The organism is Enterobacter sp. C4G1 (assembly GCF_052886895.1).
Map to the genome: position 1 here is coordinate 173,014 of NZ_JBQVVV010000001.1, position 112,854 is coordinate 285,867.

Genomic DNA, 112,854 nt, shown 5'->3' on the forward strand with positions numbered 1-112,854 from the left:
ACTGTGTATCATTCACCACCGGCCAGTACAGCAAACGCTACGGCTTTATCTATGTGAACAAACACGACGACGGCACCGGCGACATGTCCCGCTCCCGTAAAAAGAGCTTTAACTGGTACCAGGGCGTGATCGCCAGCAACGGCGAACAGTTGTAATCCTTCGCCCTCTCCTCCCGCAGGAGAGGGCAAACTGCTTATCTTCCAGACACTTCTTTACAGCTTTCGCGTTGCCAAAAAACCTGCGCCCTATAAGATAGGCCTCGTGAATATTTGAGGCGAACATGATCAAGCGACAACGCAAAGCAATCCTGCTTGTAGCCCTGGCCTGTCTGGTGGTGCTGATATGCACCGCCCAGCGGATGGCCGGGATGCACGCGCTTGTCATAAATGCCACCACCTCAGCCCAGTCCGTTCAGCAGGGCCAGGAGAGCAGCGACGCGCCGGTGACGCCGTGTGAACTCAGCGCAAAATCGCTGATGGCGGTGCCGCCTGTGCTGTTTGAAAGCGCACTGTTCGCCGTTACCCTTCTGCTGGCGTTGCTGGCAGCGATTCCACCGCGCCGCGAGCGTCTGTGGCCTCCTCGTGTTATCTCCCCACCCCGATTGCGGGTGCATCTGCGATTATGCGTCTTCCGTGAATGAGCATTCGCCTGACACATCAGGTTAATTCATCATTTACGGAGAAAATTTATGTTTACTGTATTCAGGCGGCTGCTGGTCTGCCTGCTTTGGCTATGGCTACCCCTCAGCCAGGCCGCCGACACGGGCTGGCTGCGCGCCGCCGATAATCAGCACGCCAGCGTCAGGCTGCGTGCCCAAACTGAAAACAGCGGCGAAACCCGCCTGCTGCTGGATGTTGTCTTACAGAAAGGCTGGAAGACCTACTGGCGATCGCCGGGAGAAGGCGGGATCGCCCCGGCGATAACCTGGCATCAACCGCTGGAGGCGCTCTGGCGCTGGCCAACGCCCGAGCGTTTCGACGTGGCGGGTATCACCACGCAGGGATATCACGGCGACGTCAGTTTCCCCATCACCCTGCGCGGCAACGTACCCGAACGCCTTAGCGGCGTGCTGACTCTGTCCACCTGTAGCAACGTCTGTATTCTGACCGACTACCCGTTCTCACTGAATTTGACGACCTCTACGGGCGGTGGCTTTGATTATGATTTCAACCGGGCGATGGGCACGCTGCCACTCAGCAGTGGATTGACGTCTGCGCTTAGCGCTCGCTACGCCTCCGGCAAGCTGACGGTGACCGCGCAACGCGACGCGGGCTGGCAGCAGCCATCGTTATTTATCGACAGCATGGACGATATCGATTTCGGCAAGCCGAGCTTCTCCGTGCGCGACGGCACGCTCACTGCCACCGTGCCGGTGTCCGATAGCTGGGGCGAGACGGCACCGAATCTCAGCGGCAAAACCCTGTCTCTGGTGCTGGCCGATAGCGGTCAGGCGCAGGAGTCCAGCCTGCCTGTCGGGCAAGGCAGCTCTGCGCCAGCCCCCGCCTTAGGCTGGGTATTGCTGATGGCGCTGGTGGGTGGGTTAATCCTCAACGTGATGCCCTGCGTACTGCCCATGCTGGCGATGAAGCTGGGCACGCTGATGCAAACCGAACATCAGGCGCGCGGTCAGGTACGCAGGCAGTTTCTGGCTTCGGTATGCGGGATAGTCATTTCATTCCTCGCGCTGGCGCTGATGATGACGGTGTTACGCTTAGGCAACCAGGCGCTCGGCTGGGGCATCCAGTTCCAGAATCCGTGGTTTATCGCTGCGATGGCGCTGGTGATGGTGCTGTTCAGCGCCAGCCTGCTGGGGCTATTTGAGATTCGGCTTACCTCTTCTGCCAGCACCTTCCTCGCCACGCGCGGCGGCAATGGACTGGCGGGCCATTTCTGGCAAGGCGCTTTTGCCACCCTGCTGGCGACGCCGTGTACCGCGCCGTTTCTTGGTACCGCCGTGTCGGTGGCACTGGCGGCACCGCTCCCGCTGCTGTGGGGCATTTTCCTGGCGATGGGGATCGGGATGAGCCTGCCCTGGCTATTCGTCGTCGCCTGGCCGGGGCTGGCGCAACGGCTGCCGCGCCCCGGTCGCTGGATGAATGTCGTGCGAGTCATGCTTGGCCTGATGATGCTCGGCTCGTCACTGTGGCTGCTGAGCCTGCTGGTCGCGCACATCGGCACCCTGCCTGTCATCACGCTGGGTGTGGTACTGATCATCTTTCTGCTGCTGGCGACGGCCTGGCGCTACCGCTGGCAAACGGCACTGCGCGCCGGAGCATTAGCCATTGTGGCTGCAGGTGCTGTCGCGTTTGTGACCGGCTCCGGTGGAGAGAACCCCCGTCGCGACCGGGTGAACTGGCAGCCGCTTAGCGAACAGGCTATTGCCCGCGCGCTGGCGGAGAACAAGCGCGTCTTCGTCGACGTGACCGCCGACTGGTGCGTGACCTGTAAAGCCAATAAATACAACGTGTTGCTTCGCGACGACGTACAGGACGCGCTTTCAGCACCGGATATCGTCGCCCTGCGCGGAGACTGGAGCCGCCCCTCCGCCAGCATTAGCCAGTTCTTAACCACGCGCGGCAGCGCCGCCGTGCCGTTTAACCAGATTTACGGACCAGGACTGCCGCAGGGCCACGTGCTGCCTGCGCTATTGAGCCGCGAAGCGGTGTTAACCACCCTGTCCAATGCGAAAGGAAAATAACATGAGAGCCATTGTTGCTTTACTGCTGCTGTCTTTATCAACGTTCAGCGTCGCTGCACCGTCTGAAAAATCGTCTGATGACCAGCTGGCAGAACTGCTGTTTAACGACCCCTACAGCCCGCGAACCGGTGCCAAAGAGCCAAAGCTGACCATTGTCTCGTTCACCGACTACAACTGTCCTTACTGCAAGCAGTTCGACCCCATGCTGGAGAAAATCGTGCGCGATAACCCCGACGTGCAGCTGATCATCAAGCTGCTGCCGTTCAAGGGACAAAGCTCGGTGAATGCCGCTAAAGCAGCGCTCTCTACATGGCGTCAGCAGCCCGAAATGTTCTGGCCACTGCACCAGCGTTTGATGATGAAAAAGGGCTATCACGATGATGCCAGCATCGCAGCGGCACGGGTGAAAACCGGCACTGACAACATCACGACGGATGAAAAAACCATGGACTCGCTGAAAATGAACCTGATTTTGTCGCAGGTGCTGAATATCCAGGGTACTCCGGCGACTATCATCGGCGACCAAATGGTTGCAGGTGCGATCCCCTATGACGATCTGGAGGAGCTGGTGAAAGCACAGCTGCCATCCGCCCGTGGCAAGTAAACTCACGCGCTTACTGCGCGAGCTGGCGCTATGGCTGACGATTGGCGTTGTCGTGAGCATCGCGGTGGACTATTTCCGCCAGCCTGCGCTGCCGCAGAATTTCACCGCGACGGCGCTGCAAACCCTCGACGGTGAGCCCGTTGATCTTGCCGCCATGAGCAGGGATCGGCCGCTGCTGGTCTACATCTGGGCGACCTGGTGTGGCGTGTGTCGTTACACCACCCCCTCGGTGGCGACGCTCGCCGCAGAGGGTGGCAACGTGATATCCGTTGCGTTGCGCTCTGGCGATAACGCCATGCTGGAAACGTGGCTTGCGAAGAAGAAGATGACGCTACCGACGGTCAATGACGCCAGCGGAGAGCTGGCGCGTCAGTGGGACGTTCAGGTAACGCCGACGATGGTGGTCATTTCTCACGGTGAGGTGAAGTCGATCACCACCGGCTGGACCAGCAGTTGGGGCATGCGCCTGAGACTGTGGCTGGCATCGTAGGTTTTACTTTCCGCCAGCAAGTTCCAGGAAACTGCCGGTCACATAGGACGCTTTGTCGCTCAGCAACCAGGCAATGGCCTGAGCGACTTCTTCCGGCTGGCCGCCGCGCTGCATTGGCAGCATAGACTTGACCCTATCCACACGCCCCGGCTCACCGCCCGAGGCGTGAATATCGGTGTAAATCAGCCCGGGACGCACGCAGTTGACGCGAATACCCTGCGCGGCCACCTCCAGTGCTAACCCGGTGGTCAGCGAATCTACCGCACCTTTGGAAGCGGCATAGTCTACATATTCGCCCGGCGCGCCTAAGCGTGACGCCGCCGAAGAGACATTCACAATGGCCCCGCCCTGGCCACCATGCTTATGCGACATGCGTTTTACCGCTTCGCGACAACAGAGAAAATAGCCCGTCACATTCGTGGCCAGCACGCGGTTGATACGCTCGGCAGACAGGTTTTCGATGGTGGATTGCTCGAAAAGGATCCCGGCGTTGTTGACCAGCGCGGTCAGCGGCTCGCCTTCCCGGTCGAGGCTTTCGAACATCGCCAGCACCTGCGCTTCATCGCTGATATCCGCACGCACGGCAAAGGCTTTACCGCCCATATCAACAATCGTCCTGATGACATCGGTTGCCGCCTTGATGTTGCGGTGATAGTTCACCGCAACGGTGTAGCCTTCGCCTGCCAGCTGTAGCGCGGTGGCTTTACCAATTCCGCGGCTGGCACCGGTCACAAGTGCAATTCCCATTCTCTTCTCCCAATAAAAAAGCCGGGTAGCGCTAACGCTTACCCGGCCTACGTTACTACACCAGGACTGTTACTGGTATTCGCTCATCGGCACGCAGGAGCAGAACAGATTACGGTCACCGTAAACGTCATCAAGACGCTTCACGGTCGGCCAGTATTTGTTCGCCACGCCAGCCGGGAAGACGGCCAGCTCACGGGTGTAGCTGTGGTTCCACTCTGCCACCAGCTCGTGCTGAGTGTGTGGCGCGTGAACCAGTGGGTTGTCTTCCAGCGTCCATTCGCCGTCCAGCACGCGATCGATCTCCATGCGGATCGCCAGCATCGCATCAATAAAGCGGTCCAGCTCAGCTTTGCTCTCGGATTCCGTTGGCTCCACCATCAGCGTACCCGCTACCGGGAACGACATGGTTGGGGCGTGGAATCCGTAGTCGATCAGACGCTTGGCGATATCCAGTTCGCTGATGCCGCTTTGCTCTTTCAGCGGACGAATATCCAGAATACATTCGTGCGCCACGCGGCCATCGCGGCCGGTATAGAGCACCGGGAAGGCAGACTTCAGGCGAGTCGCAATGTAGTTGGCATTCAGAATAGCCACCTGGCTTGCCTGCTTCAGCCCTTCCGCACCCATCATGCGGATATACATCCAGCTGATAGGCAGGATAGAGGCGCTACCAAACGGTGCCGCAGATACCGCACCCTGACGGGTCAACATGCCTTCAATCTGCACAACGCTGTGGCCAGGAACAAACGGTGCCAGATGCGCTTTCACACCGATTGGACCCATACCCGGGCCGCCACCGCCGTGTGGAATGCAGAAGGTTTTGTGCAGGTTCAGGTGCGACACATCAGCGCCGATAAAGCCCGGAGAGGTAATGCCAACCTGGGCGTTCATGTTGGCACCATCGAGGTATACCTGGCCGCCAAACTGATGCACCACTTCGCACACTTCACGGATAGTCTCTTCGTACACGCCGTGGGTGGACGGGTAAGTCACCATGATGCAGGAGAGCTTATCGCCCGCCTGTTCTGCTTTCGCACGCAGGTCAGCCAGGTCGATGTTACCGTTCTTATCGCAAGCCACAACGACCACTTCCATCCCTGCCATCTGTGCAGATGCCGGGTTAGTACCGTGAGCAGAGCTTGGGATCAGGCAGATATCGCGATGCCCTTCGTTGCGGCTTTCGTGATAGTGGCGGATCGCCAGCAGACCTGCATATTCACCCTGTGCGCCGGAGTTAGGCTGCATACAGAGTGCATCGTAACCGGTCAGTTTCACCAGCCAGTCAGAAAGCTGGTTGATCATCAGGTGATAACCTTCTGCCTGCTCTGGCGGGCAGAACGGGTGCAGCTCAGAGAACTCAGGCCAGGTGATTGGGATCATCTCAGCCGCAGCGTTCAGCTTCATGGTGCAAGAGCCCAGCGGGATCATCGCCTGATTGAGCGCCAGATCTTTGCGTTCCAGAGAGTGCATATAACGCATCATCTCGGTTTCGCTGTGATAGCGATTGAACACCGGGTGCGCCAGGATGGCATCGTCACGCAGCATGGATGGCTGGATGGAACGGCTGTCATGGGCCACGTCTTTATCCAGTGAGTCAACATCCAGGCCGTGCGCGTCACCAAGCAGCACGTTAAACAGGTTCAGGATATCTTCACGCGCGGTGCTTTCATCCAGCGTAATGCCCACCGCGTTGTGAATATCGCTGCGCAGGTTAATTTCTGCTGCATCAGCACGCGCGAGAACGGCCGCTTTGTCTGCCACTTCAACACACAGGGTGTCAAAGTAGTGAGCGTGGCGCAGCTTGAGGCCTTTTTGCTGCAGGCCGCAGGCCAGAATATCCGCCAGGCGGTGGATACGGTCAGCAATGCGCTTCAGGCCAGCCGGGCCGTGGAAGACGGCATACAGGCTGGCAATGTTTGCCAGCAAGACCTGCGAGGTACAAATGTTAGAGTTCGCTTTCTCGCGGCGGATGTGCTGCTCACGAGTCTGCATCGCCATACGCAGTGCAGTGTTACCAGCAGCATCTTTCGACACCCCGATAATACGGCCAGGCATAGAGCGTTTGAATTCATCTTTCGCGGCGAAGAATGCCGCGTGCGGGCCACCGTAGCCCATCGGTACGCCAAAGCGTTGTGCAGAGCCGAACACAATATCCGCGCCCTGTTTGCCCGGTGCTGTCAGCAATACCAGCGCCATAAAATCAGCGGCGACGCTCACTACCACTTTGCGGGTTTTTAACTCGGCAATTAGCGGGCTGTAGTCGTGAACTTCACCGGTAGTGCCTACCTGTTGCAGCAGCACACCGAAGACGTCCTGATGATCCAGCACTTTGTCTGCATCATCAACAATCACGTCAAAACCGAAGGTTTCCGCACGGGTGCGTACCACGTCCAGTGTTTGCGGGTGAACGTCTGCCGCCACGAAGAAGCGGTTGGCATTTTTGAGCTTGCTGACACGTTTGGCCATCGCCATGGCTTCTGCCGCAGCGGTCGCTTCATCCAACAGAGACGCGGAAGCGATATCCAGGCCAGTCAGATCCAGCGTGACCTGCTGGAAGTTCAGCAGCGCTTCCAGACGGCCCTGAGACACTTCAGGCTGATAAGGGGTGTAAGCGGTGTACCAGCCTGGGTTTTCCAGCATATTGCGCAGGATAACCGGCGGTAACTGCACGTTGGTATAGCCCATGCCAATGTAAGACTTGTAGCGCTTGTTCAGGCCGGCAATGGCCTTCAGCTCCGCCAGTGCGGCGAATTCTGTGGTGGCTTCACCTACCTGCGGCGGTGTTGCAAGCTGGATGTCTTTTGGCACTATCTGGCCGATCAGTGCGTTTAATGAATCCGCGCCAACCGTGTTCAGCATCTCCTGCTGTTGCTGAGCATCCGGCCCAATGTGACGTTCAATAAAAGCGCCACGGTTTTCAAGCTGGCTTAAAGTCTGTGTCATGAGCGATGGTTCCTGAAACGTGCAGTGAATGTGTTTTCTCCCTCTCCCCTTTGGGGAGAGGGATAATGGCTTACTCGTCTTCTAACAGGGCTTCGTACGCGGTCGCATCCAGCAGGGCGGCAACTTCCGCTTCGTCGCTGGCTTTAATTTTAAAGATCCAGCCGCCTTCATATGGTTCGCTGTTCACCAGCTCCGGGGAGTCGCTCAGTGCATCGTTCACGGCCACGATTTCGCCGCTGACAGGTGCATAGATGTCGGATGCCGCTTTAACAGATTCCGCAACCGCGCAATCGTCACCTGCGCCTACGGTCGCGCCCACTTCTGGCAGATCAACAAACACCATATCCCCCAGCAGCTCTTGCGCGTGCTCGGTGATCCCTACGGTGTAAGTGCCGTCCGCCTCTTTGCGCAGCCACTCGTGTTCTTTGCTGTATTTCAGTTCTGCTGGCACATTGCTCATTGAATTTCTCCTGATAAAAATGATTAGGCGACCGGCTTACCGGCGCGAACAAAAATCGGTTTGGTCACATTGACCGGCATTTCGCGGTTGCGGATTTGCACCATCGCCGTTTCGCCAATTCCCGCCGGTACACGTGCCAGTGCAATACTGTAGCCCAGAGTCGGAGAGAAGGTACCGCTGGTGATAATGCCTTCGCGGTGATTGCCGTTAGCATCAGTGAAACGTACCGGCAGTTCGCCGCGCAGCACGCCTTTTTCGGTCATCACCAGGCCGACCAGCTGTTCGGTGCCTTGTTCACGCTGAATTTCCAGCGCTTCACGACCAATGAATTCACGGTCTGCGGGCTCCCACGCAATGGTCCAGCCCATGTTGGCTGCCAGCGGAGACACACTTTCATCCATTTCCTGCCCGTAGAGGTTCATCCCGGCTTCAAGACGCAGCGTATCGCGCGCACCCAGACCCGCCGGCTTAACGCCCGCTTCTACCAGCGCACGCCAGAAATCGGCGGCTTTCTCATTCGGCATGGCAATTTCGTAGCCCGCCTCACCGGTATAGCCGGTGGTCGCGATAAACAGATCACCTGCCTGCACGCCGAAGAACGGCTTCATCCCTTCAGTCGCTTTACGTTGCTCATCGCTAAACAGAGAAGCTGCTTTTGCCTGTGCGTTCGGTCCCTGTACGGCGATCAACGACAGATCATCACGAACAGTGATATCAACAGAGAAAGGTTCAGCGTGTTGGGAAATCCAGGAGAGGTCTTTTTCGCGGGTGGCGGAGTTTACAACGAGGCGGAAGAAATCTTCAGTGAAGTAATAAACAATCAGGTCATCTATCACACCGCCGGAAGCATTGAGCATCCCGGTGTAGAGCGCTTTGCCTGGGGTCTTTAGTTTTGCGACGTCGTTTGCCAGCAGATAACGCAAAAACTCCCGGGTGCGGCTACCGCGCAGGTCGACAATGGTCATATGGGACACGTCGAACATGCCGGCATCGGTGCGCACCGCATGATGCTCATCAATCTGTGAGCCGTAGTGCAGCGGCATCATCCAGCCATGGAAGTCCACCATGCGCGCGCCGCATAACACGTGTTGATCGTACAAAGGAGTCTGTTGAGCCATCTTTTCCTCGTTGAATAAGCAGGGCTATCTTGCGTTTCATGCGCCCAAAATCGCCACGAAACCCGGCGTCGGCATCACCTTACGGACGTCGACGCAAACGTTCTCTTTGACCTGAAGTTACCACCGAAACCGGTGATTAACCATAAGGCAAAGCGGGTCATCACATTAGCTTATGACTAAAAATCGCCAAAAAGCCCACAGAGTTATTCACTGGAAAAATGCGATTAATCCCGCATAAAATTAACGTCACGCCAACATGATTTAGCACATGGTGATATTTCATGCGGAAAAATGGGCCGAATTTCCGTAACATAAAAAACGTAAGATTAGATAATCTAATGCGAAAAATGGCGTGGAATTAGAATATTTCAAACGAGGAAATTTCCCCGGCGCAGAGGCCGGGAAAATAAAGTGTGACGGGTATCTAAGTTAGCGTAGCCAGTCCGGCAGATCGTTAAGACCCATCGCCTGACGCAGGAGTTGCGGTTTTACGCCTGGGAGGGTGTCGGCCAGTTTCAGGCCAATATCACGCAGCAGTTTTTTGGCCGGGTTTGCGCCTGCGAACAGCTCGCGGAAGCCCTGCATTCCTGCCAGCATCATCGCGGCACTGTGCTTGCGGCTACGTTCGTAGCGACGAAGGTATAAATGCTGACCAAAATCTTTGCCTTCACGGTGCAAACGACGCAGCTCATCAACCAGCTCAGCGGCATCCATAAAGCCCAGATTAACCCCCTGCCCGGCCAGAGGATGAATGGTATGCGCCGCATCACCCACCAGCGCCAGACGGTGCGCCGCGAACTGACGTGCATAGCGTCCGGTAAGCGGGAAGACCTGCCGTTCGCTTTCAAGGGTGCACAACCCCAGACGATTATCAAAGGCAACGCACAGCGCCTGGTTAAATTCTTCAGGCGTGGCTTCCTGCATCCGTTGGGCTTTTTCCGGCACCAGCGACCAGACAATGGAACAGAGGTGCGGGTCAGCAAGCGGCAGAAATGCCAGAATACCGTCATTATGGAAAATCTGACGCGCCACGCCGCCGTGTGGCTCTTCGGTACGGATCGTGGCCACAAGCGCGTGATGACGATAGTCCCAGAAGGTCAGCGGAATATCTGCTTTATTACGCAACCAGGAGTTTGCGCCGTCGGCCCCTACTACCAGCCGCGCGGTGAGCATATCGCCGCTTTGCAGGGTAATGAATGCCTCATTTTCGCCCCAGGCCACCTGCTGGATTTGCGCGGGCGCCATAAGCGTGACATCGCTACAGCGCTGGGCTTTTTGCCACAGCGCGTGGTGGATAACTGCATTCTCAATAATATGGCCCAGATGGCTGTACCCCATACTTTCGTCATCAAAAGCAATGTGGCCAAAGCTGTCTTTGTCCCACACTTCCATTCCGTGATAGCAACTGGCGCGGTGCGCGACAATATCCGCCCACACGCCCAGGTGAGTCAGCAGTTTTTCGCTGGCTGCATTGATGGCCGACACACGTAATTCTGGCGGCGCATCCTGTGCAACGGGCTGAGGCAGTTTTTGCTCAAGCACGGCCACACGCAGGCCGCTACCCTGTAAACCACAGGCCAGCGCCAGCCCGACCATTCCGCCGCCGACAATGGCGACATCAACATTCTGCACGGTGATAACTCCTTAACGAGCGACCCAACCAAGAGTCCTCTGCGCCAGCACATCACGTGCCGGGATAAATAATTCCATCGCCATCAGCCCGAGGTTGCGCCCGGCAACCAGCGGTGCCCAGCGATTAGCAAACAGATGCACCAGGCCATCCGTGACGCCGATTGTGGCTTCTTTATCGGCATGACGGCGCTTCTGATAATGGCTAAGCACCGAATATGCGCCACAATCTTTTTGTTCACCCCACGCCTGCGCCAGCGATTCCGCCAGGCTCATGACATCGCGCAGGCCCAGATTAAACCCCTGACCCGCAATCGGGTGCAGGGTTTGCGCGGCATTCCCCACCAGCGCAACGCGATGGGAAATGGACTGGGACGCCGTCGTCAGCGACAGCGGATAAACAGATCGGTTCCCCGCATGGGTGATGCGCCCAAGCCGCCAGCCGAAGGCTTTTTGCAGCTCAGTGCAAAAGCGCTCATCGCTCCAGGACAGCACTTCATCCGCCCTGTCTTGCGGATGGCACCACACCAGCGAACAGCGGTCCTCCGCCATGGGTAGCATCGCCAGCGGGCCATGCTGCGTAAAACGCTCAAACGCACGCCCGTGATGCTCGCTCTGTGTTGAGACATTCGCAATGACCGCCACCTGCCCATAAGGCTGGGTGCGCCATTCCACGCCACACTGTGTGCCCAGCGCAGAACGGGAACCATCAGCCGCAACCAGCAGCTTGCCTTCAAGTGTCGTGCCATCGTCGAGCGTGACGTTAACGGCATCTTCGCTGCGGCTAAAACTTGCCACGCGCGCCGGGCAGTGTAGCGTCACGCCGGGTGCGTCCTGTAACAAGCGGAACAAGCGGAGCCCAACGTCATGCAGCTCAACAACCTGGCCCAGCGCGTCGATACGATAATCCTGTGCATCAAGGGTAACAAACCCCGCATGACCGCGATCGCTGACGTGCACTGTTTCAATGGCAGTCGCGCAGTCGGCGATAGCCTGCCAGATACCAATACGCGCTAACTGCTGGCAGGTGCCTTGTGCCAGCGCAATTGCGCGGGCATCAAAACCAGGATGTTCGGTGGTTTGAGGTGCGACAGCTTCAATCAGATGAACCGGAAGCTGCCCCTGAGTTAAATGAGATATTGCCAGAGCCAGCGTGGCTCCTGTCATGCCGCCGCCAACGATAATCACGCTCATACGCGTGCCGCTGCCATCAGCGCCTCAATGTCGTCGGCATTTTTCACAACAGAGGCAGTCAGGTTTTCATTGCCGGTTTCGGTGATGACAATGTCATCTTCAATACGAATGCCAATCCCGCGGTACTCTGGTGGGACATCCGCGTCCGGGGCGATGTACAGCCCGGGTTCAACGGTTAATACCATGCCTGGTTCCAGCACGCGCGAGCGTTCAGAACCATAGGCACCCACGTCATGAACATCCAGCCCCAGCCAGTGACTCAGGCCATGCATAAAGTACGGACGATGGGCATTTTCGGTGATCAGGGTATCAACTTCGCCTTTCAGGATGCCAAGACGCACCAGACCGGTAATCATTATCCGCACGACAGCACCGGTGACTTCCTGAATCGAGGTGCCCGGACGATAGAGCGTCAGCGCCGTTTCCAGTGATTCAAGAACAATGTCATAAATCGCACGCTGTGCAGGCGTGAATTTGCCGTTTACCGGGAAAGTACGGGTGATGTCCCCTGCATAGCCCTGATATTCGCAACCGGCGTCAATCAGCACCAGGTCGCCCTTACGCAGTTCACTTTCGTTCTCGGTGTAGTGCAGGATGCAGCCGTTTTCCCCGCCACCCACAATGGTGTTGTAGGACGGATAGCGCGCGCCGTGGCGGGTAAATTCGTGGTGGATCTCGCCTTCGAGCTGGTATTCAAACATCCCGGGACGGCACTTCTCCATCGCGCGGGTATGCGCCAGAGCGCTGATTTCACCTGCACGGCGTAGCACGTCAAGTTCTTCTTCAGACTTGAAGAGACGCATCTCGTGGACCACCGGGCGCCAGTCCGTAAGCGTAGCTGGCGCAGCTAAGTTCTGGCGCGAACCCTTACGCAGCTTATCCAGCGCGTTGAAGACAATCTCATCGGCCCAGGCATATTCACCCTGGGCGTGGTACAGCACGTCCAGGCCGTTAAGCAACTGGTAAAACTGCTGGTTGATTTCGCTAAACGCCAGGGCGCGATCGACACCAAGCTTTGCAGGCGCGGCCTCCTGACCTAAGCGACGGCCAAACCAGATTTCGGCGTTTAAATCCCGCACGCGGTTGAAAAGCACGCTGTGGTTGTGGGTGTCATTGCTCTTTATCAGCACCAGTACCGCTTCAGGCTCGTTAAACCCGGTGAAGTACCAGAAATCGCTACTCTGGCGATAGGGGTATTCGCTGTCGGCGCTGCGCGTCACTTCAGGCGCAGCAAAAATTAACGCAGCGCTTCCTGGCTGCATTTTTGCCAGCAGAGCCTGACGACGGCGAGAATACTCTTGATTCGAGATAACCATGACACCCTCCTGTGCGTTATTTTTCTTAATGTAAGGTTGGCTTGCGCACTTCCGGCGCGGTTGGCTGCGAGCGCGTAAAGGTGTCGTGGCACAGCAGCGCCGCAACGCGAACGTACTCAATAATCTCTTCGAGGGACATTTCCAGCTCTTCCTGGTCTTCCTCTTCGTCATAGCCAAGCTGTGCGATGTTGCGCAGATCGTCGATAGCTTCACCCGCTTCGCCGGTCACTTTATCGAGCTTAGGCTGTGTCACGCCAAGACCCAGCAGATAGTGGTTTACCCAACCGGCAAGCGCATCGGCGCGTTCGAAGACGCTAACGTCATCGCCTTCAGGCAGATAAAGCTGAAAAAGGAAGCCGTCATCTTCCAGAGAATCGCTGGTTGCGGAGTGCATTTTACGCAGCGCTTCAGCCAGCTCGTGACCAAACGCCAGCCCTTCGTTCGTCAGGTCGTGAACCAGCGGCTGCCATGAGCTGTCGCTGTTTCCGCCACACAACATCCCGGCGATCAGACCGTGCATTTCGGCAGGGGTTAAGCCCACTCCCTGCTGGTTCAGTAACTGGTTTAATTCGTTGTAACCAGGCATTTCGTTCTGTATAGACATATGCATTCGTCATCAAAGGGAGAATATTCATGGTATGCTACCACTTTGGACCCTGGTGATACCAGAAAAGGGCTTGTATCTTCACATCAGGGTAGCTATAGTGTCGCCCCTTCGCGGCCCCCGGGGCAGTAAGCGAAGGCAGCGCAGTCAATCAGCAGGAAGGTGGCATGTCTGCACAACCCGTCGATCTCCAGATTTTTGGCCGTTCACTGCGAGTGAATTGTCCACCTGAACAAAGGGATGCTTTGAATCAGGCTGCGGACGATTTGAATCAGCGGTTGCAAGATCTAAAAGAACGCACTAGAGTCACAAATACTGAGCAGCTGGTCTTCATCGCCGCGTTGAACATCAGCTATGAATTGACTCAGGAAAAAGCAAAGACCCGCGATTACGCGGCGAGCATGGAGCAACGCATTAAAATGCTCCAGCAGACCATAGAACAGGCATTGCTTGATCAAGGTCGCACTCCCGAAAGACCAGGACCAAAGTTTGAATAACACTTCTCAGTTGACTATGGTAGAGTAACTGGGAAGACAAAATTTCTCTGAGATGTTCGCAAGCGGGCCAGTCCCCTGAGCCGATATTTCATACCACAAGAATGTGGCGCTCCATGGTTGGTGAGCATGCTCGGTCCGTCCGAGAAGCCTTAAAACTATGACGACACATTCACCTTGAACCAAGGGTTCAAGGGTTACAGCCTGCGGCGGCATCTCGGAGATTCCCTCTCTCTTCTTCTACCGACTACCATGACTCTACTTTCTGAAGTTTCTGCCTCACGCCAGGACATCCGTCAGTTAATCCGTAAACGCCGTCGTGCGTTAACCTCCGAACAGCAAACGCATTTCGCCCAGCAGGCCGCCGCACGCATGATGGCATACCCGCCGGTTGTGATGGCACATACGGTCGCCCTGTTTCTGTCGTTTGATGGCGAATTGGATACCCAGCCGCTTATCGAACAGCTTTGGCGCGCCGGGAAAAAGGTTTACCTGCCGGTGCTGCATCCGTTTAGCGAGGGGAACCTGCTGTTCCTGAACTACCATCCACACAGTGACCTGGTGGTCAATCGCCTGAAAATCACCGAACCGAAACTGGACGTGCGCGACGTGCTCCCACTTGCGGATCTGGATGTGCTGGTGACACCACTGGTAGCGTTCGATGAACAAGGTCAGCGCCTGGGAATGGGGGGCGGCTTTTACGACAGAACGCTGCAAAACTGGCAGCAGTATGGATTGCAGCCGGTGGGCTATGCGCATGATTGTCAGGGCGTGGAGGCGTTGCCGGTGGAGAAATGGGATGTGCCGTTGCCTGCGGTGGTGACGCCCAGTAAAACCTGGACCTGGTAGAATAAAGCCGGGTGGCGCTTACGCTTACCCGGCCTACAAAACCTCAACGTAGGTCGGGAAAGGCGCAGCCGCCACCCGACACTACAAACCGCACGATCAGTAAAGCAGACGCGCGCGGATAGTCCCCGGGAGCGCCTTCATGCTCAGCAGCGCCTTCTCGGCCACATCTTCATCCGCTTCAATATCAATAACCACGTAACCCATCTGAGAGTTGGTTTGCAGATACTGTGCAGCAATGTTGACGCCCTGCTCAGCGAAGATCTGGTTAATTGCGGTCAACACGCCTGGGCGGTTTTCGTGAATGTGCAGCAGACGGCGGCCACCGTGCAGCGGCAGAGACACTTCCGGGAAATTCACCGCAGAAAGCGTTGAGCCGTTGTCGGAGTATTTGCTCAGTTTGCCCGCCACTTCCAGGCCGATGTTCTCCTGCGCTTCCTGAGTTGAACCACCGATGTGCGGCGTCAGGATCACGTTATCGAACTCGCACAGCGGAGATGTAAACGGATCGCTGTTGGTTGCAGGCTCGGTCGGGAATACGTCGATTGCCGCCCCTGCCAGATGCTTACGCTTCAGCGCATCACACAGTGCCGGGATGTCGACAACGGTGCCGCGCGCGGCGTTGATCAGCAGTGAACCAGGCTTCATCAGCGCCAGCTCTTCTGCACCCATCATGTTTTTCGTGGACGCATTTTCCGGCACATGCAGGCTCACGACATCACTCATGTTCAGCAGGTCAGACAGGTGTTGAACCTGGGTAGCATTCCCCAGCGGCAGTTTGCTTTCGATATCGTAGAAGAAGACGTTCATACCGAGGGATTCAGCAAGAATACCCAGCTGCGTACCGATATGGCCGTAACCGATGATACCCAGTTTTTTGCCACGCGCTTCGAAAGAGCCGGACGCCAGTTTATTCCACACGCCGCGGTGTGCTTTGGCGTTCGCTTCAGGAATACCGCGCAGCAGCAGCAACAGTTCGCCAATCACCAGTTCCGCAACAGAACGGGTGTTAGAGAACGGGGCGTTAAAGACAGGAATACCGCGCTTTGCAGCCGCATTCAGGTCAACCTGGTTGGTACCGATGCAGAAGCAACCAATAGCCACCAGCTTTTCCGCCGCAGCGATAACGTCTTCAGTCAGGTGAGTACGGGATCGCAGGCCAATGAAGTGGGCATCACGGATGGACGCTTTCAGCTCTTCAGTATCCAGCGCGCCTTTGTGAAATTCGATGTTGGTGTAGCCTGCTGCACGAAGGTTATCGAGTGCTTTTTGGTGCACGCCTTCTACTAGCAGGAATTTAATCTTGTCTTTCTCCAGTGATACCTTTGCCATTTCCCCGACCCTGTTTTTGTCTGAACTGATGTTGTGCTGGATTTGAATCCGCTGTAGCCAACATATCAAAAAAAACTATTGCAGCAATATGAACGTTTGCGTCGGCACTCTGAAGAAAAGTCATACAGGGCAAAATGGCAGAGGAAAATGCTGCATAAGTTTACGAAAGTGGCAGGATCGGCAAAAGAGGTACAAAAACGTGACACAAGTCACCGAATTTAGCTTTTCAAAAATTTTTTAGCGGGGGGAGACTTCCCCCCGTCAGATCATTTTACGATGGTTTTCACGCCGTCAGCCGTACCGATCAGCGCAACATCCGCGCCACGGTTGGCAAATAACCCTACGGTGACTACGCCTGGAAGGCCATTAATGGCATTTTCCAGGGCAATGGCATCCAGAATTTCCAGACCGTGCACATCCAGGATCACGTTACCGTTGTCAGTCACAACACCCTGACGGTATTCCGGGCGGCCACCCAGCTTCACCAGTTCGCGCGCCACTGCGCTGCGCGCCATTGGGATCACTTCTACCGGCAGCGGGAATTTACCCAGGATATCAACCTGCTTAGAGGCATCCGCGATACAGATAAATTTATCCGCAACAGAAGCGATGATCTTCTCACGCGTCAGCGCTGCGCCGCCGCCTTTGATCATCTGCATGTGGCCGTTGATCTCATCAGCGCCATCAACGTAGATCCCCAGGCGATCCACTTCGTTCAGGTCAAAAACGGTAATGCCAAGGCTTTTCAGCTTTTCCGTGGAAGCATCGGAGCTGGATACTGCGCCCTCAATCTGCCCTTTCATCGTGCCCAGCGCATCGATAAAGTGCGCCGCCGTAGAGCCCGTGCCGACACCAACAATTGTTCCTGGTTGCACGTACTGGAGAGCGGCCCATCCTACTGCTTTTTTCAGTTCATCCTGCGTCATGATCTTTTTGCCTGTGGTGTGAAAACTCAGGGCGCATTATAGAACACGTAAGCAGGAAATGTCCCTGTGACCACCATCACATAACCGCGCAAAGCCCTGACAGATCCGATGTGGGTGCATTTCGTCTGTATCAAACGTAAATTTGTGTCATAGTGCTGAATAAGCACATTTCAGGAGTAAGCCAGAGCAATGAAACGTCCGGACTACAGAACACTACAGGCACTTGATGCGGTTATTCGTGAACGAGGTTTTGAGCGCGCGGCGCAAAAGCTGTGCATCACTCAATCCGCCGTATCACAACGTATCAAACAGCTTGAAAACATGTTCGGGCAGCCGCTGCTGGTGCGTACCGTACCCCCTCGCCCAACGGAACAAGGTCAAAAGCTCCTTGCCCTGTTGCGCCAGGTTGAACTGCTGGAAGATGAATGGCTGGGTGACGAACAGACCGGCTCCACGCCACTGCTGCTGTCGCTGGCGGTGAACGCCGACAGCCTGGCAACCTGGCTGCTGCCCGCCCTTGCCCCGGTACTGGCCGACTCCCCTATTCGCCTGAATTTACAGGTAGAAGATGAAACCCGTACCCAGGAACGCCTGCGCCGCGGCGAAGTGGTGGGTGCCGTCAGTATTCAGCCGCAAGCGCTGCCAAGCTGCCTTGTGGATCAGCTCGGTGCGCTGGATTACCTGTTTGTGGGTTCGAAGGCTTTCGCAGAACGCTATTTCCCGAATGGCGTTACCCGTGCAGCGCTGCTTAAAGCCCCTGCCGTTGCGTTCGACCATCTTGATGATATGCATCAGGCCTTCCTGCAACAAAACTTCGACCTGCCGCCTGGCAGCGTGCCGTGCCACATTGTGAACTCATCTGAAGCCTTTGTGCAGCTTGCGCGTCAGGGAACCACCTGCTGCATGATCCCGCATCTGCAAATTGAGAAAGAGTTAAAAAGCGGTGAGCTTATCGATTTAACGCCGGGGCTGTACCAGCGCCGGATGCTCTACTGGCATCGTTTTGCACCCGAGAGCCGCATGATGCGCAACGTGACAGATGCACTGCTGGCATTTGGGCATAAGGTATTAAGACAGGATTAAAAAGAAAAAGCCGGGTGGCGGCTACGCCTTACCCGGCCTACTGGTTTACTGAGCGGATTTTTGAGCGGGTTCCAGCTCAAACACCACATCAACCTGATCGTCGAACTGGATAGTCGGCTGCTCGTAAGTTTCCTGAGCAGAAACCGGCGCAGCATCGGCCTTCATCATCCGAACCATCGGGCTTGGCTGGTAGTTAGAGACGTGGTAACGCACGCTATACACCGGGCCGAGTTTGCTGTTAAAGCCTGAAGCCAGCTGCTGCGCCTGATGGATTGCATCATCAATGGCCGCTTTGCGCGCTTCGTCTTTGTATTTTTCAGGTTGCGCAACGCCCAGTGAGACAGAACGAATTTCGTTCAGACCCGCTTTCAGCGCGCCATCCAGTAATGAATTGAGCTTATCGAGCTGGCGCAGCGTGACCTCAACGGTACGCACCGCGCGATAGCCTTTCAGAATACTTTTGCCGTTCTGGTAGTCGTAATCAGGCTGAGTGCGCAGGTTTGCGGAGTTGATATCCTTTTTCGCGACACCATTCTGTTCGAGGAAGGAGAGATATTGCGCAACACGATCGTCTGCCTGTTTTTTGGCAGAAGCGGCATCTTTTGCGGCCACATTCACTTCGATTGCCAGCGTTGCCACATCCGGGACGGCATCCACACTTGCCGTGCCTGAAGTCACAATGTGCGGGCCAGCAGGCAATTCATTCGCCTGAACCGACACCGCGCCTAAACTTACTAATGCCGCCAGGGCCATCACTTTAAACTTCACTGTCATTCCTCCATGTTGCGAAGAGTGCCCTATCAACAGAGCACATGCCAGCAAGCTTAGCGGGTCTTATTCAGTTGTCCATAAGACAACACTTAGTTGAGTAAACCCTGTACATGTTGAACACCGTCTTTTGCCAGCTGGAAAGCGATAAACCACATAACGACACCCACAAGCGTGTTAATGATCCGCTGTGCTTTCGCCGTGCGCAGACGGGGAGCCAGCCAGGCCGCCAGTATCGCCAGGCCGAAGAACCACAAGAAAGAGGCGCTGACCGTGCCAAGTGCAAACCAACGTTTTGGTTCGACATCCAGTTGCCCGCCAAGACTTCCCAGGACGACAAAGGTATCGAGATACACATGCGGGTTAAGCCAGGTGACTGCCAGCATGGTGACGATAATCTTCCATCGCCCCTGTTTCATGACCTCGGCCGTGGCTAATTCAAGATTGCTACTCATGGCGGTTTTCAGCGCACCAAAACCGTACCACAGCAGAAACGCCACGCCACCCCAGGTGACCAGCGCCAGCAACCAGGGCGACTGCATCAGTAGTGCGCTACCACCAAAAATCCCGGCGCAAATCAGCAGCAAATCACTTATCGCGCACAGCAGCGCAATCATCAGATGGTACTGACGGCGAATTCCCTGATTCATCACAAATGCATTCTGGGGGCCGAGTGGAAGGATCATGGCCGCGCCTAACGCAAGACCTTGAAAATAATAGGATAACATGACGGAAATCTCACAGAGTTGTCTTGGAGACAGACTATACTGCGAGAGCGACATTAGAGGAAATTGATAATATTAATTGGTGATTAGCATCGCTAATAAAAAGCCCGGTGGCGCTCACGCGTACCGGGCCTGGGGGAGAACGTTATTCGGCTTCTTTCACTTTCTTAACGTTCACGTCCATCTGCGGGTACGGGAAGCTAATGCCATTGGCGTCGAAGTCACGCTTGATGCGTTCCAGGACATCCCAGTAAACGTTTTGCAGATCGCTGCTTTTGCTCCAGATACGTACCACGAAGTTGATGGATGACGCACCCAGCTCGTTCAGTCGTACGGTCTGCTCTTTGTCTTTCAGGATGCGGTCGTCCGACGCGATGATGTTGGTAATCAGCGACTTCACCTGATCGATATCCGAATCATACGCGACGCTTATCACCAGTTCGTTGCGGCGCACCGGCTCGCGGGAAAAGTTAATAATGTTCCCCGCGATAATTTTACCGTTCGGAACCACCACAATACGGCCGTCGACGGTACGCATAGTGGTAGAGAAGATCTGCACCTGGAGCACAGTTCCGGCAATGCCGCCCAAATCAACATATTCGCCAGAGCGGAATGGACGGAAGGTCACCAGAAGCACGCCAGCGGCGAGGTTCGACAGCGATCCCTGCAACGCCAGACCAATCGCCAGACCCGCGGCACCGAGTACTGCGATGACCGATGCCGTTTGCACACCAACACGCCCCAGGGCGGCAATCAGAGTAAAGGCCACAATCCCATAGCGCACCAGCGCAGATAGGAAGTCGGCAACCGTGGCATCAATGTTTCGCGCCACCATTACGCGGTTAACGGTATTTGACACAATCCGCGCCACGATCATCCCGACAATGATAATCGCGATTGCCGCAACGATGTTCACGGCATAACTCAGCAGTAACTCCTGGTTACGCGCAAGCCAGGTACCGGCGTTATTGATGCTGTCTACGACATCGAGTTGTTCCATTTATTCTTCCTTTTATTAAACCAATACACAAAATCCATCCCCCATGGAGACAGGCAGGTCAGTAAAGGGTAAACAAAAAGGACAAATATTGCCAAGCAGATCACAAAAACCAGACTAGCAGTCCATTGAAAAGCCATAAAAAAAGGCCCGCATTTGCGGACCTTCTGTGGTGTTTAGCGACTCAAATTACAGAACGTCAACCGCGTTCAGTTCTTTGAATGCCTGCTCCAGACGAGTAATCATTGAAGTCTGTGCAGCACGCAGCCATACGCGTGGATCGTAGTATTTCTTGTTCGGCTGGTCTTCGCCTTTCGGGTTGCCCAGCTGGCCTTGCAGGTAAGCTTCGTTGGTTTTGTAGTATTGCAGGATACCGTCCCAGGTTGCCCATTGGGTGTCGGTATCGATGTTCATTTTCACTACACCGTAGCTTACTGAGTCTTTGATTTCCTGAGCAGAAGAACCGGAACCACCGTGGAATACGAAGTTCAGGCTGTTGTGCGGCAGGTTGTGTTTCTTGGAAACGTATTCCTGAGAATCACGCAGGATGGTTGGGGTCAGAACCACGTTACCTGGTTTGTAAACGCCGTGCACGTTACCGAAAGACGCTGCAATGGTGAAGCGTGGGCTGATTTTGCTCAACTCGGTGTATGCGTAATCAACGTCTTCTGGTTGGGTGTACAGTGCAGAAGCGTCCATGTGGCTGTTGTCCACGCCGTCTTCTTCACCACCGGTGCAACCCAGTTCGATTTCCAGGGTCATATCCATTTTGGACATGCGCGCCAGGTATTTAGAACAGATTTCGATGTTTTCGTGCAGTGACTCTTCAGACAGATCGATCATGTGAGAAGAGAACAGTGGTTTACCGGTTGCCGCGAAGTGTTTCTCACCCGCGTCCAGCAGACCGTCGATCCATGGCAGCAGTTTCTTAGCGCAGTGGTCGGTGTGCAGGATAACCGGAACACCGTAGTGTTCAGCCATCTGATGAACGTGGTGCGCACCAGAAATAGCACCCAGGATTGCAGCACCCTGAGGAACGTCAGTTTTCACGCCTTTACCTGCGATGAACGCAGCGCCGCCGTTAGAGAACTGAACGATTACCGGTGCTTTAACTTTTGCAGCGGTTTCCAGAACGGCATTGATGGAGTCGGTACCCACGCAGTTAACTGCTGGCAGAGCAAAGTTGTTTTCTTTAGCTACCTGGAACACTTTCTGAACGTCATCACCAGTGATCACGCCAGGTTTTACGAAATCAAAAATTTTAGACATGTTACGAGTCCTGTATCTTCGGCCTTGGAAAGAGGTGCGTGCCCTAAAGCGCGCTGAAAATTGGGCAGGTTTCCCTGCCCTTAAATGGCTTACTTCTTAGCGCGCTCTTCGAGCATAGCTACTGCTGGCAGTACTTTACCTTCCACGAACTCGAGGAATGCGCCGCCACCAGTGGAGATGTAGGAGATCTTGTCAGCGATACCGAACAGGTCGATAGCTGCCAGCGTGTCACCGCCGCCTGCGATTGAGAACGCTTCGCTGTCTGCGATTGCGTTAGCAACGATTTCAGTACCTTTACGGAAGTTCGGGAACTCGAACACACCAACAGGACCGTTCCACAGGATAGTTTTTGCATTTTTCAGGATTTCGGCCAGTTTCTGCGCAGAAACATCGCCCAGGTCCAGAATCTGCTCTTCATCTTTGATGTCGTTTACAGATTTCAGGGTAGCAGTTGCTGTTTCAGAGAACTCAGTCGCGACACGAACGTCAGTTGGAACCGGGATATCACAGGTGGTCAGCAGGCGTTTAGCTTCGTCAACCAGGTCTGCTTCGTACAGGGATTTACCCACATTGTGGCCTTGAGCGGCAACGAAGGTATTTGCAATACCACCGCCAACGATCAGCTGGTCAGCGATTTTAGACAGGGAATCCAGAACGGTCAGTTTGGTAGAAACTTTAGAACCACCAACGATGGCAACCATTGGACGAGCAGGTTCTTTCAGTGCTTTACCCAGTGCTTCCAGTTCGTCAGCCAGCAGAGGACCTGCACACGCAACGTCTGCAAATTTACCGATGCCGTGGGTAGAAGCCTGAGCACGGTGAGCCGTACCGAATGCATCCATCACAAATACGTCGCACAGTGCAGCGTATTTTTTAGACAGTGCTTCGTCGTCTTTCTTCTCGCCTTTGTTGAAGCGAACGTTTTCCAGAACAACCAGTTCACCGGCAGCCACTTCAACGCCGTCCAGGTAATCTTTAACCAGGCGAACCGGGTTGGACAGTTTGTCTTTCAGGTAATTAACAACTGGCAGCAGAGAGAACTCTTCGTTGTATTCGCCTTCAGTTGGACGACCCAGGTGGGAGGTTACCATCACTTTTGCACCTTGCTTCAGTGCCAGTTCGATGGTTGGCAGAGATGCACGGATACGCGCGTCGCTGGTCACTTTGCCATCTTTAACCGGTACGTTCAGATCAGCACGGATGAAAACGCGTTTACCAGCCAGATCCAGATCGGTCATCTTAATTACAGACATGGTGAATCCTCTCGTTGATTCTTAAAGTTTTGCAGACGCACGATGCGTCTTACCTGAAACCTTGAGCAGCCATTGCTAACGTGGTGTCGAGCATTCGGTTAGCAAAGCCCCATTCGTTATCACACCAGACCAGCGTCTTGATAAGGTGCGCGCCACTGACTCGCGTTTGAGTGCCATCAACAATGGCGCTATGCGGGTCGTGGTTAAAATCTACTGAGACCAACGGTAATTCCGTATAGTCAACTATACCATGAAATGCACCCTGTGCCGCTTTTTGCAGCAACAGGTTGACTTCACAGGCTTTTACCGGTTTTTTCACCGTTACACTGAGGTCAATTGCGGTGACATTAATCGTCGGAACACGCACGGCAATCGCTTCAAAACGGTCGTTAAACTGCGGGAAAATACGGGTAATCCCTGCCGCAAGTTTCGTATCCACCGGAATGATCGACTGGCTCGCCGCGCGAGTGCGTCGTAAGTCCGGGTGGTATGCGTCGATAACCTGCTGATCGTGCATGGCGGAGTGAATCGTGGTCACGGTGCCGGATTCAATGCCATACGCATCGTCTAACAGTTTGATGACCGGAATAATGCAGTTGGTGGTACAGGAGGCGTTGGAAACAATACGGTGTTCAGCTTGCAGTTCTTGCTGGTTAACGCCAAAGACGACGGTGGCGTCGAGGTCGTTACTCCCCGGATGTGAGAACAGGACTTTTTTCGCGCCTGCCGCCAGATGGGCTTCACCATGTTCACGGTTGCCGTACACACCGGTACAGTCCAGCACTACATCCACACCCAGCTCACGCCATGGTAGCGCCTCGATACTGCGCTCGTGGAGCACACGAATCGCATCGTCACCGACAAAAAGCTGATCCCTTTCCTGGCGAACATCCCAGGCAAAGCGGCCATGACTGGTGTCGTATTTCAATAAATGCGCCATGCCCGTGGCATCCGCCAGTTCATTGATTGCCACCACGGTCATTTCCGCACGACGCCCGGATTCATATAAAGCACGAACCACGTTACGCCCGATGCGACCGAAGCCATTAATCGCTACGCGTACGGTCATAGATCTCCTGCAAAGCTATCCCTGGGTTTGAGGTGGCTGAAAGAGTAATCCAGCTACGCCCGAAGGGGAATCCTTGCCTGTCACAAACTGCGATTGATTGGTCAATTGTCGAACATTTAATCGACTGAAACGCTTCAGCTAGAATAAGCGAATCGGGGAATAAAAGGAATGTCTGTCCAGATGTATAAGCGAGCTATATGACTTGCGTCACACTTTCGGTGGAATAATTTACAGCGATGTTACATGCCAGAGGAATAGTGCATACAAAAAAGCCGGGTGGCGCGCTAGCGCTTACCCGGCCTACTTTCGTGCCATTTGTAGGCCCGGTAAGCGTAGCGCCACCGGGCAAAACAGCAATTACAGCAGTTCTTTCGCTTTCGCGACAACGTTCTCTACGGTGAAGCCGAACTCTTCGAACAGCAGCTCTGCCGGTGCAGACTCACCGAAGGTGGTCATGCCAACGATAGCGCCATTCAGGCCCACGTATTTGAACCAGTAGTCAGCGATACCCGCTTCCACTGCCACGCGAGCGGAAACCGCTTTAGGCAGTACGGATTCGCGATAGGCCGCATCCTGCTTGTCGAACGCGTCGGTAGACGGCATAGAAACCACGCGCGCTTTAACGCCTTCGGCAGACAGTTTGTCCCACGCAGCAACGGCCAGCTCAACTTCAGAACCGGTGGCGATGAAGATAAGCTCTGGCTGGCCAGCGCAGTCTTTCAGCACGTAACCACCGCGGGCGATGTTCGCCAGCTGCTCTTCGGTACGATCCTGCTGTGCCAGGTTCTGACGGGAGAGGATCAGTGCGGTCGGGCCGTCCTGACGCTCAACGCCGTATTTCCACGCCACCGCAGATTCAACCTGGTCACATGGACGCCATGTGCTCATGTTCGGGGTCACACGCAGAGAAGCCACCTGCTCTACCGGCTGGTGAGTTGGACCATCTTCGCCCAGACCGATGGAGTCGTGGGTGTAGACCATCACCTGACGCTGTTTCATCAGCGCAGCCATACGCACGGCGTTACGTGCATATTCTACGAACATCAGGAAAGTAGAGGTGTACGGCAGGAAGCCACCGTGCAGGGAGATACCGTTCGCGATAGCGGTCATACCGAATTCACGTACACCGTAATGGATGTAGTTACCGGCGGTATCTTCGTTGATCGCTTTAGAGCCAGACCAGATAGTCAGGTTAGATGGCGCCAGGTCAGCGGAGCCGCCCAGGAATTCTGGAAGCCAAGGGCCGAATGCTTCAATCGCATTCTGTGATGCTTTACGGCTGGCGATTTTGGACGGGTTCGCCTGCAGTTTCGCAATGAACTCGTTCGCTTTCGCGTCGAAGTCAGACGGCATGTCGCCTTTCATACGACGGGTGAATTCAGCTGCTTCCTGCGGGAAGGCTTTCGCGTACGCCGCGAACTTCTCGTTCCAGGCCGCTTCTTTCACCTGGCCGGCTTCTTTAGCATCCCACTGAGCATAGATGTCAGATGGGATTTCGAATGCAGGGTGGTTCCAGCCCAGAGCTTCACGGGTCAGCGCGATTTCCGCATCACCCAGTGGCGCACCGTGGGAATCGTGGGTGCCCGCTTTGTTCGGAGAACCGAAGCCGATGATGGTTTTGCACATCAGCAGGGACGGTTTGTCGGTCACGGCGCGAGCTTCTTCTACTGCGCGTTTAATCGAGTCAGCATCGTGGCCATCAACACCACGCACCACGTGCCAGCCGTAGGCTTCGAAACGTGCTGCGGTGTCATCAGTAAACCAGCCTTCAACGTGACCGTCGATGGAGATACCGTTGTCGTCATAGAACGCAACCAGTTTGCCCAGCTTCAGGGTACCTGCCAGGGAGCACACTTCGTGAGAAATGCCTTCCATCATGCAGCCGTCGCCCATGAAAGCGTAGGTGAAGTGGTCAACGATATCGTGACCCGGACGGTTGAACTGTGCTGCCAGAGTTTTCTCGGCAATCGCCATACCCACAGCGTTAGCAATACCCTGACCCAGCGGGCCAGTGGTGGTTTCTACACCAGCGGTGTAGCCCACTTCCGGGTGACCCGGGGTTTTGGAGTGCAGCTGACGGAAGTTTTTCAGTTCTTCGATTGGCAGGTCATAGCCAGTGAGGTGCAGCAGGCTGTAGATCAGCATTGAGCCGTGGCCGTTAGACAGCACGAAACGGTCGCGGTCAGCCCAGGCCGGGTTCTGCGGGTTGTGGTTCAGGAAATCACGCCACAGGACTTCGGCGATATCAGCCATACCCATAGGGGCGCCCGGGTGGCCGGATTTGGCTTTCTGTACTGCGTCCATGCTCAGCGCACGAATAGCATTAGCAAGCTCTTTACGTGAGGACATTTTAACTCCAGATCGGACTGTTAAAGGCCATGCCCTTGACGACAGCGCGTTTTGGGCTACGCCGGAAAAAAGTGCCAACAATGTAACCCAAGCGACAAGGCATGTACATGGAGCATTCTTTTGCCGCTTAAGAAATCTCTGGATCATGCTCGCATGTTGCGCAATCTGCTCGCTCGCTACCGTATATCTTCCTTATACTTAGCCCGACACTGGCTTTCTGGCCGGTGCACTTTTCGGATTTAATTCAGACTAACGAGTACGGAAGCAACATCATGAAAATGCGTGCAATTGTGCTGGCCCTGGGTACAACGCTCCTGCTGAGCGGCTGTCAGAATATGGATTCTAATGGTCTGATGACCTCTGGCGCGGAAGCATTTCAGGCATATTCCCTGAGCGATGCGCAGGTAAAAGCGTTGAGCGACCAGGCCTGTAAAGATATGGACGGAAAAGCCACTATCGCCCCTGCCAGCAGCACATACGCGCAGCGTCTGAATAAGATAGCCTCCGCTCTGGGTGACAACATCAACGGCCAGCCCGTGAACTACAAGGTCTACATGGCGAAAGACGTTAACGCATTTGCCATGGCAAACGGCTGTATTCGCGTCTACAGCGGGCTGATGGACATGATGAACGACAACGAAGTTGAAGCGGTCATCGGTCATGAAATGGGTCACGTTGCACTCGGCCACGTGAAAAAAGGGATGCAGGTTGCGCTGGGCACCAACGCCGTTCGCGCGGCAGCGGCCTCCGCAGGTGGGATTGTCGGCAGCCTGTCCCAGTCTCAGTTGGGCGATATGGGTGAAAAACTGGTCAACTCTCAGTTCTCTCAGCGTCAGGAATCCGAGGCCGATGACTACTCCTACGACTTGTTGCGCAAACGCGGCATTAATCCGTCAGGGTTAGCCACCAGCTTCGAAAAACTGGCAAAACAGGAAGCGGGACGCCAAAGCTCAATGTTTGACGATCATCCAGCGTCAGAAGAACGCGCACAACATATTCGCGATCGTATGGCAGCAGACGGAATTAAATAATTTATGAAGGAGGCAACATTGCCTCCTTTTTTATTTCGCACGTATTGTCAATTTAACCGCACGTATCGATAACACCCTGCAAGCCGCGCTACAACAGCATCCTGACACTGAAACCTTTGCTCACATAATTATTGCAATCGGTAAACTTTCCGGTAATTATCCCTTCGCAGTCTTTCAAATTAATATATCAAGACAGAGATGTTCCCTCCGTGAAAAAACAATTATCGTTAGTTGCTTTAAGTTTATTTGCCGCATTACCTGCGTTTGCAAGCCAACAATCAGACAGCCAGGGTTTTATTGACGACAGCCATCTGGATCTGTTTTTACGCAATGCGTATATCAGCCGCGACTATCATCAAGGCCAGCAGGATAAAGCTGAATGGGGTCAGGGTATCGTCGCCACATTTGCATCTGGATACACCGAAGGCCTGGTCGGCTTTGGCGTCGATGGAATTGCCCAGTACGGCGTACGCCTTGATGGTGGCCGTGGTAAGAGCGGCGCAGGCGGTATCGACTTTTTCAAACAGGAAGACGATGGCCGTGCGAAATCCGATCTGGCGAAATTTGGTGCGACCGCCAAAATGCGCATCTCCAATACCGTGCTGAGCTACGGTAACCAGCGTCCTGAACTTCCGATTGTGAATGCCGACAGCTCCCGCCTGCTGTTTGAAAGCTATACCGGGACGATGCTGACCTCGAAAGAGATAGACGGGCTGGAAGTCAATGCGGGTTACTTCACTGACGAACAACGCAAAAGCGACGACCGCCACGACAGCGGCCTGAAAAGCCTCTCCTTCGGCGGCGCGAGCTATCAGTTCAATGACCAGTTCAGCGGCGCGCTTTACGCTTCTCACGTTGAAGAGGTAATGAACAAGCAGTATCTGGGCATGAACTTCAAACAGCCGTTCAGCACCGGGCAACAGCTGGTTCTCGACTTTAACGGCTACAACTCACGTCTGGATCAGGGTTACGCTGACAGCCTCGATACAGGTCGGAGCAACACCATCTGGAGCATGGCGGCAAGCTATATCTGGGATATTCATACCTTTAAGGTGGCGTATCAGCAAAGCAGCGGCAGCACCGGTTACCACTATGGCAGCTATCGCGATCAGGGCGGCGTGGGTGACGGTGGTAATACCATCTGGCTTGCGAACTCTTACTGGTCTGATTTTAACGGTGAAGACGAACGCTCATGGCAGGCATCTTACGGGCTAGACTTCGCCGGACTCGGCTTACCGGGCTTGAGCTGGACTACCGCATACGTGCGCGGCGACAACATAAAAACCTCTGAAACCAGCAACGGTAAAGAGCATGAGTGGTTTAACCAGGTTCAGTACCAGGTGCAGGATGGCCCGGCGAAAGATCTGAAACTGAAACTGCGCTACTCCGTACTGCGCGTGTCCAGTAACGCCAGTGATTACAACGTGGGCGGGGACGAAATCCGTATCTATGTGGAATACCCGTTTAACGTGTTTTAAGCGTAAAAAAGCCCTCACCTGCTGGTGAGGGTTTTTACTTAACCGCTAAGCTTACTCGCCTTTTTTCGCCGCCTGGATATAGAGCATTTCCAGTGCCAGCGTCGCAGCTGCCAGGGCTGTGATTTCAGATTGATCGTACGCAGGCGCAACTTCCACCACGTCCATACCCACGATGTTCAAATCTTTCAGGCCACGCACCAGTTTGATGGCACGGTCAGACGTCAGGCCGCCGATCACCGGTGTACCGGTACCCGGAGCAAATGCCGGATCCAGGCAGTCGATGTCGAAGGTCAGATAAACCGGCATGTCGCCAACAATCTGCTTAACCTGCGCGATGATGTCGTCAACACCACGATCGTTCACCTGGCCGGCATCCAGCACGGTGAAGCAGTTGTCTTTATCGAACTCAGTACGAATACCGATCTGCACAGAGTGGTTCGGATCGATCAGGCCTTCGTTCGGCGCGGTGAAGAACATGGTGCCGTGGTCAAATTCGCAGCCGTTCGCATAGGTGTCGGTATGCGCATCGAAGTGCACCAGCGCCATTTTACCGAAGTGTTTCGCGTGAGCACGCAGCAGCGGCAGCGTCACGAAATGGTCACCACCGAAGGAGAGCATACGCTTACCAGCAGCCAGCAGCTTCTCGGCGTGCGCCTGGAGTTTTTCGCTCATTTCACGCGCATCGCCAAAGGCGTACACCAGGTCACCGCAGTCAACCACGTTCAGGCGCTCACGCATGTCGAAGTTCCATGGGAAGCGATTGTGCTCCCAGGCCAGGTTAGTCGATACCTGACGGATAGCGGCCGGGCCATGACGACCACCCGCGCGGCCGGAGGTGGCCATATCAAACGGCACGCCGGTAATAACCCAGTCGGCATCGCTGTCGTACGGCTGGAAATTCATCGGAAGGCGTAAAAAACCAAACGCGTTAGATACCAGAGAGTTATCGTACTGATGACCTAAAGTGCTCATGTCCTGACCTCTTTTAAAGTCGACTCATTAAAAAAAGATGAAAAAAAATCCCCTCCGCGTCGTTAAACCCGACGAGGAAGGGATTGATTCGTAAATAGCATATTGAGGCGAATTATCGCCGTTAATTCATACGGGTTCAAGAGAGTATAGGGCATTGTGCGGTCTTTGCCCCTTCCCCCTCTCCCCACAGGGGAGAGGGGGAAGGAATTACTCGTCTTCCAGGTAAGTGTACCCGTACAGACCCGCTTCAAACTCTTCCAGGAACTGCTGCTGCAAGGCATCGTCCAGACCGGTGTTTTTCACCTGATCGCGGAACTGGATAAGCAGTTTTTTCGGATCCAACTGAACGTATTCCAGCATGTCCGCCACGGTGTCACCCTCATCGGACAGCTCAACTTCCACGCTGCCGTCAGGGAAGACAAACACGTCCACCGCTTCGGTATCGCCGAACAGGTTGTGCATGTTACCGAGGATCTCCTGGTACGCCCCGACCATAAAGAAGCCCAGCATTGGTGGGTTCTCCGGGTCGTATTCCGGCATTGGCATCGTGGTCGCGATACCGTCACCATCCACATAGTGATCGATGGCACCGTCTGAGTCACAGGTGATATCCAGCAGCACCGCACGGCGTTCCGGGGCGTGGTTCAGCCCTTCCAGCGGCAGTACCGGGAACAGCTGATCAATACCCCATGCATCCGGCATCGACTGGAACAGCGAGAAGTTGACGTAAATCTTATCCGCCATACGTTCCTGCAACTCATCGATAATCGGACGGTGCGCGCGGTTGCTCGGGTCGAGCTGTTTCTGCACTTCATGGCACATGTTTAGATAGAGCTGCTCTGCCCACGCGCGCTCCTGCAAGCTAAAGGTGCCTGAAGAATAGCCGACGTGAATGTCGTGCAGATCCATCTGGCTGTCATGCAGCCATTCGCGCAGTGAACGGCGCGTGCCCGGCTCGTGCATCTCCTGCCAGGTTTCCCACATGCTTTGCAGGGAACGTGGGGCATCGTCTGCCGGAGGCGTCGCTTCGGTGATTTCGCTGCGTTCAACACCAATAATGTTGGACACCAGCACCGTATGGTGCGCGGTGACTGCACGGCCAGACTCGGTGATCACCGTTGGGTGCGGCAGGCCGTTCTCTTCACAGGCATCGCCAATCGCCCAGATGATGTTGTTAGCGTATTCGTTCAGACCGTAGTTTACGGAACAGTCAGACTGCGAACGCGTACCTTCATAGTCCACACCCAGGCCGCCGCCCACGTCGAAGCACTGAATATTCACGCCAAGCTTATGCAGCTCAACGTAAAAACGCGCCGACTCACGTACACCTGTTGCGATATCGCGAATGTTGGCCATCTGCGAACCGAGGTGGAAGTGCAGCAACTGAATGCTGTCCAGACGACCGCGCTCACGCAGGATCTCCACCAGTTGCAGCACCTGGTTTGCCGCCAGGCCGAATTTGGATTTTTCACCACCGGAAGACTGCCATTTACCGGAGCCCTGGGAGGCCAGACGTGCACGCACGCCAAGGCGTGGGATCACGTTCAGACGCTCGGCTTCTTCCAGCACGATAGCGATTTCGGACATCTTCTCGATAACCAGATAGACCTTGTGGCCCATCTTCTCGCCAATCAATGCCAGACGAATGTATTCACGGTCTTTATAGCCGTTACAGACGATCACGGACCGGGTCATCCCCGCGTGCGCCAGTACAGCCATCAGTTCCGCTTTTGAACCGGCTTCCAGCCCCAGCGGTTCGCCAGAGTGGATCAAGGATTCAATGACGCGGCGATGCTGGTTCACCTTGATCGGGTAAACCAGGAAATAGTCGCCTTTGTAGCCGTAGGATTCACGCGCGCGCTTGAACGCGGCGTTAATAGAACGCAGACGATGTTGCAGGATCTGCGGGAAGCAGAACAGTGCAGGCAAACGCTGGCCCTGTGCTTCGCGGGCTTTGACCAGCTTGGCGAGATCCACGCGCGCTTCAGGGACGTCGGGATCCGGGCAAACGCTGATGTGGCCCAGTTCGTTGACGTCGTAGTAGTTATTGCCCCACCAGGCAATATTGTAAGTGCGCAGCATCTTGCTGGCTTCCTCGGAGCTCATCGCAACCTCCTGCATAGAACGTAGTACACCCTGTTCGCCCGCTGACGAAGGCGAAAAAGAAGACATGTCGTCAGACATAGCGAACCTCAACTCTTTGTAATAAGTGTAAAACAGTTGACTACTATCGCAGCGTTATACGGCGATAACAACCCATAAACGGCTCCGTTTTCCAGCATAGTATGCTGAAATCCTGACCGTGCGACCGGTTTCTTATTCATATCATTGTAAAACACGTATCCGAACTCTGTATGACAAGGTTCGGCGAAACCACGAGAAAACTCTTGTATTAACAAGAGCGCCCTTGTTCAGTTTTCACAAAGCGTGACCGGCCCTGGAATCCTGAGAAGCGCCGAGATGGGTATAACATCGGCAGGTTTGCAGACTAGAAATGCGGGTTGCGGGAATCAAATGCGCGCCAGAACGGCTGCGCTGAATTAGCGGAAAACGATGGTTCATTATCTCGTATCACCTCCACGGCCGCTCCTGTTGAAACGGACCACAAGCCAAAGCTAAAAGTTCACTGCTTAACCCGGCTGGAAGTGGCGACACGATGAGTTCATCGAGCGCTTTTTTTGCATGAGCCGCGCGCCGCGTTTTATACCGAGAAGGTGGCTAAAAAGCAAAACAAAAATATGCGTGTTGCCATCGCCGTCAGGAAATATTTCCAGCTTCGATTTCAACACAGTGAGAGCTTAGTCAAAAAAAACTGGAAATCGGGTGAAGAAGTGACCTAAAATAGACGTCCAGATGTTAATCCATCCATACTGATTAACACTCAGACTGCCAGTGTCAAAATCCTGCAGGCCTTGGTAGAATTATCTCCTTTGGCTATTCCACACAGCAGCTTGAGCTAACCAAATTCCTCTTAGGTGAAATAAAACATGGCAAAACACCTGTTTACGTCCGAGTCCGTATCAGAAGGACATCCTGATAAAATTGCTGACCAAATCTCCGATGCGGTGCTGGATGCGATCCTCGAGCAGGATCCTAAAGCGCGCGTAGCGTGTGAAACCTATGTCAAAACCGGCATGGTTCTGGTTGGCGGTGAGATCACCACCAGCGCATGGGTTGATATCGAAGAGATCACCCGTAACACGGTGCGTGAAATCGGTTATGTACATTCTGATATGGGCTTTGATGCCAATTCTTGTGCAGTACTGAGCGCAATCGGCAAACAGTCTCCGGACATCAACCAGGGTGTTGACCGTGCCGATCCGCTGGAACAGGGCGCGGGCGACCAGGGTCTGATGTTCGGTTATGCAACCAACGAAACTGACGTGCTGATGCCAGCACCTGTGACCTACGCACACCGTCTGGTGCAGCGTCAGGCTGAAGTGCGTAAAAACGGCACCCTGCCATGGCTGCGCCCGGATGCGAAAAGCCAGGTAACCTTCCAGTATGACGACGGCAAAATCGTCGGCATCGATGCCGTAGTTCTGTCCACTCAGCACGCCGAAGATATTGATCAGAAATCTCTGCAAGAAGCCGTGATGGAAGAGATCATCAAGCCGGTACTGCCTTCCGAGTGGCTGAGCGCGTCGACCAAATTCTTCATCAACCCAACCGGACGCTTTGTTATCGGTGGTCCAATGGGTGACTGCGGTCTGACCGGTCGTAAAATCATCGTTGATACCTACGGCGGCATGGCGCGTCACGGCGGCGGTGCATTCTCTGGTAAAGATCCATCTAAAGTTGACCGTTCTGCTGCGTACGCTGCACGTTATGTTGCGAAAAACATCGTTGCTGCGGGCCTGGCTGACCGTTGTGAGATTCAGGTTTCCTACGCTATCGGCGTGGCTGAACCAACCTCCATCATGGTTGAAACCTTCGGTACTGAGAAAGTGCCTTCTGAACAGCTAACCCTGCTGGTGCGCGAGTTCTTCGACCTGCGTCCATACGGCCTGATTCAGATGCTGGATCTGCTGCACCCAATCTACAAAGAAACCGCTGCGTACGGTCACTTTGGTCGTGAACATTTCCCATGGGAAAAAACCGACAAAGCCGCTCAGCTGCGTGAAGCTGCCGGCCTGAAATAATCGACTCACAGCGTTAAACAGGCCAGCCTTTGCGCTGGCCTTTTTTATGTCGGGTGGCGGCTACGCCTTACCCGACCTACGAGTACTGAGGTACCTGTAGGCTGCCACCCGGCAATGTTTGAAACCGCTTACACCACACCAAATATACCCTGCTTTCAGAATAATCCCTTTGCATAATCGCCTTTTCTTTGTTGTTACATTTCATTTCAGTCAAGTCTGAAATTCAAACAAACCCGATGCGTATCAGTTAATTTATATCTCTATTTTCAATAAGTTAATGGCATTTACGATTACACATCGGTGTAACCGATTACACCAATGTGATTTGTATCACATATTTTCACTCCTCACTAACCTACCCTTTACATCGATAAAACTGATAACCCAACTGGAGGGCATAATGCCTGACAATAAAAAACAGGGGCGTACGTCCAACAAGGCGATGACTTTCTTCGTCTGCTTCCTCGCCGCCCTGGCAGGATTACTCTTTGGCCTGGATATCGGCGTGATTGCCGGTGCGCTACCCTTCATCACCGATGAGTTCCAGATAACCGCCCACACTCAGGAATGGGTAGTGAGCTCCATGATGTTTGGTGCAGCGGTGGGTGCAGTCGGCAGCGGTTGGCTCTCCTTCAAACTGGGCCGTAAAAAAAGCCTGATGATCGGCGCTATTCTGTTCGTAGCCGGTTCACTGTTCTCTGCGGCGGCACCAAACGTAGAAGTGCTGCTGCTATCCCGTGTACTGCTCGGTCTGGCGGTTGGTGTAGCCTCTTATACCGCCCCGCTTTACCTGTCAGAAATCGCACCAGAGAAAATCCGTGGCAGCATGATTTCGATGTATCAGCTGATGATCACCATCGGTATTCTGGGAGCCTACCTTTCCGATACCGCCTTCAGCTACAGCGGCGCCTGGCGCTGGATGCTCGGCGTCATTATTATCCCTGCGATCCTGCTGCTGATTGGTGTGTTCTTCCTGCCGGACAGCCCGCGCTGGTTTGCGGCAAAACGCCGCTTCGTGGATGCTGAGCGCGTGTTATTACGCCTGCGCGATACCAGCGCAGAAGCGAAAAAAGAGCTGGAAGAGATCCGCGAAAGCCTGAAGGTGAAACAGTCCGGTTGGGCACTGTTCAAAGAAAACAGCAACTTCCGCCGCGCCGTATTCCTGGGCGTACTCCTCCAGGTGATGCAGCAGTTCACCGGGATGAACGTCATCATGTACTACGCGCCAAAAATTTTTGAGCTGGCGGGTTACACCAATACCACCGAACAGATGTGGGGCACCGTGATCGTGGGCCTGACCAACGTGCTGGCCACCTTTATCGCCATTGGCCTGGTTGACCGTTGGGGACGCAAACCAACGTTGACGCTGGGCTTCCTGGTGATGGCGGTGGGGATGGGCGTCCTCGGTACCATGATGCATGTGGGCATTCACTCACCTTCTGCACAGTACTTTGCCGTGGCCATGCTGCTGATGTTCATTGTAGGTTTTGCGATGAGCGCCGGCCCGCTGATTTGGGTCCTGTGCTCTGAGATCCAGCCGCTGAAAGGGCGTGATTTTGGTATCACCTGCTCTACCGCAACCAACTGGATCGCCAACATGATTGTCGGTGCAACCTTCCTGACCATGCTTAATAGCCTGGGTAATGCCAACACCTTCTGGGTTTACTCTGCTCTGAACCTGTTCTTTATTGTGCTGACCGTGTGGCTGGTTCCAGAAACCAAACACGTGTCGCTGGAACATATTGAACGTAATCTGATGAAAGGCCGTCCTCTGCGCGAGATTGGCGCGCACGACTAACCTGCCTGCGGGAGGTGCCTCTTGCACCTCCCTTTCGCAAGCTCTATGCTCTGCCCCTATGAAAACGCCCCGTCTTCCCATCGCTATTCAGCAGGCCGTAATGCGCAGCCTGCGGGAAAAACTCGCCCAGGCAAACCAGAAGCTCGATCGCAATTACCCGGAACCTAAGCTCGTCTATCAGCAGCGTGGAACCTCTGCCGGCACGGCCTGGCTGGAGTCGTACGAAATCCGTCTTAATCCGGTGCTGATGATGGAAAACCAGCAGGCGTTTATCGATGAAGTGGTTCCGCACGAGCTGGCCCATCTGCTGGTATGGAAACACTTTGGGCGCGTTGCGCCGCACGGCAAAGAGTGGAAATGGATGATGGAAGCGGTGCTTGGCATTCCGGCACGCAGAACTCATCAGTTCGAGCTGGAGTCGGTTCGCCGCAATACCTTCCCCTACCGCTGCCAGTGCCAGCAGCATCAACTGACCGTGCGCCGTCATAATCGTGTGGTACGCGGTGAAGCCACCTATCGCTGCGTCAAATGCGGTGAGCCGCTGGTTGCAGAATAATCAATTGAACAATCAGGAACATTCCTGATCTGACTGATTGCATACAGGAACAACATTCGTTACGTTGCGGGCTCGTTTTGACACGGAGTTAACGATGTCCCGTAATATTTCTCTTGCGGTCGCTTTTCTGGCGACGGCATTCTCAGGCTATACGCTGGCCGACGGTATTAACAGTTTCTCTCAGGCTAAAAACGCAGGTGTAAAAGTTAACGCCGACGTTCCCGGTGATTTCTACTGTGGCTGTAAGATTAACTGGCAGGGCAAAAAAGGGATCGTTGATCTCGAATCCTGCGGCTATAAAGTGCGTAAAAATGAAAACCGCGCCAGCCGAATCGAATGGGAACACGTTGTTCCGGCATGGCAGTTTGGCCACCAACGCCAGTGCTGGCAGGACGGCGGGCGAAAAAACTGCGCCAAAGACCCGGTCTACCGCCAGATGGAAAGCGATATGCATAACCTGCAACCGGCGGTGGGCGAAGTGAATGGCGATCGCGGCAACTTTATGTACGGCCAGTGGAATGGCGGCGAAGGTCAGTACGGGCAGTGCGCCATGAAGGTAGATTTTAAAGAGAAAGTGGCTGAGCCGCCGGCTCGTGCGCGCGGCAGTATCGCCCGCACCTACTTCTATATGCGTGACCGTTACGACCTCACCCTCTCCCGCCAGCAGACACAGCTGTTTAATGCCTGGGATAAGCAATATCCGGTCACCGACTGGGAGTGCCAGCGCGACGAACGCATCGCCAAAGCGCAGGGGAATCATAACCCTTATGTCCAGCGAGCTTGCCAGGCGCAAAAGAGCTAACCTACACTAGCGGCAATTCGCTTACATTGCATGACACACGGAATTTCTGACTATGCGCATCCCTCGCATTTACCACCCTGAACTGATTATCGCAGGCCGCGAAATCGCCCTGTCCGACGAAGCCGCCAACCATGTTGGCCGCGTGCTGCGCATGGGCGCAGGCCAGACTGTCCAGCTTTTCGACGGCTCAAATCAGGTTTTCGACGCTGAAATCACCCGTGCTGATAAGAAAAGCGTGCATGTAAATGTGCTGCGTGGCGAAGTGGATGACCGTGAATCGCCGCTGCATATTCATTTAGGCCAGGTGATGTCGCGCGGTGAAAAGATGGAATTCACCATCCAGAAATCGATCGAACTGGGTGTAAGCCTCATTACGCCACTTTTTTCTGAGCGCTGTGGCGTTAAACTGGATGCGGAACGTCTGAACAAAAAGATCCAGCAGTGGCAGAAAATCGCCATTGCTGCCTGTGAACAGAGTGGCCGCAACCGCATCCCGGAGATCCGCCCGGCGATGGATCTGGAAAACTGGTGTGCCGAACAGGACAGCGGGCTTAAGCTCAACCTCCACCCGCGCGCCAGCGCCAGTATTAATACGTTGCCGCTGCCCGTTGAACGTGTTCGCCTGTTGATTGGCCCGGAAGGCGGCCTGTCTGCTGACGAAATTGCTATGACGGCGCGTTACGAGTTTACTGATATTCTGTTGGGACCTCGCGTTCTGCGCACTGAGACAACGGCACTCACTGCCATTACCGCGCTGCAAGTGCGGTTTGGCGATCTGGGTTGAAGCATTATTGGAGAGGAACATGATCAAGCTCGGCATCGTGATGGATCCCATCGCAAACATTAACATCAAGAAAGATTCCAGCTTCGCTATGCTGCTGGAAGCGCAGCGTCGCGGCTATGAACTCCACTACATGGAGATGAACGATCTCTACCTGATCAACGGTGAAGCCCGCGCACGCACCCGTATTGTTAACGTCGAGCAGAACTACGATAAATGGTACGAATTCGGCACCGAGCAGGATATCCAGCTTGCCGATCTCGATATGATCCTGATGCGTAAAGATCCGCCGTTCGACACCGAATTTATCTACTGCACCTATATCCTTGAGCGCGCAGAAGAAAAAGGCACGCTGATCGTGAATAAACCGCAGAGCCTGCGCGACTGTAACGAGAAACTCTACACCGCCTGGTTCTCGGATCTGACGCCGGAAACGCTGGTAACCCGCAATAAAGCACAGCTGAAAGCCTTCTGGCAGAAGCACGGCGATATCATCATGAAACCGCTGGACGGTATGGGCGGCGCATCGATTTTCCGCGTGAAAGAGAGCGATCCGAACATTGGCGTGATTGCCGAAACGCTGACCGAACTGGGTACCCGTTACTGCATGGCGCAAAACTATCTGCCTGCCATCGTCGATGGCGACAAGCGCGTTCTGGTGGTGGATGGCGAACCGGTTCCTTACTGCCTGGCGCGTATCCCGCAGGGCGGCGAAACCCGTGGTAACCTGGCGGCAGGTGGCCGTGGCGAACCGCGTCCGTTGACCGAAAGCGACTGGGAAATTGCCCGCCGCGTTGGCCCAACGCTTAAAGCCAAAGGCCTGATCTTCGTTGGCCTGGATATCATCGGCGACCGCCTGACCGAAGTGAACGTCACCAGCCCAACCTGCATTCGTGAAATCGAGGCCGAATTCCCAATCTCGATCACCGGAATGCTGATGGACGCTATTGAAAAACGTTTACAGAAATAACCTGTGACAGCGCCTGAGTTTGTCCCCATACTGGGCGCTGTCGCTTTTTAAACCAGGAAACAGAACCTCTGACAATGAATTTACAGCATCACTTTCTTATTGCCATGCCTGCTCTCCAGGATCCTATTTTCCGCCGTTCCGTCGTTTATATCTGTGAATACAATGAAGACGGTGCGATGGGTATCATCATTAATAAGCCTCTGGAAAACCTGCAAATTGAAGGCATTCTGGAAAAGCTAAAAATCACCACTGAAGAACGTCTGCCTGAAATTCGTCTTGATAAACCGGTGATGTTAGGTGGGCCGCTTGCTGAAGATCGCGGTTTTATCCTGCATACGCCGCCGGGTTTCTCTTCCAGCATTCGTATCTCGGATAACACCGTGATCACGACTTCGCGCGACGTGCTTGAAACGCTGGGCACCGCCGAACAGCCTTCAGAAGTGCTGGTTGCGCTGGGCTATGCGTCCTGGGAAAAAGGCCAGCTTGAGCAGGAGATCCTGGATAACGCGTGGCTGACTGCGCCTGCGGATCTGAACATCCTGTTTAAGACCCCTATCGCCGATCGCTGGCGCGATGCAGCTAAACTCATTGGCATTGATATTCTGACCATGCCGGGCGTAGCGGGGCACGCATAATGAGCGGGACGCTTTTAGCTTTTGATTTTGGCACCCGAAGTATTGGCGTTGCCGTCGGCCAGCGTATTACCGGCACGGCGCGCCCACTGACGGCGTTAAAAGCGAACGATGGCACGCCAGACTGGACGCTTATCGAACGCCTGCTCAAAGAGTGGCAACCGGATGACGTTATCGTTGGGCTACCGCTGAATATGGATGGCACCGAACAACCGCTCACCGCGCGTGCGCGTAAGTTCGCCAACAAAATCCATGGCCGCTTTGGTGTCTCAGTGAAGCTGCACGACGAGCGCCTTAGCACTGTCGAAGCCCGTGCTGGCCTGTTCGAGCATGGCGGTTTCAGGGCGCTCAACAAGGGCAGCGTGGACTCTGCTTCTGCTGTGGTGATCCTCGAAAGCTATTTCGAGCAGGGTTACTGAGCCTCTTCTGAATTGCCCGTAAAATCGGGCATTCTCAGCAGTTTAGCGTTGAGTTCCTGTAGTGCCTGAAGGCGCGCTTCCACCACATCATTCCCGACATTCCACATTCCGGCAAATGCCAGCGCAGCATGATGAACACCAACCGGAATAGCCATCGATACTTCCCCATCATCGTGATGCCAGATAACGTGGCCGGTTTTACGCTGCAGCTCAACGTGGGGCGCCAGGTTGCGCCACTGCTCGTCGGTGAAGCGTAATTTCAGCTGTTCGTCGCTCTCTTCTGCCAGTAATGCCATGCCAATGACGGACTGCCAGGCCGGGAGCATCCGATAACCGGCCAGCGCCTGTGTCGTTTGGCTGCCTGGCACCGAGTGCCAGATGTAGATAATCTGATCCTCCCACAGCACCCCGAGCGCGACGACAATATCGCGCGGAGCGTAACGCTCCAGTATTGGCAACGCGCGGGAAAAAAGCGCTGAACCACGAATGGACTGCGCCGCCAGGGCATGGATACCTGGCCCCGGCAAATAGCGGCGGTGTTCGTCCTGCATCGTCAGGCCAATCGAGGCCATTGTCATCAGCAGGCGGTTAGCGCGAGTGGTGTTAATTCCCATCAGACGCGCCAGCTCGCGACACCCAATCGCACGATCGCTGGACACCAGGTATTGCAGACAGCGTATACCGTCAATCAGGCTTTGATTTGGTTGTGATGACATGGTTTCGTTTGCTCAAAAGATAGAGACTCGATTCTACCGCTCGCACGCAAGGATACAAGGTCAACCCGGCGCAACCGCCGACCTTTCGTGAAGCCGCCCTTGCGATCTGCGTTCGGCAAAGCTTTGGTCAAAATTCTGCATCCCCGCCTGTTGCCCGGTCTGGATAATACCAGGCAATTGCCAGGTTTTGCCCTCACGGATAAGATTTGCCGCTGCTGAAGTATTCACCAGCAGTTCGTACAGTGCCACGCGCCCTCCCTGAACATCCCGAAAGAGCTTTTGCGCCAGTACCGCGCGAAGACTGCCCGCCAGCTGATTACGCACCGGTTCTTTTTCCTGTGCCGGAAAGGTATCGACCAGGCGCTCTATTGCCTGCGCTGCACCACGCGTATGCAGCGTTGCCAGCACCAGATGGCCGGTTTCCGCTGCCGTAAGGGCCAGCCTGATCGTTTCGCTATCGCGAAGCTCCCCCAACAAAATCACATCAGGATCTTCACGTAATGCGGCGCGAAGCGCCTCTGCAAATGAAGGACAGTGTTGGCCTATCTCCCGTTGATGGATAAGACAGCGATCGCTTTGATAAATAAACTCAACCGGGTCTTCCAGCGTCAGAATGTGTTTATCGCAGTGGCGGTTAAGATGATCCACCATTGCCGCAAGCGTGGTGGATTTGCCACTTCCGGTTGCCCCTGTCACCAGAATCAGACCACTGTCGTTGTCCAGCAGTACCGGGAGCACACGCGGCGCACCCAGCGCCGAAAGCTGCGGGCAGCTCGCCGGCAAGAGTCTGAGCGTGAGTGAGGCCCCGTTAATGTGGCGGAATGCACTGCCGCGTAAACGCTGCTGGCTAGTGAGCGTCACTGCAAAATCCACCTGCCCATTTGCCCACCAGGTTCCCTGTTGTTCGTCGTTAAGCCACGTTTTTAATAGCTGCGTAATATCCGGCGGCGGGAATGGCGCAGGTTCAAGCGTACCTGCCCTGCGCCAGCGTGGCGGTGAATCACTACACAGGTGTAGATCCGACACATTATGCTTTACACTAAGGGCCACAATTTCTTCCATTACCACACGACTCTCCTCGGAAAATGAACGACATTGCGCATAACCTGGCACAGGTCCGGGACAAAATCTCAGCCGCAGCAACGCGTTGCGGCCGTGCTCCAGAAGAAGTTACGTTACTTGCAGTGAGCAAAACCAAGCCTGCGAGCGCCATCGCAGAAGCGATTGCCGCTGGCCATCGTGCGTTTGGTGAAAACTACGTGCAGGAGGGCGTGGACAAAATTCGTTATTTCCAGGAACGGGGAAATAGCGACCTGCAATGGCACTTTATTGGCCCGTTGCAGTCGAACAAAAGCCGTCTGGTCGCAGAGCACTTTGACTGGTGTCATACCCTTGATCGCCTGCGTATTGCGACCCGTCTCAGCGAGCAACGTCCGGCCGGACTCGCGCCACTTAACGTGCTGATTCAAATCAATATCAGTGACGAGAACAGCAAGTCGGGCATCGCGCTAAACGAGCTGGATACGCTGGCGGCAGAGGTGGCCGCGCTTCCGGGGTTAACCCTGCGCGGATTGATGGCCATCCCGGCGCCTGAGTCAAGTTACGAAAGGCAGTTTGCCGTGGCACAGCAAATGGCTGTAGCATTTGAGGCGCTTAAAGCGCGCTACTCTACGGTCGACACGCTTTCTCTGGGCATGTCGGAAGATATGGAAGCCGCAATTGCGGCAGGCAGCACTATGGTGCGCATTGGCACAGCTATTTTCGGTGCGCGCGATTACCCCCAAAAATAAGGAAACCTGAGGAACGCCATGAAGACGTTGACTTTCCTGCTCTCAACGGTGATTGAACTGTATACGATGGCGCTATTACTGCGCGTCTGGATGCAGTGGGCGCGTTGTGATTTTTACAATCCCTTCTCGCAGTTTGTTGTGAAAATCACACAACCTGTAGTGGGACCGCTGCGCCGTGTGATCCCGGCGATGGGCCCAATTGACAGCGCCTCTTTACTGGTCGCTTTTGTACTCAGCGTCATTAAGGCCATCGTGCTGTTTATGGTGGTGACGTTCCAGCCGATTATCTGGATCGCCGCCGTTCTGATTCTGGTCAAAACCATCGGGTTGTTGATCTTCTGGGTCCTGCTGGTGATGGCAATCATGAGCTGGGTAAGCCAGGGCCGTAGTCCGGTGGAATATGCCCTGATTCAGCTTGCCGAGCCGCTGCTGCGCCCAATCCGCAGTCTGTTGCCTTCGATGGGCGGCATCGACTTTTCACCGATGATTCTGGTGTTGTTGTTGTACGTCATCAACATGGGCATCACCGAGCTGCTACAGGCTACGGGCAACATGCTGCTGCCGGGGCTGTGGATGGCGTTATGAGTGCAGTAAGCACCTGCGCCGATGGGCTGGTTTTAAGGTTGTATATTCAACCTAAAGCCAGCCGCGATAGTATTGTTGGACTGCATGGCGACGAATTAAAAGTCGCCATCACCGCCCCACCCGTTGATGGCCAGGCGAATGCGCATCTGACCAAATATCTGGCTAAACAGTTTCGCGTCGCCAAAAGTCAGGTCATCATTGAAAAGGGTGAACTTGGGCGTCATAAACAGGTAAAAATCCTCGACCCGAAATCCATCCCGACGGAAGTCGCGGCTCTGAAAGAACAGGAATAAACGATGCAGAAAGTTGTTCTCGCTACCGGTAACGCCGGTAAGGTGCGCGAGCTGGCCTCGCTGTTGAATGATTTTGGTCTGGATGTCGTCGCACAGACTGAACTGGGCGTAGAGTCCGCCGAAGAGACAGGCCTGACGTTTATTGAAAACGCGATCCTGAAGGCGCGCCACGCGGCACAGGTTACTGGCCTGCCCGCGATTGCCGATGACTCTGGTCTGGCTGTTGATTATCTGGGTGGTGCACCAGGCATCTATTCCGCGCGTTATTCAGGCGTTGATGCTACTGACCAGCAGAATCTGGAAAAACTGCTTGTTGCGCTGCAAGATGTTCCTGACGAAAAGCGTCAGGCGCAGTTCCACTGCGTGCTGGTCTATCTGCGTCATGCAGAAGACCCAACACCCGTTGTCTGCCACGGCAGTTGGCCGGGCGTGATTACCCGTGAAGCGGCAGGCAACGGCGGTTTTGGCTATGATCCGATTTTCTTTGTCCCGACTGAGGGCAAAACCGCTGCGGAACTGACCCGCGAAGAGAAAAGCGCGATTTCCCACCGTGGACGCGCACTGAAACTGTTACTGGAAGCATTACGTAATGGCTAATTTGCCACCTCTGAGTCTTTATATTCATATCCCGTGGTGCGTGCAGAAATGCCCGTACTGCGATTTCAACTCTCATGCGCTGAAAGGCGAAGTACCGCATGACGATTACGTTGCGCATCTGCTGGCTGACCTGGATGCCGACGTACCTTACGCACAGGGACGTGAAGTTAAGACCATTTTTATTGGTGGCGGTACGCCGAGCCTGCTGTCAGGCCCGGCAATGCAAACGCTGCTGGATGGCGTACGAGCGCGCCTCAATCTGGCGGCGGATGCTGAAATTACAATGGAAGCCAACCCCGGTACCGTTGAAGCCGACCGTTTTGTCGAGTATCAGCGTGCGGGTGTGAACCGTATTTCCATCGGCGTGCAGAGTTTTAGCGAGCCAAAATTAAAACGTCTGGGACGTATTCACGGCCCGGAAGAGGCAAAACGCGCGGCACACCTGGCGACAGGGCTTGGCCTTCGCAGCTTTAACCTCGATTTGATGCACGGCTTGCCGGATCAGTCCCTGGAAGAGGCGCTGGACGACCTGCGCCAGGCAATTGAACTGAACCCGCCGCATCTCTCCTGGTATCAGTTGACCATTGAACCGAACACGCTGTTTGGCTCCCGCCCACCGGTACTGCCGGATGATGACGCGCTGTGGGATATCTTTGAGCAGGGGCATCAGCTTCTAACCGCCGCAGGCTATCAGCAGTACGAAACCTCCGCGTATGCGAAGCCAGGTTACCAGTGTCAGCACAACCTGAACTACTGGCGATTTGGTGATTATCTGGGTATTGGCTGCGGTGCGCACGGTAAAGTGACCTTCCCGGACGGGCGCATTCTGCGTACCGCCAAAACGCGTCATCCACGCGGGTTTATGGAAGGACGTTATCTGGAGCGCAGTCACGATGTTGAGGCTGCTGATAAACCGTTCGAGTTCTTTATGAACCGCTTCCGCCTGCTGGAAGCCGCCCCACGTGCGGAGTTTACGCTGTACACCGGCTTGCCGGAGTCGGTGATACGCCCACAGATTGACGAAGCGCTGGCACAGAAGTATCTCACCGAGTGTGATGATTTCTGGCAGATAACTGAGCATGGAAAACTGTTCTTAAATTCCCTTCTTGAGCTGTTCCTCGCCGAAGAGCCTGAAAGCTGATTCAGGATTTTGCATCCCGTTCTGCCAGCTGAGAGAAAGGCTGGCAGAGTGTGGGGATGGACAAATCAAAACAACTCCGTAAACAAATGACGCCCGAAGAATTACGCCTCTGGTATTTGCTCAGAGGTCGTCGCTTCTATGGGTATAAGTTTCGCCGCCAGATGCCGGTTGGCACGTATATCGTCGATTTTGCCTGCTTTAAGGCGAAATTGATCGTTGAGCTGGATGGAGGGCAACATCAGGATGAAGCGGCGTATGACTTACGAAGAACTGCGTTCTTAAACGCAAACAGCTGGGAAGTTTTGCGGTTCTGGAATAACGAGTTCAGGGTGAATGAAGAAGAAGTCTTGATGGTTATTTTGCAAAAATTGCAGAGCCTGATGCCCTCACCCTAACCCTCTCCCACAGGGAGAGGGAACGCTTACCCCCTCTCCCTGTGGGAGAGGGCCGGGGTGAGGGGCACAGCGCGCAGAAATCTTACTTCAGCGTCCCCACCAGCGCCTTACGGCTGTCTTCCAGCGATACCACGCGCTTACACACGTCTTTACCGAACTGCTGGAAATCATCTTCCTGATTCTTCCATTCGTTCTGAATCGAGGTCTGTAGGCCGCCCAGACTACCTAAAACGCCCTGCAATGGGTTTCCGCCGCCTTTCAGCACGGCTTTGGCGCCCATTTCGTTGATGCTGTCCTGCAAGATACCGCCCATCGCCTGATTCACCAGCTGCTGGCCGTCGGCACGGACCTGGTCAATCGCCTTATAGTGGAACGTCAGGCCATCGGTGCGATGCTCAATGATGCGGTTCATCTGCTCTTTCAGCTGTTTGTCCAGCTTGGTCAGGCGAGTACGCATATTGCTGCTCTCACCCACCTCTTTGGTGATGATTTTATCCAGTGCGACACGGCTCTTTTCAACGCGTGTCAGCGCACCTTCATCAATCCACGGCAGCGCGGTACGCAAATCTGCCTGATAATCTTTTGCCTGCTCGCGCTGCGCGGCGCTCAGATTGTACTGTTTGCCGTTAAACGTTACGTTGCCATCCGGCGTAATCACCAGATTTCCGTTTTCGCCTTTAACCTGCACGGTTTGCGGGCTTAATACCACATCGTCGCGCGGCGTCACGCCACATTTATACTCCGCATGGGCGGTGAATCCGGTTGCCATTAAAGCAACGGCCAGCAACGTTTTGCGCATCATAAAAACTCCCTCAGACAAAATGGGCCAGCTAATGCTGGCCCCTTGATGCTTACTTAGTCCCACCAAATATCGAAAAGTTCGCTGATGCGCACGTCTTCAAATTTGCGGTCTTCAAGCCATTTACGTACTGCCGCCTGATGCTCTTCAGTGCATTTACCCACTTCTTGCAGGCAAATCAGGCCTTCCCATGACAGGTAACCACTACCGTCAAACGCCAGCTTGTTTGGCTCAATCACGTCGCTGATGAAGGCATCAACGTCCTGATCAATTTGCTCTACGCTTGTACCTTCCGGGAAACGCCATGCGATAGAGAAACCCACTTCCTGGAATTCCTCGATGTGCATTTTTTTACGCAGACGACGGCTACGGTTCTTTGCCATTATTTTACCCTCTCGAACATTAAGTCCCATACACCGTGACCAAGACGATGGCCACGCTGTTCAAATTTCGTCACCGGACGTGAATCCGGGCGCGGTACATAGTCGTTGCTCTCAGACTGGTTTTTATACCCGTCCAGAGACGACATCACTTCCAGCATATGTTCCGCATAAGGTTCCCAGTCGGTCGCCATGTGGAAGACGCCGCCCAGTTTAAGTTTGCTTTTTACAAGCTCAGCAAACTGCGCCTGAACGATACGGCGTTTATTATGACGTGCTTTGTGCCACGGGTCAGGGAAAAAGAGCTGAACCATGTTCAAAGAATTGTCAGGAATCATTTTGTGCAGCACTTCTACCGCGTCGTGACACATCACGCGCAGGTTTTCTACACCCTCTTCATGGGCGGTGGCCAGACATGCACCCACACCCGGCGAGTGAACTTCAATACCGAGGAAATTCTGCTCCGGGCGCGCTTTGGCCATGGTCACAAGCGACGTGCCCATGCCAAAACCAATCTCAAGCGTAACCGGTGTTTCACGGCCAAACAGTTCGGCGAAATCAACAGGCTGTTCACTGAACTCAACGCCCATCACCGGCCAGTAGTTGTCCAGCGCATGTTGCTGCCCTTTGGTCAGGCGGCCCTGACGGCGGACAAAGCTGCGAATACGGCGCAGCGGGCGGCCGTTTTCATCAAATTCCGGTGAAATGACGTCGTTTTTCATAAAAGAGTTGTCTGCTTGTGAGAATGTTCGGGAAACGGGCATTATCCAAAGTTAAGGCTTCTATGCAAGCATGGGAAAGATCCGGTTTACAGCAGATTGACGCTGTGCTGCAATCTGCGTCCCTGATTATGCGAATCGATAACCATGCAAGCCTCTCAATTTTCAGCCCAGGTGCTGGACTGGTACGACAAATACGGGCGTAAAACCCTGCCCTGGCAAATTGAAAAAACGCCTTACAAAGTATGGCTCTCCGAAGTGATGTTGCAACAAACGCAGGTCGCCACGGTTATTCCTTATTTTGAGCGTTTTATGGCACGCTTCCCTACGGTGACCGACCTGGCGAATGCCCCGCTGGACGAGGTACTGCACTTGTGGACGGGGCTTGGCTATTACGCCCGTGCGCGTAATCTGTACAAAGCCGCACAGCAGGTTGCCACTCGCCATCATGGCAAATTCCCTGAAACCTTTGAAGAGGTTGCTGATTTACCTGGCGTTGGGCGCTCAACCGCAGGCGCGATCCTCTCTTTGTCATTAGGTAAACATTTCCCAATCCTCGACGGCAACGTCAAACGCGTGCTCGCACGTTCTTACGCGGTGGGCGGCTGGCCTGGCAAGAAAGACGTTGAGAAACGTCTGTGGGAAATCAGTGAAGTGGTCACGCCCGCTAAAGGTGTGGAACGTTTTAATCAGGCGATGATGGATCTGGGTGCGATGGTATGTACCCGTTCCCGACCTAAGTGCGAACTCTGTCCGGTGAATAATATTTGCGTGGCCTATGCCAACAAAAGCTGGGCGCAGTACCCGGGCAAAAAACCGAAACAGACGCTTCCAGAGCGCACTGGCTACATGTTGCTGATGCAGCAGGGCGATGATGTATTTCTCGCCCAGCGCCCGCCAAGCGGCCTGTGGGGTGGTCTATACTGCTTCCCACAATTTGAAGATGAAGCATCGCTGCGGGAATGGCTTAAGCAGCGCGGGATTGCTGCCGATAACCTCATGCAACAGACCGCGTTTCGCCACACCTTCAGCCATTTCCATCTGGATATTGTGCCAATGTGGCTTCCCGTGTCCTCATTTGCCTCGTGCATGGATGAAGGTCCGGCTCTCTGGTATAACTTAGCGCAACCGCCATCAGTCGGGCTCGCGGCTCCCGTAGAGCGTCTGTTACAGCAATTACGTGCCGGTGCAATGGTTTAGCATCGGCTAGATAAAGAGGAATGAGTATGGCCAGAACCATTTTTTGCACTTTTTTACAGCACGACGCTGAAGGACAAGACTTTCAGCTCTATCCAGGCGAATTAGGAAAGCGCATCTATAACGAAATCTCCAAAGAAGCCTGGGGACAGTGGCAGAAAAAGCAAACCATGCTGATTAACGAGAAAAAACTCAGCATGATGAACCCGGAACACCGCAAGCTGCTGGAACAAGAAATGGTGAACTTCCTGTTCGAAGGTAAAGACGTGCACATCGAAGGCTATACGCCACCGGAAAAATAATATTCTGCGGGCTGGTACCCGGCGGCGCTTCGCTTACCCGGGCCTACGGTTTCGTAGGCCGGGTAAGCGCAGCGCCAACCGGCGAAAGCAACGACTAAGCAAACACAACACGCACTCCCGGAATGATGAAAAAAATTTTAGCGCTAGCTCTTATTGCGCCGTTGCTTGTGTCTTGTTCGTCTAAAAAAGGCGATGATTACAACGAAGCCTGGGTAAAGGACACCAACGGTTTTGACATTTTGATGGGGCAATTTGCCCATAACATCGAAAACATTTGGGGATTTAACGAAGTTCTTATTGCTGGCCCTAAGGACTACGTTAAGTACACCGACGCTTATCAGACCCGTAGCCACATCAATTTTGATGACGGTACGATCACGGTCGAGACTATCGCAGGCACCGAACCTGCCGCGCACCTGCGCCAGGCCATCATCAAAACTCTGCTGATGGGCGACGATCCGGGCTCTATTGACCTCTACTCCGATGCTGACGACATTACTATCTCCAAAGAACCGTTCCTGTACGGTCAGGTTGTCGATCAGACCGGTCAGGCGATTCGCTGGGAAGGCCGCGCCACGAAATTCGCCGACTACCTGTTGCAAACGCGTCTGAAGAGCCGGACTAACGGGCTGCGTATTATTTACAGCGTGACCATCAATCTGGTGCCAAACCACCTTGATAAACGTGCACATAAATACGTGGGCATGGTGCGTCAGGCGTCGCGGAAATACGGTGTGGATGAGTCATTGATTCTCGCGATTATGCAGACCGAGTCTTCCTTTAACCCTTACGCCGTAAGCCGTTCTGATGCGTTGGGCCTGATGCAGGTTGTCCAGCACAGCGCCGGGAAAGACGTTTTCCGCTCGCAGGGGAAATCGGGGACGCCAAGTCGTAACTACCTGTTCGATCCGCAAAGCAACATTGATACCGGCACGGCTTATCTGGCGATGCTGAGCAATGTCTATCTTGGCGGAATTGATAACCCAACCTCACGTCGCTATGCGGTCATCACCGCGTATAACGGAGGTGCAGGCAGCGTACTGCGCGTCTTCTCGAATGACAAAGTGCAGGCCGCGAACATCATCAACAGCATGGCGCCGGGAGATGTCTATTCGACGCTGACCTCCCGCCACCCGTCTGCGGAATCCCGTCGTTATCTGTATAAGGTCAATACGGCGCAGAAGAACTACCGTCGCCGTTAGTCCCCTCACCCTGCTCTCTCCCCAAAGGGGAGAGGGTAAAAAGATCCAACCCATACGAAAATGTTATTTGCATCACAATCCAAACTGCAAATTAATGTGGATTGCATTTTTTTGCGGGAGGTAACAAAACAAATTGTTGCCTGCTGATAGAATTGCATCAAATACCAACCCTGAATGTTTCTATAACAACATATCTCCCGCTCACTTGTGAGGAAAGTAACATGAACCTTAAGCTGCAGCTTAAAATCTTGTCGTTTCTGCAGTTCTGCCTGTGGGGTAGCTGGCTGACTACACTCGGCTCCTATATGTTTGTGACGCTCAAGTTCGATGGTGCGTCTATCGGTGCCGTATACAGCTCGCTCGGTATTGCGGCTGTCTTCATGCCAACGCTGCTGGGTATCGTGGCGGATAAATGGTTAAGCGCAAAATGGTTATACATGCTGTGTCATCTGGTGGGTGCGGGGACGCTGTTTATGGCAGCCGAAGTCACCACGCCTGGCGCGATGTTCATGATTATCCTGCTTAACTCGCTGGCCTATATGCCAACGCTTGGCCTTATCAACACCATCTCCTACTACCGCCTGAAATCAAACGGTATGGATATTGTGACTGACTTCCCGCCAATCCGTATCTGGGGCACTATCGGCTTTATCATGGCGATGTGGGGCGTGAGCTTCGCGGGCTTCGAACTGAGCCATATGCAGCTCTATATCGGTGCTGCGCTGTCTGTTGTGCTGGCGATCTTCACCCTGACGCTGCCGCACATTCCGGTATCTAACCAGCAGAAAAACCAGAGCTGGAGCACCATGCTGGGCCTGGATGCATTTGCGCTGTTCAAAAACAAACGCATGGCGATTTTCTTTATCTTCTCCATGCTGCTGGGTGCGGAACTGCAAATCACCAACATGTTCGGCAACACCTTCCTGCACAGCTTCGATAACAACCCGCTGTTCTCCGGTAGCTTTATCGTTGAACACGCATCCGTCATGATGTCTATCTCTCAGATCTCTGAGACGCTGTTCATCCTGACCATCCCGTTCTTCCTGAGCCGCTACGGCATCAAGAACGTGATGCTTATCAGTATCGCTGCCTGGATGTTGCGCTTCGGCCTGTTCGCTTACGGCGACCCAAGCCCGTTCGGCACCGTGCTGCTGGTTCTGTCGATGATTGTTTACGGCTGCGCCTTCGACTTCTTCAACATTTCGGGTTCCGTATTTGTGGAAAAAGAAGTGAAGCCTGAAATCCGCGCCAGTGCTCAGGGTATGTTCCTGATGATGACCAACGGCTTCGGCTGTATTCTGGGCGGTGTGGTGAGCGGTAAAGTGGTTGAGATGTACACCACCAACGGCATCACTAACTGGCAGCCTGTGTGGCTCATCTTCGCCGCGTACTCGCTGGTACTGTTCTTCGCGTTTATCGCGCTGTTCAAGTACAAACACGTTCGCGTTCCGAACGGTGCGCAGCCAATCGCGCATTGATCTTTGGCGTGTTGTGCCCGGTGGCGGCTACGCCTTACCGGGCCTACAAAAGCACAGAAAGATAGCCGGGTAAGCGTTAGCGCCACCCGGCTATTTTATTTCAGAAAGCACCCATCCCACCGACAGCAAATCCGCACTGCCTCCCGGGCTCAGGTTCCGTTCAATCAATGCGTTATCCATCTTAAGCAGCGCATCATGATCCCAGCCATTCGCCAGCAGTTCACGCGCATAGCCCTGCACGTAGCGCAGCCCATCGATACCGCCGCGCGACACCAGGTTACTGTCCTGATTAACCGCCATCAGGCATAACAGTAATTCATGAAGCGAACGCCCGCTCCACTTCGCCAGCGCGTTGCGTACCGTCGAAAAACCGCTTTCCGCCTCACCGCGTGCGCCGGTTAGACCATACTGCTGAAACTGCCGCTCGCCCGCCGTTGCCTGCCCGCTGCGCCCTGCCAGCTCACGCGTCACCAGCCCACGGCAGATGTTACTCACCTCACAGCACAGGCTCTCTGCGCTCACTTTTTGCACCCTCCCGGAGGCAAAACAGAGCAAGCCGAGGGCAAAAATCCCACCTTTGTGAGTGTTCACTCCGTCCGTTGCCATATACATGGCCTGTTCACAGGCTATGCCCATCGGGCGGATAAGGCGCAACTGTTCTGTCACAGGCTTATCTGCATGGGCATCGCCCAGCGCGGCAAAGCGCGTAAACCACGGCGAAATTGCCGCAATGCTGCGGGCAAACAGGGCATGGTCCATATCGCGGTGGGAACCATTATTAAGCTTATCCACTAGACCCGGTTTTGGCGTCAGCTCCAGCTCCTGCCAGAGCGCCTCTTCCGCAAGCCCGGGCACATCCCACTGGCGCGGTTTAGTCGCGAGCAAACCAGTCATCAATCATCTTCTCCACGCGAGCCGTCACCTGTTCAACAGGATGATTTCGCGAACGGGAACAGGCGTGGGCGGGTTCGTCACAAATCAGGCAACGACGCAGATTCGCTCCTAACGATACCCGGCCAACATGGCCGTTATGGGGGCAAATCACATCCAGATCCCAGAGCCTGCCGAGTGGATGCGTCTGTTCCAGCTCTGCGCAGTGGGCTTTCATTTCCGCCGCCTGATGGGCCACGCACCATAGCGCCTCTGGCCCTGTCGGCAGCCATAAAACCTGGCGGTCAAGCACCTGCCAACGGTTCTCCCACAGCAGCTGATCGCACATCTGTAGTGCTACACCCATCGTATTGCGATAACGCAGGCTGTCTTTGATTTCACCCGGCGTGACCAGGGTGAGAGAAATCACCGGTTGTTGATAGTGCGCAAGCCAGTCAGCCTGGCGTGCTGCGCGGCGCTCTTTCGCCGCCAGCAACGCTTCCAGGCTGACACCCGCCTGCACGGGTGTCGCTGTCGTCATGATTACTCCTTCACCTGTCTTACGGTGTCGATCACACTGCCGTCGCGGTAGCGGATCACGCCCACAATTTTATCGGTAAATTCAATCGCTTTTGGCACGCCCGTTAGCGAGATAGCCCGCTCGTATAACGTATCGATATCGACGATTTTCAGCCCGGCCTCAAGCAGACGATCGCGGATCTCCGGGCGCGCCGGGTTGACCGCAATGCCGTGGTCAGTGACTAACACATCGATGCTCTCTCCCGGCGTCAGACGAGTGGTAACACGCTTCACCACCGTCGGAATACGGCTACGCAACAGCGGCGCTACCACAATCGTCAGGTTCGCTGCCGCGGCAACATCGCAGTGCCCGCCAGATGCCCCGCGCATTACCCCGTCGGAGCCGGTGATCACGTTAACGTTAAAATCGACGTCAATTTCCAGGGCGCTAAGGATAACGACGTCGAGCTGGTCGCAACATGCGGCTTTGCTGCCCGGGTTGGCGTAGACGTTGGTGGAGATCTCCACGTGATTCGGGTTGCGCGCCAGCGATGCCGCCGCCTGCCCGTCAAAGCACTGGGTATCGAGCAGCTTTTCAATCAGCCCTTTTTCGTGCAGATCCACCAGGCTGCCGGTTATACCGCCGAGTGCAAAGCGTGCTTTCACCCCGCTGCGTTCCATCTTTTCTTCCATAAAGCGCGTGCAGGCGGTGGCTGCCGCGCCGGAGCCGGTCTGCATGGAGAAGCCCGGTTTGAAATAGCCGGAGTGTTCAATCACATCTGCCGCGTAGCGGGCAATCATCAACTCGCGTGGGTTGCTGGTTACACGCGCGGCACCAACGCTGATTTTGGCCGGGTCACCCACGCTCTCGACCTGCACGATGTAGTCCACCTGATCCTGCACCAGGCTGGCGGGCATATTAGGGAATGGCACCAGCTCTTCGGTCAGCAGCACCACCTTGCGGGCAAAGTGGGCGTCTACCATGGCATATCCCAGCGAGCCGCAGCTCGATTTCCCGTGCGTGCCGTTGGCGTTACCAAATTCATCGCTGCAAGGCACGCCGAGGAACGCAACGTCGATATTCAGCTCCCCGTCCTGCAATAATTTGACCCGTCCACCGTGGGAGTGAATCTGCACCGGCTCATCCATCAGCCCGTGAGAGATGGCATCTGCCAGCTTGCCGCGCATCCCGGAGGTGTAAATACGGCTGATCACGCCGCTTTGGATATGTTCAATCAGCGCATCGTTGCAGGTCATCAGCGAGCTGGAGGCCAGGGTCAGGTTTTTGAAGCCCATCTTCGCCAGCAACGCCACCACGGTGTTGATAACCCGGTCGCCTTCACGAAACGCATGGTGAAACGAAATGGTCATGCCGTCCTGCAGGCCGCTGCGTAACACCGCCTCTTCAACGGATGCGCACAGCTTACGATTATGCTTCTCTTCCGGGCTGTTCAGCCACGGCGTCGCGCTGTGGGCGGTATCGAAAGGTGTTAACGCCCGCAGATGGGGAAAATTCACATGGATAAGTTCTGTCTGATTCATTTTGAAATCCTTAACGACGCACGCCGGAGGCCGCCGCGCGTTCCAGCACCATCTGCGCGTGGTTGATAATCGGGGCATCGACCATTTTGCCGTTGAGCGATACCACGCCCAGGCCGTTACGCTCGCCCTCTTCTGCTGCTTCAATCACCCGTCTGGCGTGATCCACTTCCTGCTGAGTTGGCGCATAGGCGTTGTGCAGCAGGTCAATCTGACGCGGGTTAATCAGCGATTTGCCGTTGAAGCCCATCTTGCGGATCAGTTCCACTTCACGCAGGAACCCGGCTTCGTCGTTTACGTCTGACCACACCACATCAAAGGCGTCGATGCCTGCGGCGCGCGCCGCGTGCAGCACGGCACAACGGGCGTAGAACAGCTCGGTGCCGTCACCGCGCTCGGTTTGCATGTCCATCACGTAGTCAAAGGCCGCCAGCGCGATACCGATTAAACGCGGGGAGCTGCGGGCAATCGCCACGGCGTTAATGACGCCAATAGCCGATTCAATGGCCGCCATCACACGGGTAGAACCCACTTCACGCCCGCATTCGCGCTCGATGCGCTCCAGGTGGCCTTCCAGTTCAGCAATATCGTCAGGCGTATCGGTTTTCGGCAGACGGATCACGTCCACACCGGCACGCACGGCGGCTTCCAGATCCAGCAAGCCAAACGGTGTGCTCAGTGGGTTAATACGCACCACGGTTTCGATATCCTGATACATCGGGTGCTGTAACGCGTGGAAGACCAGCAGGCGCGCGGTGTCTTTCTCGCGCAGCGCCACCGCGTCTTCAAGGTCGAACATGATGGAGTCGGGACGGTAGATAAACGCCGTTGAGAGCATGGCGGCGTTCGCCCCCGGCAGGAACAGCATACTGCGGCGGAGTTTGCTCATTTCAGCGCCCCCCAGTTGATGGTCTGTTCTTCTGCGGCGCGCAGAATCGCGCTTTGCAGACGGGCGCGGATCACACAGTCCAGCGCCCCTTTATCTTCAACGATGATCAATCCCTGCTGCACGTTCATCGCGCGTAATGTCTCATCGACGACCTGGCGGATCTGCTCGCCAAACTGCTTGATCACTTCACTGTGGATGACAATCTCCAGCTCACCGTGAGCGGGAGCGATTTTCACCATCAGGTCGCTGGACTCCTGCGTTCCGGCCAGCGACTCCCTTACAATTTTCATGATAAATTCCTGATAGTTATGCGACTTCCGCGCGCGCACTGTAGTGCGCTTCGAGATGCGCGAAAGTGGATTCCGGGACAATCTCCCGGATCCGGGTAAACTGCTGTGTCTTGAGTAAACGGCGAACTTCCGAGGCTGAAATGGCGTTGCCGGTGGCCTTTATGCGCGGCATTTCCACTACGTCGATGCGGGAGGAAAGCAGCGCGTGCAGCGTCTGGTTGTACTGACGGGTGATATCGCAAAATGGCTCTGAGCCGATAAAACGGTGGGTGATCCCCAGGGCCGGCGCAATGTGATCCCGGAAGATCAACACATCGATTTCACTCCATGCCTGCTGCACTTTGCCGGTATCTTTCAGGAAATAGGCCGGGAAGGTCGCGCGGGAAATGATGTACTGCGAGCCTTCATGCACAACCACGTTTGGCAGATGCGCCACACCTGCACGCACCATCTCCAGGCGTGCGCTGAACGGGAAGAACGACGCGTCTTCACGCACAACAAACAGATGCAGCACATCGCACTGCTGCGCGGCCTGCTCCACCAGATGACGGTGCCCAAGGGTGAACGGATTGGCGTTCATCACAATCGCCCCCACTTTCTCGCCACACTTGCGCTTAGCGCTAAGCGTACGGCAGTAACGCTCAATGCCCTGCGGCGTGTTCTCCATCAACACGGCGTTGTTACCGCTCTGGGCAATGGGCCAGAAGCCGCTGCGGGAAAAGCGCTCTTTATTGCACGGACGCGTGCACAGAAAGAGATGAAAGTGCCCACGCGCCAGCGCAGCGTTCTCCACCTCTGCCAGTAACCGCGCGCTCAAGTTCTCGCCCCGAAGCTGCTCGTTTACCGCCACACATTTGATGACGTTACCGGCAAGGCCTGCGCAACCCACCAGCTGCATTCCGGCCCAGGCCTCAACGAACAGCGTAATGTCGTTGTCCAGGCCAAGACCGCTGTCTGCCAGTAAATAACGGATCTGGCTTAAGCGTTCCGGGTGTTTCGCCACGTCTGTCAGACGAAAATCGATAGTGGGTTGCGATTGCATACTGCCGCCTTACTTAATGTGCTGCCGCAAGCGTGGTTGCCGGCGCTTCCATGATCACGTTACTCAGATGGCCGATATGTTCGATCTCCACCTCAATGCGATCCCCCTCTTTCATAAACAGCGGTGGGTTACGCTTTTTACCTACGCCACCCGGGGAGCCGGTGATGATCACATCGCCAGGGCTTAAGCGGGTGAAGGTGGTGATGTACTCGATCAGTTCCGCCACCTTGTGGATCATGCTGCTGGTGTTGTCTTCCTGCACCATGCGGCCATTCAGCCAGGTGCGGATCGCTAACTGGTGCGGGTCCGGGATTTCATCTGCAGTAGCCATCCACGGACCGAACGCCCCGGTCTGACGCCAGTTCTTCCCGGCGGTAAACCAGGTGTGCTGCCAGTCGCGGGCTGAGCCGTCCATGTAGCAGCTGTAACCGGCCACGTGGCGCAGAGCGTCGTCGCGGCTGATGTTCTCCCCGCCTTTACCGATAATCACCGCCAGCTCGCCTTCATAATCGAACTCGCTGGAGTGGCGCGGTTTCAGCACCGGCTCGTTGTGGCCAGTCTGGGAGTCCGGGAAGCGGACAAACAGCGTGGGTGCCGGGTTGTGCTGGTCGAACTCCTTGCGCTTGTCGGCATAGTTCATGCCCACACAGAGGATTTTTTCCGGCTGCTCAATCACCGGTAAAAAGGTGATGGCGCTCATCGGCACATCCACGGCATCGTTGAGATAACGGGTGGCCTGTGCCAGCCCGTTCCCTTGCAACAGCGCTTTAAGGTCGCTGTAGCGGTCGCCCAGACGGCGACCTAAATCAATCACACCTTCGGCCTGCACGATGCCGTAGCTGCGTTTACCCTGGTATAAAAAGCTTGCGAGTTTCATTGTTCTTTCCTGAAAACTTAAACGAGGAAGTTGCCCAGAATCAGCAGTGAGACGGAGACGTTAATCGCGCCGCCAATACGGGTGGCAATCTGGGCGAATGGCATCAGGCTCATGCGGTTGCCTGCGGTCAGGATCGCCACGTCACCGGTACCGCCCTGGCCGCTCTGGCAGCAGGAGACGATGGCGACATCAATTGGGTGCATCCCAATCTTTTTACCGACGAAGAACCCGGTCGCGACCAGCGCAGAGACGGTGCTCACAATCACCAGCAGGTTGCTGATGGTGAACGCAGCCACCAGTTCGTGCCACGGGGTGATAGCAACACCGACGGCGAAGAGGATTGGATAGGTCACAGAGGTCTGGAAGAATTTGTACACCACCTGCGAGCCCTCAAGCAGACGCGGGGATGCGCCGTTGCAGAGCTTCACCAGCACCGCCATAAACAACATGCCAACCGGTGCAGGCAGGCCAATCAGCTTGTGGCCAAGCATCCCGAGCATATAGAGCAGTACCGCCAGCAGTGCGCCAGAGGCAATCGTGGTGACATCGGCTTTGCCAGAGAACGCAGGCTGAGTGGCAGTTGCATCGGCATTGGCGCGGTTTGGCATCAGCTGGCCTTCACCGGTCAGATGCGGGTAGCGTTTACCGAGTTGGTTCAGGCAGCCAGAGATAATGATTGCCGTCAGACCGCCGAGCATCACCATCGGCAGCACGCGGCCGAGCGCAACGCCCTGGTCCATATGCAGCAAGGTGGCATAACCAATCGAGAGTGGAATGGCCCCTTCGCCTACACCGCCCGCCATGATCGGCAGAATAATGAAGAAGAAGATCTGGAAGGGCTCAAGACCCAGCGCCAGACCAACGCCCATCCCGACAATCATGCCGACGATTTCACCGCACAGCATCGGGAAGAAGATGCGCAGGAAGCCCTGAATCAGCACCGTACGGTTCATGCTCATGATGCTGCCGACGATAATGCAGCAGATGTAGAGATAGAGAATATTGGTAGATTTGTAGAACTTGGTTGTGGATTCGACCACCACGTCCGGCAGCAGGCCATAATAGACCAGCGCAGACGGGATAAAGGTGGCGCAAATCGCCGCCGCGCCCAGCTTGCCGATAATCGGCAGGCGTTTGCCAAACTCACCGCAGGCAAAGCCGAAGAACGCCAGCGTCGCCACCATCACCACGATGTCGCTTGGCAGTTTGCCACCCAGACAGTCAATGGCAATCAGCGCGCCCGCCAGAACAAACAGTGGCAGAGGAATAATCCCGACTTTCCAGGTATCCATAATATGCCACCAGCGCTCCTTGAGCGATGGCCGCTGAATATCAATCGGGTCGTGGGTAACAGAGAAAGAGTCGTCAGTTGTGCTCATAATAAGCCCCTTGGTTATTTTGTGCGTTCAGCTTAAAGTCACAAAGGCTTACTTTATGTGAGGAATGACATATTAAAACCGAAGTTTTAATGGCAGCTATGGTTTTAATGGTTTCTTTTATTTAGTGTGATTTACACCTTATTAATGGCCGTGGTTTTTATGGTTTCTTTTCTAAATTGAACAAACAAATAACATTTATGAATTTCGTTTCAGGGCGATAAACCTTTCAGATAAATCTTTTACAGGCCGTGCTGTGCAAGGGATCACAAGTTTTTGGCAAACCGGGGGCTGGCACGAGAAAAGATGATATATTGGCGCTTCTCATTGATACCCTGCGTGATAGTTATGAAAGTATCGTTTCAGATCAAGCTGTTTATTTCGCTGGTAGCCTTTTTCTCAGTGCTGTTTACATTACTGGGAGGATATTATTATGTCGATGTTGGCAGGCAGCTTTATCAGGAAATGAGTACACGCGCTAAAATACAAGCTGAAGAGATTGCGCTTATTCCGACTTTACGTAACGAAGTCGAACAAAAAGATATCAAGTCAATCCATGACTTTATGCAAAAAATAGCCACCCACAGTGATGCCAGTTTTATTGTGATTGGCGATAACAAAGGGCAGCATCTGTTCCATTCCGTGTTTGCTGACCGGGTCGGAACAACGCTTGTCGGCGGCGATAACGAAGAAGTGCTGCTGGGGAAAAGCACCACTACCATTCGCAAAGGCGGGCTGGGCATTTCTCTGCGCAGCAAAGCGCCCATTTTTAACGATGCCGGGCAGGTGGTGGGGATTGTTTCGGTGGGGTATCTCACCAGCTATCTCGACACCATTACCGTGAATAAGGTCGTCAATATTTTAATTGCAGCGGTGCTACTGCTTATCGCCCTGTTTATCTTCTCGTGGTTTTTTACCCGCAGTATAAAGAAGCAGATCTTCTCCCTGGAGCCACGCGAAATCGGCCTGCTGGTGCGCCAGCAAAAAGCGATGATGGAGTCCATTTATGAAGGGGTGATCGCCATCGATGATAACCTGCGCATTGAAGTGATCAACCAGGCGGCCAGAAAGCTGCTGGGGTTAAGCCAGCCCGCCCGGGAGCTGCGCGGCCAGTTGATTAGCCAGGTTATCGAACCTGTCCCTTTCTTTGCCCCACAAACCATGCTGGCGAAAGACACCCACGATGAGATCTGCCGCTTTAACGATCTCACGGTGATTGCCAGCCGGGTCCGCATCATGCTGGAAAATTCGCTTCAGGGATGGGTGATCACCTTCCGCGATCGCAATGAGATAGATACCCTGAGCGCCCAGCTCAGCCAGGTAAAACGCTATGTCGATAACCTGCGCATTATGCGCCATGAGCAGCTTAACCGCATGACCACGCTCTCTGGCCTGCTGCATATGGGCCGTTATGAAGAAGCCATTGGCTATATTCAGGCACAATCGGAGCACGCTCAGGAGCTACTGGACTTTATTTCATCCCGCTTTAGCTCGCCCACGCTGTGCGGCCTGCTGTTGGGTAAAACAGCCCGCGCGCGTGAAAAAGGGGTCGAGCTGAATTTCGATCCGGCCTGTCGGATGGACACCGTGTTCCAGCCCCTGCATGAAGCCGAGCTGATCTCAATCATTGGTAATTTGCTGGATAACGCCATCGAAGCGACGCAACGCTCTGAACTGCCGCACGCACCGGTGGAGGTGTTGATCAAACTGAGCGAACAGGAACTGATCGTTGAAGTTGCCGATCAGGGCGTGGGCATCAAACCGGAGATCCGCGACAGGATTTTTGAGCGCGGCATCACCACCAAAACACGCGGCGATCATGGTATTGGCCTGTACCTGATTGAAAGCTATGTCACGCAGGCTGGCGGCTCGATAGAAGTTGCCGATAACATGCCGCGTGGCGCAATTTTCTCACTGTTTATTCCCGCCACGGGAGCCGCCCGGCGTTCCGTTCAGGAACTGGAAGATACCGATTATGCAACATGAACTTATCGACGTACTGATTGTTGAAGACGAGCGCGCGCTGGCACAGCTCCACGCCGAGCTTATCAGCAAACACCCGCGACTGCGCCTGGTGGGTATTGCATCGTCCCTGGCTGACGCGCAGGTGCAGCTCGAAAGCAAACAGCCGCAGCTGATGCTGCTGGACAACTACCTTCCCGATGGCAAAGGGATCACGCTTATCAGCAACCCGATGCTGACCCGCGCTAACTGCTCGGTGATTTTCATCACGGCCGCAAGCGACATGGACACGTGCAGCCAGGCCATTCGCAACGGCGCGTTTGATTACATTCTGAAACCCGTGTCCTGGAAAAGGCTCAGCCAGTCGCTTGAACGCTTTGTGCAGTTCGCCGAACAGCAGCGGGTCTGGAAGATTGTCGATCAGCAGAACGTTGATTCGCTGTACCAGCTCCAGGCCAAAAACTATCGCCAGGATAATGGCAGTAAAGGCATTGAAGAGAATACGCTGGCGCTGGTGCAAACCCTGTTTAACCAGAAATCAGCCCACTATTTTTCCGTTGACGAGGTAGTGACCGAAACGGGGTTGAGTAAAACGACAACCCGGCGCTATCTGGAGCACTGCGTGGAGGCAGGTTTTTTGAGTGTGGAAATGCTGTACGGGAAGATTGGGCATCCGCGCAGAATGTACAGGCGGGCAGAGGTCTGAATGTTTTTGTTAGCCGGGTAAGCGTTAGCGCCACCCGGCGTTCGTTCGGCAGGGGTTTACTTCAATACATACCCATAAAGCCGCTGGATCCCGTCGGCGTCTTTTTCGCTGTAAACGCCCTGCAACTCCGGCGAGAAGCCCGGTAACAGGTTAACGCCCTCTTCCAGCGCCAGGAAGTAACGCTGCACCGCCCCACCCCAGATTTCGCCAGGCACCACGCACAGCACACCCGGCGGGTACGGCAGCGCCCCTTCAGCAGCAATGCGCCCTTCGGCATCACGAATACGCACCAGTTCGACGTTACCGCGAATGTACTCCTGGTTAGCATCCTGTGGGTTCATCACCACCGCAGGCAAGCTCTCTTTGCGGAACATCGCCTTTTGCAGATCTTTCACGTTAAAACTGACGTACAGATCGTGCATCTCCTGACACAGCTGACGCAGGGTGTAGTCGCGATAGCGCACCGGGTATTTCTGATAAATGGTCGGCAGCACGTCGGCAAGCGGGGTGTCATCTTCAATATGCTGCTCAAACTGCCCCAGCATCGCCACCAGCTGCGCCATCTTCTCGCTGCTTTCAGCAGGGGTTAGCAGGAACAGGATCGAGTTCAGATCGCATTTCTCCGGTACGATGCCATTTTCACGCAGGTAGTGCGCGAGGATGGTCGCCGGGATGCCAAACTCAGTGTAGTGACCGGTTTCCGCGTCAATACCTGGGGTGGTCAGCAGCAGTTTGCAGGGATCGACAAAATATTGCTCGCGGGCATAGCCTTCAAACCCATGCCATTTCGCGCCTGGCTCAAAGCTGAAGAAACGACGCTCGCTGGCGATGGTCGATGTCGGGTGATCCTGCCACGGACGCCCTGCCACCACGGGTGGAATAAAGGGTTTGATCATATGGCAGTTCGCAATGATCGCCTTACGCGCCTCAATGCCCAGCTCCACGCACTCCGCCCAGAGCCTGCGGCCACTTTCGCCTTCATGAATTTTTGCATTCACATCAAGCGCTGCGAACAGCGGATAAAACGGGCTGGTCGAGGCGTGCAGCATGAACGCGTTGTTAAGCCGCTTGTGCGGGCAGAAACGCGCCTGGCCACGAATATGGTTGTCTTTTTTATGGATCTGCGAGGTTTGCGAGAACCCGGCCTGCTGCTTGTGCACAGACTGGGTCACGAAAATACCCGGATCGTTCTCGTTGAGTTCCAGCAACAGCGGAGATGTTTCCGCCATCATCGGGATAAATTGCTCATAACCTACCCAGGCGGAATCAAACAGGATGTAGTCACACAGATGGCCGATCTTGTCGATCACCTGACGGGCGTTATAGATAGTGCCGTCGTAGGTGCCAAGCTGAATGATTGCCAGGCGGAACGGCCGTGCCTCGTCGGCCTTTTCCGGCGCAGCCTCGCGGATCAACTCCCGCAGATATCCATCATCAAAGCAGTGCTCATCAATACCGCCAATAAAGCCGAACGGGTTACGCGCTGCTTCGAGATACACCGGCGTAGCGCCGGCCTGGATCAGCGCACCGTGGTGGTTGGACTTATGGTTATTGCGATCGAACAGCACCAGGTCGCCACGGGTCAGCAGCGCGTTGGTGACCACCTTGTTGGCGGCAGATGTTCCGTTGAGCACGAAGTAGGTTTTATCCGCATTAAAGACTTTTGCCGCGAACTTTTGCGCGTGCTTGGCAGAACCTTCGTGAATCAACAGATCGCCGAGTTTCACATCGGCATTGCACATATCGGCGCGAAACACATTCTCACCGAAGAAATCATAGAACTGCCGTCCCGCAGGGTGTTTTTTGAAAAACGCGCCATGCTGATGCCCAGGGCAGGCAAACGTGCTGTTCCCCATCGCCACATACTGACTCAGGGTGTCAAAAAACGGCGGCAGCAGATCCTCTTCATAACGGCAGGCAGCCGTTTCCAGTTCCAGAAACTCCTGCGCTTTACCGGCGATAACTGCCGTCACGCCCTCAGGAACATCCGTTGGCTCTTGTGAGAACATAAACACCGGTAAGTGGAAGCCGGTACGCTTCAGTAACGCAAGGATGCCGCTGCAACTCTCAGCGACCGTAATGACGACTGCCGCCACGTCGGTAAAATCGGTATTGTCCAGCGTCACCTTTTCGCGGTGAGTAGACACGGTGGACACCAGCTCGCGGCTGACGGCAATTTTCATTGATTTCATAAGCACAAATACCCGTTTCAGGGGAGAAAAGGCCCCGGACAGGGTAAATACCCTGCCCAACGAATGTGTCTGATCGGAATCAGCTCCGACCGCCAGACATCAGTAAAATCAGAACGCGTCTGGTTTTACTGTTGTCCTGCAGTGAGCCAGCGTTACCCTCACCGCACGGTGAGACAAGAGTAGAATAGCGTGATACGGACAGGCATTCGCGCAGCGGTAAGCAGTGTCAACATTGGCGGCTCCGTATCAGAAGAGGAGAAAATTCGCGCAATCATGTCACCTTTTATTTTAGGGTGCAAGAAGGAATCATTATGCACTTAATCATCCAAAGCTAAGCCTTTAACACCGAGTCCGTGCAATAATAATGCAATATCAATGATTAAATAACAGGAGCTTACTGTGGTTATCGGTCCTTTTATTAATGCAGGTGCCGTCTTACTGGGCGGTGTACTTGGCGCCGTATTAAGCCAGCGGTTACCGGAGCGTATTCGCTCCTCCATGCCTTCTATTTTCGGCCTTGCATCGTTAGGTATCGGTATCCTGCTGGTCATTAAATGTGCCAACCTGCCGGTGATGGTGCTCGCGACCCTGCTCGGCGCGCTAATAGGCGAGTTTTGCTATCTGGAAAAAGGGATCAACAACGCGGTAAGTAAAGCGAAGAACCTGATTACGCGCCCGGGCAAAGCGAAGCACGGCAATCACGAGTCGTTTATTCAAAACTATGTCGCCATCATTATTCTGTTTTGCGCCAGCGGCACGGGGATATTCGGCTCGATGCAGGAAGGGATGACAGGTGACCCCAGTATATTGATTGCTAAAGCCTTTCTGGATTTATTTACCGCCACTATTTTTGCCACCACGCTTGGCATAGCGGTAGCCGCGATTTGCGTGCCGATGCTGCTTATCCAGCTGGCGCTGGCAACCTGCGCGACGCTTATTCTGCCGCTGACCACTCCGGCAATGATGGCAGATTTTACCGCCGTGGGCGGTTTGCTGCTGCTGGCAACCGGGTTGCGCATCTGCGGGATTAAGATGTTCGCAGTAGTAAATATGCTGCCTGCCCTGCTGATAGCAATGCCGCTTTCTGCGCTCTGGACACACTTTTTCGCCTGAGATGGCCACAAACTGGCGAGAGAGTGTGCAGTCTGTAACGAAAACAACAAATTTCGTTGACGCCAGAATGTGGATCGGGTTTAATGCGCCCCGTTGCCCGGATAGCTCAGTCGGTAGAGCAGGGGATTGAAAATCCCCGTGTCCTTGGTTCGATTCCGAGTCCGGGCACCACTATTCAGAAAAACCAGCCTTAGGGCTGGTTTTTTGCTTTGTGGGAAAATGGCCCATCCAGCAAAGGGACTCTCCCTTCAAACAATCTCCTGCGCTTATACTTTTACTTCAGCCCAATTTCACTCAGGAAAATTTTGGCTAGTTATTTACTACCCGCCCCCTGAAGAAATACCGTTATTACATCTGTTCAACGCACTAACCCAAGTGAATATTCCACATTAATAACACAATCAGATAATTGTATTTTTCGTCTATTCAATTAGCACCCAGGCAATGGATTCTTCAGTAATTGCGGCCAAATTGCCGCCCAGTCGGCACTGTGTGTCATTCCACTGACAACCTCCACACGAATGCAATTTCCCCCGACTACCTGCTGGAAACGCCTTGCAACATCAACAGGAACCGTTTTATCCGCATCCCCGCTGTAATGGATTTGCGGCAATGTACGCAGTTCGGCAGCACGATCAATTGCACTGATGGCATTCGGCATTGGGGTAACATTATGCATGGTATTCACCCATGCAACGTCGAGGTTCCCTGCAACAGTACGTAATGACCGAACATCTTTACGACGAGCAGCGAGTAGCGCCGCGATGTTCCCGCCACCGGAATACCCCACCATATCGAGTTTCACCCCAGGATAGCGGCTGGCAAATACTTCCAGCGCCTCATTCATGGTATCAATCACAACCGCCGAAAAACGATCGTTGGTCCACCAGTTCACCTGACAAGTTGCTGGCAACGGGGGCCCGATAAACTGGCAAGGTCTGGCGAGATACAGCACATTCTGCCCCGGATCGGCGGCAGCCAGCTTCAGCCCTGTTGGCTGATGAGGTGTAGGATCATCAGAGGGTTGAGTACGGCTTTTCCAGGCAAATCCATCACCTTCGATATAAACACGTATTGAGTTCACAGGCGGAGTGAATCGGCCCCATGTCGCTATCACGAAAGAACGTGTCGGTATGTTTTCACTGTTCAGACCAGCGGTACTGGCGATCCGGGTTGCTTCGGTTCGGGAATCTACCGAAACACAGCCTGCAAATAAAAAAGATAAGCTAATCAGTATGCCAGCTAATAATGCCTTGCTTTTTATTTGCATACCACTCCATCACCTTAAGTTAAATTAATATCAACACTAAAAACATGGTCTTATTTCAATATGAAATAATTAAACAAACCTTATTGTTTTCTGCAACAAATTGTATATTCTTCGCCGCAACAATATCGGATTAATCCGAATAACATTGCACCTGCAACTACACATATCGCAACTTTGTGGCGGCTCATCATGGAAAAAAAACAACTCAGCCAGCTGATTTCTCTGCTGGTTGCCTCTACGGCAGCACAAGGATTATTAGTTAATCCTGTTTTTGCGCTTCCAGGTATTATTACTATCGACTCAGCACAAAGTAGCTTGCAGGTTGCAGGCACTATTCCTGAGGTACATATCACCAACACCGGTTCGCTGACAGGTAGCCCTACAACGGCATTTACCTTAAGTCAGGGTGGGACACTCACCTCACTGACCAATGACGGCACCATTAGTGATTTTAACGATAATATCCCGGATTCCGTCTACAGTAGCATCGTTCAGATTGATGGTACAATTGACACATTAACCAATAACGGTTTTATTACCAGTACCGATCCCTTTAATTATGGCGATATCGTTACAATCGGTACTTCGGGTTCAGTTGATACTTTTATCAACAATGGAACCATCCAGAACAATCCAAATAGTTATAATTTCGGCATGATGAATGCTGGCACTATCGACAACATGGGTTATGTTCATCAACTGACTAATACCACTAATGCCGTCATTAGTGGTTATATTGGCATTTATAACCAGGGCACTATCGATAATATCACCAACAACGGTCTTATTATCTCAAACAACTCCAGCTTTATGCCTATGCCCGGCCAGAATGGCGCAATTAATAATTATGGCACCATCGGTACACTGTATAATTCCGGGACCCTCAGCAATGGTAACCTGGGTTTCTTAGATTCTGGTGCCGTCATTAACTGGGGTACCATCCATAATATCATTAACGACAATATCATTAGTGGTAATACTTTTGGTATTTCCAACTATGGTTCTATTGACACCATTGAAAACAATGGACAGATCAGTTCCAGCAGTTCCGGGATTTATGCCAACACGTCCAGCACCGAAGTCGTCAGTAGCATTATTAACAATGGTACTATCTCCGGGAGTTACTCAGGTATTTACCTCTCAAGCTACAGTAGCCTGAACCCTGAAACGAGCATTGTTAACAACGGTACGTTAACCGGCTCGGGTTATGCGCTTAATATCTATAACGATACTAACGCGAGCTCCAGCGTCACCCTGACCAACAGCGGGTTAGTTTCCGGTGACATTTACTCCAACGGCTCGATGCCATTAGTCATCAATGGCGGGACGGGAACAACAGGCACATTAACCGGGCTGACGGGCATCGGTAATATCAGTGCTACCCGTTCCGACGTAGTCTTTGGCACAGGTTCACTGCTGCTGAATGATAATGTTAACGTTTCAACCAGCAGAGTGCTCAACGATGCAGCCTCGTTGCAGGTTAACAATAACATCAGCATTACAGGCGACTATCACCAGAATGCAGCTGCAACGCTGATCTCCGGGATTTCCGACCTGGTCGCCGCAGATGGCAATAGCCAGAGCGATTTCGGCTATGGACGTTTGAACGTGAGCGGGAACGCCACGATCGATGCGGGCTCCAGCGTGAACCTGCTGCGCACCGGCAACACATACAACTTCGCCGAAGGGCAACGCTACGTGGTGGTTTCTGCTGCCGGTGCAAGCACTAATTTCAACGCAGATCAGCTGAACTACAAAGCGGTAGGTTACGCCGGGGCAGTGACAGGAACAGTGGTTGATGACGGTTCAAATAAAGCACTGGTTTTAACCGTAGGTGCTGAACCAGTGGTTACGCCTCCGCCGGTGATTACACCTCCGGTTGTGACACCACCTGTAATCACGCCTCCACCTGTAGTGACACCTCCGGTTGTGACCCCGCCAGTGGTCACCCCGCCAGTGGTCACGCCTCCGGTTGTGACGCCTCCAGTAATCACGCCTCCAGTGGTCACGCCTCCGGTTGTGACGCCTCCGGTAATCACGCCTCCAGTGGTCACGCCTCCGGTCGTTACCCCGGAACCAACCCGACCTGGACTTGCGACCATGCCTGGCGCGAAAGCCGCACTGGGTGGCCTGGCGAATTACACCGGTATTGCCTCCCCGCAGCTACTTGACCTCTACAACGCTTCACTGGCGATCGAAGGCAAGCGGGAAGCTAACCGTGTTGGTGAGAGCCTGTCATCTGCACAAAACCTCAACACCAGCTCCGCGGCAACGGTTGCTACGTCAACGGCGCAGGCTGTGGTCGGGGCGCATATCGATGCTGTGCGTAACCCGAGCAGCGCCGGAACCAGCGGTGTTGCAACCGGTGACGACTACGAAAGTAACTGGATTGTCTGGGGGCAGCCGTTTGGTGGGTACGCTCGCCAGGACAGCACCGCAGATGTGAGTGGCTACACGGCGAAATTTGGCGGCTTGATCCTCGGTGCGGATCGTTCGCTGGGTGACGACTGGCGTCTGGGCGCAGCACTGAACTACAGCAACACCTCTGTTCGCGGTAAAGATAACCTGAGCGGCAACACCTCTACCGCCGACAACTACGGGATCATTGGCTATGCAGGATATACGGGTCAGCCGTGGTATTTGAACCTGTCCGCGGGTCTGAACCGTCAGAATTACAGTTCCGTTCGTCGTGCTGAATTTACCGGCTTCTCCGGCTCTGCCGACGGTAAATTTAACGGTCAGTCAATTACCCTACAGACCGAGTTCGGCTATCCGTTCACGCTACCAACAAATGTGGTACTGACACCACTTGCCAGCCTGACTTACGGCTACCAGCACGTTGATGGCTACAAAGAAACGGGCGGCAATGGTATGGCGCTGGACGTAAGCAGCAGCCACACGCAGTCTGTCGTCAGCGAAATCGGCACTCGTGTTGAGAAAACCTTCGCCACCAGCGTGGGTAACCTCACACCGTTCGCTCAGGTCACCTGGCTGCACCAGTACGATACAAGTCAGGCCAGCAGTCATGCATCGTATGCCGCAGATACCGTGGGTGAAACGGGCTTTATGTCTAAAGGTACTGCCCCGGTGGAAGATATGGCTGGCGTGGCCATCGGCAGCACGCTGTATAGCGAAGATAACCTGAACCTGGATGCTCGCTACGACCTGCAAGCGGGTGACCGTTACCAGGCGCACACCTTCAGCCTGCGTGTACGCAAGATGTTCTAATCGTGACTGTAAAACGGGGCCACTAATGGCCCCGTTTTTTTATCCTCAACGTAGCGCAATCCACTTCCACCCCACGCCCATCGTCCCCAGTACAATCGTCACCACCGCCGCCACATGCAGCAAAAAATCCACCGGATGCACCTCTACGGGATGACAAAACGAAAGCAACGTTAACGCCATACAGGCAACGCCCGCTCCCGCCACTGCAAGCGTTCGCAGCGGATACAGCGCCCGGGTTCGGCGCAAATAACCGATTACCAGCAGCATCATCGGCGCGCTCACCGCCATCATAAAGACATAACAGTTCACCTCATCAGGGTGATGGGCCTGCGTATTCGTCTGGCCGAGACTTAACCCCACGCTGCCCAGCCAGAGCACCACCAGCGGCACAAACCATCGCCAGCTCAAGGGTTTTCGCCCGGCGATGCTGAGCAAAAACGCATTACGAATAGCCAGCGTGCCGGTAATAAACACCAGGATTAACTGAAGCACAGCTAACGCCGCGCCGGGCTGTGTCCAGTCGGTGGCGACACGCTGAAACATCAGGCTACTCAAGGCACCGCAGGGCAGCGCCATCAGCAGCCAGGCAATGACTCTCCGGCTGTTTGTCCAGGGACGATAGACAGGCTTCGCGTCCCGGCTCAGCTGTTCAATTAACACCTCATGACTGCCCATGATTCGCTCCCATACGGCGAAGATTGGTTAATGCCCTGTGAAGTAATGATTTCACGGCGGCAATGCTCAGATTATGGCGCGCAGCGGCCTCCGCAAGGCTCATCTCCTGCAAATGGATATGTTCAACAATTTGCCGCTGTCGCGACGGAAGCTGGTCTAAGATCCGCGCCAGCTGTTCTTCATTTTCCCGATGTTCCGGGTTTTCTACCGTGGCACCGTCATACGCCCTTTCGTCATCCGTTTCTCGCTGCTGATAACGCCCGCGGCGACGCAACGCGTCAACGGCACGCGCCTGCACGATGGCCATCAGCCAGGGTAGAAACGGAAACGCCGGGTCGTAGGTGTGGCGAACCCGATGCACCGTCAGCAGGACATCCTGGATGACATCGTCAACCAGTGCGCTATCGGCAATCTGCTTGCGAACCAGCACCCGGATGGCCGGGACGATGGCCCGCAGCAGTTGCGTATAGGCTTCGCGATCCCCCGCCTGGGCGGAGGCCATTAGCGCGGGCCAGCGCTCACGCGGGGCGAGATCGTTATCCATAGTCCGCCACGATATTGTTACCTCATGCTTTTTTACCGGATGCCTGATTCAGGGCATTCACCACAATCGACGGCGTAAGCACCTGCGGCAGCACTTTCGGTGCGCTGCCATCCGCCGGGTAGACCACATACAGCGGCAGCCCGCCCTGCCCAAACGCATTCATAGCATCGTCGATATCAGCATTAAATTTAGTTGAATCGGCGACCATATAGACAGTTCCGGTGCGGGAAATCGCCTGTTTCACCGCCTGGGTGGATAACGATGTGCGATCGTTTACCTGGCAGGTAATACACCAGGATGCGGTGAAGTTGACGAAAATGGCTTTGCCGTGACCGCGCATTTCCGCCACAGTCTGTGGCGACCATTTCACCTCGGTAATGTTATCCGCAAGCGGGCTTTCCGGCTGGGCAGTTTGCGTGTGCATAACGCCCGGCAACGGCGTTATCGCCGCCAGAAACACCACCACCGTCACCGCCAGTAGCACTTTATAGCTGTGTCCGGTAAATCGCCTGCGCTGGGCAATACCGTACAGCCACGCGGTAAAACTCACCACCACGGCACAGGCCAGCATCGCCGCCAGCGCGGTGGTTCCCGCCTGCTGCGCCAGCACCCAGACGAGCCAGGCAAAAGCGCCAAACATGGGAAAAGCGAGGCCGCGCTTGAGGATATCCATCCAGGCTCCCGGGCGCGGTAAGCGTTTTGCCATCCCCGGAAAGAGCGAAATCGCGGTAAATGGCGCAGCAAACCCAAGCGCCAGCGCCAGAAAAATGGCCAGCGCCACGACAGGCGGCTGAACCAGCGCGTAACCCACGGCCCCCGCCATAAACGGTGCCGAGCAGGGGGTAGCCACCACAATAGCCAGTGCGCCAGTTAAGGCTGAACGTACAAACGCACCGCGCCCTTCGGCGTTGATTTCCCCTGCCCGCTGAAGCGACAACCCGACTTCAAACACCCCCAGCAGGTTCAGCGCCGCCCCCAGAATGATCAACGCCAGCGCAGCAATCACCAGCGGTGACTGGAGCTGGAATCCCCAGCCCACCGCCGTTCCTCCGGCGCGCAGTGCCAGCAGCACGGCCGCCAGCGCCATCATGGTAAATATAACGCCAAGCAAAAAGCCCAGCCCTTCCGTACGGGCGCTCGCGCTGTTGCCCTGATGACGTAAAAGCCCCAGCGCCTTCAGCGAAATCACCGGAAAGACGCACGGCATAAAGTTGAGAATAATGCCGCCCGCGAAGGCGGCCAGAATAGCCGTTAGCATAGAAAACCCCAGAGGCTAAGTTACGAGTGCGATTGCGCGTATTTTTTCACGGCATCCATCGTTTTCTGGATATGTTCATCCGGGTTACGGTCGGTGTAACTCAGCAGGATTTTGCCGTCCGGGGCGATAACGTACGAGGTGCGGTCAGACAGAGTTTTGCCATTCATCTGCATCAGCGTTTTATACTCTGCCGCCACTTTTGCCCCTGGGTCGGCCGCCACCGCAAATTTGTCGCGACACTCCAGTTTCGAGAACTCATCCACCTGGTCGACATTTCCGGCGGTCACTCCCACCACAGTTGCCCCGAGTTTTTTAAAGTCATCCGTGGCTTCGGCAAAGGCGTGGGCCTCCAGCGTACAGCCCTTTGTAAATGCCGCCGGGAAGAAATAGAGCACCACCGGCCCTTTCTGTAGCGCCTGCTGCAACGAGAAGGTCAGCGGTTTACCGCCCAGCGCCCCTTGCAGGCTAAAGTCCGGGGCTTTATCCCCCACTTCCAGCGCAGCATGCGCGCTCATGGCAAAAAGAGAAAAGCTCAGTACAGCGGCGGCAGACAACGTTTTCAACGGTTTCATGGTCAGCTCCATCAGGAAAAATGTATTACCTGAAGAGTAGTTCGCTAATGATGTCGAAAAGGTTTCGCTGACCACGAAATTTTATTCATTTAGCGGGGATGGCGCGCAAGAAGGGAGACATACCGCTCCGGGGAAACAATCCCCCGGAGCAGTTAGCATTACTTATTTTTCTCGACAATTAACGGCTCAATGTCGCTCTCTTTTTTCACCACCAGCGTATCGTCCCCGCGCAAACAGGTGCCGCCATAGTTCCCGCCCACGGTAAAGGTACACACCTGAATATACTTGCCATCGACGTTTGGCAGGCACCACAGCTGCTGGTAGATATTTTTACGGTCAGCAAACTTGCCGCTGGATTTGTCCAGCAGTTCATCCTGCGGGCTTATCAGGTCGATGTTGCTGCCGCAGCGCCCGGCAATCGGTTTAGCGGCATAGCCAGTCTGTTTCAGCAGGGCGTTCACCTCAAAATCGGTATCCAGCAGGTAACGATGGTTCGGGAAGAGCTGCCACAGCACCGGCAGGATCGCCTTGTTGCCAGGAATAACCGTCCACAGCGGTTCAAACACCAGCACTTCCGGGCGCAGCAGCACATCAATCAGGCGAACTTCACCTTCAGGATGCCCGGTGCGGATCGGCACCGCAGCGTATTCGGTTTCGCTCACTTCACGGATTTGCTCAATCGCCGTTTCCCAGGCCCAGGTTTTCCACACGCAGTTCACGTGGCGACCTTCATTGTCGACCAGTTGCCCGGCGCTGTCCCAGCTTAGCGCGCCAAGTCCGTGCAGGATCCGGGTTTCAAACCCGGCCTGAATGAGCGAGCGCTGGATAAACAGGGCGTGATAATCCTCTTCGATATCGTTGTCCTGCATGATGTGAACAAACGGCCGGGCGTGGCTGTGTTTCCACGCGCCAGTAAGTTCTTCCAGTAGCCCTTCAGCCGGGTTGTGGCCATTCCCGCGATAGCCATTTTTCACCCACTCTTCAAGGATCAACCCGCCCTCGGTGTGGCAGGAAGCGGAATCGGCGTTGTACTCGTATACCTTCAGCCCACGCTCATCCATACAGAAATCCATACGACCGGTGATCATATGGTGACGACGCCATTGCCAGGAAAGACGCAGACGCGGCCAGAGGATTTTCGGGATGTCGAAAAGCGCCAGTAAGTTATCGTCTTTCAGCACCTTGTCGGTGGCGTGCAGGTACATCAGATGCAGTTCGTTGGTGGCTTTGATAAGTTCCTGCTCGGCGCTTTCAGTAATGGTGAAATACTGGCAGGGATCTTTATTGATAAAGTGACCGTTCGCTTGCACGTAGGCCTTCTGAAGGGCATCGTCTTCGTTGAGCCATTTCCCGTCGAACTGACGTTTGTTTTTCAGCCGCGCACCGCTGATTTTAAGCAACTCGCCGTCGATTTCCGGCTGCGGCAGGCTGTGTTCGGTGTCATCGGTCTGGATCATCCAGCCGAGGATCTCGGTGTCGTTGAAGGTGTCATGAAGGGTGTAACACCCGTTCTCAACACTCAGACGCAGTTCACGCGTCCACTGCTGCCCTAACGGGAGCGGGGAGTGAATAACGTTCTGCTCCGCAATGCGGATCTTATCATCCAGCAGCTGGGTAATAACGGCAACGTGCCCGGTTTCATGGAACTCGCCGCCCTTTTGCCAGATAAGCAACGCCCCGGCCTGCGGCGCGCGTTTTGAGCCATTGGCAAAAGCCTGCAATGGCAAGATGTTATCGTTCACCACTTCGCGCAAAAAGCGCAGAGAGAAGATCTCCCACGCCATGCCGACATCGGTAAAAATCACACCGTAGTTGAGGAACAGGAAACGGCGGGCGAACTCAACACACTGCCACTTGTGGCCCATGTATTCGTTGCTGATATAGCTTCTGAAATCCGCGTCTTCAGGGTAGTTACGTGGATCGAGGCTGCCGTAATTTGAAGAGTAAATCGCCACGCCACCCGGCGCATAACCTAACAACGTCCCGAACGGAGCGTCACTGCTTAACTTTCCTTTACGCATGTATCCAACCTAAAACAGGCAGGCGGCAATTTTTTGAAGGGTTGTCGTCGTCTGCACGTTGTAATTAACCTGACAGAGGTGGATTTATCATACACCTGCGTGGCAAATTATTCGTCGCGACAATAACTAAAAAATTCACAACATCAGGAGTCAACATGAGCTTACAAGCGCAACCGCTTGAATGGGGTCACGGCCCACACACTTTCGAAGTGTTCCTGGAACCAACCTGCCCTTTCTCGGTTAAAACATTCAACAAGTTAAACGCGTTCCTGGAACAGGCGGGTGCAGATAAGGTGACGGTCAAAATCCGTTTACAGTCTCAGCCGTGGCATCTGTTTTCCGGCGTGATTGTGCGCTGCATTCTGGCGGCGTCCACACTGCCGGATGGCAAAGCCGCAGCGCACAAGGTGATGCAGTCCGTGGCCGATCATCGCGAAGAGTTTGAGTTTACCGACCACTGTAGCGGCCCGAATATGCAGGCGACGCCGGAAGAGATCGTCGCACGCATTGAACGTTACAGCGGGGTGCAGGTTGCAGAGGCGTTTGCCCGCCCGGAATTGCAAACCGAGATTAAATGGCACTGTAAATATGCGCGCCAGAACGGTATTCACGTCTCCCCGACGTTTATGGTCAATGGCCTGGTGCAGGCGGATTTGGGCAGTGGCGATGACGTAGAAGTGTGGGCGAAACGGGTTCTGGGATAGCGTTGTGCAGCCTGTCATGTCGGGTGGCGGCTGCGCCTTACCCGACCTACAAAACACGAAACCCTGTAGGTCGGGTAAGCGAAGCGCCACCCGACACGTTTAAGGCTCAAATCTTAAACAACCAGCACGCCGTAAAATGCCCTGGCGCTATCTCCTGCATCGCGGGCTCCTGCGCCTGACAAACCGGCATGGCATGTGGGCAACGGCTGCAAAACTTACAGCCCGGCAGCGTTGAGGTTGGCCCGGGAATTTCACCGCGCAAAGTCGCTTCTTCGAGGTTACGAATACGCGGGTCCGGCTGCGGCACCGCCGCCAGCAGTGCACGCGTGTAAGGATGCGCCGGATGATGATACAGCTCGTTTGCGGGCGCAACCTCCACTAGCTTACCGAGATACATCACCCCGATACGGCTGGAAATATGGCGCACCATCGACAGGTCATGAGCGATAAACAGATAGGTCAGATCCAGCTCCTGCTGGAGATCCTGCAAAATGTTCACCACCTGCGCCTGGACTGATACATCCAGTGCCGACAGCGGCTCGTCACACAGCACGAACTCCGGGCGCACGGACAACGCTCGCGCGATACTGATACGCTGACGCTGGCCGCCGCTGAACTCATGCGGGAATCGCTCAAGATGTTCCTTTTTAAGCCCGACCTTATACAGCAGTGTTTCAGTCCGCTCCCGCTGCTCTTCCCGGCTGTAGCCGTGGATTTGCATCGGCTCGGCCACCAGCTGTTGCACCGTCATGCCAGGGTTAAGCGACGAATACGGGTCCTGAAAAATCGCCTGCATTCTTTTACGCAGCGGCTTCAGCTCTTTTTCGCGGGCGTGGGCGATCTCTTGCCCGGCAAAATGGATCTCGCCCGATGTGATATCGAACAGGCGCAGGATGGCACGCCCGAGGGTCGATTTCCCGCAGCCGGATTCCCCGACCAGGCCAAAGGTTTCACCACGCTGAATATCAAAGCTCACCCCGTCAACTGCTTTCACCGCCACGCCTTTGCGCAGCAGGCCGCCGTTAAGCTGATAATGTTTGCGCAGTTCCCGTACGCTCACTAAAGGCGAATGTTGCTCGCTCATGCCTGAACCTCCTTATCTGCCCATAACCAGCACGCGGCGCGATGGCCTTCTCCTGTGGTGTAAAACGCTGGCTGTCTTTCGCACTGGGGCATCCGTTTTGGACAACGTTCGGCAAACGGGCAGCCCGGGGGCGGGTTGAGCAAGCCTGGCGGTGAGCCTTCGATAGGCGAAAGGCGATGATTCACCTCGTCTGGGCGCGGCAGCGAGGCCAACAGCCCCTGGGTGTAAGGGTGCGCCGGACGATAGAAAATGTCCTCCACGCTCCCTTCTTCCATCACCAGCCCGCCGTACATCACCACCACGCGGCTACACACCTGCGCAACCACGCCGAGATCGTGAGTGACCAACAAAATGGCGGTCTGCGTTTTCTGTTGCAGGCTTTTCAGCAGACGCAGGATCTGCGCCTGAATGGTCACGTCCAGCGCGGTGGTGGGCTCGTCGGCAATCAGCAGTTTTGGGTTACAGGAGAGCGCTATCGCTATCATCACGCGCTGGCGCATCCCGCCGCTGAACTCGTGCGGATACTGGCTATAGCGGCGTTCAGCCTCGGCAATGCCGACCTGCTCCAGCATGTCAATCGCCGCAGCTTTTGCCGCTTTTTTTGACAAACCTTTGTTACGCACCAGGATCTCTGACATCTGTTTGCCGATGGTCAGCACCGGGTTCAGGGCCGTCATCGGATCCTGGAAAATCATCGCAATGTCGTTGCCACGAATGGCGCGCAGCTGCTCGGGGGTTTTCTGTGCCAGATCGTCGTTCTGAAAACGGATACTGCCACCGGTTATCCGCCCGTTGCTGCCCAGAAGCTGAATGATCGACTTACAGGTGACGCTTTTGCCGCAGCCGGATTCACCGACGATGCCGACAAGTTCTCCAGGCTGAACCTGAAAGCTCACGCCGCGCACGGCATGAACATCGCCATCGCGCGTGTGAAAGGTGGTTTGCAGGTTATCGAGTTCTAATAAGTTACTCATCGCGGTTCGCTCCCGGCTCGAAGGCGGTACGGAACACATCGCCCAGCACGTTAAAACTGAACACCGTCAGCAGGATCAAAATGCCGGGGAACATCGCAAGCCATGAGGCTTCACCAATGTACGACTGCGCATTGTTAAGCATACTGCCCCAGGACGCTGCAGGTGCCTGGACGCCAAGCCCAAGGAAGCTGAGCGTCGATTCCATCAAAATGGCCGACGCGATGTTGAGCGTAGCCGCCACAATAATGGTCGGCAGTACGCCAGGAATAATATGGCGCACAATAATACGCAGCGGGTGTTCCCCGGATGCGCGAGCATAGAGCACATACTCGCGCTCTTTCACCGACAGGGTTTCCGCACGCACCAGCCGCGACATGCTCATCCACGTCAGCAGGCTGATGATAAGGATAATGTTATCCACTCCGGGCTTGAGGTAGGCGTTCACCACCAGCAGCAGGAAGAAGGCCGGAATAGCCATCAGGATATCGACGGCGCGCATCATCAGGTTATCGAGCCAGCCGCCAAAATAACCACTTACCGTGCCGACGACCGTGCCAATCAGCGTGGAAAAAACCATCGCCAGAAAACCGACCATCAGTGATATCTGCCCGCCATACAGCGCGCGGGTGAAGTAGTCACGCCCGTATTCGTCGGTGCCAAACCAGTGCGAGGCATCCGGGGGTAAGGTGCGGGCACCCAGCGCCATCTGGTCGGGATCGTAAGGACTCAGCCCTGCGCACAGGGCCGCGATGACGAAAATAAACAGAACAAATAATGAAAACTGCGCCGGACGATTGCGGCGCAACTGGTGACGAACCTGTTGCCAGCGTCTGCTCATCCGGGTTACCTCAGTGTACGAATGCGGGGATCGGCGAAGCGATAAAGCAGATCCGCTACCAGGTTGCCGAGGATCAGCATCATCGAAGAGAGCATGATGATTGCCATTATCAGCGGGTAATCCAGCGAGGTGATCGACTGGATCCCAAGCAGGCCCATTCCCGGCCAGGAGAAGACACTTTCTGTCACATACGCGCCTACCACCAGTTCACCAAACGACAGGCCAAACAGGGTTATCACCGGCAGCAGCACGTTTTTCAGCACATGGTGGAACAGAATACCGGAACGTGTCGCGCCGTAGGCGAGCTGGGTTTGCACGTAGTCGGCAGAAAGCTGTGAAATGGTATTCGAACGGATGTAACGCACGTAGCTGGAGAGGTTATAAAAGGTCAGCGCGATACACGGCAGCACGCCGTGGCGCAGGACATCCAGCCAGTTGTCGTCCATGCCGATGGTGCGCATTCCCATACTGGGGAACCAGTTCAGCTGCACGGCAAAAACGGTAATGAGAAGAATACCAAACCAGAAAATCGGCACCGAAATACCGATATAGGCGAATAAGTTCAGCACGTGATCCAGCCAACGGTGCTTAAATGCCCCAGCCAGCAGTCCCAGCGGGATGGCCAGCACAATCGCCATCAGCAGCGAGGCGCCCATCAGCCCTAACGTTGCCGGAATGCGCTCGCCGATCATCTCCAGCACCGGGCGGTGGTAAATCAGCGAATAGCCCAGATCGCCCTGTAAAACGTTCTTCAGCCACAGCACGTACTGCGTCACCAGAGGTTTATCCAGCCCCATACTCTGGCGAATACGCTCAATATCCTCCGGGGCCATACGTGGCGTAATGTACGCAGCAACCGGATCGCCGGGCGCGAGTTTGACCAGCAAAAACGCCACCAGCGAAATAAAGAAAAGCATCGGCAGCAGTTGCAGCAGCCGACGCGTGAGTAATGTGTTCACGACATGCCCTTACACGACTTACCATACGAAAAACCCCGGCCAGGTGACCGGGGTAACTACTTATTTTTGGTAGATTTTTGACAGATCCTGGAACAGATAAACCGGCTTCGGTTCCGCTTCCTGCGTGCCGCCAAAGCGTTTATCCACGGCAACGGTCGCGTTGGTGTAGGCAATCGGGTAGTAGGTCATGTCGTTTGCCACGGTCTGCTGAATTTGCTTGTAGATATCAGCACGTTTCGCGGTGTCGGTTTCCACTGCACCTTTGTCCCACAGGGCATCAAACTGCGGATTTTTGTAGTGAGCGTAGTTGTAGGCTTCGTTGCTCATAAACAGCGATTTGTAGCCATCCGGCTCTGAACCCATGATGTAACCACCCAGGTTCAGCTCCCACGCGGTGTTGTTCATATCCAGGCTACGCTGGGACATGGCGTTGGAGTCCAGCGGCATCAGTTCGACGTTCACCCCAATGCCCTTCAGCGCCTGCTGAATGTAGAGCGCCATGCTCTCCTGGGTTTTGTTGGTGTTCACATACGCCAGATGCAGCTTCAGGTTTTCCGGCGCACCGGAGGCTTTCAGCAGATCTTTGGCTTTTTGCAGATCGAACTTGTACTGCTCTACGTCGTCAGTCTGATACAGCGTGTCCGGCGTCAGGAACGAAGTTGCCGGTTTGGCGTAGTCCAGCGAGGTAAACGCGGTCTGGGTCAGCTCATCTTTGTTGATGGCATACGCGATGGCCTGACGCAGCTCTTTGCTTTTCATGACCGGCACGTTCTGGTTAAAGGTCATGTACGCCAGACGCCCTTCCGGATAGACCACAAAATCAAATTTACCGGTGTTTTTCAGGCGGTTCACGTCCTGCGGGTCGACCATCTTGAGGTTGATTTCACCGTTTTGCAGCGCAAGGTTGGCGGAGTTGCTGTCTTTGGCAAAACGGTAGGTCACGGAATCGAGCTTCGCTTTACCGTTCCAGTAATCGTCAAAACGGGTCAGGGCGTAATACTGCCCGGCGCGATACTCTTTAAACTTGAACGGCCCGGAACCCACCGGCGCATCGTTTTTGGTGCTCTTTTCCAGATCGCCTTCATTCGTGAACACGTGCTGTGGGATCGGGTAGATCTGCACCAGGGTTCCGGTAAAGGCTGCGCTCACCTGCGGTAAGGTGAACTTCACGGTGCGATCGTCAACCTTGCTCACTGCTACGGGTTTGTCGCCGTAAGTGAACATGCTGCGGAAGAAGCTGTGCTGTTTGGCATCCAGCAGTTTATTGAAGGTGAATACCACGTCGTCCGCCGTCAGCGGTTGACCGTCCTGCCATTTCAGATTGGGTTTTAAGGTCAGGGTGTAGCTAAGGTTATCGGCGGATGGCGTCAGGCTTTCTGCCAGACCCCATTCGATTTTGCCGTTGTTGAAGCTATACAGCGGAGCATAAAGCGCCTGCATGATGGTTAAGGTGGTACGATCGCTGGCATAGAGTGGGTTAACCGCTAACGGGTCGCCGGAGGTAATACCGATAATCAGCGAGCCCCCCTCTTTTGGTGCGTCGCTTTTCGCTGCTGGCGCATTCGCCGTCTCTTTATTTTTCGCATCATCACAGCCTGCCAGACCTAACGCGAGCGATACTACAACTGCGGATAACAGAAGCTTACGCATCTCACTAACTCCTTGCCTGATAAAGTATTTACTACTGATAATTTTCTTTATATGACAGCATCATATTCAGCTTTGCGGTAATACGCATTAACAATGAAAATGCGATTTTCGATTAAGCTTATAACGGTTTTGATATATATAAGCGCCAGAAGGAATAGCCGCGACTCTATTGCGCTCAGTTCGTTAAACCATTCACAAATCTCCTGCTACACTGCCTCAACACATCACTCAAAAGGCAGGCCAACATGTCAGACAACACTTATCAGCCACCGAAAGTGTGGGAATGGAAACAGAACAACGGCGGTGCGTTCGCCAACATCAACCGTCCGGTATCCGGCGCAACCCATGAAAAAACGCTGCCGGTGGGAGCGCATCCGTTGCAGCTCTATTCCCTGGGGACACCGAACGGCCAGAAAGTCACTATCATGCTCGAAGAGCTACTGGCGCTGGGCGTGACGGGTGCAGAGTATGATGCGTGGCTTATCCGCATCGGTGAGGGCGATCAGTTCTCCAGCGGCTTTGTGGACGTGAACCCGAACTCGAAAATACCGGCACTGCGTGACCACTCCACCACCCCGCCAACGCGCGTATTTGAATCCGGCAATATCCTGCTGTATCTCGCAGAGAAATTTGGTCACTTCCTGCCAAAAGATCCGGCGGGCCGGGTAGAAACCCTGAACTGGCTGTTCTGGTTACAAGGCTCTGCGCCGTTCCTCGGCGGCGGTTTTGGTCACTTCTACAACTATGCGCCAGTAAAGATTGAGTACGCGATCGACCGCTTCACCATGGAGTCAAAACGCCTGCTCGACGTGCTGGACAAACAGCTGGCGCGTAGCCGCTATGTGGCGGGAGAAGAGTACACCATTGCTGATATGGCTATCTGGCCATGGTTCGGCAACGTGGTGCTCGGGAACGTGTATAACGCCGCAGAGTTCCTGGATGCGCAGCAGTACACCAACGTGCAGCGTTGGGCGAAAGATGTGGCGCACCGCCCGGCTGTGAAGCGCGGCCGTATGGTTAACCGCACCTTTGGTGAGCCGAGCGAGCAGCTGCATGAACGCCATGCGGCAAGCGATTTTGATACGAATACCGAGGATAAGCGTCAGGGCTGATGCCCTCACCCTCTCCCAGTGGGAGAGGGAATAAAAAAGTAGGCCGGGTAAGCGCAGCACCACCCGGCTGAATTACGCGCCGAACCCTGCCTGTTGCAGGATCATCTTCGCCTCTGCTGACACCAGATATTCCGCGAGCGCTCTGCCCTTCGGCGTCACCACCGCACACGCATACTCCGCGCGCGGGTTATACGGTGCGGGAATGTCGATAACCATCAGCCCGTCGACTTCCCGCAATGTTGCGGCATAGCTGGCATAACCGATAAACACCTCCGCCTGGCCGCCATGAATAATCCACTCAGCCGCCAGTTTGCCCGTCGGAATCGGCGCGGAATTTCGCCCGCCCACCAGCGCTTTCGCCCGCATTCTTACCCCCTCACCTGCTTCGCCCATGCGGGTAAACAGCGCCTGGGTGTAATCCCCGGACGGATCGGCTCCCGCCGTAGAGGTTGCGATACGCACATCATCACGGGTAAGCAAAGAGAACCAGTCATCCCCCGCGCGCAGCACATCGCTGCGCACCGTCAGGCAAAGCTGATTGCTGGCAAAAGGCACCACCGATAACGCCTGCCCGGACGCGAATAACGCCTGCGGATGGGCAAGATTTGCCGAAGCAAACAGGTCGCACGGCTCGCCGGTTTCAATACGTTCCCGTAACAGCCCGGCCGGGCCGAATTGGCTTTCGACCGGTTCAGGAAAGTGCGCCATTAAGTTCTGCCACACCACCCGCAGGCTGCCCGCCGCCAGCACGCGCATCAATCAATGCCCTGATACGTGGTGCGGTAAAAACGCTGATACCAGTCGTTTGCGACCTTGCGCATATCCACGTCTTTAAACTTCTCCGGGTAGAGCTTTTTCGCCATCCACAACTCGCCAATGCCCATGGCTTCCGGCATCGGGTAGCCCCAGGCTTTGGCGTAATCCGGCATCAGGTAAACGCGCTGATTTTTCACCGCGTCGATAGTCTGCCACTGCGCACCGGTTTTGATCTCGTTAACCACAGACGGGTAACGGTCCTGCACGAAGATCACCTGCGGGTTCCAGGCAATCACCTGCTCCATCGCCACGGTTTTAAAACCCTGAATGGTGGCCGCTGCCACGTTAACCGCGCCCGCGTGCACCATCATCAGGCCGGTATATTTCCCGGAGCCGTAGGTGGTGAGTTCCGGGTTAGCCATGTAAGCGCGAACACGTTTTTCTGCCGGGATATCTTTCAGGCGATCGCTGACCATCTTGCGACCGTTGTCGGTCGCTGCAATCAGGGCTTTCGCTTCTGGCTGTTTATTGACTATTTCGCCAATCAGGGTGATCCCTTCTCGCAAACCCAGATCGTAAGCCTGTTCTTCATCCGCCATTGTCGGGTTCAGTTTGGCTTTTTCACCGGCGGCATCGTGGCGCAGGGAAATGGCGACCACCGGAATACCCAGACTGCTGATCTTGTCGATCATCTCCTGCGGGGCGTAATTAGTGACGAACACCACCTGCGGTTTCAGCGCTACCAGTTTTTCCGGGTCGACGTGGGTGAGGTCGCCAAGCGCGGCTTTCTGGTTCAGCTCTGGTGCCAGGCGCGCGTAGCCGTCGCCCAACTGCTGTTTCCAGTTCGCCATCACACCGACGATTTTGTCGGTGGCATTCATCTGCACCAGCAGATTCAGGGTCTGGTGCTGGAGCACAACCACACGGTCAACTTCATCAGGAATGGTGACGGTACGGCCAATCTGGTCAGTTATCTGGCGGGATGCCTGGGATGATAACGGGAGTAAAATCAGTACGCTAAACGCGACTGCCTGCCAAAAGCGTTGTTTCATATAATCCTCACATTTTCGTTATGCAAAAGATTATACAGCGATAGTACATCGGAGTCGTGGTGTGCTTTGGGGGTAGGTAAACAAGCATTATTGGCCTACCAGGTATTCGGGCCGACTGACAGACTTCACGCCGATGTTTGATTTACGACTACAAGGAACCGTCATGAAATACCTGAAAACCACGCTTCTTCTCAGCACCCTTATCGTTTCTGCATCCACCATGGCGATGGATAAAACCGCCGCTGGTGCGGTAGCAGGCGCTGCCATTGGCGCCGTTGCAGGCAAAGATGTGAAGTCTACTGTCGGTGGCGCAGTCGTCGGTGCGGGTACAGGGGCGATGTTCAAAAACGGCGATAAAGGTAAAGCCGCGCGTAAAGGCGGAGCTGTCGGCGCTGCCGTTGGCGCGGGCGCTGCGGCTGTAACCGGTAAGAGCGTACTGAAAGGTGCAGCCGTGGGTGCTGGCTCTGGCGCGCTGATTGGTGAAGCCACGCACTAAAAACCTCGCCGGGCGGCACTGCGTTTGCCCGGCCTACGAAGACATTCCCTTCAAATAAGATTAATGGTGATCATCATACTGATGTTCAATCACCATCCCTTCCGCCACGCTCGCCACATGGCGTGCACGCGGGTGATAAACCGGCGCAGGTGCGGCATAGGTGGTGGGTGCGGGGGCTGGCGCAACGGCCACTGCCTGGGGGACCGTGGTCGATGACGGGACAATCACCACTTTATAGCCGCTCGGCACATCCACTGTGACGCTTTGCGCCATTGCCGAATTGGCCATGGCTAACCCGGCCAGGGCGGCCAGTAAAATAAAGAGATTTTTCATAGTAAATTATATTCCAGATACAATTCAGAAATAGAATTATGGCGAGCCTTTCTTAAGACAATATTAATTTTCGTTCTTTGCAATGTGCAGAAAATGCCAAATTTATTGTTACATTAATAAATAGAACAAATGGCACAGGCCGGGTAAGGCGCAGCCGTCACCCGGCAACTTACGGCGTTTTAATTAATCGCGATATTCCCTTCCAGCGTATTTATCCAGCGCGGTGCCTTCAGCGTATCGGCGAAATAACCCACCAGCTCACAGAGCAAACTTTCCATAACCGCTGCCATCTCTGGTGGCAATGCCCGGCTTATCAACAACTGCGTTAATACCTGGCAATACTGCGCCAGCTGGTCACTTTCAGGCTCAAAAGCAGGCAGGCGCGACGGCAAATCGTCCACGATGAAATGCGGGATTAAGTGCGCCGGAACAGGCTCGTGCAGCGTGGGTTGCAACAGTGCGAGGCAGGCGGAGAGACGCCCGCAAAGCGCCAGTTTTTCGGTGATGTCGTCGCATTCCACCAGAGAATAAGCGTACTGCTCGCAGTTGTCCGCCAGCTCGGTGAAATCGGTGGTGTTGGCAAAGGGCGTGGTAAATAACGCGTGTGTCTGGGTTGGGATCGTAGCCATGATGGCAGCCTCCTGTAACGGTATAAACATCTGCCATCGGAGAGGTCAATCTCACGGGTGGCAGAACCAGACGAGGTTGACCTTACCGGCGTTACAGGAAACCGGCGCGTCTTGCGACGCCCCCGCCCGGCCCGCCATTGAGGTGAAACCGTGCGCGCGACATAGTAATCCATGTCGCCTGTAACTTGTACCAGGAGGTCAATCCCGACGCCTGATTTTGCAGGCGCGGCAAAAAGATACTGCGATTAACACGAGGCGACAAGGGGCATTCCCGGAAGCCGCCTCGCAAAACAGATCAATACTTTATGTCCCGTGCTTTTTGTCGTCCGGCCTGTTTCATTTGCCGCTTGTCCTGACGGCAGTCGTGATTACTTTGGTTGTTGTTAACCACGCAGGTTTGCTTCATATGACGTGAGGCTTCGCGGGTATCCTGTCGGGTGTCGCGCGCTTCACGTCGTTGTTGTCCCTGCTCGGTTGCGTTAACGGTAAAAGAGCACAGCATAATTAAGAGGAATGTAATGGCAGACACGGATCTGTTCATAGCAACACCTTTTAAAAGATGGGCAGAAAAAACATCGGAGATTGCCAAAGAATAGCACCTGCGGAGATAGCAAAAGGGCGAGTGAGTCACCTTGCGCACCCTTAACGCAAATCAGCCTCTTTTTTCAACATCATATTTACAAGCACGTCTAAACTGGCAAAAATCATTCTTATTTCCCGAAGAATCGTCGCATGTCAGAACAGGCGCTAAAACAGCAGATCCAGAATCTGAAAAAGCATAACGCCAGGCTTGCCAGGCTGGCGCGTGACGCCCGCAGCAAACTCAGCGCCGCTCTCGACGGCACGGGTCTGTGTCTGTGGCAGCTCGACGTGCCTACGGGAAAACTGATTATTTATAATCGCCGCTGGGGTTCTATGCTCGGCTACCAGCCAAAAGAGCTGAGCGCACAGTTTGATGTCTGGCGCGAACATCTTCACCCTGAAGATAAACAGCAGGTACTGGACGCATTCTACGACCACCTGAACGGCAAAACGCCCTTCTACGAAGCGCTACACCGGATGCAACATAAAAACGGCACCATTACCTGGGTGCTGGACCGGGGTCGCGTCAGCGAATGGGACGACGAGGGTAATCCCATCAAGGTTACCGGCACCCACATCGACATGACCAAAGAAAAGCAGTACGAAGAACAGCTCGCACTACTTGCCAACCACGACCCGCTCACCGGGCTTGCCAACCGCCATGCGTTGATTCAGCATTTTGCCGAGCTAAAAGCTATCGGCCCGCTGTGCGTGGCGTTTATCGATCTCGATGACTTTAAGACCGTGAACGACACCTTCGGCCACCGCAGCGGTGATGAACTCTTAATTCAACTCAGCCAGCGCCTGCGCGGAAGCTGCCCGGAAGGCACGATCATCGGCCGACTGGGTGGGGATGAATTTGTGTTGCTGCTGCCCTTCCCGCTCTCCAGCTTGCTGGTCAACAGTACGGCGCACACTTGCCTGCGGGCGGCGCTGATGCCGTTTGAACTCGATAACGGCGAAGCGCGGGTCGGCGCATCAATCGGGATTGATGAAGTACATTCGCAGGATGATTTTGTGAATGCACTCAGACGCGCGGATCAGTCGATGTACCAGATTAAACACACCGGGAAAAATGGCGTGGCGATTGGCACAACGCTTATCTCTATCTCACGTACCGGAACCGACGCATGAAGGAAAGCCGACAGCAGAGCATCGTTAAGTTGCTGAGCAACAGCGACTGGCTCACCACTGACGCGCTTGCCGGGTATCTCGGCGTCAGTAAAGAGACGATCCGCCGCGATCTGAGCGGCCTGCAACAGCAGGGGAAGATCCTGCGTCAGCACGGGCGGGCACGGCTGATCCACCCCGACAGTCGCGATAGCGGCGAGCCATTTGGTGCGCGGCTCAAAAGCCATTACGCCGATAAAGCCGATATTGCCCGGCATGCGCTGGAATACATCAGCGAAGGAATGACGATTGCGCTGGATGCCAGCTCAACCTGTTTTCATCTGGCACGACAACTGCCAGACCTGGAGCTGACTGTTTTTACCAACAGCCTGCCCATCTGCCATGAAATGGCCAGGCGCGAGAAAATCACGCTGGTCTGTTCGGGCGGAACACTGGAGCGCAAGTACCGTTGTTATGTCAACCCGGCGCTGGTGACCCAGCTCAAAGCGCTGGAGATAGACCTGTTTATCTTTTCCTGCGAAGGCGTGGATGAACAGGGCATCATGTGGGACCCGGTTGCACACAACGCCGCGTTTAAAGCACAGCTGTTAAGCCGCGCCAGCCAGTCTTTGTTACTGATCGATAAAAGTAAATTTCAGCGTTCGAGCGAAGTGAAAATCGGCCAGCTTTCGCAGGTGACGCATGTCATCCAGGGCTGTCAGCCTTCCAGACGATAGCCTGCCATAAAATAGCGCAACGCAGTGCTGGAGTGACTCTCTTTGAAGAAGTCCATCACCATGTCACGCTCCAGCCCGTAACGACGGGTTAAAATACCCGCTTCCCACGCACTGAGCTGACGATCGCCGGTTTTCTCAAACATCCGATGCGAAAATCCCAGCACAAACCCACGCTTATAGTCAGCGCAGAAGTGCGCCACATTTTTCGCCGTGTCGGCCTGCGCTGCCCGCATCCCCGCCATCAGCCCTTTGCCAAAATGGTTTTCCATCGCTTTACCCTCAATCGCTATATATTAAATTATATAGCGATATTTTGAGCGATAGCCAGAGATAATTAAGGCCGCACGAGGCGGCCTTCAGGATGGGGATTTAGAACGAAACCCAGTCGTCCGGCGTCGTCGCAGGTTTAGCTCGTGCGGGAGTTTTGAGCGGGGCGGCAGCAGTCTGAGCTTGTGGCTCCTGGGCTGATAAGCGGAATTTCTGCACCGAACGTTGCAGATCTTCAGTCTGACGCTCCAGCGCGGATGCCGCAGCGGAAACTTGTTCCACCAGCGAGGCGTTCTGCTGCGTCACGCCGTCCATCTGGCTGATGGCCACGCCAACCTGCGAAATGCCTTTGCTCTGCTCTTCCGATGCAGACGCAATCTGCTTCATGATGGTGGTCACTTCGGTCACAGCACGCAGAATGGCTTCCATGGTTGTGCCGGTGTCATTAACCAGCTGCGCACCCTGCTCCACGCGGTTGACGGAATCAGCGATCAGCCCTTCGATCTCTTTTGCTGCATTGGCACTGCGGCTTGCGAGGTTACGGACTTCCCCGGCAACAACTGCAAAACCACGCCCTTGCTCACCCGCACGCGCGGCTTCTACCGCGGCGTTAAGCGCCAGGATGTTAGTCTGGAAAGCAATGCTGTTGATCACGTTGGTGATTTCCGCGATTTTCTTCGAGCTGTCGGAAATCCCGCTCATGGTAGTGACGACATCGTCCACCAGCGAGCCGCCACGGCTGGCCGTGGTTGACGCCACATCTGCCAGCTGGCTGGCCTGACGCGCGCTTTCGGCATTCAGTTTCACCGTTGCGGTCAGCTGCTCCATGCTGGCAGCCGTCTCTTCCAGTGCGGCGGCCTGCTCTTCAGTACGGGAAGAGAGATCGTTGTTACCGCTGGAGATTTCCGTCGCGCCGCGCCAGATATTTTCACTGCCCGAACGGATAGTGCTGACCGCTTCACGCAGGCTGTCCTGCATGGCGCTCAGCAGCGGAACCAGTTGCCCCACACAGTTGCGGCCAAAAGGTTCAATCGGGTGGCTGAGGTCACCCTGCGCAATCTGGCGGAACTGCTGACGGATACGATCCAGCGGTTTGACCAGCATCGCTACCAGGTAGCGGTCGGTGAAGAGCAGGATCAGCAGGCCAATAATGGTAGCAGCGATAATCACGGTGCGGGTCATAGCGGTCAGGCCGTCGACCACCACACGGGTGGAGTCCAGACGGTCGCCCGCAGCTTTGTTAAAGCTTTCAGCCGCCGCACCAAACGCGCGGCTCAGTGGCGGAGTGACGTTGTTCGCCTGCTGGCGATAGCCGTCCAGTTGCCCCTGCTGCGCCTGCTGCATCTGCGGTGCAACACCCTGGTCGAGCAGCGCCTGCCAGGAGCTGATCACCTGAGCGGAAACCTGCTCATCCATTGGGCCTGGAGAGATAGCCTTCATCTGCTCCAGCTTTTTGCCCATGTTGTCCAGCGCCTGCTGTGCAGAGGCCAGGTCAGGGTTACCCCCGCTGGCTTTGACTTCCATCGCGCGGCTCAGGCGCGTAACAAAGCGGAAATACTGATCGTTGCCCTGGCTGAGCACCGTCATCTGCTGCACCAACTGTCTGTCGACTTCGTTGCCATCAGACACACGGGAGAGCGACCAGGTGCTGTAGAGGCCTACACCCGCCCACATCAAACAAAAGATCCCCAGTATCGTCAGCATGACGAAGCGGATCGTGAAATTACGAAGCATCTGCATAGAGTGTTCCTTGCCGTGAGGGTGAATTCGCCCAGAGGCGAGACTTACCCTCGTTATCGGCAGATGCTGCGGAAAATCTAACCTTTTATGATGAATTTTGGTGACGTTTTATTAATCAACTCAGGTACTTTTCAAACCAGCTTAACGTTCGCTTCCAGGCAAGCTCAGCTGCGGGTTCATCGTATCTTGGGGTAGAATCGTTGTGAAATCCGTGGTTTACGCCCGGATAGATGTACGCCTCGTAAACCTTATTATTCAATTTAAGCGCTGCTTCATAGGTAGGCCAGCCCTCATTAATATTTTTATCCAGCCCGGCATAATGCAGCAGAAGTGGCGCTTTTATTTTCGGGACATCTGCCGCTGCGGGCTGGCGTCCGTAAAACGGCACGGCGCAATCCAGCTCCGGGTAAGCCACCGCGGCGGCATTCGCCACACCTCCACCGTAGCAAAATCCGGTAATCCCCACTTTGCCGCTGGCATCCGGGTGCTTTCTCATAAACTCAACGGCGCCAAAGAAGTCGTTCATCAGCTTTGTCGGGTCAACCTTCTGCTGTAAAACCTTCCCTTCTTCGTCATTGCCCGGATAACCGCCCACCGAGCTTAAACCGTCTGGCGCGAGCGCAATGTACCCGGCTTTTGCCACGCGTCTTGCCACATCTTCGATATACGGATTAAGACCCCGGTTTTCGTGGACCACTACCACGGCAGGCACTTTTCCATGGGCTTTAGCAGGCTTTACCAGATAGCCGCGCACCTCGCCGTGGCCGTTTGGCGAGGGGTAATGAATATATTCAGGCAGGATATCGGGATCGGTGAATTTGACCTGCTCTGCCAGCGCATAGTTGGGCTTGAGCATATTGAACAGGGCCAGCGCCGTCACGCCCCCCACGGCGTAGCGTGCCGCGAGATTGAGGAACTCGCGCTTGTTGATTTTACCGTGGGCGTAGTAGTCGTAATAGTCGAGCAATTCTTGTGGAAAATCTTTGGCGGTCAGGCGCGTCATCGCTTATCTCCATGAATTGTGATTTGATAAGCATAGAATGAAAACGTTGTTTCGAAAATTCATCGACAAGAAAGGAGACATCATGTCCTGGCACCCTTACTTCGGCCGCTATGAAAATATGCAGTACCGCTACTGCGGAAAAAGTGGCCTGCGCCTGCCTGCGCTGTCACTTGGCCTGTGGCACAGCTTTGGCCACGTTCAGGCACTCGATTCCCAGCGCGCGCTATTGCGTAAAGCCTTCGACCTTGGCATTACCCATTTCGACCTTGCCAATAACTACGGCCCGCCTGCGGGCAGCGCCGAAGAGAATTTTGGCCGCCTGCTGCGCAACGATTTTGCCGCGTACCGCGACGAGCTGATTATCTCGACCAAAGCGGGCTACGACATGTGGCCTGGGCCATACGGTTCGGGTGGGTCGCGTAAGTATCTGCTGGCCAGCCTCGACCAGAGCCTGAAACGCATGGGCGTGGAGTATGTTGATATTTTCTATTCCCACCGCGTAGACGAAAACACGCCGATGGAAGAGACCGCCTCCGCGCTGGCGCAGGCGGTTCAGAGCGGTAAGGCGCTGTATGTGGGGATTTCGTCCTACTCAACAGAGCGCACGCAGAAAATGGCCGCGCTACTGCGCGAGTGGAAAATCCCGTTGCTTATCCACCAGCCGTCCTACAACCTGCTCAACCGTTGGGTGGATAAAACCGGGCTGCTGGATACCCTGGCGGAAAATGGCACCGGTTGTATCGCCTTTACGCCGCTGGCGCAGGGGTTGCTGACGGGGAAATACCTGAATGGCATTCCTGATGGCTCGCGGATGCAGCGCGAAGGTAAGAAAGTCCGCGGCCTGACGGAGAAAATGCTGACGGAAGCCAACCTGAACAGCCTGCGTTTGCTGAACGAAATAGCCCATGCTCGCGGGCAATCAATGGCGCAAATGGCCCTGAGCTGGCTGCTGAAAGATGAACGCGTGACGTCGGTGCTGATTGGCGCAAGCCGCCCGGAACAGCTGGAAGAGAACGTCCAGGCGCTGAATAACCTGCACTTTACGGACGATGAGCTGAAGCGGATTGACCAGCATGTTGCGGATGGAGAGCTGAATCTGTGGCAGGCGTCGTCGGATAAGTAGAGTGGTCTGTTGCCCTCACCCTAACCCTCTCCCGGTGGGCTGAGGGTTCCCCAGTAATTTTTGTCTTTAATTCAGCGATGATATTACGCCATTGAATTAAGGGACTTACAGCGGTGTCATGGTCCGGCTGAAAATCGCCGAAGCGTTTACGGAAGGCCGGGGCGACGCGCATGGATGCGCGGCGAGGGCGGCTTTACAGGGACGTTTCATCCGCCCGTCCCCGATTAGCCTGGAGCAAACGCTGAGGGTACCGCGAAGCGGCGATTTTCTTGCCGGGAGCCCGGGTCGCCAGGGTGGTGGCGGTGAGCCACCCTGGCACGTTCACCGGTATTGTGGTGACAGAGTAGCAAGGAACGTAAAGTGAACGGAATGACCACCTGAGCCGTATGTTCCCCCTCACCCCAGCCCTCTCCCCAAAAAGGAGAGGGAGCCGTCCGTGCTCGTATTTTTGTGGGGATCCCTCAACCCACCGGGAGAGGGAGCCGAACGTGCCCGGTTTTTTGTGGGGCTCCCTATTCTGATTTACTTCTTACTCAACTTATCCAGATACCCCATCACAAACGCTGACAGCACAAATGTCAGGTGGATAATCACATACCACATCAGCTTGTTATCCGGGATATTCTTCGCGTCCATAAACACGCGCAGCAGATGGATGGAAGAGATAGCCACAATCGAGGCGGCGACTTTGTTCTTCAGCGACGAGGCATCCATTTTGCCAAGCCAGCTCAGTTTTTCTTTATGCTCATCGATATCCAGCTGAGACACAAAGTTCTCATAGCCAGAGAACATCACCATTACCAGCAAGCCACCCACCAGCGTCATATCCACCAGTGACAGCAGCACCAGGATCAAATCGGACTCAGCTACGGAAAAAATGTTCGGTAAGACGTGAAAAATTTCCTGAAAAAACTTAATGCTCAGTGCGACCAGTGCCAGAGAAAGGCCGAAATAGACCGGTGCCAGTAACCAACGGGAGGCATACATTGCATTTTCAAAAAAGCGTTCCATAGAGTCCTTTGTGCAAAAAAATAAGCGCAGTATATCTTAACGGCGCTTACTCTTTGCAACAACTAACCAACAAAACACCTACACTTCATCTGGGTTTACTTCAGGGCGAGCATACTCAGGCCATACCAAAACAACCAGTTCCGGGTAGGCTTCCAGGCTGAACTCGCGAAAGCACTGCCGCAAATTTAAAACATCCAGATCGGAATACGACACCTTCTCACCATTAAGACAACGCTTCTTGATATTGTCGTAATATTTATACACAGCGGAATTCAGGTCGCTGCAACGGCGCTGGGCTTCAAACAGCCCTGGCGTGTCATTAATTTGCGACATCTTCATGCGCTTTATTGTGGCATGAAGAAAATCGATATATTCGTGGTTAACTCGCCAGTACCAAACCGGAGTCACAGAGTTCATCAAAACGGAAAAATGATCCTCTCCTTCCTCTTTAGTCATCAGTTCAGGTTCAGGCGGTTCACTGGCGTCTTTCGACACTTTCGTTTTATTGAACTCTTGCATCAATAAAAGAACACCAGCGGTCAGTAATAGTAATGTTATGACCGTAAAGAAAATACTGTTCATGGGTAGGCTCCATTTTTTTTGATTTTAAAATTGCCTCATGTTATTGTCAACGAATCTCACGCCTTTACCAACCCCACCCTGTTGAAATTAAAGGAAATTAAAAATGCTGCCCGACAATCTCGTCCCGGCTAAGTACCACATTGCGCCTGTGGAACAGCAACCGGTGGAAGCAGAAAAAGAGGCTAATTTCACTCAGGGAAAAAGAAAGCTCTCCGATTTTGAAGCAGACGTATTAATTGGTGTTTCCCGAACCGGGAAGTCTCGTAATATGTTGCTGGAAGAGCACGATCGTCATATAAAAGACCGGCTATTTCGCGTTGTTAAAATCGAAGCCTTTGTTCACCTTCTGGATGACTTGCAGGCCGAAGGTGAAATAGATGCCCAGACACTAAGTCAAATAATGGTCGAAAAAACAAAAGAAATAAATGAGGCCGGCAATAAAATTTGGCTTAATTTAATTACCCGCGAAAAAAACAACCCTATTTTTTATAACCTCGGGGATGATTAACGTGAAAGGTATTGAAGATAATAATGTTTATTTGACTTTAGATGACAAAAAAAGTGATGAGTTTATCTTAGAGCAAAATCTCGAGGCGTTGAGAAACACAAAAAATGTGGAAATGACGCGCATTACGCAAGATCTGATTTCAATACCCGCCACGCTGGTGCGCCTGAAATGGCAAAACCGCCGCGAGATTTATGCGCTCCAGGTTAAAGAAGAAATTTACGGCGCAGTGATGAATGCGCTGATTGAGCAACGACCAGAGCTTAAAGAGAAGATCCTCGGGCGTCTGGAAGCCAACTACCAGTACCTGCTGACCAGAGAAACGGCCACCCTACGTTTGACCCGCAAACTCTCCGACGGCGAATACCGCACGTCGAATGTCACTTATGTTGCGCTGAATGAAGACGCGCTGGCATCCAAAACCAACGCGCCCGCTGACCCGCAAAGCTAATCAAATCTAAATACCGCTATCGCCTCTTTTAGCTGCCCGGTCTGCTGCTGTTGTTGCTCGGCAACCTGTATCGTCTGCGCGACATGACGCACATTCTCCTGCACGCTGGCATCAATACTGGCAATACTGCCGTTCATTTGCGCGATGCTGGACCGTTGATCCTCACTCATCTGCGAAAGCTCCTCCAGCAGCGAGCGCAATCCGTCGATACTCTCGATAATCGATTTCATCGTCTGTCCGGCGTGCTCTACGTGCTCGACACCCTGCTGCGTGGTCGTCTGAGAGGTGGTCAGCAGCTGACGGATCTCTTTTGCAGCCCCTTCACTGCGCTGGGCTAACATACGAACCTCGGAGGCTACCACGGCGAACCCTTTTCCGTGTTCCCCTGCTCTTGCCGCCTCGACAGAAGCATTCAGCGACAGAATATTCGTCTGGAATGCGATTCCGTCAATCAGCTCAAGAATGGTGTAAATACGTTGGGACTCTTCGCGGATCTGATCCATGGCCGCGATGGCCCGGCTAACGTTCTCGCCACCCTGTTCTGCCACCTCACTGGCGCTAAGCGCCATCTCCCGCACCTGAATGGCCTTGTGGCTGGTCTGGGTCGCCACGTTACTGAGATGCTCCATTGCACTGGCCGCCGTCGCAAGCGATGACGCCTGATGATCGGTTCGCTCTGAGAGCGCGCTGTTACGTTGCCGCAGTGCCCGGGAGGCCTCCAGCAGTTGTCCGATATTGGCGCTCACCTGCTCAAGCGTGGAACGCATTGTGCCGAGCGTCAGGCTAAAGGTGCGGGCGAAAGAGGAGTCAGCAGGTTCGCTATCAACGGCCAGCGTCAGATAGCCTGGCTCGCGGTTAATCACCCCCGCGAGCCTCGCCACCTCGCTGGCCGAGCGGGCATCCTGCTCCATACGTACCGCCAGCAGGAGAAGAATGGCCGTCTGTACCACTACAAACAGGCCGTGGAAGACCACCATATGAAAACCGGTGTGCATAAAGACCACCACGTCGAACAACGCATTTTCCTGGAGATAATTAAACACCAGGTGGTGCAGCGCGATGACCGTAGCGCCCATCACCAGCGGACGCCAGTCACGCCAGGCCAGCAGTGCCGAAAGCAGGACAAAAACAGAGAAGTGGTACTCCGTCTCCCCTTCGCCAAGATGGATAAGCAGCGCGGAAAACGCCATCAGTACGAAAGCAAAGCTCAGGCGCAACAGCAGCGAGCCGGGGCAAAGCATCGCCAGCAGCGTTGAGAAACAGCTCAGCAGGGTACTGATAATCGCCCCCTGCGCCATATTGTCGTTCATATATCCCACGCACAGCGAAACGCCCCACATGGCCCAGATAAGCACCAGCATTAAGCGGTCAGCACGTTGTCGTATTGCAGATAAAGAGATGAGGTCGCGTTGAGGTGCGTGCGGGTGCAGCCATGTCGTCATCGCCATAGGGAGTCTCTTGCTGTGCAGGTGAAATAAGCCCTTCAAAAGAAGGTATTTTTTATTATCTGTTTTAAGCGTAGTGGGTATATCCCACGCTGCCATTTCAGCAAAAAGATATATTTTAATGACGCAGCCGAATACTGATATTTTCTTAACTATCAATAGATTATTAACTATGGCTTTATTGATAAATAAATATGAAGAGTGGGGATATACAGCAGAAAAAAAGCTGGCTTTCGCCAGCTCTCTTTTATTTAACGGCGGCTTTTTCTTCGCCAACCAGGCCAATCTTCAGGTAACCCGCCTGATGCAGCGTGTCCATTACCTTCATCATGGTTTCGTAATCAACCGTTTTATCCGCACGGAAGAAGACGGTGGTGTCCTTCTTCCCGCCCGTAAGCTGCTCCAGTGCCGGGATAACTGATTCATCCGTCACCGGGTCATTGCCCAGGAACATGGATTTATCGGCCTTCACCGACAGATAGATAGGCTTTTCCGGGCGCGGCTGCGGCTGGCTGGAAGAGGCTGGCAGATTCACCTTCACGTCAACCGTCGCCAGAGGCGCCGCCACCATGAAGATAATCAACAGAACCAGCATGACGTCGATAAACGGCGTCACGTTGATTTCATGCATTTCGCCGTTATCGTCCAGATTTTCATTAAGACGCATTGCCATAGCTAATCAACCTGCACGCAGTTTCGACGCCGCGTGTACCGGTTTAACGGAGCTGGCGTCAAGGTCAAGGTCACGGCTTTGCAGCAGCAGAACCTGCGCTGCCACGTCGCCCAGAGTGGCTTTGTAGCTGCCAATCATACGCGCGAAGACGTTATAGATAACCACCGCAGGAATTGCCGCAACCAGACCGATTGCCGTTGCCAGCAGGGCTTCTGCGATACCAGGCGCCACAACCGCCAGGTTAGTGGTTTGCGTCTGGGCAATACCAATGAAGCTGTTCATGATGCCCCACACCGTACCGAACAGACCCACGAACGGGGAAATCGCACCGATAGTCGCCAGAAAACCATTACCGCGGCCCATATGACGGCCAACAGCGGCAACGCGACGCTCCAGGCGGAAGCCGGTACGTTCTTTAATGCCTTCGTTATCTTCACTGCCTGCGGAGAGTTCCAGCTCGTTCTGAGCTTCGTTCACTAACAGAGTGCTCAGGCTTTTGGCGTGGAAGGAAGAGGTCATATCAGAAGCCTGATCCAGAGAGCGGGCCTCTGCCAGTTGCTGCTGTTCGCGCTTGAGGCGACGCTTCTGCGAAATGAGCTCAACGCTCTTACTGAAGAAAATAGCCCAGGTGACAACGGACGCCAGAATCAGGCCGATCATCACAATCTTAACCACGATGTCAGCATGATGATACATGCCCCAGACGGAAAGATCCGTCTGCATCAAATTATTACCCACACTGTATCTCCAGGACGCAAATCACAAAATCTGAGCGTAATAATATCAAAACGCCGTCGAATTGATAGTAGTTCTCATTAGTATTTACATATTGCCGTAATTTTCGCTCACTTTCCTTGCGCTTACGCAGTAAAAATTTCTTATGCGTATTTTTCATAAAATTTTCTGCTTATTCGATAAGCATCCGGGTGCACATTTTTTCAATCGTGGTAGTCTGGACGTCCAGACGTATAAAACAGGGTTGGCGAACATGACTAAGAAGCAGCTTGATACCACGCTTGTGCAGGCAGGACGCAGCAAGAAATACACACTGGGATCGGTGAACAGCGTGATTCAGCGGGCCTCTTCACTGGTATTTGATACCGTTGAAGACAAAAAAATCGCAACGCGTAACCGTGCCAAAGGCGGGCTGTTTTACGGTCGTCGCGGAACGCTGACCCATTTTTCACTTCAGGAAGCCATGTGCGAACTGGAAGGCGGCGCGGGCTGCGCCCTGTTCCCGTGCGGGGCTGCGGCAGTTGCCAATACCATTCTGGCGTTTGTGGAACAGGGCGACCACATTCTGATGACCAACACCGCCTATGAACCAAGCCAGGATTTCTGCACCAAAATTCTCAGCAAGCTCGGCGTCACCACCGGCTGGTTTGATCCGCTGATTGGTGAAGGTATCGCCGAGCTTATTCAGCCAAACACGCGCATCGTGTTTCTGGAATCCCCGGGCTCTATCACCATGGAAGTGCATGACGTGCCCGCCATTGTGAAAGCCGTGCGCAGCAAAGCGCCGGAAGCCATCATCATGATCGACAACACCTGGGCGGCAGGCGTGCTGTTTAAGGCGCTGGATTTCGACATTGATATCTCTATTCAGGCAGCAACCAAATACCTGATTGGCCACTCCGATGGCATGATTGGCACCGCCGTGTCCAATGCCCGCTGCTGGGATCAACTGCGCGAAAATGCCTACCTGATGGGACAAATGGTTGATGCCGATACGGCCTACATGACCAGCCGCGGGATCCGTACGCTGGGCGTGCGCCTGCGTCAGCATCACGAGAGCAGCCTGAAAATCGCTGAATGGCTGGCGCAGCACCCGCAGGTTGAACGCGTGAACCATCCTGCCCTACCGGGCAGCAAAGGTCATGAGTTCTGGCAACGTGACTTTACAGGCAGCAGCGGTTTGTTCTCATTTGTTCTTAAAAAACGGCTGAATAACGATGAGCTGGCGAGCTATCTGGATAATTTTACCCTCTTCAGCATGGCCTACTCCTGGGGCGGCTTTGAATCCCTGATCCTGCCAAACCAGCCAGAGCAGATAGCAGACCTGCGCCCGGGCGGCGAGGTGGACTTCAGCGGAACCCTGATCCGCCTGCATATCGGTTTAGAAAATGTGGACGATTTAATTGCGGATTTAGCGGCAGGGTTTGAGCGTATCGTGTAGAGTGCTGGCTGAAAATGTACTCCTGGACTCTTTTGTGAACACCGCCACCAGAAAAGTCTGCATTAGTTGCGCCCGCGATCAAACCCTGCGGGCAAATCAGGGTGTACAATAGCGCTATATCTGCTGTTCCACAGGAAAGTCCATGGCTGTTATTCAAGATATTATCGCGGCACTCTGGCAACACGATTTTGCCGCACTGGCGGACCCACATGTCGTGGGTGTTGTCTATTTCGTGATGTTCGCGACCCTGTTTCTGGAAAATGGATTACTGCCAGCCTCATTTTTGCCCGGTGACAGCCTGCTTCTGCTGGCCGGCGCATTAATCGGAAAGGGTGTGATGGACTTTACCCCGACGATGGTCATTCTCACCTCTGCCGCCAGCCTGGGCTGCTGGTTAAGCTATTTACAGGGCCGCTGGCTCGGGAATACGCGCATGGTGAAGAGCTGGCTTTCGCAGTTACCCCATAAATATCATCAACGTGCGACCTGCATGTTTGACCGGCACGGCCTGCTCGCGCTGCTCGCCGGGCGCTTCCTGGCGTTTGTCCGCACGCTGCTGCCGACGATGGCCGGTATCTCTGGCCTCTCGAATCGCCGCTTCCAGTTCTTCAACTGGCTGAGTGGGCTGCTGTGGGTCGGCGTGGTGACCTCACTCGGCTATGCGCTGAACATGATCCCGTTTGTGAAACACCATGAAGATCAGGTGATGACCTTCCTGATGATCCTGCCGATGTTCCTGCTGGTAGCAGGCCTGGTGGGAACTATTGCAGTAGTGATTAAGAAGAAGTATTGCAGCGCGTGATAAAAAATTGCCGGGTGGCGGCTACGCCTTACCCGGCTTACATTTCCCGTCAGGCTCCCTGCATCATTCTGATGCGTGAAGCATCTTCCCCCGGCGTCACGCCGAAGTAGCGCTTAAACTCCCGACTGAACTGCGACGCACTTTCATAGCCTACCCGCATTGCCGCCGCGCTGGCCTTCATGCCGTCGTGGATCATCATCATGCGCGCTTTATGCAGCCGGTATGTTTTCAGGTATTGCAGCGGCGAGGTGCTGGTCACTGATTTAAAATTATGGTGAAACGCCGAGACACTCATGTTCGCTTCCGCCGCCAGCTGGTCAACGCTGAGGTTTTCCGTGTACTGGCTTTCTATGCGCTTGAGCACGCGGCTTATCAGGCTAAAGTGCGTCTGGCGGCTCACCAGCGCCAGCAGCGCCCCGCCACCCGGCCCCAGCAGCACGTGGTAGAGAATTTCACGGATAATCTGTTTGCCCAGAATGCGGGCATCAAGCGGCCTCGCCATCACATCCAGCAAGCGTTCAATGGCACAGAGGATCTCTTCCGATAACGTGGCCGAGTTAATCGCGCTTGCTGCCATCGACGGCTGGAACAGCTCGTCCTCGCCGATCTCCATCAGCAGCTCCTGCAACTGAAGGATATCGACATTTAAACGAATACCGGCCAGCGGAACGGCTTCTGTCGCAAAGGTTTCACATTCAAAGGGTAAAGGTACTGTCAGGAGCAGATATTCATTGGTGTCATAACGGAACACGCGCTCATTGATATAGCCAATTTTATGGCCAGAGAAGAGAAAAACGATGCCCGGCTGGTACATCACCGGCGTACGCGTACCCGGCTGGGTCCCGTAGAGCAGGCGAATATCCGGCAGCAGCTCACCACTATTATTATCTTTATCTATCAGATGTTTAATCTGAGAGGTTAACTGAAGGCAAATTTCTTCGCGGTTCATTCTTAGTTACTCCGGGTACGGTTTCCGACCTTAACAGTGTGCGCAGTTTTTTGCTGTTTCTCCAGCGCTCTGTAGAAATGGGCAAGACATCGGCAGGAATGTGCATTGAGAGGATGGCGCGAGCCCGCCACAATGTGCAGCATCAGGTAGCCATCGCGCCACCACGATTTTTCACCCACGATAGGGAACGAGCAATGAACAATTTTAATCTCCACACCCCAACCCGCATTCTGTTTGGTAAAGGCGCTATCGCCGACCTGCGTGCACAAATCCCGGCTGACGCCCGCGTACTCATTACCTACGGCGGCGGTAGCGTGAAAAAAACCGGCGTGCTGGATCAGGTGTACAGCGCCCTGGAAGGTCTGGACGTGCGTGAGTTTGGCGGTATTGAGCCAAACCCATCTTATGAAACTCTGATGAACGCGGTCAAAATTGCCCGCGAAGAGAACATCACCTTCCTGCTGGCTGTTGGCGGCGGCTCCGTACTGGACGGTACTAAGTTCATCGCTGCTGCGGCGCATTACGCAGACGGCGTTGATCCGTGGCATATCCTGGAAACCCGTGGCAGCGACGTGAAAAGCGCGATCCCAATGGGCTCGGTCCTGACCCTGCCTGCTACCGGCTCTGAATCCAACAAAGGTGCCGTTATCTCCCGTAAAACCACGGGCGACAAACAGGCCTTTATGAACGATCACGTACAGCCTGTGTTCGCAATCCTCGACCCGGTTTACACCTACACCCTGCCTGCTCGCCAGGTGGCTAACGGTGTCGTGGATGCATTCGTTCACACCGTTGAACAGTATGTGACTTATCCGGTTGACGGCAAAATTCAGGATCGCTTCGCGGAAGGTATTCTGCTGACGCTGGTAGAAGATGGCCCGAAAGCGCTGAAAGAGCCTGAAAACTACAACGTGCGTGCCAACGTAATGTGGGCCGCGACTCAGGCGCTGAACGGCCTGATCGGTGCGGGTGTTCCGCAGGACTGGGCAACGCACATGCTGGGCCACGAACTGACGGCAATGCATGGTCTGGATCACGCTCAGACGCTGGCGGTTGTGTTGCCTGCACTGTGGAACGAAAAACGTGATACCAAGCGCGCCAAACTGCTGCAATACGCTGAGCGCGTGTGGAATATCACCGAAGGCTCAGAAGATGCACGTATCGATGCCGCAATCGAAGCAACCCGCAACTTCTTTGAAGTGCTGGGTGTTCCGACACGTCTTTCTGGTTACGGCCTGGATGGTAGCTCCATCCCTGCCCTGCTGGCAAAACTGGAAGAACACGGCATGACACAACTGGGCGAACATGGCGACATCACGCTGGACGTGAGCCGTCGTATCTACGAAGCGGCGCGCTAAGCGTTTTTATCATCCCGCCTTTCGTTTTTTGACATTTCGTCCAGACTTAATGCACACACGCCATCGGGGGTTCGCCCCCGATGGATGAGCAAATGAAGGAGGAAAAATGGCAAACCAAACCGTAATCAAGCTTCAGGACGGCAACGTGATGCCCCAGCTGGGGCTCGGTGTATGGAAAGCCGGTAACGACGAGGTCGTATCCGCCATTCATAAAGCACTGGAAGTCGGCTATCGCTCTATCGATACCGCCGCCGCGTACAAGAATGAAGACGGCGTGGGTAAAGCGCTTGCCACTGCAGGCGTCTCACGCGACGACCTTTTCATCACCACCAAACTGTGGAACGACGATCAAAAGCGCCCGCGTGAAGCGTTACAGGAAAGCCTGGATAAACTACGGCTTGATTTCGTCGATCTGTACTTGATGCACTGGCCCGTTCCGGCTATTGACCACTATGTTGAAGCCTGGGAAGGGATGATTGAGCTGCAAAAAATTGGGCTGGTGAAAAGTATCGGGGTCTGTAATTTCCAGGTTCACCATCTGCAACGTCTTATTGACGAAACGGGAGTGGTTCCGGTCATTAATCAGATTGAGTTGCACCCGCTGATGCAGCAGCGTCAGCTCCATTCCTGGAATGCCACGCACAAAATCCAGACCGAGTCCTGGAGCCCGTTGGCTCAGGGTGGTGAAGGCGTTTTCGATCAGAAAATTATCCGTGAACTGGCGGATAAATATGGCAAGAGCCCTGCGCAAATTGTCATCCGCTGGCATCTGGACAGTGGTCTGGTGGTTATCCCGAAATCGGTCACGCCAGCGCGCATCGCCGAGAACTTCGACGTCTGGGATTTCCGTCTGGACAAAGATGAATTGGGTGAAATTGCGAAGCTGGATCAGGGCAAGCGGCTTGGGCCGGACCCGGATCAGTTTGGCGGTTAATCTCTTCTCAACCCCGGCATCGCCCGGGGTTCTTTTTAACCTACCCGTCTTACTCCGCCGCAATTATTACAACTTTTTGCCTGGGGCGTAACCCAACCAGCGCTGTGTATAGTCTGTCAACATGATCACTTCGGAGATCGGGCTATGAGCAACATGCGGGTAGGTACGAGCGGTAAACTTTTGTTCAAAGAGTGGGAAGGTCTTATTCCCTATGAATATCTGGATTCGGGAGGGGCACCAACGATTGGTATCGGCCATCTGCTGACCCCTTCAGAACGGCGCTCGGGAAAGCTAACTATCGCGGGCGATACAGTGAGGTACAAGGACGAGCTCACAGAGAACCAGTGCTGGGCGTTACTGGATCAAGATCTTGATCCCGTTGAAGCCCTGATTAACAACAGCGTCCAGCAGATTCTGTCACAAAACCAATTCGACGCGCTGGTGTCATTTGCCTTTAACGTGGGTAACGGTGCTTTCCTGGACAGTACCTTGCTGAAGGTACTTAACAACGGAAACTTTGCTGGCGTTCCCGATCAGATGCGGCGCTGGGTTTACGACAATGGCAAAAAAGTACCGGGGCTGGTCAACCGCCGGGAAAAAGAGGTAGCGCTGTGGAATACCCCTTAGGGTATTCCACCGTCATTTTGCACTAAGCTTTACGCTTCACTGGCTTCTTCGCACTGGAATTGCCGTTCGAACGCTGATGCACAATCGGCGTGTGCTTGGTCAACGCCGGGCGCGTATTGCGGTTCTGACGACGTGCTTCGCGCATTTCATCAAGCGTCGGCGCGGGTACCAGACAGTCGCGACGCGAGCCGATCAGGTGTTTTTTACCCATATCTTCCAGCGCCTGACGGATCAGCGGCCAGTTAGCCGGATCGTGGTAACGCAGCAGCGCTTTATGCAGGCGACGCTGTTTATCCCCTTTCGGCACCACCACATCTTCACTCTTATAGCCAATCTTACTCAGCGGGTTCTTACCGGTGTAATACATGGTCGTTGAGTTTGCGAGCGGTGACGGATAGAAGTTCTGCACCTGATCCAGACGGAAGCGGCGTTGTTTTAGCCACAGCGCGAGGTTCACCATGTCTTCATCACGCGTACCAGGGTGCGCGGAGATAAAGTACGGGATCAGATACTGCTCTTTACCGGCCTGTTTCGAGTAAGTGTCGAACAGCTCTTTAAAGCGGTCATAGCTGCCCATGCCCGGCTTCATCATCTTGGACAGTGGGCCTTCTTCGGTGTGCTCCGGGGCAATCTTCAGGTAACCGCCAACGTGGTGCGTTGCCAGCTCTTTGATATAACGCGGATCTTCAACCGCGATGTCGTAACGCACACCGGAGGCGATCAGGATCTTCTTGATGCCTTTCAGGTCACGGGCGCGGCGATAGAGATTGATCGTCGGCTCGTGGTTGGTGTCCATATGCTCGCAAATGCTTGGGTAGACGCACGACAGACGGCGGCAGGTTTGCTCCGCACGCGGGGACTTACAGCGCAGCATATACATGTTGGCCGTTGGGCCGCCCAGATCGGAGATAACCCCGGTAAAGCCGGGTACGGTATCACGAATGGCTTCGATCTCGTTGACGATCGACTCTTCAGAGCGGCTCTGAATAATGCGGCCTTCGTGCTCGGTAATGGAGCAGAAGGAACAGCCACCGAAGCAGCCACGCATGATGTTGATCGAGAAGCGGATCATCTCATACGCCGGGATACGGCTGTTGCCATATGCCGGATGCGGAACACGCTTGTACGGCAGCGCAAAGACGCTGTCCATCTCTTCGGTCGACAGCGGGATGGCTGGCGGGTTAACCCAGATGTAACGCTCGCCGTGCTTTTGCATCAGCGCGCGGGCACAGCCCGGGTTGGTTTCATGGTGCAGAATACGCGAGGCGTGCGCATAGAGCACTTTGTCGCTTTTGACCTTCTCAAAGGACGGCAGCAGCACATAGGTCTTTTCCCACGGCTTTGGACGCGGCGGCTGCACGACAACGGCTTTAGCTTCGGCTTTTTTCGGCTCGACCGGTTTGTTATCCGCGCACGGCAAATCTTCACCGTACGGATGTGGGATAGGGTCTATTTTGCCCGGCATATCGATGATGCGGGAATCCACACCGCTCCAGCCTGGCAGTGCTTCTTTCACCATGATCGCAGTGTTACGCACGTCGCGGATCTCGCTGACCGGCTCACCCTGCGCCAGACGGTGCGCCACTTCTACCAGCGGACGTTCACCGTTACCGAAGATAAGCATGTCAGCTTTGGAATCCACCAGCACTGAACGACGCACGGTATCAGACCAGTAGTCATAGTGCGCGGTACGGCGCAGGCTTGCTTCGATGCCACCCAGGATGACCGGCACGTCTTTCCATGCTTCTTTGCATCGTTGGGTGTACACCAGCGTCGCGCGATCCGGGCGTTTGCCCGCCACGTTATCGGCGGTATAGGCATCGTCATGGCGCAGCTTACGGTCGGCAGTATAGCGGTTGATCATCGAGTCCATGTTGCCGGCGGTGACGCCGAAAAACAGGTTCGGTTTGCCGAGCGCCATAAACGCGTCTTTGCTGTTCCAGTCAGGCTGGGAGATGATCCCTACACGGAAGCCCTGTGCTTCGAGCATTCGGCCACAGATGGCCATCCCAAAGCTCGGGTGGTCGACATAGGCATCGCCCGTGACCAGAATGATGTCGCAGCTGTCCCAGCCCAGTTGGTCCATCTCTTCGCGGGACATCGGCAGAAACGGCGCCGGCCCAAAACAGGCTGCCCAGTACTGGGGCCAGGAGAAGAGGTCACGATCCGGCTGGATCAGGGAAATTGCGCTCATAATACTTCCGAAGAAAAAATAAACAAAAGGGCGGGGATTATACGCTGTTAATCTGCCAGAAATGAAGAAAAGGATGCAGGATCAAAACAGAAAATCATGGAAGATGTTAAATCCCAGCATATCCGTAGTTTTAGATCATAATATCCACTATATTTCTCCGGCATTGAACCTCAGAAACCCGTTACCTGGCTGGGAGTTGCCCGTGACGTCCAACGCTTCGTTAAACATATCCCAGTTGCGGGTTGTGCTTCACCTGTGCGGTTTTTTAGTTTGTCTTTACAGCCTCTCTATGCTGCCGCCGATGGTTATAGCCCTGCTGAATAAAGAGCGTAGCTATTTTACGTTTTTAATCACCTTTTTAGCTTTTTTCACTCTCGGTGGGTTCACCTGGCGTTCGACAAAACACGCCGGTATACAACTCCGCACCCGCGATGGTTTTGTGATTATTGTGCTGTTCTGGCTGCTGTTTTCATTGATTAGCGCCATGCCAATGTGGATGGATGACGGGTTACAGCTCTCCTTTGCCGATGCGCTTTTTGAAGGGGTTTCAGGGATCACCACAACCGGTGCAACCGTTGTTGGCGATGTCAGCGCCCTGCCCAAATCCTATCTTTATTATCGTGCCCAGCTTAATTTTATTGGTGGGTTAGGTGTTATCGTGCTGGCCGTTGCCGTCCTGCCTTTACTGGGGATCGGCGGCATGAAACTTTATCAGTCCGAGATGCCTGGTCCGTTTAAGGAGGAGCGTCTCACCCCGAGACTGGCAGATACCGCCCGCACCCTGTGGCTGACCTATTTAATTCTCGGTTTAACCTGCACCTTCGCCTACTGGCTGGCGGGGATGTCTTTTTTTGACGCGCTCTGCCACGGGCTTTCGACCGTGTCACTGGGTGGGTTCTCTACCCGCAGCGAGAGTATTGGCTTCTTCGACAGCCACGCGGTAGAGCTGGTTGCGGGCCTCTTTTCGCTGCTGTCAGCGTTTAACTTCACCCTCTGGTATGTCGTCATCACCAGACGAACGCTAAAGCCTATCCGTCACAGTCCGGAAGTGAAGTTTTTTCTGGTAGCGGCCACTATAGTGATAGCCATTACAGCCTGGCAGGTGTGGTTTGCGGGGATGTATAACGCCACCGACAGCCTTGTTCATGCTTTTTTCTTAGCCAGCTCGATGATGACAGATAATGGCCTTTCGACAGCGGATTACGCCAAATGGCCCCCTCATACTATCTTCCTGTTACTCAGCGCCAGCTTTTTTGGCGGCTGTGTAGGCTCTACCTGCGGCGGCATCAAGGCGCTGCGCTTTCTCATCATGTTCAAACAGTGTGCTCAGGAGCTGAAGCAGTTAGCCCACCCAAGAGCACTGCTCAGTATTAAAGTCGGTAAAAGCGTGGTCAATGAACGCGTCCTGCGCTCGGTATGGAGCTTCTTTTTCCTCTACGTGATGATTACCGGCTTATTCGTCTGGATGCTGAACCTGATGGGCTACGACCTGTTCACCTCATTTGCCACGGTGGCTGCCTGCATCAACAATATGGGGCTGGGATTTGGCGAGACGGCGTCGACATTTGGTACGCTGAAAGAAGGGGCGAAGCTGTTGATGTGCGCGGCGATGATATTAGGGCGTCTTGAAATTTACCCGGTACTGATCCTGTTTACGCGCTTTTTCTGGCGCACCTAAACTATTCCCGGCGAACCGGGAATAGTGGTTACGGTTACGGTGCCGGGTTTACCAGCATCTGCCCCACAGAACCCCTGTCCATCATTTCCAGCGTCTGGCTGTGGAACAGGAACGGGAAGTGCGGCCATGAAGGCTGACCGTAATAGACCAGCAGTTCAACCTGGCCATCCACCCAGACGGTATCCTTCCAGCCCCTGTCTTCCGGGAACGGCATCGCGCCATTCACGTTACGGATCAGGAAGTTCACCCCTTCAATATGGAACGACTGTGGCATGTCTGAACGCACGGTCCAGCGTTCCCATGTTCCCTGCTGGGCAGTGATATCAATGCGGTTAACATCCCACAGCGCGCCGTTGATGCCCGGATCGCTACCCAGACTGATATCACGGCTACGCACGGGCGAACCACTCATGATCTCCTGCGGAAGCAAACGCATTGGCAGGGTATCGGTCACCAGCGGCAGCAGGCCGGTAGGACGCAGGGTCAACACCAGGGTCGACACCAGAATGCTTGAGGGTTCAAAGAACCCACGGATGCGATCCACAATGCTCGCCGCTTCACCGCAGGTGACCGACACTTCATCCCCGTTGGTCATATCAATGAGGATTTCACGACGTTCACCCGGCGACAGCGCCAGCTGTTTGACAGCAACCGGTGCAGGTAAAAAGCCCTGATCGCCCGAAATCACATGTAACGCGCGGCCATCGCTCATTTGCAGCTGATAGCGGCGTGAGTTGGAGGCATTCAGCAAACGCAGCCGCACCCAACCGCGAGACACTTCGACATACGGACTTTGCGCGCCATTAACCAGCAAGGTATCGCCGACAAAGCCACCGCTGCCCGGCTCGCTGTACTCAGGCGTGCCGAAATTATCCAGGCGTTTATCCTGGATAATGACCGGGAAATCATCCACACCGTAATGGTTCGGGATCGGCAGCGATTTGCTGATGTCATCTTCCACCAGCCACATCCCGGCCAGGCCGTTGTAAACCTGCTGCCCGGTGCGGTTAGGGGTATTGGCGTGATACCACAGCGTTGCGGCATTTTGACGAATCGGCAGCACCGGCGCCCAGTCAGCGTTAGGTGACATCATGCGTGCCGCGCCGCCAATCAGCGGCCCTGGCACCTGCAATCCGCTGATGGTCATGGCCACCTTTTCAGACGTGCGGTTGCTGTAGATCAGCTTAACGTCATCACCATTCCACACGCGAATGGTTGGCCCTAGATAGCGCCCGTTGATCCCCCAGACCGGCGCGCGCGTGCCCTGGGTAAAAGACCAGTGGCTACGCTGTAGCGTCAGGAATAGCGGTTGCCCGCGACGGGATTCCAGCAACGGCGGAATGGGCAGCGGCGGTTGCTGCCCGGCGGCGTTGGCTGTCGACGGAATCGCACCCGCACAAAGGGCAATCCCCGAAGCCTGAATAAACTGACGCCGACTGAGTGACATATAAGCTCCATCTGAAACGACTAACAACGCGGGAATTCGTTTTCCCTTTCACGCCGGATTAAATTTTACCGGCGGCTTCTCTCTCTGCGACTTCTTTGTCGAGCAGTGCAATATGCTGAGCCATCAGTTCACGGCAGTGTGCCGCCAGCTCACGTACCTGATCTTTGCCGTATTTGCTGGTGTCTACCGGCGGCAGCATTTCGACAATCACCAACCCATTATTCAGGCGATTAAGATTAATCTTATTAGATGTATTGGAAACACACACAGGAATAATTGGAACGCCTGCCGCAATTGCAGCATGAAACGCACCGGTTTTAAACGGCAGCAAGCCGCGACCACGGCTGCGCGTCCCTTCCGGGAACATCCAGATGGAGATTTTGCGTTTTTTAAAGTGATTCACCATTTCCCCAATGGTGCTGTGCGCTTTCGCACGGTTGTTACGATCGATGAGCAGGTTACCGGTCAGCCAGTACAGCTGGCCGAAAAACGGGATCCACAGCAGGCTCTTTTTACCCACCGTCACCGTCGGTGGCAGGACGATGTTAGCAGCCGTCACCATATCGTAGTTGTTCTGATGGTTAGCGATATAAATGGCGTTACCGAAGTTTTCTGCGCCTTCCGGCAGGCGTTTTTCCACTTTCAGGCCAAACAGCGGCGCAAGGCGACCGAACATGTGACCGAAGGTCGAGACATGCTTCGGGTTACGCGGGCTGAACAGGCAGTAAATAGAGCCGAAAATACAGACCAGAATGCAGTAGATAACGGTAAGAATTAAACGAACAATGAATAGCATAGCGACCTCTGAAGCCCCAACAGCTGACAATTATACTTCACCTGTGGCCAGGTAAGGACTTTATTACGAGCGCGTATTGTTAATCGCAACGCACGAATTAACAACGTTTTTACGGGAAATTTTAATGAAATACCCCCTCCGGAACGGAGGGGGATGGGTACGGGATTACTCTTCGCTGTCGCCCGCGTGGCTTCGCGCCGGAGAGTCAATCTCTACGCGATCGATACGCTGTAGCCCGCGCATCAGTGAGCCACGGCGACCGCGCTCACCCACCACTTTCTGCAACTCTTCCGGGCGGAGCTTAATTTTACGTTTACCCACGTGGATGGTGAGCGTGCTCTGCGGCGGCAGAATGAACAGGTGCGCCAGGCCATCTTCGCCTTTTGCCGCTTCCGCCGACGGGATGTTAATGATCTTATTGCCCTTCCCTTTCGACAACTCCGGCAGGTCGCTGACCGGGAACATCAGCATTCGGCCCGCGGTAGTGATCGCCAGCAGCATGTCGCTTTCGTTTTCAATCACCAGCGGCGGCATAACGTGGGCGTTATCCGGCAGGGTGATGAGCGCTTTACCGGCACGGTTGCGCGCTACGAGGTCGTTAAAGGTACAGATAAAACCGTAACCCGCGTCAGAGGCCATCAGCAATTTCTGCTCGTCGGCTTCCATCAGCATATGGTCAACGGTGGCACCCGGCGGCAGCGTCAGCTTGCCGGTTAACGGCTCGCCCTGCCCGCGCGCAGAAGGCAGCGTAATCGGGTCGATAGCGTAGCTGCGGCCCGTGGAGTCAATAAAGGCGACCGGCTGGTTGCTCTTGCCTTTCACCGCGGCTTTAAAGCTGTCGCCCGCTTTGTAGCTCAGCCCTGGCGCATCGATATCGTGACCTTTGGCGCTACGCACCCAGCCACTCTGAGAGAGAACGATAGTGACAGGCTCAGACGGCTGCATGTCGTGCTCGTTCATGGCCTTCGCTTCTTCGCGCTCGTGCAGCGGAGAACGACGGTCATCGCCAAAGGCCTCGGCATCGGCCTGAAGCTCTTTCTTCAGCAGGTTGTTCATCTTGCGTTCGGACGCCAGAATCGCCTGCAACTGATCGCGCTCTTTTTCCAGCTCGTTCTGCTCACCGCGAATTTTCATCTCTTCCAGTTTGGCGAGATGGCGCAGTTTCAGTTCGAGGATGGCTTCGGCCTGGGTTTCGCTGATCCCAAAGCGCGACATCAGCGCGGGTTTCGGTTCGTCCTCAGTACGAATGATCTCAATCACTTCGTCGATGTTGAGGAACGCCACCAGCAAACCTTCGAGGATATGCAGGCGCTTGAGCACTTTCTCCAGACGATGATTCAGACGGCGGCGAACCGTATCGCGGCGGAACGTCAGCCACTCGGTCAGGATCTCCAGCAGGTTTTTCACCGCCGGACGCCCGTCCAGGCCAATCATGTTCAGGTTGATACGGTAGCTTTTTTCCAGATCGGTGGTGGCGAACAAGTGGTGCATGACCTGCTCCATGTCCACGCGGTTAGAGCGCGGTACGATCACCAGACGGGTTGGGTTTTCGTGGTCGGATTCATCGCGCAGGTCGTCCACCATCGGCAGCTTTTTATTGCGCATCTGAGCCGCAATCTGCTCCAGCACTTTCGCCCCGGACACCTGATGTGGCAGTGCGGTAATCACCACCGCGCCATCTTCTTTCGTCCACACCGCACGCATACGCACGGAGCCGCGACCGTTCTGATAGATTTTGCGGATTTCCGCACGTGAGGTGATGATTTCAGCTTCGGTCGGGTAGTCCGGCCCCTGCACGATATCCAGCACGTCATCCAGCGTGGTTTTCGGCTGTTCAATCAGAGTGATGGCGGCTTTTGCCACTTCGCGCAGGTTATGCGGCGGGATGTCCGTCGCCATCCCCACGGCAATACCGGTGGTGCCGTTCAGCAGGATGTTCGGCAGGCGCGCAGGCAGCATTTTCGGCTCCTGCATCGTGCCGTCAAAGTTTGGTACCCAGTCAACGGTTCCCTGACCCAGCTCGCCCAGCAGCACTTCGGCGTATTTAGACAGGCGGGATTCGGTATAACGCATCGCTGCGAATGACTTAGGATCGTCCGGCGCACCCCAGTTCCCCTGGCCGTCTACCAGCGGGTAGCGGTAAGAGAACGGCTGTGCCATCAGCACCATCGCTTCGTAACAGGCGCTGTCGCCGTGCGGATGGTATTTACCGAGTACGTCACCCACGGTACGGGCGGATTTTTTGAACTTAGCGCTGGCACTCAGGCCCAGTTCAGACATTGCATAGACGATGCGTCGTTGAACGGGTTTCAGGCCATCACCGATAAACGGCAACGCCCTGTCCATGATGACGTACATGGAGTAGTTCAGGTAGGCGTTTTCCGTGAATTCATGTAGCGCGAGGCGCTCTGCCATATCGCTCATTAAATGTGATTCCTCAACTCAGAAACCTGCCGGTTTCAGGCAATATTGCCGCAGATACTACCCTATCTGGCGTGTTGAGTCACAAAGAAAAAGGGCCAGGTATGTGGCCCTTTTCGGGTTATTTATTCAGCCTGGTAACCTGCTTCACGTCGATTTCGAAATCGTTCCACTCTTTATCGACCTTACCCTGGATCTCCACTTTATCCTGCGGGCTGACCGTCACGCCGTTCCAGCGTTTGTGGTCGATTTCCACATTGACGGTGCCGGTTTCATCGCGGAAGGTATAGCGGTCATCAGACAGGCGCTGCGTGATGTTCCCGCGCAGTTTCACCCAGCTATCGTCCTTCATCTCTTTAACTTTCAGCGCGGTGGTGAGGTTGGCGTCGTTATCAATAAAACCGCCCTGCTGAGTTTGCGTCTTCGCGGTGGTGGCCGTTGGGCCAGTAAAGCCCCCTTCTGCCGCAAAGAGCGGAGCCGTGGTCATCATCATGATGGCAGCAATAGCAGCGAATTTTTTCATTTTATCTCTCCCTTTAATGTCGGTTCGCAGTCCATTAAACAGGGTAATCCTTAACAACTTCTTAAGGGGAAAATTTATTTATTATTGCTGTACAGCAGGCT

The 112,854-nt window shown here is 54.6% G+C and carries 111 protein-coding genes, 1 tRNA gene and 1 other RNA gene (1 of these 113 only partly in view); 48 read left to right on the forward strand and 65 right to left on the reverse strand.

Features of this window, described 5'->3' with window-relative positions; translation table 11 throughout:
• From ACT9TW_RS00820 to ACT9TW_RS00840, 5 genes are all read left to right on the forward strand, one after another.
• Nucleotides 1-155, forward strand: the 3' end of a protein-coding gene (locus tag ACT9TW_RS00820; protein ID WP_446491439.1) for a 6-phospho-beta-glucosidase. 1,279 nt of this gene lie to the left of the window's left edge; the window shows 155 of its 1,434 coding nt (coding positions 1,280-1,434); the start codon falls outside the window, past its left edge; it ends in the stop codon at nt 153-155.
• 125 nt (nt 156-280) lie between these two features.
• Nucleotides 281-640 (forward strand): copper resistance protein, encoded by a 360-nt coding sequence (locus ACT9TW_RS00825; RefSeq protein WP_446491440.1) that lies wholly within the window; start codon nt 281-283, stop codon nt 638-640.
• A gap of 48 nt (nt 641-688) precedes the next feature.
• The gene (locus ACT9TW_RS00830) at nt 689-2,698 is read left to right on the forward strand and encodes a protein-disulfide reductase DsbD family protein (protein WP_446491441.1); all 2,010 of its coding nucleotides are present in this window, start codon (nt 689-691) and stop codon (nt 2,696-2,698) included.
• Nucleotide 2,699: 1 nt separating this feature from the next.
• On the forward strand, nt 2,700-3,302 hold the full coding sequence (locus ACT9TW_RS00835) for a DsbA family protein (RefSeq protein WP_446491442.1): 603 nt from the start codon (nt 2,700-2,702) through the stop codon (nt 3,300-3,302).
• Nucleotides 3,292-3,792 carry a protein disulfide oxidoreductase gene (locus tag ACT9TW_RS00840; protein ID WP_446491443.1) on the forward strand — a complete coding sequence of 167 codons (501 nt, stop codon included), beginning with the start codon at nt 3,292-3,294 and terminating at the stop codon, nt 3,790-3,792. The genes ACT9TW_RS00835 and ACT9TW_RS00840 overlap by 11 nt, the downstream gene beginning before the upstream one ends.
• A gap of 3 nt (nt 3,793-3,795) precedes the next feature.
• Here the strand turns inward: ACT9TW_RS00840 and ACT9TW_RS00845 are convergent, their stop codons facing one another.
• From ACT9TW_RS00845 to ACT9TW_RS00880, 8 genes are all read right to left on the reverse strand, one after another.
• Nucleotides 3,796-4,539 carry an SDR family oxidoreductase gene (locus ACT9TW_RS00845; RefSeq protein ID WP_182062347.1) on the reverse strand — a complete coding sequence of 248 codons (744 nt, stop codon included), beginning with the start codon at nt 4,537-4,539 and terminating at the stop codon, nt 3,796-3,798.
• A 69-nt stretch (nt 4,540-4,608) separates the two neighbouring features.
• A complete protein-coding gene (gene gcvP, locus ACT9TW_RS00850) occupies nt 4,609-7,482 on the reverse strand; it encodes an aminomethyl-transferring glycine dehydrogenase (protein WP_446491444.1) in 2,874 nt (957 codons plus the stop codon).
• Nucleotides 7,483-7,552: 70 nt separating this feature from the next.
• The gene (gene gcvH / locus ACT9TW_RS00855) at nt 7,553-7,942 is read right to left on the reverse strand and encodes a glycine cleavage system protein GcvH (protein WP_166717536.1); all 390 of its coding nucleotides are present in this window, start codon (nt 7,940-7,942) and stop codon (nt 7,553-7,555) included.
• Nucleotides 7,943-7,965: 23 nt separating this feature from the next.
• Nucleotides 7,966-9,060 carry a glycine cleavage system aminomethyltransferase GcvT gene (gcvT, locus tag ACT9TW_RS00860; RefSeq protein WP_446491445.1) on the reverse strand — a complete coding sequence of 365 codons (1,095 nt, stop codon included), beginning with the start codon at nt 9,058-9,060 and terminating at the stop codon, nt 7,966-7,968.
• Nucleotides 9,061-9,489: 429 nt separating this feature from the next.
• On the reverse strand, nt 9,490-10,692 hold the full coding sequence (gene ubiI / locus ACT9TW_RS00865) for an FAD-dependent 2-octaprenylphenol hydroxylase (RefSeq protein WP_446491446.1): 1,203 nt from the start codon (nt 10,690-10,692) through the stop codon (nt 9,490-9,492).
• A 12-nt stretch (nt 10,693-10,704) separates the two neighbouring features.
• Nucleotides 10,705-11,883, reverse strand: a complete 1,179-nt coding sequence (gene ubiH, locus ACT9TW_RS00870) for a 2-octaprenyl-6-methoxyphenyl hydroxylase (RefSeq protein ID WP_446491447.1) — start codon at nt 11,881-11,883, stop codon at nt 10,705-10,707.
• Nucleotides 11,880-13,193: a Xaa-Pro aminopeptidase gene (gene pepP / locus ACT9TW_RS00875; protein ID WP_446492664.1), complete on the reverse strand. Its 1,314-nt coding sequence runs from the start codon at nt 13,191-13,193 to the stop codon at nt 11,880-11,882. Before pepP ends, ubiH begins: the two co-directional genes overlap by 4 nt.
• A 31-nt stretch (nt 13,194-13,224) precedes the next feature.
• Nucleotides 13,225-13,803: a YecA/YgfB family protein gene (locus ACT9TW_RS00880; protein ID WP_182062352.1), complete on the reverse strand. Its 579-nt coding sequence runs from the start codon at nt 13,801-13,803 to the stop codon at nt 13,225-13,227.
• A gap of 167 nt (nt 13,804-13,970) precedes the next feature.
• Between ACT9TW_RS00880 and zapA the strand changes: the two genes are divergently transcribed.
• The 3 genes from zapA to ACT9TW_RS00895 all read left to right on the forward strand — a co-directional run bounded on the left by zapA (nt 13,971) and on the right by ACT9TW_RS00895 (nt 15,146).
• Nucleotides 13,971-14,300, forward strand: a complete 330-nt coding sequence (gene zapA, locus ACT9TW_RS00885; protein WP_014071673.1) for a cell division protein ZapA — start codon at nt 13,971-13,973, stop codon at nt 14,298-14,300.
• Between the two features lie 41 nt (nt 14,301-14,341).
• A non-coding RNA gene (gene ssrS, locus ACT9TW_RS00890) (6S RNA) lies at nt 14,342-14,525 on the forward strand.
• Nucleotides 14,526-14,549: 24 nt separating this feature from the next.
• On the forward strand, nt 14,550-15,146 hold the full coding sequence (locus ACT9TW_RS00895) for a 5-formyltetrahydrofolate cyclo-ligase (RefSeq protein WP_315686729.1): 597 nt from the start codon (nt 14,550-14,552) through the stop codon (nt 15,144-15,146).
• A gap of 96 nt (nt 15,147-15,242) precedes the next feature.
• Here the strand turns inward: ACT9TW_RS00895 and serA are convergent, their stop codons facing one another.
• Both serA and rpiA read right to left on the reverse strand, forming a co-directional pair.
• Nucleotides 15,243-16,475, reverse strand: coding sequence for a phosphoglycerate dehydrogenase (serA, locus tag ACT9TW_RS00900; protein WP_182062355.1), 1,233 nt, complete (start codon nt 16,473-16,475; stop codon nt 15,243-15,245).
• Nucleotides 16,476-16,741: 266 nt separating this feature from the next.
• On the reverse strand, nt 16,742-17,401 hold the full coding sequence (rpiA, locus tag ACT9TW_RS00905; protein ID WP_014071676.1) for a ribose-5-phosphate isomerase RpiA: 660 nt from the start codon (nt 17,399-17,401) through the stop codon (nt 16,742-16,744).
• Between the two features lie 189 nt (nt 17,402-17,590).
• Here rpiA and argP point away from each other — a divergent pair, with 189 nt between their 5' ends.
• Nucleotides 17,591-18,484, forward strand: a complete 894-nt coding sequence (gene argP / locus ACT9TW_RS00910) for a DNA-binding transcriptional regulator ArgP (RefSeq protein WP_003860089.1) — start codon at nt 17,591-17,593, stop codon at nt 18,482-18,484.
• Between the two features lie 45 nt (nt 18,485-18,529).
• Here argP and ACT9TW_RS00915 read toward each other — a convergent pair whose 3' ends face one another.
• The 7 genes from ACT9TW_RS00915 to tkt form a co-directional block, all read right to left on the reverse strand.
• Entirely contained in the window at nt 18,530-19,252 is a 723-nt protein-coding gene (locus ACT9TW_RS00915) for an oxidative stress defense protein (RefSeq protein WP_182063462.1), read from the reverse strand.
• 92 nt (nt 19,253-19,344) lie between these two features.
• Nucleotides 19,345-19,980 carry an arginine exporter ArgO gene (argO, locus tag ACT9TW_RS00920; RefSeq protein WP_182062356.1) on the reverse strand — a complete coding sequence of 212 codons (636 nt, stop codon included), beginning with the start codon at nt 19,978-19,980 and terminating at the stop codon, nt 19,345-19,347.
• 142 nt (nt 19,981-20,122) lie between these two features.
• The gene (gene mscS, locus ACT9TW_RS00925; RefSeq protein ID WP_182062357.1) at nt 20,123-20,977 is read right to left on the reverse strand and encodes a small-conductance mechanosensitive channel MscS; all 855 of its coding nucleotides are present in this window, start codon (nt 20,975-20,977) and stop codon (nt 20,123-20,125) included.
• 186 nt (nt 20,978-21,163) lie between these two features.
• A complete protein-coding gene (fbaA, locus tag ACT9TW_RS00930) occupies nt 21,164-22,243 on the reverse strand; it encodes a class II fructose-bisphosphate aldolase (RefSeq protein ID WP_134348806.1) in 1,080 nt (359 codons plus the stop codon).
• A gap of 89 nt (nt 22,244-22,332) precedes the next feature.
• Nucleotides 22,333-23,496, reverse strand: coding sequence for a phosphoglycerate kinase (gene pgk, locus ACT9TW_RS00935; RefSeq protein ID WP_134348805.1), 1,164 nt, complete (start codon nt 23,494-23,496; stop codon nt 22,333-22,335).
• A gap of 49 nt (nt 23,497-23,545) precedes the next feature.
• Nucleotides 23,546-24,565, reverse strand: a complete 1,020-nt coding sequence (gene epd / locus ACT9TW_RS00940; protein WP_182062359.1) for an erythrose-4-phosphate dehydrogenase — start codon at nt 24,563-24,565, stop codon at nt 23,546-23,548.
• A gap of 357 nt (nt 24,566-24,922) precedes the next feature.
• The gene (tkt, locus tag ACT9TW_RS00945; RefSeq protein ID WP_182062361.1) at nt 24,923-26,914 is read right to left on the reverse strand and encodes a transketolase; all 1,992 of its coding nucleotides are present in this window, start codon (nt 26,912-26,914) and stop codon (nt 24,923-24,925) included.
• 272 nt (nt 26,915-27,186) lie between these two features.
• Here tkt and loiP point away from each other — a divergent pair, with 272 nt between their 5' ends.
• Together loiP and ACT9TW_RS00955 are read left to right on the forward strand one after the other, a co-directional pair.
• A complete protein-coding gene (gene loiP, locus ACT9TW_RS00950; RefSeq protein WP_014071684.1) occupies nt 27,187-27,945 on the forward strand; it encodes a metalloprotease LoiP in 759 nt (252 codons plus the stop codon).
• A gap of 209 nt (nt 27,946-28,154) precedes the next feature.
• On the forward strand, nt 28,155-29,423 hold the full coding sequence (locus tag ACT9TW_RS00955; protein ID WP_446491448.1) for an OprD family outer membrane porin: 1,269 nt from the start codon (nt 28,155-28,157) through the stop codon (nt 29,421-29,423).
• Between the two features lie 51 nt (nt 29,424-29,474).
• On the opposite strand, the gene speB is transcribed toward ACT9TW_RS00955, so the two are convergent.
• From speB to ACT9TW_RS00975, 4 genes are all read right to left on the reverse strand, one after another.
• A complete protein-coding gene (speB, locus tag ACT9TW_RS00960; protein ID WP_446491449.1) occupies nt 29,475-30,395 on the reverse strand; it encodes an agmatinase in 921 nt (306 codons plus the stop codon).
• 207 nt (nt 30,396-30,602) lie between these two features.
• Entirely contained in the window at nt 30,603-32,579 is a 1,977-nt protein-coding gene (gene speA, locus ACT9TW_RS00965) for a biosynthetic arginine decarboxylase (protein ID WP_182062363.1), read from the reverse strand.
• Nucleotides 32,580-32,587: 8 nt separating this feature from the next.
• Complete coding sequence (gene yqgB / locus ACT9TW_RS00970; RefSeq protein WP_182062364.1) at nt 32,588-32,719, reverse strand: acid stress response protein YqgB; 132 nt, start codon at nt 32,717-32,719, stop codon at nt 32,588-32,590.
• Between the two features lie 94 nt (nt 32,720-32,813).
• On the reverse strand, nt 32,814-32,957 hold the full coding sequence (locus ACT9TW_RS00975) for a hypothetical protein (RefSeq protein WP_418250466.1): 144 nt from the start codon (nt 32,955-32,957) through the stop codon (nt 32,814-32,816).
• Between the two features lie 425 nt (nt 32,958-33,382).
• Here ACT9TW_RS00975 and metK point away from each other — a divergent pair, with 425 nt between their 5' ends.
• The 8 genes from metK to ruvX all read left to right on the forward strand — a co-directional run bounded on the left by metK (nt 33,383) and on the right by ruvX (nt 40,495).
• Nucleotides 33,383-34,537, forward strand: coding sequence for a methionine adenosyltransferase (gene metK / locus ACT9TW_RS00980; RefSeq protein WP_182062365.1), 1,155 nt, complete (start codon nt 33,383-33,385; stop codon nt 34,535-34,537).
• A 400-nt stretch (nt 34,538-34,937) separates the two neighbouring features.
• Nucleotides 34,938-36,335 (forward strand): galactose/proton symporter, encoded by a 1,398-nt coding sequence (galP, locus tag ACT9TW_RS00985; protein ID WP_182062366.1) that lies wholly within the window; start codon nt 34,938-34,940, stop codon nt 36,333-36,335.
• Between the two features lie 58 nt (nt 36,336-36,393).
• Nucleotides 36,394-36,891, forward strand: coding sequence for a SprT family zinc-dependent metalloprotease (locus tag ACT9TW_RS00990; protein ID WP_182062367.1), 498 nt, complete (start codon nt 36,394-36,396; stop codon nt 36,889-36,891).
• A 94-nt stretch (nt 36,892-36,985) separates the two neighbouring features.
• Entirely contained in the window at nt 36,986-37,693 is a 708-nt protein-coding gene (endA, locus tag ACT9TW_RS00995; RefSeq protein ID WP_182062368.1) for a deoxyribonuclease I, read from the forward strand.
• A 52-nt stretch (nt 37,694-37,745) separates the two neighbouring features.
• Entirely contained in the window at nt 37,746-38,477 is a 732-nt protein-coding gene (gene rsmE / locus ACT9TW_RS01000; protein ID WP_446491450.1) for a 16S rRNA (uracil(1498)-N(3))-methyltransferase, read from the forward strand.
• 19 nt (nt 38,478-38,496) lie between these two features.
• On the forward strand, nt 38,497-39,444 hold the full coding sequence (gene gshB, locus ACT9TW_RS01005) for a glutathione synthase (RefSeq protein WP_446491451.1): 948 nt from the start codon (nt 38,497-38,499) through the stop codon (nt 39,442-39,444).
• A 74-nt stretch (nt 39,445-39,518) separates the two neighbouring features.
• Nucleotides 39,519-40,079, forward strand: coding sequence for a YqgE/AlgH family protein (locus ACT9TW_RS01010; protein WP_182062371.1), 561 nt, complete (start codon nt 39,519-39,521; stop codon nt 40,077-40,079).
• The gene (gene ruvX / locus ACT9TW_RS01015) at nt 40,079-40,495 is read left to right on the forward strand and encodes a Holliday junction resolvase RuvX (RefSeq protein ID WP_014071696.1); all 417 of its coding nucleotides are present in this window, start codon (nt 40,079-40,081) and stop codon (nt 40,493-40,495) included. Before ACT9TW_RS01010 ends, ruvX begins: the two co-directional genes overlap by 1 nt.
• Here ruvX and ACT9TW_RS01020 read toward each other — a convergent pair.
• Nucleotides 40,489-41,211 carry an IclR family transcriptional regulator domain-containing protein gene (locus ACT9TW_RS01020; protein WP_446491452.1) on the reverse strand — a complete coding sequence of 241 codons (723 nt, stop codon included), beginning with the start codon at nt 41,209-41,211 and terminating at the stop codon, nt 40,489-40,491. The genes ruvX and ACT9TW_RS01020 overlap by 7 nt on opposite strands.
• Before the next feature lie 60 nt (nt 41,212-41,271).
• A complete protein-coding gene (locus ACT9TW_RS01025) occupies nt 41,272-42,279 on the reverse strand; it encodes a type IV pilus twitching motility protein PilT (protein ID WP_446491453.1) in 1,008 nt (335 codons plus the stop codon).
• Nucleotides 42,280-42,296: 17 nt separating this feature from the next.
• Between ACT9TW_RS01025 and ACT9TW_RS01030 the strand changes: the two genes are divergently transcribed.
• From ACT9TW_RS01030 to ACT9TW_RS01055, 6 genes are read left to right on the forward strand one after another with little or no spacing between them, the layout of a single operon-like run.
• The gene (locus ACT9TW_RS01030) at nt 42,297-43,001 is read left to right on the forward strand and encodes a YggS family pyridoxal phosphate-dependent enzyme (RefSeq protein WP_446491454.1); all 705 of its coding nucleotides are present in this window, start codon (nt 42,297-42,299) and stop codon (nt 42,999-43,001) included.
• 18 nt (nt 43,002-43,019) lie between these two features.
• The gene (locus tag ACT9TW_RS01035; protein ID WP_182062375.1) at nt 43,020-43,586 is read left to right on the forward strand and encodes a YggT family protein; all 567 of its coding nucleotides are present in this window, start codon (nt 43,020-43,022) and stop codon (nt 43,584-43,586) included.
• Nucleotides 43,583-43,879 (forward strand): DUF167 family protein YggU, encoded by a 297-nt coding sequence (yggU, locus tag ACT9TW_RS01040; RefSeq protein ID WP_182062376.1) that lies wholly within the window; start codon nt 43,583-43,585, stop codon nt 43,877-43,879. Before ACT9TW_RS01035 ends, yggU begins: the two co-directional genes overlap by 4 nt.
• A gap of 3 nt (nt 43,880-43,882) precedes the next feature.
• A complete protein-coding gene (locus ACT9TW_RS01045; RefSeq protein WP_182062377.1) occupies nt 43,883-44,476 on the forward strand; it encodes an XTP/dITP diphosphatase in 594 nt (197 codons plus the stop codon).
• Nucleotides 44,469-45,617 carry a radical SAM family heme chaperone HemW gene (gene hemW, locus ACT9TW_RS01050; protein WP_446491455.1) on the forward strand — a complete coding sequence of 383 codons (1,149 nt, stop codon included), beginning with the start codon at nt 44,469-44,471 and terminating at the stop codon, nt 45,615-45,617. The genes ACT9TW_RS01045 and hemW overlap by 8 nt, the downstream gene beginning before the upstream one ends.
• Nucleotides 45,618-45,673: 56 nt before the next feature.
• Entirely contained in the window at nt 45,674-46,012 is a 339-nt protein-coding gene (locus ACT9TW_RS01055; RefSeq protein WP_446491456.1) for an endonuclease domain-containing protein, read from the forward strand.
• 82 nt (nt 46,013-46,094) lie between these two features.
• Here the strand turns inward: ACT9TW_RS01055 and ACT9TW_RS01060 are convergent, their stop codons facing one another.
• From ACT9TW_RS01060 to trmB, 3 genes are read right to left on the reverse strand one after another with little or no spacing between them, the layout of a single operon-like run.
• Complete coding sequence (locus ACT9TW_RS01060) at nt 46,095-46,814, reverse strand: DUF2884 domain-containing protein (RefSeq protein ID WP_014071705.1); 720 nt, start codon at nt 46,812-46,814, stop codon at nt 46,095-46,097.
• A 53-nt stretch (nt 46,815-46,867) separates the two neighbouring features.
• The gene (locus ACT9TW_RS01065) at nt 46,868-47,194 is read right to left on the reverse strand and encodes a YggL family protein (protein WP_182062380.1); all 327 of its coding nucleotides are present in this window, start codon (nt 47,192-47,194) and stop codon (nt 46,868-46,870) included.
• Nucleotides 47,194-47,913, reverse strand: a complete 720-nt coding sequence (gene trmB, locus ACT9TW_RS01070; protein ID WP_014071707.1) for a tRNA (guanosine(46)-N7)-methyltransferase TrmB — start codon at nt 47,911-47,913, stop codon at nt 47,194-47,196. Before trmB ends, ACT9TW_RS01065 begins: the two co-directional genes overlap by 1 nt.
• A 144-nt stretch (nt 47,914-48,057) precedes the next feature.
• Between trmB and mutY the strand changes: the two genes are divergently transcribed.
• The 4 genes from mutY to ACT9TW_RS01090 all read left to right on the forward strand — a co-directional run bounded on the left by mutY (nt 48,058) and on the right by ACT9TW_RS01090 (nt 52,089).
• Nucleotides 48,058-49,110 carry an A/G-specific adenine glycosylase gene (gene mutY, locus ACT9TW_RS01075; protein ID WP_446491457.1) on the forward strand — a complete coding sequence of 351 codons (1,053 nt, stop codon included), beginning with the start codon at nt 48,058-48,060 and terminating at the stop codon, nt 49,108-49,110.
• Between the two features lie 26 nt (nt 49,111-49,136).
• On the forward strand, nt 49,137-49,409 hold the full coding sequence (locus tag ACT9TW_RS01080) for an oxidative damage protection protein (protein WP_315686752.1): 273 nt from the start codon (nt 49,137-49,139) through the stop codon (nt 49,407-49,409).
• A 125-nt stretch (nt 49,410-49,534) separates the two neighbouring features.
• Nucleotides 49,535-50,611, forward strand: coding sequence for a membrane-bound lytic murein transglycosylase MltC (mltC, locus tag ACT9TW_RS01085; RefSeq protein WP_182063463.1), 1,077 nt, complete (start codon nt 49,535-49,537; stop codon nt 50,609-50,611).
• Nucleotides 50,612-50,832: 221 nt separating this feature from the next.
• A complete protein-coding gene (locus tag ACT9TW_RS01090) occupies nt 50,833-52,089 on the forward strand; it encodes a nucleoside permease (protein WP_182062384.1) in 1,257 nt (418 codons plus the stop codon).
• Between the two features lie 90 nt (nt 52,090-52,179).
• Here ACT9TW_RS01090 and citG read toward each other — a convergent pair whose 3' ends face one another.
• Genes citG through ACT9TW_RS01130 form a run of 8 tightly spaced genes read right to left on the reverse strand, consistent with a single transcriptional unit; the run spans nt 52,180 to nt 59,494 of the window.
• Nucleotides 52,180-52,983, reverse strand: a complete 804-nt coding sequence (gene citG, locus ACT9TW_RS01095; protein WP_182062385.1) for a triphosphoribosyl-dephospho-CoA synthase CitG — start codon at nt 52,981-52,983, stop codon at nt 52,180-52,182.
• Nucleotides 52,961-53,500: a citrate lyase holo-[acyl-carrier protein] synthase gene (citX, locus tag ACT9TW_RS01100; RefSeq protein ID WP_182062386.1), complete on the reverse strand. Its 540-nt coding sequence runs from the start codon at nt 53,498-53,500 to the stop codon at nt 52,961-52,963. The genes citG and citX overlap by 23 nt, the downstream gene beginning before the upstream one ends.
• Before the next feature lie 2 nt (nt 53,501-53,502).
• Entirely contained in the window at nt 53,503-55,020 is a 1,518-nt protein-coding gene (citF, locus tag ACT9TW_RS01105) for a citrate lyase subunit alpha (RefSeq protein ID WP_446491458.1), read from the reverse strand.
• Nucleotides 55,021-55,030: 10 nt separating this feature from the next.
• Entirely contained in the window at nt 55,031-55,906 is an 876-nt protein-coding gene (gene citE, locus ACT9TW_RS01110; protein ID WP_182062388.1) for a citrate (pro-3S)-lyase subunit beta, read from the reverse strand.
• Nucleotides 55,903-56,196: a citrate lyase acyl carrier protein gene (gene citD, locus ACT9TW_RS01115; RefSeq protein ID WP_315686759.1), complete on the reverse strand. Its 294-nt coding sequence runs from the start codon at nt 56,194-56,196 to the stop codon at nt 55,903-55,905. Before citD ends, citE begins: the two co-directional genes overlap by 4 nt.
• A gap of 16 nt (nt 56,197-56,212) precedes the next feature.
• Nucleotides 56,213-57,238, reverse strand: a complete 1,026-nt coding sequence (citC, locus tag ACT9TW_RS01120) for a [citrate (pro-3S)-lyase] ligase (RefSeq protein WP_446491459.1) — start codon at nt 57,236-57,238, stop codon at nt 56,213-56,215.
• 13 nt (nt 57,239-57,251) lie between these two features.
• A complete protein-coding gene (locus tag ACT9TW_RS01125; protein ID WP_182062391.1) occupies nt 57,252-58,115 on the reverse strand; it encodes a fumarylacetoacetate hydrolase family protein in 864 nt (287 codons plus the stop codon).
• Between the two features lie 17 nt (nt 58,116-58,132).
• Nucleotides 58,133-59,494 carry a 2-hydroxycarboxylate transporter family protein gene (locus tag ACT9TW_RS01130; protein ID WP_446491460.1) on the reverse strand — a complete coding sequence of 454 codons (1,362 nt, stop codon included), beginning with the start codon at nt 59,492-59,494 and terminating at the stop codon, nt 58,133-58,135.
• A 345-nt stretch (nt 59,495-59,839) separates the two neighbouring features.
• On the opposite strand from ACT9TW_RS01130, the gene ACT9TW_RS01135 reads away from it, so the two are divergent.
• On the forward strand, nt 59,840-61,477 hold the full coding sequence (locus tag ACT9TW_RS01135) for an ATP-binding protein (protein ID WP_446491461.1): 1,638 nt from the start codon (nt 59,840-59,842) through the stop codon (nt 61,475-61,477).
• Nucleotides 61,467-62,159: a response regulator gene (locus tag ACT9TW_RS01140; RefSeq protein WP_315686766.1), complete on the forward strand. Its 693-nt coding sequence runs from the start codon at nt 61,467-61,469 to the stop codon at nt 62,157-62,159. The genes ACT9TW_RS01135 and ACT9TW_RS01140 overlap by 11 nt, the downstream gene beginning before the upstream one ends.
• Nucleotides 62,160-62,215: 56 nt before the next feature.
• On the opposite strand, the gene ACT9TW_RS01145 is transcribed toward ACT9TW_RS01140, so the two are convergent.
• The gene (locus ACT9TW_RS01145; RefSeq protein ID WP_446491462.1) at nt 62,216-64,351 is read right to left on the reverse strand and encodes an ornithine decarboxylase; all 2,136 of its coding nucleotides are present in this window, start codon (nt 64,349-64,351) and stop codon (nt 62,216-62,218) included.
• A 399-nt stretch (nt 64,352-64,750) separates the two neighbouring features.
• Between ACT9TW_RS01145 and ACT9TW_RS01150 the strand changes: the two genes are divergently transcribed.
• Together ACT9TW_RS01150 and ACT9TW_RS01155 are read left to right on the forward strand one after the other, a co-directional pair.
• Nucleotides 64,751-65,464 carry a DUF554 domain-containing protein gene (locus tag ACT9TW_RS01150; protein ID WP_315686769.1) on the forward strand — a complete coding sequence of 238 codons (714 nt, stop codon included), beginning with the start codon at nt 64,751-64,753 and terminating at the stop codon, nt 65,462-65,464.
• Nucleotides 65,465-65,559: 95 nt separating this feature from the next.
• Nucleotides 65,560-65,635: transfer RNA gene (locus ACT9TW_RS01155), tRNA-Phe, on the forward strand.
• A 259-nt stretch (nt 65,636-65,894) separates the two neighbouring features.
• Here ACT9TW_RS01155 and ACT9TW_RS01160 read toward each other — a convergent pair.
• Complete coding sequence (locus ACT9TW_RS01160) at nt 65,895-66,734, reverse strand: alpha/beta fold hydrolase (RefSeq protein WP_446491463.1); 840 nt, start codon at nt 66,732-66,734, stop codon at nt 65,895-65,897.
• Between the two features lie 189 nt (nt 66,735-66,923).
• Here ACT9TW_RS01160 and ACT9TW_RS01165 point away from each other — a divergent pair, with 189 nt between their 5' ends.
• Nucleotides 66,924-69,962 carry an autotransporter domain-containing protein gene (locus ACT9TW_RS01165; protein ID WP_446491464.1) on the forward strand — a complete coding sequence of 1,013 codons (3,039 nt, stop codon included), beginning with the start codon at nt 66,924-66,926 and terminating at the stop codon, nt 69,960-69,962.
• Nucleotides 69,963-70,007: 45 nt separating this feature from the next.
• On the opposite strand, the gene ACT9TW_RS01170 is transcribed toward ACT9TW_RS01165, so the two are convergent.
• From ACT9TW_RS01170 to gss, 5 genes are all read right to left on the reverse strand, one after another.
• Nucleotides 70,008-70,637 (reverse strand): DUF1109 domain-containing protein, encoded by a 630-nt coding sequence (locus ACT9TW_RS01170; protein ID WP_446491465.1) that lies wholly within the window; start codon nt 70,635-70,637, stop codon nt 70,008-70,010.
• On the reverse strand, nt 70,624-71,181 hold the full coding sequence (locus ACT9TW_RS01175; RefSeq protein WP_446491466.1) for a sigma-70 family RNA polymerase sigma factor: 558 nt from the start codon (nt 71,179-71,181) through the stop codon (nt 70,624-70,626). Before ACT9TW_RS01175 ends, ACT9TW_RS01170 begins: the two co-directional genes overlap by 14 nt.
• A 22-nt stretch (nt 71,182-71,203) precedes the next feature.
• Nucleotides 71,204-72,439, reverse strand: coding sequence for a protein-disulfide reductase DsbD family protein (locus ACT9TW_RS01180; protein WP_446491467.1), 1,236 nt, complete (start codon nt 72,437-72,439; stop codon nt 71,204-71,206).
• A 20-nt stretch (nt 72,440-72,459) separates the two neighbouring features.
• Nucleotides 72,460-73,011: a peroxiredoxin gene (locus ACT9TW_RS01185; protein WP_182062428.1), complete on the reverse strand. Its 552-nt coding sequence runs from the start codon at nt 73,009-73,011 to the stop codon at nt 72,460-72,462.
• Between the two features lie 158 nt (nt 73,012-73,169).
• The gene (gene gss, locus ACT9TW_RS01190; RefSeq protein ID WP_446491468.1) at nt 73,170-75,032 is read right to left on the reverse strand and encodes a bifunctional glutathionylspermidine amidase/synthase; all 1,863 of its coding nucleotides are present in this window, start codon (nt 75,030-75,032) and stop codon (nt 73,170-73,172) included.
• Between the two features lie 155 nt (nt 75,033-75,187).
• Here gss and ACT9TW_RS01195 point away from each other — a divergent pair, with 155 nt between their 5' ends.
• Nucleotides 75,188-75,736, forward strand: coding sequence for a DsbA family protein (locus ACT9TW_RS01195; RefSeq protein WP_182062430.1), 549 nt, complete (start codon nt 75,188-75,190; stop codon nt 75,734-75,736).
• 106 nt (nt 75,737-75,842) lie between these two features.
• On the opposite strand, the gene ACT9TW_RS01200 is transcribed toward ACT9TW_RS01195, so the two are convergent.
• From ACT9TW_RS01200 to ACT9TW_RS01220, 5 genes are read right to left on the reverse strand one after another with little or no spacing between them, the layout of a single operon-like run.
• Nucleotides 75,843-76,820, reverse strand: coding sequence for an ABC transporter ATP-binding protein (locus tag ACT9TW_RS01200; RefSeq protein WP_446491469.1), 978 nt, complete (start codon nt 76,818-76,820; stop codon nt 75,843-75,845).
• Entirely contained in the window at nt 76,817-77,794 is a 978-nt protein-coding gene (locus tag ACT9TW_RS01205; protein ID WP_446491470.1) for an ABC transporter ATP-binding protein, read from the reverse strand. The genes ACT9TW_RS01200 and ACT9TW_RS01205 overlap by 4 nt, the downstream gene beginning before the upstream one ends.
• Nucleotides 77,787-78,632, reverse strand: a complete 846-nt coding sequence (locus ACT9TW_RS01210) for an ABC transporter permease (RefSeq protein ID WP_446491471.1) — start codon at nt 78,630-78,632, stop codon at nt 77,787-77,789. Before ACT9TW_RS01210 ends, ACT9TW_RS01205 begins: the two co-directional genes overlap by 8 nt.
• Before the next feature lie 5 nt (nt 78,633-78,637).
• Nucleotides 78,638-79,591: an ABC transporter permease gene (locus ACT9TW_RS01215; RefSeq protein WP_315686822.1), complete on the reverse strand. Its 954-nt coding sequence runs from the start codon at nt 79,589-79,591 to the stop codon at nt 78,638-78,640.
• A 60-nt stretch (nt 79,592-79,651) separates the two neighbouring features.
• The gene (locus tag ACT9TW_RS01220; RefSeq protein WP_446491472.1) at nt 79,652-81,241 is read right to left on the reverse strand and encodes an ABC transporter substrate-binding protein; all 1,590 of its coding nucleotides are present in this window, start codon (nt 81,239-81,241) and stop codon (nt 79,652-79,654) included.
• 245 nt (nt 81,242-81,486) lie between these two features.
• Here ACT9TW_RS01220 and yghU point away from each other — a divergent pair, with 245 nt between their 5' ends.
• On the forward strand, nt 81,487-82,353 hold the full coding sequence (gene yghU, locus ACT9TW_RS01225) for a glutathione-dependent disulfide-bond oxidoreductase (protein ID WP_446491473.1): 867 nt from the start codon (nt 81,487-81,489) through the stop codon (nt 82,351-82,353).
• Between the two features lie 72 nt (nt 82,354-82,425).
• On the opposite strand, the gene ACT9TW_RS01230 is transcribed toward yghU, so the two are convergent.
• Both ACT9TW_RS01230 and ACT9TW_RS01235 read right to left on the reverse strand, forming a co-directional pair.
• On the reverse strand, nt 82,426-83,109 hold the full coding sequence (locus tag ACT9TW_RS01230; RefSeq protein WP_446491474.1) for a molybdate ABC transporter substrate-binding protein: 684 nt from the start codon (nt 83,107-83,109) through the stop codon (nt 82,426-82,428).
• On the reverse strand, nt 83,109-84,161 hold the full coding sequence (locus ACT9TW_RS01235; RefSeq protein ID WP_446491475.1) for an ABC transporter substrate-binding protein: 1,053 nt from the start codon (nt 84,159-84,161) through the stop codon (nt 83,109-83,111). The genes ACT9TW_RS01230 and ACT9TW_RS01235 overlap by 1 nt, the downstream gene beginning before the upstream one ends.
• A 163-nt stretch (nt 84,162-84,324) precedes the next feature.
• On the opposite strand from ACT9TW_RS01235, the gene ACT9TW_RS01240 reads away from it, so the two are divergent.
• Nucleotides 84,325-84,657 (forward strand): glycine zipper family protein, encoded by a 333-nt coding sequence (locus tag ACT9TW_RS01240; RefSeq protein ID WP_315686831.1) that lies wholly within the window; start codon nt 84,325-84,327, stop codon nt 84,655-84,657.
• Nucleotides 84,658-84,717: 60 nt separating this feature from the next.
• Here ACT9TW_RS01240 and ACT9TW_RS01245 read toward each other — a convergent pair whose 3' ends face one another.
• The 3 genes from ACT9TW_RS01245 to ACT9TW_RS01255 all read right to left on the reverse strand — a co-directional run bounded on the left by ACT9TW_RS01245 (nt 84,718) and on the right by ACT9TW_RS01255 (nt 86,160).
• Complete coding sequence (locus ACT9TW_RS01245; protein ID WP_446491476.1) at nt 84,718-84,990, reverse strand: hypothetical protein; 273 nt, start codon at nt 84,988-84,990, stop codon at nt 84,718-84,720.
• Nucleotides 84,991-85,169: 179 nt separating this feature from the next.
• Nucleotides 85,170-85,619 carry a hypothetical protein gene (locus tag ACT9TW_RS01250; RefSeq protein WP_182062440.1) on the reverse strand — a complete coding sequence of 150 codons (450 nt, stop codon included), beginning with the start codon at nt 85,617-85,619 and terminating at the stop codon, nt 85,170-85,172.
• A gap of 295 nt (nt 85,620-85,914) precedes the next feature.
• The gene (locus ACT9TW_RS01255) at nt 85,915-86,160 is read right to left on the reverse strand and encodes a hypothetical protein (protein ID WP_182062441.1); all 246 of its coding nucleotides are present in this window, start codon (nt 86,158-86,160) and stop codon (nt 85,915-85,917) included.
• 191 nt (nt 86,161-86,351) lie between these two features.
• Between ACT9TW_RS01255 and ACT9TW_RS01260 the strand changes: the two genes are divergently transcribed.
• Both ACT9TW_RS01260 and fucR read left to right on the forward strand, forming a co-directional pair.
• Nucleotides 86,352-87,335 carry a diguanylate cyclase domain-containing protein gene (locus tag ACT9TW_RS01260; protein ID WP_446491477.1) on the forward strand — a complete coding sequence of 328 codons (984 nt, stop codon included), beginning with the start codon at nt 86,352-86,354 and terminating at the stop codon, nt 87,333-87,335.
• Entirely contained in the window at nt 87,332-88,048 is a 717-nt protein-coding gene (gene fucR, locus ACT9TW_RS01265) for an L-fucose operon activator (RefSeq protein WP_446491478.1), read from the forward strand. Before ACT9TW_RS01260 ends, fucR begins: the two co-directional genes overlap by 4 nt.
• On the opposite strand, the gene ACT9TW_RS01270 is transcribed toward fucR, so the two are convergent.
• From ACT9TW_RS01270 to yghX, 3 genes are all read right to left on the reverse strand, one after another.
• Nucleotides 88,030-88,317: a DUF2623 family protein gene (locus ACT9TW_RS01270; protein WP_014071745.1), complete on the reverse strand. Its 288-nt coding sequence runs from the start codon at nt 88,315-88,317 to the stop codon at nt 88,030-88,032. The two genes, fucR and ACT9TW_RS01270, sit on opposite strands and share 19 nt — an antisense overlap.
• 100 nt (nt 88,318-88,417) lie before the next feature.
• Nucleotides 88,418-90,055, reverse strand: a complete 1,638-nt coding sequence (locus ACT9TW_RS01275; RefSeq protein WP_446491479.1) for a methyl-accepting chemotaxis protein — start codon at nt 90,053-90,055, stop codon at nt 88,418-88,420.
• Nucleotides 90,056-90,170: 115 nt separating this feature from the next.
• Complete coding sequence (gene yghX, locus ACT9TW_RS01280; RefSeq protein ID WP_446491480.1) at nt 90,171-91,058, reverse strand: YghX family hydrolase; 888 nt, start codon at nt 91,056-91,058, stop codon at nt 90,171-90,173.
• Between the two features lie 82 nt (nt 91,059-91,140).
• Here yghX and ACT9TW_RS01285 point away from each other — a divergent pair, with 82 nt between their 5' ends.
• Complete coding sequence (locus ACT9TW_RS01285; protein WP_446491481.1) at nt 91,141-92,181, forward strand: aldo/keto reductase; 1,041 nt, start codon at nt 91,141-91,143, stop codon at nt 92,179-92,181.
• A gap of 522 nt (nt 92,182-92,703) precedes the next feature.
• Here the strand turns inward: ACT9TW_RS01285 and ACT9TW_RS01290 are convergent.
• The gene (locus tag ACT9TW_RS01290; protein ID WP_446491482.1) at nt 92,704-93,192 is read right to left on the reverse strand and encodes a TIGR00645 family protein; all 489 of its coding nucleotides are present in this window, start codon (nt 93,190-93,192) and stop codon (nt 92,704-92,706) included.
• Nucleotides 93,193-93,270: 78 nt separating this feature from the next.
• Nucleotides 93,271-93,774, reverse strand: coding sequence for an ESA_00282 family adhesion-associated protein (locus ACT9TW_RS01295; protein ID WP_182062448.1), 504 nt, complete (start codon nt 93,772-93,774; stop codon nt 93,271-93,273).
• A gap of 103 nt (nt 93,775-93,877) precedes the next feature.
• On the opposite strand from ACT9TW_RS01295, the gene ACT9TW_RS01300 reads away from it, so the two are divergent.
• Nucleotides 93,878-94,282 (forward strand): hypothetical protein, encoded by a 405-nt coding sequence (locus ACT9TW_RS01300; RefSeq protein WP_182062449.1) that lies wholly within the window; start codon nt 93,878-93,880, stop codon nt 94,280-94,282.
• On the forward strand, nt 94,275-94,730 hold the full coding sequence (locus ACT9TW_RS01305; RefSeq protein WP_446491483.1) for a cytoplasmic protein: 456 nt from the start codon (nt 94,275-94,277) through the stop codon (nt 94,728-94,730). Before ACT9TW_RS01300 ends, ACT9TW_RS01305 begins: the two co-directional genes overlap by 8 nt.
• On the opposite strand, the gene ACT9TW_RS01310 is transcribed toward ACT9TW_RS01305, so the two are convergent.
• From ACT9TW_RS01310 to exbB, 3 genes are all read right to left on the reverse strand, one after another.
• Entirely contained in the window at nt 94,727-96,178 is a 1,452-nt protein-coding gene (locus tag ACT9TW_RS01310; protein ID WP_446491484.1) for a methyl-accepting chemotaxis protein, read from the reverse strand. The genes ACT9TW_RS01305 and ACT9TW_RS01310 overlap by 4 nt on opposite strands.
• 244 nt (nt 96,179-96,422) lie before the next feature.
• Nucleotides 96,423-96,848, reverse strand: a complete 426-nt coding sequence (exbD, locus tag ACT9TW_RS01315) for a TonB system transport protein ExbD (RefSeq protein WP_259832005.1) — start codon at nt 96,846-96,848, stop codon at nt 96,423-96,425.
• Between the two features lie 6 nt (nt 96,849-96,854).
• A complete protein-coding gene (gene exbB, locus ACT9TW_RS01320) occupies nt 96,855-97,586 on the reverse strand; it encodes a tol-pal system-associated acyl-CoA thioesterase (protein WP_446491485.1) in 732 nt (243 codons plus the stop codon).
• A 250-nt stretch (nt 97,587-97,836) separates the two neighbouring features.
• On the opposite strand from exbB, the gene metC reads away from it, so the two are divergent.
• Together metC and yghB are read left to right on the forward strand one after the other, a co-directional pair.
• Nucleotides 97,837-99,024, forward strand: coding sequence for a cystathionine beta-lyase (gene metC / locus ACT9TW_RS01325; protein WP_436355164.1), 1,188 nt, complete (start codon nt 97,837-97,839; stop codon nt 99,022-99,024).
• Nucleotides 99,025-99,166: 142 nt separating this feature from the next.
• On the forward strand, nt 99,167-99,826 hold the full coding sequence (gene yghB / locus ACT9TW_RS01330) for a DedA family general envelope maintenance protein YghB (protein WP_182062455.1): 660 nt from the start codon (nt 99,167-99,169) through the stop codon (nt 99,824-99,826).
• Nucleotides 99,827-99,875: 49 nt separating this feature from the next.
• Here yghB and ACT9TW_RS01335 read toward each other — a convergent pair whose 3' ends face one another.
• On the reverse strand, nt 99,876-100,775 hold the full coding sequence (locus ACT9TW_RS01335) for an AraC family transcriptional regulator (protein WP_182062456.1): 900 nt from the start codon (nt 100,773-100,775) through the stop codon (nt 99,876-99,878).
• Nucleotides 100,776-100,969: 194 nt separating this feature from the next.
• Between ACT9TW_RS01335 and yqhD the strand changes: the two genes are divergently transcribed.
• The 3 genes from yqhD to ACT9TW_RS01350 all read left to right on the forward strand — a co-directional run bounded on the left by yqhD (nt 100,970) and on the right by ACT9TW_RS01350 (nt 103,694).
• A complete protein-coding gene (gene yqhD, locus ACT9TW_RS01340) occupies nt 100,970-102,133 on the forward strand; it encodes an alcohol dehydrogenase (RefSeq protein ID WP_446491486.1) in 1,164 nt (387 codons plus the stop codon).
• A 106-nt stretch (nt 102,134-102,239) separates the two neighbouring features.
• Complete coding sequence (dkgA, locus tag ACT9TW_RS01345; protein WP_182062458.1) at nt 102,240-103,067, forward strand: 2,5-didehydrogluconate reductase DkgA; 828 nt, start codon at nt 102,240-102,242, stop codon at nt 103,065-103,067.
• Between the two features lie 144 nt (nt 103,068-103,211).
• Entirely contained in the window at nt 103,212-103,694 is a 483-nt protein-coding gene (locus ACT9TW_RS01350) for a lysozyme (RefSeq protein ID WP_446491487.1), read from the forward strand.
• Nucleotides 103,695-103,716: 22 nt separating this feature from the next.
• On the opposite strand, the gene ACT9TW_RS01355 is transcribed toward ACT9TW_RS01350, so the two are convergent.
• Nucleotides 103,717-105,888 (reverse strand): YgiQ family radical SAM protein, encoded by a 2,172-nt coding sequence (locus ACT9TW_RS01355; RefSeq protein ID WP_259349683.1) that lies wholly within the window; start codon nt 105,886-105,888, stop codon nt 103,717-103,719.
• A gap of 202 nt (nt 105,889-106,090) precedes the next feature.
• Here ACT9TW_RS01355 and ACT9TW_RS01360 point away from each other — a divergent pair, with 202 nt between their 5' ends.
• Nucleotides 106,091-107,566 carry a TrkH family potassium uptake protein gene (locus ACT9TW_RS01360; protein WP_446491488.1) on the forward strand — a complete coding sequence of 492 codons (1,476 nt, stop codon included), beginning with the start codon at nt 106,091-106,093 and terminating at the stop codon, nt 107,564-107,566.
• A gap of 34 nt (nt 107,567-107,600) precedes the next feature.
• Here ACT9TW_RS01360 and ftsP read toward each other — a convergent pair whose 3' ends face one another.
• From ftsP to ACT9TW_RS01380, 4 genes are all read right to left on the reverse strand, one after another.
• Nucleotides 107,601-109,013, reverse strand: coding sequence for a cell division protein FtsP (gene ftsP, locus ACT9TW_RS01365; protein ID WP_182062460.1), 1,413 nt, complete (start codon nt 109,011-109,013; stop codon nt 107,601-107,603).
• 58 nt (nt 109,014-109,071) lie between these two features.
• Nucleotides 109,072-109,809, reverse strand: a complete 738-nt coding sequence (gene plsC, locus ACT9TW_RS01370; RefSeq protein WP_182062461.1) for a 1-acylglycerol-3-phosphate O-acyltransferase — start codon at nt 109,807-109,809, stop codon at nt 109,072-109,074.
• 165 nt (nt 109,810-109,974) lie between these two features.
• Nucleotides 109,975-112,233 (reverse strand): DNA topoisomerase IV subunit A, encoded by a 2,259-nt coding sequence (gene parC, locus ACT9TW_RS01375; RefSeq protein ID WP_182062462.1) that lies wholly within the window; start codon nt 112,231-112,233, stop codon nt 109,975-109,977.
• 118 nt (nt 112,234-112,351) lie between these two features.
• A complete protein-coding gene (locus ACT9TW_RS01380) occupies nt 112,352-112,753 on the reverse strand; it encodes a YgiW/YdeI family stress tolerance OB fold protein (protein ID WP_014071765.1) in 402 nt (133 codons plus the stop codon).
• Between the last annotated feature and the right edge of the window lie 101 nt (nt 112,754-112,854).

Excerpts from the sequence above, each read along its gene's own strand:
- ACT9TW_RS00825 (WP_446491440.1), top strand. The coding sequence starts at position 281 with ATGATCAAGCGACAACGCAAAGCAATCCTGCTTGTAGCCCTGGCCTGT.
- ACT9TW_RS00830 (WP_446491441.1), top strand. The coding sequence starts at position 689 with ATGTTTACTGTATTCAGGCGGCTGCTGGTCTGCCTGCTTTGGCTATGG.
- ACT9TW_RS00835 (WP_446491442.1), top strand. The coding sequence starts at position 2,700 with ATGAGAGCCATTGTTGCTTTACTGCTGCTGTCTTTATCAACGTTCAGC.
- ACT9TW_RS00845 (WP_182062347.1), bottom strand. The coding sequence starts at position 4,539 with ATGGGAATTGCACTTGTGACCGGTGCCAGCCGCGGAATTGGTAAAGCC.
- gcvP (WP_446491444.1), bottom strand. The coding sequence starts at position 7,482 with ATGACACAGACTTTAAGCCAGCTTGAAAACCGTGGCGCTTTTATTGAA.
- gcvH (WP_166717536.1), bottom strand. The coding sequence starts at position 7,942 with ATGAGCAATGTGCCAGCAGAACTGAAATACAGCAAAGAACACGAGTGG.
- gcvT (WP_446491445.1), bottom strand. The coding sequence starts at position 9,060 with ATGGCTCAACAGACTCCTTTGTACGATCAACACGTGTTATGCGGCGCG.
- ubiH (WP_446491447.1), bottom strand. The coding sequence starts at position 11,883 with ATGAGCGTGATTATCGTTGGCGGCGGCATGACAGGAGCCACGCTGGCT.
- ACT9TW_RS00880 (WP_182062352.1), bottom strand. The coding sequence starts at position 13,803 with ATGTCTATACAGAACGAAATGCCTGGTTACAACGAATTAAACCAGTTA.
- zapA (WP_014071673.1), top strand. The coding sequence starts at position 13,971 with ATGTCTGCACAACCCGTCGATCTCCAGATTTTTGGCCGTTCACTGCGA.
- ACT9TW_RS00895 (WP_315686729.1), top strand. The coding sequence starts at position 14,550 with ATGACTCTACTTTCTGAAGTTTCTGCCTCACGCCAGGACATCCGTCAG.
- serA (WP_182062355.1), bottom strand. The coding sequence starts at position 16,475 with ATGGCAAAGGTATCACTGGAGAAAGACAAGATTAAATTCCTGCTAGTA.
- rpiA (WP_014071676.1), bottom strand. The coding sequence starts at position 17,401 with ATGACGCAGGATGAACTGAAAAAAGCAGTAGGATGGGCCGCTCTCCAG.
- argP (WP_003860089.1), top strand. The coding sequence starts at position 17,591 with ATGAAACGTCCGGACTACAGAACACTACAGGCACTTGATGCGGTTATT.
- argO (WP_182062356.1), bottom strand. The coding sequence starts at position 19,980 with ATGTTATCCTATTATTTTCAAGGTCTTGCGTTAGGCGCGGCCATGATC.
- mscS (WP_182062357.1), bottom strand. The coding sequence starts at position 20,977 with ATGGAACAACTCGATGTCGTAGACAGCATCAATAACGCCGGTACCTGG.
- fbaA (WP_134348806.1), bottom strand. The coding sequence starts at position 22,243 with ATGTCTAAAATTTTTGATTTCGTAAAACCTGGCGTGATCACTGGTGAT.
- pgk (WP_134348805.1), bottom strand. The coding sequence starts at position 23,496 with ATGTCTGTAATTAAGATGACCGATCTGGATCTGGCTGGTAAACGCGTT.
- epd (WP_182062359.1), bottom strand. The coding sequence starts at position 24,565 with ATGACCGTACGCGTAGCGATTAATGGCTTCGGTCGCATCGGGCGTAAC.
- tkt (WP_182062361.1), bottom strand. The coding sequence starts at position 26,914 with ATGTCCTCACGTAAAGAGCTTGCTAATGCTATTCGTGCGCTGAGCATG.
- loiP (WP_014071684.1), top strand. The coding sequence starts at position 27,187 with ATGAAAATGCGTGCAATTGTGCTGGCCCTGGGTACAACGCTCCTGCTG.
- speB (WP_446491449.1), bottom strand. The coding sequence starts at position 30,395 with ATGAGCACTTTAGGTCATCAGTACGATAACTCTCTGGTATCTAACGCG.
- speA (WP_182062363.1), bottom strand. The coding sequence starts at position 32,579 with ATGTCTGACGACATGTCTTCTTTTTCGCCTTCGTCAGCGGGCGAACAG.
- yqgB (WP_182062364.1), bottom strand. The coding sequence starts at position 32,719 with ATGAATAAGAAACCGGTCGCACGGTCAGGATTTCAGCATACTATGCTG.
- ACT9TW_RS00975 (WP_418250466.1), bottom strand. The coding sequence starts at position 32,957 with ATGAACCATCGTTTTCCGCTAATTCAGCGCAGCCGTTCTGGCGCGCAT.
- metK (WP_182062365.1), top strand. The coding sequence starts at position 33,383 with ATGGCAAAACACCTGTTTACGTCCGAGTCCGTATCAGAAGGACATCCT.
- galP (WP_182062366.1), top strand. The coding sequence starts at position 34,938 with ATGCCTGACAATAAAAAACAGGGGCGTACGTCCAACAAGGCGATGACT.
- ACT9TW_RS00990 (WP_182062367.1), top strand. The coding sequence starts at position 36,394 with ATGAAAACGCCCCGTCTTCCCATCGCTATTCAGCAGGCCGTAATGCGC.
- endA (WP_182062368.1), top strand. The coding sequence starts at position 36,986 with ATGTCCCGTAATATTTCTCTTGCGGTCGCTTTTCTGGCGACGGCATTC.
- rsmE (WP_446491450.1), top strand. The coding sequence starts at position 37,746 with ATGCGCATCCCTCGCATTTACCACCCTGAACTGATTATCGCAGGCCGC.
- gshB (WP_446491451.1), top strand. The coding sequence starts at position 38,497 with ATGATCAAGCTCGGCATCGTGATGGATCCCATCGCAAACATTAACATC.
- ACT9TW_RS01010 (WP_182062371.1), top strand. The coding sequence starts at position 39,519 with ATGAATTTACAGCATCACTTTCTTATTGCCATGCCTGCTCTCCAGGAT.
- ruvX (WP_014071696.1), top strand. The coding sequence starts at position 40,079 with ATGAGCGGGACGCTTTTAGCTTTTGATTTTGGCACCCGAAGTATTGGC.
- ACT9TW_RS01020 (WP_446491452.1), bottom strand. The coding sequence starts at position 41,211 with ATGTCATCACAACCAAATCAAAGCCTGATTGACGGTATACGCTGTCTG.
- ACT9TW_RS01030 (WP_446491454.1), top strand. The coding sequence starts at position 42,297 with ATGAACGACATTGCGCATAACCTGGCACAGGTCCGGGACAAAATCTCA.
- ACT9TW_RS01035 (WP_182062375.1), top strand. The coding sequence starts at position 43,020 with ATGAAGACGTTGACTTTCCTGCTCTCAACGGTGATTGAACTGTATACG.
- yggU (WP_182062376.1), top strand. The coding sequence starts at position 43,583 with ATGAGTGCAGTAAGCACCTGCGCCGATGGGCTGGTTTTAAGGTTGTAT.
- ACT9TW_RS01045 (WP_182062377.1), top strand. The coding sequence starts at position 43,883 with ATGCAGAAAGTTGTTCTCGCTACCGGTAACGCCGGTAAGGTGCGCGAG.
- hemW (WP_446491455.1), top strand. The coding sequence starts at position 44,469 with ATGGCTAATTTGCCACCTCTGAGTCTTTATATTCATATCCCGTGGTGC.
- ACT9TW_RS01055 (WP_446491456.1), top strand. The coding sequence starts at position 45,674 with ATGGACAAATCAAAACAACTCCGTAAACAAATGACGCCCGAAGAATTA.
- ACT9TW_RS01060 (WP_014071705.1), bottom strand. The coding sequence starts at position 46,814 with ATGATGCGCAAAACGTTGCTGGCCGTTGCTTTAATGGCAACCGGATTC.
- ACT9TW_RS01065 (WP_182062380.1), bottom strand. The coding sequence starts at position 47,194 with ATGGCAAAGAACCGTAGCCGTCGTCTGCGTAAAAAAATGCACATCGAG.
- trmB (WP_014071707.1), bottom strand. The coding sequence starts at position 47,913 with ATGAAAAACGACGTCATTTCACCGGAATTTGATGAAAACGGCCGCCCG.
- mutY (WP_446491457.1), top strand. The coding sequence starts at position 48,058 with ATGCAAGCCTCTCAATTTTCAGCCCAGGTGCTGGACTGGTACGACAAA.
- ACT9TW_RS01080 (WP_315686752.1), top strand. The coding sequence starts at position 49,137 with ATGGCCAGAACCATTTTTTGCACTTTTTTACAGCACGACGCTGAAGGA.
- mltC (WP_182063463.1), top strand. The coding sequence starts at position 49,535 with ATGAAAAAAATTTTAGCGCTAGCTCTTATTGCGCCGTTGCTTGTGTCT.
- ACT9TW_RS01090 (WP_182062384.1), top strand. The coding sequence starts at position 50,833 with ATGAACCTTAAGCTGCAGCTTAAAATCTTGTCGTTTCTGCAGTTCTGC.
- citG (WP_182062385.1), bottom strand. The coding sequence starts at position 52,983 with ATGACTGGTTTGCTCGCGACTAAACCGCGCCAGTGGGATGTGCCCGGG.
- citX (WP_182062386.1), bottom strand. The coding sequence starts at position 53,500 with ATGACGACAGCGACACCCGTGCAGGCGGGTGTCAGCCTGGAAGCGTTG.
- citF (WP_446491458.1), bottom strand. The coding sequence starts at position 55,020 with ATGAATCAGACAGAACTTATCCATGTGAATTTTCCCCATCTGCGGGCG.
- citE (WP_182062388.1), bottom strand. The coding sequence starts at position 55,906 with ATGAGCAAACTCCGCCGCAGTATGCTGTTCCTGCCGGGGGCGAACGCC.
- citD (WP_315686759.1), bottom strand. The coding sequence starts at position 56,196 with ATGAAAATTGTAAGGGAGTCGCTGGCCGGAACGCAGGAGTCCAGCGAC.
- citC (WP_446491459.1), bottom strand. The coding sequence starts at position 57,238 with ATGCAATCGCAACCCACTATCGATTTTCGTCTGACAGACGTGGCGAAA.
- ACT9TW_RS01125 (WP_182062391.1), bottom strand. The coding sequence starts at position 58,115 with ATGAAACTCGCAAGCTTTTTATACCAGGGTAAACGCAGCTACGGCATC.
- ACT9TW_RS01130 (WP_446491460.1), bottom strand. The coding sequence starts at position 59,494 with ATGAGCACAACTGACGACTCTTTCTCTGTTACCCACGACCCGATTGAT.
- ACT9TW_RS01135 (WP_446491461.1), top strand. The coding sequence starts at position 59,840 with ATGAAAGTATCGTTTCAGATCAAGCTGTTTATTTCGCTGGTAGCCTTT.
- ACT9TW_RS01140 (WP_315686766.1), top strand. The coding sequence starts at position 61,467 with ATGCAACATGAACTTATCGACGTACTGATTGTTGAAGACGAGCGCGCG.
- ACT9TW_RS01145 (WP_446491462.1), bottom strand. The coding sequence starts at position 64,351 with ATGAAATCAATGAAAATTGCCGTCAGCCGCGAGCTGGTGTCCACCGTG.
- ACT9TW_RS01160 (WP_446491463.1), bottom strand. The coding sequence starts at position 66,734 with ATGCAAATAAAAAGCAAGGCATTATTAGCTGGCATACTGATTAGCTTA.
- ACT9TW_RS01165 (WP_446491464.1), top strand. The coding sequence starts at position 66,924 with ATGGAAAAAAAACAACTCAGCCAGCTGATTTCTCTGCTGGTTGCCTCT.
- ACT9TW_RS01170 (WP_446491465.1), bottom strand. The coding sequence starts at position 70,637 with ATGGGCAGTCATGAGGTGTTAATTGAACAGCTGAGCCGGGACGCGAAG.
- ACT9TW_RS01175 (WP_446491466.1), bottom strand. The coding sequence starts at position 71,181 with ATGGATAACGATCTCGCCCCGCGTGAGCGCTGGCCCGCGCTAATGGCC.
- ACT9TW_RS01180 (WP_446491467.1), bottom strand. The coding sequence starts at position 72,439 with ATGCTAACGGCTATTCTGGCCGCCTTCGCGGGCGGCATTATTCTCAAC.
- ACT9TW_RS01185 (WP_182062428.1), bottom strand. The coding sequence starts at position 73,011 with ATGAAACCGTTGAAAACGTTGTCTGCCGCCGCTGTACTGAGCTTTTCT.
- gss (WP_446491468.1), bottom strand. The coding sequence starts at position 75,032 with ATGCGTAAAGGAAAGTTAAGCAGTGACGCTCCGTTCGGGACGTTGTTA.
- ACT9TW_RS01195 (WP_182062430.1), top strand. The coding sequence starts at position 75,188 with ATGAGCTTACAAGCGCAACCGCTTGAATGGGGTCACGGCCCACACACT.
- ACT9TW_RS01200 (WP_446491469.1), bottom strand. The coding sequence starts at position 76,820 with ATGAGCGAGCAACATTCGCCTTTAGTGAGCGTACGGGAACTGCGCAAA.
- ACT9TW_RS01205 (WP_446491470.1), bottom strand. The coding sequence starts at position 77,794 with ATGAGTAACTTATTAGAACTCGATAACCTGCAAACCACCTTTCACACG.
- ACT9TW_RS01210 (WP_446491471.1), bottom strand. The coding sequence starts at position 78,632 with ATGAGCAGACGCTGGCAACAGGTTCGTCACCAGTTGCGCCGCAATCGT.
- ACT9TW_RS01220 (WP_446491472.1), bottom strand. The coding sequence starts at position 81,241 with ATGCGTAAGCTTCTGTTATCCGCAGTTGTAGTATCGCTCGCGTTAGGT.
- yghU (WP_446491473.1), top strand. The coding sequence starts at position 81,487 with ATGTCAGACAACACTTATCAGCCACCGAAAGTGTGGGAATGGAAACAG.
- ACT9TW_RS01230 (WP_446491474.1), bottom strand. The coding sequence starts at position 83,109 with ATGCGCGTGCTGGCGGCGGGCAGCCTGCGGGTGGTGTGGCAGAACTTA.
- ACT9TW_RS01235 (WP_446491475.1), bottom strand. The coding sequence starts at position 84,161 with ATGAAACAACGCTTTTGGCAGGCAGTCGCGTTTAGCGTACTGATTTTA.
- ACT9TW_RS01240 (WP_315686831.1), top strand. The coding sequence starts at position 84,325 with ATGAAATACCTGAAAACCACGCTTCTTCTCAGCACCCTTATCGTTTCT.
- ACT9TW_RS01245 (WP_446491476.1), bottom strand. The coding sequence starts at position 84,990 with ATGAAAAATCTCTTTATTTTACTGGCCGCCCTGGCCGGGTTAGCCATG.
- ACT9TW_RS01250 (WP_182062440.1), bottom strand. The coding sequence starts at position 85,619 with ATGGCTACGATCCCAACCCAGACACACGCGTTATTTACCACGCCCTTT.
- ACT9TW_RS01255 (WP_182062441.1), bottom strand. The coding sequence starts at position 86,160 with ATGAACAGATCCGTGTCTGCCATTACATTCCTCTTAATTATGCTGTGC.
- ACT9TW_RS01260 (WP_446491477.1), top strand. The coding sequence starts at position 86,352 with ATGTCAGAACAGGCGCTAAAACAGCAGATCCAGAATCTGAAAAAGCAT.
- fucR (WP_446491478.1), top strand. The coding sequence starts at position 87,332 with ATGAAGGAAAGCCGACAGCAGAGCATCGTTAAGTTGCTGAGCAACAGC.
- ACT9TW_RS01270 (WP_014071745.1), bottom strand. The coding sequence starts at position 88,317 with ATGGAAAACCATTTTGGCAAAGGGCTGATGGCGGGGATGCGGGCAGCG.
- ACT9TW_RS01275 (WP_446491479.1), bottom strand. The coding sequence starts at position 90,055 with ATGCAGATGCTTCGTAATTTCACGATCCGCTTCGTCATGCTGACGATA.
- yghX (WP_446491480.1), bottom strand. The coding sequence starts at position 91,058 with ATGACGCGCCTGACCGCCAAAGATTTTCCACAAGAATTGCTCGACTAT.
- ACT9TW_RS01285 (WP_446491481.1), top strand. The coding sequence starts at position 91,141 with ATGTCCTGGCACCCTTACTTCGGCCGCTATGAAAATATGCAGTACCGC.
- ACT9TW_RS01290 (WP_446491482.1), bottom strand. The coding sequence starts at position 93,192 with ATGGAACGCTTTTTTGAAAATGCAATGTATGCCTCCCGTTGGTTACTG.
- ACT9TW_RS01295 (WP_182062448.1), bottom strand. The coding sequence starts at position 93,774 with ATGAACAGTATTTTCTTTACGGTCATAACATTACTATTACTGACCGCT.
- ACT9TW_RS01300 (WP_182062449.1), top strand. The coding sequence starts at position 93,878 with ATGCTGCCCGACAATCTCGTCCCGGCTAAGTACCACATTGCGCCTGTG.
- ACT9TW_RS01305 (WP_446491483.1), top strand. The coding sequence starts at position 94,275 with ATGATTAACGTGAAAGGTATTGAAGATAATAATGTTTATTTGACTTTA.
- ACT9TW_RS01310 (WP_446491484.1), bottom strand. The coding sequence starts at position 96,178 with ATGGCGATGACGACATGGCTGCACCCGCACGCACCTCAACGCGACCTC.
- exbD (WP_259832005.1), bottom strand. The coding sequence starts at position 96,848 with ATGGCAATGCGTCTTAATGAAAATCTGGACGATAACGGCGAAATGCAT.
- metC (WP_436355164.1), top strand. The coding sequence starts at position 97,837 with ATGACTAAGAAGCAGCTTGATACCACGCTTGTGCAGGCAGGACGCAGC.
- yghB (WP_182062455.1), top strand. The coding sequence starts at position 99,167 with ATGGCTGTTATTCAAGATATTATCGCGGCACTCTGGCAACACGATTTT.
- ACT9TW_RS01335 (WP_182062456.1), bottom strand. The coding sequence starts at position 100,775 with ATGAACCGCGAAGAAATTTGCCTTCAGTTAACCTCTCAGATTAAACAT.
- yqhD (WP_446491486.1), top strand. The coding sequence starts at position 100,970 with ATGAACAATTTTAATCTCCACACCCCAACCCGCATTCTGTTTGGTAAA.
- dkgA (WP_182062458.1), top strand. The coding sequence starts at position 102,240 with ATGGCAAACCAAACCGTAATCAAGCTTCAGGACGGCAACGTGATGCCC.
- ACT9TW_RS01350 (WP_446491487.1), top strand. The coding sequence starts at position 103,212 with ATGAGCAACATGCGGGTAGGTACGAGCGGTAAACTTTTGTTCAAAGAG.
- ACT9TW_RS01355 (WP_259349683.1), bottom strand. The coding sequence starts at position 105,888 with ATGAGCGCAATTTCCCTGATCCAGCCGGATCGTGACCTCTTCTCCTGG.
- ftsP (WP_182062460.1), bottom strand. The coding sequence starts at position 109,013 with ATGTCACTCAGTCGGCGTCAGTTTATTCAGGCTTCGGGGATTGCCCTT.
- plsC (WP_182062461.1), bottom strand. The coding sequence starts at position 109,809 with ATGCTATTCATTGTTCGTTTAATTCTTACCGTTATCTACTGCATTCTG.
- parC (WP_182062462.1), bottom strand. The coding sequence starts at position 112,233 with ATGAGCGATATGGCAGAGCGCCTCGCGCTACATGAATTCACGGAAAAC.
- ACT9TW_RS01380 (WP_014071765.1), bottom strand. The coding sequence starts at position 112,753 with ATGAAAAAATTCGCTGCTATTGCTGCCATCATGATGATGACCACGGCT.